The 115,343-nt window shown below is 41.4% G+C and carries 95 protein-coding genes and 2 pseudogenes (2 of these 97 running past the window's edge); 27 read left to right on the forward strand and 70 right to left on the reverse strand.

Going from position 1 to position 115,343, the window contains the following annotated elements; genetic code table 11:
* Positions 1-1,052 carry the end of a S8 family peptidase gene (locus tag AADY36_RS14395; protein WP_342409115.1) on the forward strand. 1,084 nt of this gene lie to the left of the window's left edge, so 1,052 of the gene's 2,136 nt are visible here — the last part of the coding sequence; its start codon lies off the left edge, out of view; it ends in the stop codon at positions 1,050-1,052.
* Positions 1,053-1,140: 88 nt separating this feature from the next.
* On the opposite strand, the gene AADY36_RS14400 is transcribed toward AADY36_RS14395, so the two are convergent.
* The 5 genes from AADY36_RS14400 to prlC form a co-directional block, all read right to left on the reverse strand.
* Positions 1,141-1,614 carry a peroxiredoxin gene (locus AADY36_RS14400; protein WP_342409116.1) on the reverse strand — a complete coding sequence of 158 codons (474 nt, stop codon included), beginning with the start codon at positions 1,612-1,614 and terminating at the stop codon, positions 1,141-1,143.
* A 106-nt stretch (positions 1,615-1,720) separates the two neighbouring features.
* Complete coding sequence (locus AADY36_RS14405) at positions 1,721-3,646, reverse strand: methyl-accepting chemotaxis protein (protein ID WP_055021394.1); 1,926 nt, start codon at positions 3,644-3,646, stop codon at positions 1,721-1,723.
* A gap of 149 nt (positions 3,647-3,795) precedes the next feature.
* Positions 3,796-4,551 carry a class I SAM-dependent methyltransferase gene (locus AADY36_RS14410; RefSeq protein WP_342409117.1) on the reverse strand — a complete coding sequence of 252 codons (756 nt, stop codon included), beginning with the start codon at positions 4,549-4,551 and terminating at the stop codon, positions 3,796-3,798.
* Between the two features lie 43 nt (positions 4,552-4,594).
* Positions 4,595-5,773, reverse strand: a complete 1,179-nt coding sequence (locus AADY36_RS14415; protein ID WP_054563364.1) for a response regulator — start codon at positions 5,771-5,773, stop codon at positions 4,595-4,597.
* 109 nt (positions 5,774-5,882) lie between these two features.
* A complete protein-coding gene (gene prlC, locus AADY36_RS14420) occupies positions 5,883-7,934 on the reverse strand; it encodes an oligopeptidase A (RefSeq protein ID WP_342409118.1) in 2,052 nt (683 codons plus the stop codon).
* 151 nt (positions 7,935-8,085) lie between these two features.
* On the opposite strand from prlC, the gene gorA reads away from it, so the two are divergent.
* Both gorA and AADY36_RS14430 read left to right on the forward strand, forming a co-directional pair.
* The gene (gorA, locus tag AADY36_RS14425; protein ID WP_054563362.1) at positions 8,086-9,447 is read left to right on the forward strand and encodes a glutathione-disulfide reductase; all 1,362 of its coding nucleotides are present in this window, start codon (positions 8,086-8,088) and stop codon (positions 9,445-9,447) included.
* 183 nt (positions 9,448-9,630) lie between these two features.
* The gene (locus AADY36_RS14430; RefSeq protein WP_054563361.1) at positions 9,631-10,362 is read left to right on the forward strand and encodes a glutaredoxin family protein; all 732 of its coding nucleotides are present in this window, start codon (positions 9,631-9,633) and stop codon (positions 10,360-10,362) included.
* Between the two features lie 54 nt (positions 10,363-10,416).
* On the opposite strand, the pseudogene tldD reads toward AADY36_RS14430, so the two are convergent.
* The 9 genes and pseudogenes from tldD to AADY36_RS14475 all read right to left on the reverse strand — a co-directional run bounded on the left by tldD (position 10,417) and on the right by AADY36_RS14475 (position 23,089).
* A pseudogene (tldD, locus tag AADY36_RS14435) lies at positions 10,417-11,855 on the reverse strand (metalloprotease TldD).
* A complete protein-coding gene (locus AADY36_RS14440; protein WP_446728737.1) occupies positions 11,852-12,682 on the reverse strand; it encodes a carbon-nitrogen hydrolase family protein in 831 nt (276 codons plus the stop codon). The pseudogene tldD and the gene AADY36_RS14440 overlap by 4 nt, the downstream one beginning before the upstream one ends.
* The gene (locus AADY36_RS14445) at positions 12,672-16,529 is read right to left on the reverse strand and encodes a YhdP family protein (protein WP_342409119.1); all 3,858 of its coding nucleotides are present in this window, start codon (positions 16,527-16,529) and stop codon (positions 12,672-12,674) included. Before AADY36_RS14445 ends, AADY36_RS14440 begins: the two co-directional genes overlap by 11 nt.
* A complete protein-coding gene (gene rng, locus AADY36_RS14450; RefSeq protein WP_054563357.1) occupies positions 16,529-18,001 on the reverse strand; it encodes a ribonuclease G in 1,473 nt (490 codons plus the stop codon). Before rng ends, AADY36_RS14445 begins: the two co-directional genes overlap by 1 nt.
* A gap of 1 nt (position 18,002) precedes the next feature.
* Positions 18,003-18,572 (reverse strand): Maf family protein, encoded by a 570-nt coding sequence (locus AADY36_RS14455; protein ID WP_054563356.1) that lies wholly within the window; start codon positions 18,570-18,572, stop codon positions 18,003-18,005.
* Positions 18,572-19,051 (reverse strand): rod shape-determining protein MreD, encoded by a 480-nt coding sequence (gene mreD / locus AADY36_RS14460; RefSeq protein WP_054563355.1) that lies wholly within the window; start codon positions 19,049-19,051, stop codon positions 18,572-18,574. The genes AADY36_RS14455 and mreD overlap by 1 nt, the downstream gene beginning before the upstream one ends.
* Positions 19,044-19,886, reverse strand: a complete 843-nt coding sequence (gene mreC / locus AADY36_RS14465) for a rod shape-determining protein MreC (RefSeq protein ID WP_054563354.1) — start codon at positions 19,884-19,886, stop codon at positions 19,044-19,046. The genes mreD and mreC overlap by 8 nt, the downstream gene beginning before the upstream one ends.
* Positions 19,886-20,929 carry a rod shape-determining protein gene (locus AADY36_RS14470; RefSeq protein ID WP_054552787.1) on the reverse strand — a complete coding sequence of 348 codons (1,044 nt, stop codon included), beginning with the start codon at positions 20,927-20,929 and terminating at the stop codon, positions 19,886-19,888. Before AADY36_RS14470 ends, mreC begins: the two co-directional genes overlap by 1 nt.
* Before the next feature lie 132 nt (positions 20,930-21,061).
* Positions 21,062-23,089: an SUMF1/EgtB/PvdO family nonheme iron enzyme gene (locus tag AADY36_RS14475; RefSeq protein WP_287204481.1), complete on the reverse strand. Its 2,028-nt coding sequence runs from the start codon at positions 23,087-23,089 to the stop codon at positions 21,062-21,064.
* Positions 23,090-23,326: 237 nt separating this feature from the next.
* Here AADY36_RS14475 and AADY36_RS14480 point away from each other — a divergent pair, with 237 nt between their 5' ends.
* Entirely contained in the window at positions 23,327-24,226 is a 900-nt protein-coding gene (locus tag AADY36_RS14480) for a 1-aminocyclopropane-1-carboxylate deaminase/D-cysteine desulfhydrase (RefSeq protein WP_239963399.1), read from the forward strand.
* Here AADY36_RS14480 and AADY36_RS14485 read toward each other — a convergent pair.
* The 4 genes from AADY36_RS14485 to AADY36_RS14500 all read right to left on the reverse strand — a co-directional run bounded on the left by AADY36_RS14485 (position 24,223) and on the right by AADY36_RS14500 (position 30,391).
* Entirely contained in the window at positions 24,223-25,947 is a 1,725-nt protein-coding gene (locus AADY36_RS14485; protein ID WP_055197559.1) for an EAL domain-containing protein, read from the reverse strand. The two genes, AADY36_RS14480 and AADY36_RS14485, sit on opposite strands and share 4 nt — an antisense overlap.
* A gap of 217 nt (positions 25,948-26,164) precedes the next feature.
* Entirely contained in the window at positions 26,165-28,144 is a 1,980-nt protein-coding gene (locus tag AADY36_RS14490) for a methyl-accepting chemotaxis protein (RefSeq protein ID WP_342409120.1), read from the reverse strand.
* Between the two features lie 169 nt (positions 28,145-28,313).
* Complete coding sequence (gene ssb / locus AADY36_RS14495) at positions 28,314-29,003, reverse strand: single-stranded DNA-binding protein (RefSeq protein ID WP_054563349.1); 690 nt, start codon at positions 29,001-29,003, stop codon at positions 28,314-28,316.
* Positions 29,004-29,023: 20 nt separating this feature from the next.
* The gene (locus tag AADY36_RS14500) at positions 29,024-30,391 is read right to left on the reverse strand and encodes an MFS transporter (RefSeq protein WP_054552792.1); all 1,368 of its coding nucleotides are present in this window, start codon (positions 30,389-30,391) and stop codon (positions 29,024-29,026) included.
* A gap of 162 nt (positions 30,392-30,553) precedes the next feature.
* On the opposite strand from AADY36_RS14500, the gene uvrA reads away from it, so the two are divergent.
* A complete protein-coding gene (gene uvrA, locus AADY36_RS14505) occupies positions 30,554-33,373 on the forward strand; it encodes an excinuclease ABC subunit UvrA (RefSeq protein WP_055021384.1) in 2,820 nt (939 codons plus the stop codon).
* A 13-nt stretch (positions 33,374-33,386) separates the two neighbouring features.
* Positions 33,387-34,442, forward strand: a complete 1,056-nt coding sequence (locus tag AADY36_RS14510) for a hypothetical protein (protein ID WP_055197517.1) — start codon at positions 33,387-33,389, stop codon at positions 34,440-34,442.
* Between the two features lie 14 nt (positions 34,443-34,456).
* On the opposite strand, the gene AADY36_RS14515 is transcribed toward AADY36_RS14510, so the two are convergent.
* A complete protein-coding gene (locus AADY36_RS14515) occupies positions 34,457-34,702 on the reverse strand; it encodes a hypothetical protein (protein WP_055197515.1) in 246 nt (81 codons plus the stop codon).
* A gap of 277 nt (positions 34,703-34,979) precedes the next feature.
* On the opposite strand from AADY36_RS14515, the gene AADY36_RS14520 reads away from it, so the two are divergent.
* Entirely contained in the window at positions 34,980-35,171 is a 192-nt protein-coding gene (locus AADY36_RS14520; RefSeq protein WP_342409121.1) for a hypothetical protein, read from the forward strand.
* Between the two features lie 54 nt (positions 35,172-35,225).
* A complete protein-coding gene (locus tag AADY36_RS14525) occupies positions 35,226-36,116 on the forward strand; it encodes a TraB/GumN family protein (RefSeq protein ID WP_342409122.1) in 891 nt (296 codons plus the stop codon).
* Positions 36,117-36,244: 128 nt separating this feature from the next.
* On the opposite strand, the gene trpS is transcribed toward AADY36_RS14525, so the two are convergent.
* From trpS to rpe, 3 genes are read right to left on the reverse strand one after another with little or no spacing between them, the layout of a single operon-like run.
* Entirely contained in the window at positions 36,245-37,249 is a 1,005-nt protein-coding gene (gene trpS, locus AADY36_RS14530; RefSeq protein ID WP_054552798.1) for a tryptophan--tRNA ligase, read from the reverse strand.
* A 50-nt stretch (positions 37,250-37,299) separates the two neighbouring features.
* A complete protein-coding gene (locus AADY36_RS14535) occupies positions 37,300-37,965 on the reverse strand; it encodes a phosphoglycolate phosphatase (protein ID WP_063527519.1) in 666 nt (221 codons plus the stop codon).
* Positions 37,962-38,648 carry a ribulose-phosphate 3-epimerase gene (rpe, locus tag AADY36_RS14540; RefSeq protein ID WP_054563342.1) on the reverse strand — a complete coding sequence of 229 codons (687 nt, stop codon included), beginning with the start codon at positions 38,646-38,648 and terminating at the stop codon, positions 37,962-37,964. The genes AADY36_RS14535 and rpe overlap by 4 nt, the downstream gene beginning before the upstream one ends.
* A gap of 333 nt (positions 38,649-38,981) precedes the next feature.
* Between rpe and AADY36_RS14545 the strand changes: the two genes are divergently transcribed.
* Entirely contained in the window at positions 38,982-39,278 is a 297-nt protein-coding gene (locus tag AADY36_RS14545) for a hypothetical protein (RefSeq protein WP_054552801.1), read from the forward strand.
* Between the two features lie 5 nt (positions 39,279-39,283).
* Entirely contained in the window at positions 39,284-39,469 is a 186-nt protein-coding gene (locus AADY36_RS14550; protein ID WP_054563341.1) for a DUF2970 domain-containing protein, read from the forward strand.
* Here the strand turns inward: AADY36_RS14550 and AADY36_RS14555 are convergent.
* The 9 genes from AADY36_RS14555 to AADY36_RS14595 form a co-directional block, all read right to left on the reverse strand.
* Positions 39,441-40,283, reverse strand: coding sequence for a Dam family site-specific DNA-(adenine-N6)-methyltransferase (locus tag AADY36_RS14555; protein ID WP_054563340.1), 843 nt, complete (start codon positions 40,281-40,283; stop codon positions 39,441-39,443). The genes AADY36_RS14550 and AADY36_RS14555 overlap by 29 nt on opposite strands.
* Before the next feature lie 53 nt (positions 40,284-40,336).
* A complete protein-coding gene (locus tag AADY36_RS14560) occupies positions 40,337-41,722 on the reverse strand; it encodes an AAA family ATPase (protein ID WP_342409123.1) in 1,386 nt (461 codons plus the stop codon).
* Entirely contained in the window at positions 41,722-42,792 is a 1,071-nt protein-coding gene (aroB, locus tag AADY36_RS14565; RefSeq protein ID WP_342409124.1) for a 3-dehydroquinate synthase, read from the reverse strand. The genes AADY36_RS14560 and aroB overlap by 1 nt, the downstream gene beginning before the upstream one ends.
* Positions 42,793-42,819: 27 nt before the next feature.
* Positions 42,820-43,338, reverse strand: coding sequence for a shikimate kinase AroK (aroK, locus tag AADY36_RS14570; RefSeq protein ID WP_036973192.1), 519 nt, complete (start codon positions 43,336-43,338; stop codon positions 42,820-42,822).
* A gap of 179 nt (positions 43,339-43,517) precedes the next feature.
* Positions 43,518-45,611: a type IV pilus secretin PilQ gene (locus tag AADY36_RS14575; RefSeq protein WP_342409125.1), complete on the reverse strand. Its 2,094-nt coding sequence runs from the start codon at positions 45,609-45,611 to the stop codon at positions 43,518-43,520.
* On the reverse strand, positions 45,598-46,134 hold the full coding sequence (locus AADY36_RS14580; protein ID WP_054563337.1) for a pilus assembly protein PilP: 537 nt from the start codon (positions 46,132-46,134) through the stop codon (positions 45,598-45,600). The genes AADY36_RS14575 and AADY36_RS14580 overlap by 14 nt, the downstream gene beginning before the upstream one ends.
* Positions 46,131-46,736 (reverse strand): type 4a pilus biogenesis protein PilO, encoded by a 606-nt coding sequence (locus AADY36_RS14585; RefSeq protein WP_054563336.1) that lies wholly within the window; start codon positions 46,734-46,736, stop codon positions 46,131-46,133. Before AADY36_RS14585 ends, AADY36_RS14580 begins: the two co-directional genes overlap by 4 nt.
* Entirely contained in the window at positions 46,726-47,298 is a 573-nt protein-coding gene (locus AADY36_RS14590) for a PilN domain-containing protein (RefSeq protein WP_055197505.1), read from the reverse strand. Before AADY36_RS14590 ends, AADY36_RS14585 begins: the two co-directional genes overlap by 11 nt.
* Positions 47,286-48,365, reverse strand: coding sequence for a pilus assembly protein PilM (locus AADY36_RS14595; protein WP_054563334.1), 1,080 nt, complete (start codon positions 48,363-48,365; stop codon positions 47,286-47,288). Before AADY36_RS14595 ends, AADY36_RS14590 begins: the two co-directional genes overlap by 13 nt.
* 132 nt (positions 48,366-48,497) lie before the next feature.
* Here AADY36_RS14595 and AADY36_RS14600 point away from each other — a divergent pair, with 132 nt between their 5' ends.
* Positions 48,498-51,002, forward strand: a complete 2,505-nt coding sequence (locus tag AADY36_RS14600; RefSeq protein ID WP_342409126.1) for a penicillin-binding protein 1A — start codon at positions 48,498-48,500, stop codon at positions 51,000-51,002.
* An 83-nt stretch (positions 51,003-51,085) separates the two neighbouring features.
* Here the strand turns inward: AADY36_RS14600 and metL are convergent, their stop codons facing one another.
* Entirely contained in the window at positions 51,086-53,431 is a 2,346-nt protein-coding gene (metL, locus tag AADY36_RS14605) for a bifunctional aspartate kinase/homoserine dehydrogenase II (protein ID WP_342409127.1), read from the reverse strand.
* A 5-nt stretch (positions 53,432-53,436) separates the two neighbouring features.
* Complete coding sequence (gene metB / locus AADY36_RS14610; protein WP_217875067.1) at positions 53,437-54,696, reverse strand: cystathionine gamma-synthase; 1,260 nt, start codon at positions 54,694-54,696, stop codon at positions 53,437-53,439.
* A 224-nt stretch (positions 54,697-54,920) separates the two neighbouring features.
* On the opposite strand from metB, the gene metJ reads away from it, so the two are divergent.
* Complete coding sequence (metJ, locus tag AADY36_RS14615; protein WP_054563330.1) at positions 54,921-55,241, forward strand: met regulon transcriptional regulator MetJ; 321 nt, start codon at positions 54,921-54,923, stop codon at positions 55,239-55,241.
* Positions 55,242-55,341: 100 nt separating this feature from the next.
* On the opposite strand, the gene AADY36_RS14620 is transcribed toward metJ, so the two are convergent.
* Positions 55,342-56,583 carry a malic enzyme-like NAD(P)-binding protein gene (locus tag AADY36_RS14620; RefSeq protein ID WP_054552813.1) on the reverse strand — a complete coding sequence of 414 codons (1,242 nt, stop codon included), beginning with the start codon at positions 56,581-56,583 and terminating at the stop codon, positions 55,342-55,344.
* Positions 56,584-57,281: 698 nt separating this feature from the next.
* On the reverse strand, positions 57,282-57,497 hold the full coding sequence (gene rpmE / locus AADY36_RS14625) for a 50S ribosomal protein L31 (RefSeq protein ID WP_036973208.1): 216 nt from the start codon (positions 57,495-57,497) through the stop codon (positions 57,282-57,284).
* Positions 57,498-57,730: 233 nt separating this feature from the next.
* Between rpmE and priA the strand changes: the two genes are divergently transcribed.
* The 5 genes from priA to AADY36_RS14650 all read left to right on the forward strand — a co-directional run bounded on the left by priA (position 57,731) and on the right by AADY36_RS14650 (position 62,839).
* A complete protein-coding gene (gene priA / locus AADY36_RS14630; protein WP_342409128.1) occupies positions 57,731-59,911 on the forward strand; it encodes a primosomal protein N' in 2,181 nt (726 codons plus the stop codon).
* Between the two features lie 16 nt (positions 59,912-59,927).
* On the forward strand, positions 59,928-60,455 hold the full coding sequence (locus tag AADY36_RS14635; protein ID WP_054563328.1) for an SPOR domain-containing protein: 528 nt from the start codon (positions 59,928-59,930) through the stop codon (positions 60,453-60,455).
* A gap of 80 nt (positions 60,456-60,535) precedes the next feature.
* Complete coding sequence (hslV, locus tag AADY36_RS14640) at positions 60,536-61,054, forward strand: ATP-dependent protease subunit HslV (protein ID WP_054552816.1); 519 nt, start codon at positions 60,536-60,538, stop codon at positions 61,052-61,054.
* Positions 61,055-61,065: 11 nt separating this feature from the next.
* Positions 61,066-62,394: an HslU--HslV peptidase ATPase subunit gene (gene hslU, locus AADY36_RS14645; protein ID WP_054563327.1), complete on the forward strand. Its 1,329-nt coding sequence runs from the start codon at positions 61,066-61,068 to the stop codon at positions 62,392-62,394.
* 70 nt (positions 62,395-62,464) lie between these two features.
* Positions 62,465-62,839, forward strand: coding sequence for a gamma-butyrobetaine hydroxylase-like domain-containing protein (locus AADY36_RS14650; RefSeq protein ID WP_055021375.1), 375 nt, complete (start codon positions 62,465-62,467; stop codon positions 62,837-62,839).
* A gap of 95 nt (positions 62,840-62,934) precedes the next feature.
* On the opposite strand, the gene AADY36_RS14655 is transcribed toward AADY36_RS14650, so the two are convergent.
* The 3 genes from AADY36_RS14655 to AADY36_RS14665 all read right to left on the reverse strand — a co-directional run bounded on the left by AADY36_RS14655 (position 62,935) and on the right by AADY36_RS14665 (position 66,503).
* On the reverse strand, positions 62,935-64,815 hold the full coding sequence (locus AADY36_RS14655; RefSeq protein WP_342409129.1) for a methyl-accepting chemotaxis protein: 1,881 nt from the start codon (positions 64,813-64,815) through the stop codon (positions 62,935-62,937).
* Positions 64,816-64,920: 105 nt separating this feature from the next.
* Complete coding sequence (locus AADY36_RS14660; RefSeq protein ID WP_342409130.1) at positions 64,921-65,970, reverse strand: MJ1255/VC2487 family glycosyltransferase; 1,050 nt, start codon at positions 65,968-65,970, stop codon at positions 64,921-64,923.
* The gene (locus tag AADY36_RS14665) at positions 65,967-66,503 is read right to left on the reverse strand and encodes a phosphatase PAP2 family protein (RefSeq protein ID WP_055197485.1); all 537 of its coding nucleotides are present in this window, start codon (positions 66,501-66,503) and stop codon (positions 65,967-65,969) included. The genes AADY36_RS14660 and AADY36_RS14665 overlap by 4 nt, the downstream gene beginning before the upstream one ends.
* A gap of 212 nt (positions 66,504-66,715) precedes the next feature.
* Between AADY36_RS14665 and rraA the strand changes: the two genes are divergently transcribed.
* Together rraA and AADY36_RS14675 are read left to right on the forward strand one after the other, a co-directional pair.
* Positions 66,716-67,213: a ribonuclease E activity regulator RraA gene (gene rraA, locus AADY36_RS14670; protein ID WP_054552822.1), complete on the forward strand. Its 498-nt coding sequence runs from the start codon at positions 66,716-66,718 to the stop codon at positions 67,211-67,213.
* Positions 67,214-67,218: 5 nt separating this feature from the next.
* Positions 67,219-68,268, forward strand: a complete 1,050-nt coding sequence (locus tag AADY36_RS14675) for a formimidoylglutamase (RefSeq protein ID WP_342409131.1) — start codon at positions 67,219-67,221, stop codon at positions 68,266-68,268.
* A 268-nt stretch (positions 68,269-68,536) separates the two neighbouring features.
* Here the strand turns inward: AADY36_RS14675 and AADY36_RS14680 are convergent, their stop codons facing one another.
* Both AADY36_RS14680 and hutI read right to left on the reverse strand, forming a co-directional pair.
* Positions 68,537-70,219: a GGDEF domain-containing phosphodiesterase gene (locus AADY36_RS14680; protein WP_342409281.1), complete on the reverse strand. Its 1,683-nt coding sequence runs from the start codon at positions 70,217-70,219 to the stop codon at positions 68,537-68,539.
* 121 nt (positions 70,220-70,340) lie between these two features.
* Positions 70,341-71,582 (reverse strand): imidazolonepropionase, encoded by a 1,242-nt coding sequence (gene hutI, locus AADY36_RS14685; RefSeq protein WP_342409132.1) that lies wholly within the window; start codon positions 71,580-71,582, stop codon positions 70,341-70,343.
* A gap of 143 nt (positions 71,583-71,725) precedes the next feature.
* On the opposite strand from hutI, the gene hutC reads away from it, so the two are divergent.
* Complete coding sequence (gene hutC, locus AADY36_RS14690) at positions 71,726-72,433, forward strand: histidine utilization repressor (RefSeq protein WP_055021370.1); 708 nt, start codon at positions 71,726-71,728, stop codon at positions 72,431-72,433.
* Here hutC and AADY36_RS14695 read toward each other — a convergent pair whose 3' ends face one another.
* Positions 72,434-73,204, reverse strand: a complete 771-nt coding sequence (locus AADY36_RS14695) for an NADP-binding protein (protein ID WP_342409133.1) — start codon at positions 73,202-73,204, stop codon at positions 72,434-72,436.
* Between the two features lie 112 nt (positions 73,205-73,316).
* On the opposite strand from AADY36_RS14695, the gene AADY36_RS14700 reads away from it, so the two are divergent.
* Positions 73,317-75,341: a methyl-accepting chemotaxis protein gene (locus AADY36_RS14700; protein WP_054563318.1), complete on the forward strand. Its 2,025-nt coding sequence runs from the start codon at positions 73,317-73,319 to the stop codon at positions 75,339-75,341.
* Here the strand turns inward: AADY36_RS14700 and AADY36_RS14705 are convergent.
* From AADY36_RS14705 to AADY36_RS14715, 3 genes are all read right to left on the reverse strand, one after another.
* Positions 75,326-75,535 carry a hypothetical protein gene (locus AADY36_RS14705; protein ID WP_055021368.1) on the reverse strand — a complete coding sequence of 70 codons (210 nt, stop codon included), beginning with the start codon at positions 75,533-75,535 and terminating at the stop codon, positions 75,326-75,328. The genes AADY36_RS14700 and AADY36_RS14705 overlap by 16 nt on opposite strands.
* 253 nt (positions 75,536-75,788) lie before the next feature.
* Positions 75,789-75,947 carry a YqaE/Pmp3 family membrane protein gene (locus AADY36_RS14710; RefSeq protein WP_064971745.1) on the reverse strand — a complete coding sequence of 53 codons (159 nt, stop codon included), beginning with the start codon at positions 75,945-75,947 and terminating at the stop codon, positions 75,789-75,791.
* A gap of 57 nt (positions 75,948-76,004) precedes the next feature.
* Entirely contained in the window at positions 76,005-76,571 is a 567-nt protein-coding gene (locus tag AADY36_RS14715) for a BON domain-containing protein (protein WP_054563315.1), read from the reverse strand.
* 329 nt (positions 76,572-76,900) lie between these two features.
* Here AADY36_RS14715 and AADY36_RS14720 point away from each other — a divergent pair, with 329 nt between their 5' ends.
* A complete protein-coding gene (locus AADY36_RS14720; protein WP_054563314.1) occupies positions 76,901-77,560 on the forward strand; it encodes a LiaF domain-containing protein in 660 nt (219 codons plus the stop codon).
* Between the two features lie 270 nt (positions 77,561-77,830).
* On the opposite strand, the gene AADY36_RS14725 is transcribed toward AADY36_RS14720, so the two are convergent.
* Positions 77,831-78,247 carry a VOC family protein gene (locus AADY36_RS14725; protein ID WP_054563313.1) on the reverse strand — a complete coding sequence of 139 codons (417 nt, stop codon included), beginning with the start codon at positions 78,245-78,247 and terminating at the stop codon, positions 77,831-77,833.
* Positions 78,248-78,376: 129 nt separating this feature from the next.
* The gene (gene pmbA / locus AADY36_RS14730; RefSeq protein WP_342409134.1) at positions 78,377-79,714 is read right to left on the reverse strand and encodes a metalloprotease PmbA; all 1,338 of its coding nucleotides are present in this window, start codon (positions 79,712-79,714) and stop codon (positions 78,377-78,379) included.
* A 137-nt stretch (positions 79,715-79,851) separates the two neighbouring features.
* Between pmbA and yjgA the strand changes: the two genes are divergently transcribed.
* On the forward strand, positions 79,852-80,373 hold the full coding sequence (gene yjgA, locus AADY36_RS14735; protein WP_054563425.1) for a ribosome biogenesis factor YjgA: 522 nt from the start codon (positions 79,852-79,854) through the stop codon (positions 80,371-80,373).
* 210 nt (positions 80,374-80,583) lie between these two features.
* Here yjgA and AADY36_RS14740 read toward each other — a convergent pair whose 3' ends face one another.
* The 4 genes from AADY36_RS14740 to AADY36_RS14755 all read right to left on the reverse strand — a co-directional run bounded on the left by AADY36_RS14740 (position 80,584) and on the right by AADY36_RS14755 (position 87,301).
* Positions 80,584-82,656: a M13 family metallopeptidase gene (locus AADY36_RS14740; protein ID WP_054563310.1), complete on the reverse strand. Its 2,073-nt coding sequence runs from the start codon at positions 82,654-82,656 to the stop codon at positions 80,584-80,586.
* 306 nt (positions 82,657-82,962) lie between these two features.
* On the reverse strand, positions 82,963-83,364 hold the full coding sequence (gene mutT, locus AADY36_RS14745; RefSeq protein ID WP_285221862.1) for an 8-oxo-dGTP diphosphatase MutT: 402 nt from the start codon (positions 83,362-83,364) through the stop codon (positions 82,963-82,965).
* A gap of 62 nt (positions 83,365-83,426) precedes the next feature.
* Entirely contained in the window at positions 83,427-86,135 is a 2,709-nt protein-coding gene (gene secA / locus AADY36_RS14750; RefSeq protein ID WP_055022436.1) for a preprotein translocase subunit SecA, read from the reverse strand.
* A 692-nt stretch (positions 86,136-86,827) separates the two neighbouring features.
* Positions 86,828-87,301 (reverse strand): DUF721 domain-containing protein, encoded by a 474-nt coding sequence (locus tag AADY36_RS14755; protein ID WP_055022438.1) that lies wholly within the window; start codon positions 87,299-87,301, stop codon positions 86,828-86,830.
* 588 nt (positions 87,302-87,889) lie between these two features.
* On the opposite strand from AADY36_RS14755, the gene AADY36_RS14760 reads away from it, so the two are divergent.
* The 4 genes and pseudogenes from AADY36_RS14760 (at position 87,890) to AADY36_RS14775 (ending at position 92,070) form a co-directional block, all read left to right on the forward strand.
* Positions 87,890-88,777, forward strand: coding sequence for an NTP transferase domain-containing protein (locus tag AADY36_RS14760; protein WP_342409135.1), 888 nt, complete (start codon positions 87,890-87,892; stop codon positions 88,775-88,777).
* Positions 88,778-88,818: 41 nt separating this feature from the next.
* Positions 88,819-89,898, forward strand: coding sequence for a phosphotransferase enzyme family protein (locus AADY36_RS14765; RefSeq protein ID WP_342409136.1), 1,080 nt, complete (start codon positions 88,819-88,821; stop codon positions 89,896-89,898).
* A gap of 403 nt (positions 89,899-90,301) precedes the next feature.
* A complete protein-coding gene (locus AADY36_RS14770; protein WP_342409137.1) occupies positions 90,302-91,705 on the forward strand; it encodes an MBL fold metallo-hydrolase in 1,404 nt (467 codons plus the stop codon).
* A gap of 19 nt (positions 91,706-91,724) precedes the next feature.
* Positions 91,725-92,070, forward strand: a pseudogene (locus AADY36_RS14775) (four helix bundle protein).
* A 79-nt stretch (positions 92,071-92,149) separates the two neighbouring features.
* Here the strand turns inward: AADY36_RS14775 and AADY36_RS14780 are convergent.
* From AADY36_RS14780 to cysD, 20 genes are all read right to left on the reverse strand, one after another.
* The gene (locus AADY36_RS14780; RefSeq protein WP_342409138.1) at positions 92,150-94,288 is read right to left on the reverse strand and encodes a YjbH domain-containing protein; all 2,139 of its coding nucleotides are present in this window, start codon (positions 94,286-94,288) and stop codon (positions 92,150-92,152) included.
* Between the two features lie 236 nt (positions 94,289-94,524).
* On the reverse strand, positions 94,525-95,433 hold the full coding sequence (gene galU, locus AADY36_RS14785) for a UTP--glucose-1-phosphate uridylyltransferase GalU (protein WP_342409139.1): 909 nt from the start codon (positions 95,431-95,433) through the stop codon (positions 94,525-94,527).
* A 330-nt stretch (positions 95,434-95,763) separates the two neighbouring features.
* On the reverse strand, positions 95,764-96,720 hold the full coding sequence (locus AADY36_RS14790) for a DHHA1 domain-containing protein (protein ID WP_342409140.1): 957 nt from the start codon (positions 96,718-96,720) through the stop codon (positions 95,764-95,766).
* A 106-nt stretch (positions 96,721-96,826) separates the two neighbouring features.
* The gene (gene cysC / locus AADY36_RS14795) at positions 96,827-97,426 is read right to left on the reverse strand and encodes an adenylyl-sulfate kinase (RefSeq protein WP_342409141.1); all 600 of its coding nucleotides are present in this window, start codon (positions 97,424-97,426) and stop codon (positions 96,827-96,829) included.
* Positions 97,427-97,461: 35 nt separating this feature from the next.
* Positions 97,462-97,809, reverse strand: a complete 348-nt coding sequence (locus AADY36_RS14800; protein WP_054563586.1) for a four helix bundle protein — start codon at positions 97,807-97,809, stop codon at positions 97,462-97,464.
* Positions 97,810-98,199: 390 nt separating this feature from the next.
* The gene (locus tag AADY36_RS14805) at positions 98,200-99,927 is read right to left on the reverse strand and encodes an SLC13 family permease (protein WP_342409142.1); all 1,728 of its coding nucleotides are present in this window, start codon (positions 99,925-99,927) and stop codon (positions 98,200-98,202) included.
* A 35-nt stretch (positions 99,928-99,962) separates the two neighbouring features.
* On the reverse strand, positions 99,963-101,261 hold the full coding sequence (locus AADY36_RS14810) for an oligosaccharide flippase family protein (protein ID WP_342409143.1): 1,299 nt from the start codon (positions 101,259-101,261) through the stop codon (positions 99,963-99,965).
* A 50-nt stretch (positions 101,262-101,311) separates the two neighbouring features.
* The gene (locus tag AADY36_RS14815) at positions 101,312-102,703 is read right to left on the reverse strand and encodes an undecaprenyl-phosphate glucose phosphotransferase (RefSeq protein WP_342409144.1); all 1,392 of its coding nucleotides are present in this window, start codon (positions 102,701-102,703) and stop codon (positions 101,312-101,314) included.
* A gap of 185 nt (positions 102,704-102,888) precedes the next feature.
* A complete protein-coding gene (locus tag AADY36_RS14820; RefSeq protein WP_342409145.1) occupies positions 102,889-104,307 on the reverse strand; it encodes a phosphomannomutase in 1,419 nt (472 codons plus the stop codon).
* A gap of 159 nt (positions 104,308-104,466) precedes the next feature.
* Entirely contained in the window at positions 104,467-105,873 is a 1,407-nt protein-coding gene (locus AADY36_RS14825; protein WP_342409146.1) for a mannose-1-phosphate guanylyltransferase/mannose-6-phosphate isomerase, read from the reverse strand.
* Positions 105,870-106,355, reverse strand: coding sequence for a GDP-mannose mannosyl hydrolase (locus tag AADY36_RS14830; RefSeq protein ID WP_342409147.1), 486 nt, complete (start codon positions 106,353-106,355; stop codon positions 105,870-105,872). Before AADY36_RS14830 ends, AADY36_RS14825 begins: the two co-directional genes overlap by 4 nt.
* Position 106,356: 1 nt before the next feature.
* A complete protein-coding gene (fcl, locus tag AADY36_RS14835; protein WP_342409148.1) occupies positions 106,357-107,322 on the reverse strand; it encodes a GDP-L-fucose synthase in 966 nt (321 codons plus the stop codon).
* 64 nt (positions 107,323-107,386) lie between these two features.
* Positions 107,387-108,505, reverse strand: a complete 1,119-nt coding sequence (gene gmd / locus AADY36_RS14840; protein ID WP_342409149.1) for a GDP-mannose 4,6-dehydratase — start codon at positions 108,503-108,505, stop codon at positions 107,387-107,389.
* Positions 108,505-109,746 (reverse strand): WcaI family glycosyltransferase, encoded by a 1,242-nt coding sequence (locus AADY36_RS14845; RefSeq protein WP_342409150.1) that lies wholly within the window; start codon positions 109,744-109,746, stop codon positions 108,505-108,507. Before AADY36_RS14845 ends, gmd begins: the two co-directional genes overlap by 1 nt.
* A 2-nt stretch (positions 109,747-109,748) precedes the next feature.
* A complete protein-coding gene (locus AADY36_RS14850) occupies positions 109,749-110,639 on the reverse strand; it encodes a sulfotransferase family protein (protein WP_342409151.1) in 891 nt (296 codons plus the stop codon).
* On the reverse strand, positions 110,629-111,837 hold the full coding sequence (locus AADY36_RS14855; protein WP_342409152.1) for a glycosyltransferase: 1,209 nt from the start codon (positions 111,835-111,837) through the stop codon (positions 110,629-110,631). Before AADY36_RS14855 ends, AADY36_RS14850 begins: the two co-directional genes overlap by 11 nt.
* Positions 111,827-112,648, reverse strand: a complete 822-nt coding sequence (locus AADY36_RS14860) for a sulfotransferase family protein (protein ID WP_342409153.1) — start codon at positions 112,646-112,648, stop codon at positions 111,827-111,829. The genes AADY36_RS14855 and AADY36_RS14860 overlap by 11 nt, the downstream gene beginning before the upstream one ends.
* On the reverse strand, positions 112,641-113,759 hold the full coding sequence (locus tag AADY36_RS14865) for a hypothetical protein (RefSeq protein WP_342409154.1): 1,119 nt from the start codon (positions 113,757-113,759) through the stop codon (positions 112,641-112,643). The genes AADY36_RS14860 and AADY36_RS14865 overlap by 8 nt, the downstream gene beginning before the upstream one ends.
* A gap of 9 nt (positions 113,760-113,768) precedes the next feature.
* The gene (gene cysN / locus AADY36_RS14870; RefSeq protein ID WP_342409155.1) at positions 113,769-115,199 is read right to left on the reverse strand and encodes a sulfate adenylyltransferase subunit CysN; all 1,431 of its coding nucleotides are present in this window, start codon (positions 115,197-115,199) and stop codon (positions 113,769-113,771) included.
* Between the two features lie 61 nt (positions 115,200-115,260).
* A protein-coding gene (cysD, locus tag AADY36_RS14875; RefSeq protein WP_342409156.1) for a sulfate adenylyltransferase subunit CysD crosses the window boundary here: on the reverse strand, positions 115,261-115,343 show its end. It continues 832 nt past the right edge of the window; only the last 83 of its 915 coding nucleotides appear in the window; its start codon lies off the right edge, out of view — the gene reads right to left on this strand; it ends in the stop codon at positions 115,261-115,263.

Below are 115,343 nucleotides of genomic sequence, written 5' to 3' on the forward strand. Positions count from 1 at the left end.
GTAACTGTAATGGCGTTGTAAACGTTGCATCTGTTGGTCGTAACGGTGGTCGTGCTTACTACTCAAACTACGGTAGCAACATTGACGTTGCAGCACCGGGTGGCGCGCAAAGCTTTGCGAATGATTCTGAAGGTGTGTTATCAACACACAACTCAGGTTCTACAGGCCCAAGCAGCGATTCATATCACTACTCGCAAGGTACATCGATGGCAGCACCACATGTTGCGGGTGTAGCAGCGCTAATCAAGCAAGCTAAACCATCTGCAACGCCAGATGAAATCGAAAGCATCTTAAAATCAACAACTCGTTCTTTCCCAGCAACATGTACAAGCTGTGGTACAGGTATTGTTGATGCAGCAGCCGCTGTGGCAGCAGCATCAGGCACAACACCGCCACCACCAACAGGCAATGTGTTAGAAGATGGCCAAGCACTAACAGGTTTAAGTGGCTCTGCTAGCAGCCAAACTTTCTATACAATGGAAGTGCCAACAGGTGCAACTAACGTAACCTTCACAATGAGTGGCGGTACAGGTGATGCTGACCTTTACGTTCGTGCAGGTAGCGCACCAACAACGTCAACCTATGATTGTCGCCCGTATAAAGGCGGTAACAACGAAGTATGTTCTATCGATAACCCAACAGCAGGCACTTACCATGTAATGCTGAATGGTTACTCTGCATACTCAGGTGTTAGCCTTGTGGGTGATTTAACAACTTCTGGCGGTGGTTCAGGCTCAGGTTCACCACAAGCAGGTGGCGGCACAGTGACTGATATCTCTGCAAGTGCAGGTCAGTGGAAACACTACACACTAGAAGTACCTGCAGGTATGGCAAGCTTCACAGTAACAACGTCTGGTGGTTCAGGTGATGCTGACTTATTCGTTAAGTTTGGTAGCCAACCAACGTCATCTAGCTATGACTGTCGTCCGTATAAAAACGGTAACGCAGAAACATGTACATTCAGTAATCCACAAGCAGGTACGTGGCACTTAAGCTTAAATGCTTACCGTACTTTCTCTGGTGTAACATTGGATGCACAGTATCAACCTTAATAGTTGATCTCCCCAGTATCCCCCTGGGACTTTTCAGCCGGACTTACGTCCGGCTTTTTTGTACTTATATCAATAAAACGAATTGCTCTTAAAGCTTTTCAAGCACAGCTTCAGCGCGGCTTACTACAAACTCTTTGTCTTGTTCAACAAAAAGCCCTGTTACCGTTTGGTTTTCAACGATCATCGCATAACGCTTTGAACGGATTCCACCAAAACTCGCAGTGTCTTTATCTAGACCGAGTGCTTTAGTAAAGCTTGCATCACCATCAGCTAACATACGAATATGCTCAGCGTTATGAGCTTCACCCCATGCTTTCATTACAAATGCATCGTTCACCGATACGCAGTAAATTGCATCAACGCCTTTAGCGGTAATTTTATCGGCTAGCGTAATAAACTCAGGTAGGTGAGCGTTTGAACAGGTTGGCGTAAATGCACCAGGCACCGCAAATAGCACCACTTTTTTATCTGCAAATAATGCCTCTGTTGATAGGGTTTGCATACCCTCGCTAGTTAATTCGCTAAGGGTTGCAGCAGGTAAAGTTTGGCCTTGTTCGATCATCGTGATTCCTTGAAAGAAAATAAGAGTACAGAGTATATACCCAAAAAATTGAATACCGCATGATTTAAGGGCAAACAATGCAAACCATTGCTCGCCCCTTGAAGAGTTATAAACCTAAGCTGGTTTTAATGGTGTGCATTTGCTCTTGTAGGCGGTGCTGAATATCACTAACCAGTGAGTTTGACTCACTTACCTGCCCTTTCATGCTCTGCATTGATTGGCTAAAGTTTTCGAGTAAGGCATTTTGCTGTTTAGCAAGCTCCATAGCATCAAACGCTACCTTGTTAGCATCTTGCGCGTTATCGGCAACGCCTTCTGAATTACGTTTAAGCTCTTGAGCATTTTGTGTTTGCAGCTCGGCATCAGTAGCCAGTGCACTAATTTGCTCTGATACCATGGTTGAGTTTTCACTTAGGCGGTTTAGCTGATTGTTGATATCATCAAGCGAGCCTTGCGTTTGTCTGGCAAGCTTTCGTACTTCGTCAGCGACAACCGCAAAGCCTCGACCATGCTCACCTGCACGTGCCGACTCAATCGCCGCATTCAATGCCAGTAGATTTGTTTGCTCAGCAATGTTTTTGATCACCTCAATAACTTGGCCAACATCATCAACGCCTTTTAATAGCTCTTTTAAGCTAGCTAGACCTTGCTCAACGCGCTCTTCAGTGCGAGAGCTTGCGGTTAACATGCTGTCGGCAAAGCCTAAGCTTTGCTCCATCGCACCAAAGGTTTGTTTGGCGTTATCAGCAACTTGACCATTAATGTTATTGACCTGCTCACCAATGTGTTGAATATCAGTAAGTAAACCTTGGTTTTGTTCAACCTGAGAGTGGCTGGCATCCGTTTGCTGAGCAATGGTATGTAAGTGCTCGCTCATCTCTAGCATAAAGTCATTAATAACCTTAAGCATTTGTGCTCGCTCTTCTGCCTCACCACGCTGGCGTTCAATCAATTGATTAAAGTAATGAGCAATTTCACCAACTTCGGTTTTCGGGTTTTTACTCTCAATGTTTTTAAGCTCATTACTTTCAATCAAGAAGGCAAAGCCATCACGCAATTGGCGCAAAGGGTTAAGCACTTGGTTACGCTGTACGAAATACACACCCGCGGCTAAAACCACCAGCATGCCAATGGCTACACAAAACACGATAAACACTTGTTGCTTAAGCTCGCTTTGTTCATCTTTTAGTTTTTGCTCTGCACCAAGTACCGTTGCTGAAAGCGCGCCGATTTGTTTACGAAGTGCTTGCATGCCAGTTTGTCGTTGCTCAGCTTGCTCAAGTGTTGATGCTAAATCACGAGGGAAACGTTTAGGCCAGCTTGTTAACTCAGCTTTAATATCACCGGCTAAATCTTCTGCTTCTTCACCAAAAAATAAAGCGTCTTCATCCACTTCACTCATTACACCTAGGTTTTCGAGTCTGTCGATTTTAGTAGCAAGGGCATTTAAGTTTTCAACACTTTGATTAAGGCTGTTTTTAGTGTCTTGATCAAAGTTGATCACTAACTTGTAAGTATATAAAGCAAGTGATGTCACTTCGCTGTAGTAGTCAGCAGCAAGTTGATAATATTCAAGCGCAAGCGCTGTTTGCGGCTCGGCTTTACTTGCATAGCCAATTAATGATGAGGCAGAGCCTGCCATTTGTCTTAACGAGTTATCGAGCAGTGCCATTTCGTTACCCGATAGCTTACCTAAAGCGCGATACTTACCGTTAATGTCTTTATCGAGGGCTGTCAGTTGGCTATTTAGTTGACCCGCTAGATCATTTGGTAGCTCAGCTAAATGCTGCTTTTTAACATCGCTTATCAGCGTTGAGGCTTTATTTAAGTGTTGGCTGTCACCTTGCTCTAAATAATCATCAAGGTAACTTTTTAAATCAATAATGATGGTGTTTTTCAGCTTATTATAAGCGTTATCTTGCTGCTCTAAGCCGAGTAAGGTTTGACTAGCCCAGAACAGGGTGGCTGCCAGTAAGATACTGGCGAGTGTGAGTAAAACGGCCAATAGCCGAGTAAATGATGACACGCGCATAAACGATATTCCCAAGTAACGTTACGCGCGTAGAATATTAACCTTTTATGACAATTTGATGTAAACCATAAAAAATAACAGGTAAAGGCGATAGCAACTAACCCAAAAGAGTTAAATAAATACCAATTCGCTTAATATTGCGGATGGTATCAGACCATTGCAGCTTTTACGTATACATCAAAGCGGTTCTTCTTGGTTTTGATTTGCATACTCGGGGGTTTGTCATTTAGAAATGGGGCGTAGTCAGGGCGCTTTACAACGACTCGCTTACTAGCAAGCGGATAAGCAAATTCTAATAGATCATCGGCATCGCTATCTCCGCCAACAAGCTCTTGGAATACTCGCATTTCTTTTTTAACTAGGGCTGATTTTTCACGATGAGGAAACATAGGATCTAAGTACACAACATCAGGAGTATCACTACACTGCGCCAGTAAAGTATGGCTTGAGCCAAACACTAGGCTCATGTTTTCTTTCATCCAAGGGCCGATTTCTGCATCGTTATAGGCGCGTTCTAGGCCGTCAAATAATAACGCAGCAACTACAGGGTGGCGTTCATGCAAAATCACTTTACAGCCTAGTGATGCCAGTACAAAGCCATCGCGGCCAAGGCCTGCAGTGGCATCAAGCACCACTGGCGTGGCACCTTTGTTTAACCCTACAGCCTTAGCTATTGCCTGCCCTTTACCACCACCAAACTTGCGTCGATGAGCTGCAGCACCAGTTACAAAATCAACATGGATAGCACCAAGCTTAGGCTCGTCCTTTTTTTTCAAGCTCAAGCCTTGATCGTCATAATGAAGCGAAAAGCCAGCATTTTGCTCAGCCCACTTAGCCAAACAAAAACGTTGCTCAATCGCATCTAAATAAGGACGCATTTCTTTAAAAGGACAATGAATTACCACGCAAAACTCCGAGCTATATTATTCGCCGCCAGTATAGCATGGCTTAAAATAGCTCGATATCCGTTTGTGAGGTCACATCTTCGGTCTCACTCGGCTCAGCCATTTTTTGTAAGCTAGCTAAAAGCTCACTACGCGATTCGATAATGTGCTTTAGCTGAAACTTTATAAACGATAAGTCTTCATTGAGTGAGGTAAAAATCAGCTGAGTTTGCTTTAATTGCTGCAAGTGAAATGCGACTTCGTCGCTTCCCGATAAACCACTTTGCTCAATAGACTTATTTAGCTCATCAAGTTGGGCGGCAAATTTCTCTACAGCATGTTCGCGCGAATCACTGTTTTGGTACATTTGATCAGATAGCTCATTAAACGAGTTACCAATTTGCTGCGCCTGAGTCAGTGCCCGCTCATTGTTTTCCATATCTTGTACTTTGGCGTTAGTCACTTCAAGAATATGCGGGAATAGATCTTTATAACGGCCATAAAGCTGGGCATCATCTAGTGGCATGTTTTTGATCAGCATCGACACTTTAGGGTAATTAATAATAGTGCGATGGCTAAAATCAACAAAGCGATTTGCATCACGGTGTTTTTCGAGTAGCTCTTGCTCAAGTGGACACACCCCACCCTCAGCACTACAAAATACGCCAACATCTTGATACCAAAACGCCAGTACGACATCGAGCTCCATCGGATTAAAAAACTCAAACATATGCTCAGATAACGCTTTGATATCGTGTGCATGATAGCTTTGCCCAACGTAACGCATAATGCGACCCATATCACCTGAGTCTGTCATCGCGATTTCGGCAGTGATTTGCGCTCGCTCTACATCACTTTTAAGCTTTTTAGAGTGCTGACGATATTGATATAACACGCGAATACGTGCCATGAGCTCTTCAGCATTAAATGGTTTTACAATGTAGTCAGCAGCACCTGCGTTATAACCTTTTACACGGTCTGGTAGGTCAGCTTTACCCGATAAAAACATCACAGGCGTGTCTTTTGTTTGCGGGTTAGCTTTTAATTCGTTACATACCTCAAAGCCCGTTTTACCCGGCATTTCGATATCAAGTAAGATGATATCAGGGTTGTACTTTAACGCCTGTCTTAATCCTTCGTCGCCATTTTTAGCATGGATCAGTGTGCAAAAGCCCGATAGCGATTCCTCAATCACATGATGGATATATTTATCATCATCAATGGCTAATACAAGTTTTGACATGCTTAATTCCTATAAACTCTTTTTTAAGAAGGATAGTACGAGAGCGTGATTTTGCGAAGAAATATTAATAAAAAAAGCGCCTTACGGCGCTTTAGATCAACAAACTTTATTATGCAGCAATGCCGCTGTGCCTAAGTAGTGCATCAACTTGTGGTTCGCGTCCACGGAACTTTTTAAATAGCTCCATTGGCTCTTCACTGCCACCTTTTTCTAAAATGTTCTTTAAGAAAGCTTCGCCCGTTGCTGGGTTAAAGATGCCTTCTTCTTCAAATTTAGAAAACGCATCAGCCGAAAGTACTTCAGCCCACTTGTAAGAGTAATAACCTGCGCTGTAACCGCCCGCAAAAATGTGGCTAAAGCCATGCTGAAAGCGGTTAAATGCAGGCGCTTTAACAACGGCCGTTTTACTGCGCACATCATCAAGAGTTGCTTGAATGTTACATGGCTCACCCGCTTTGTAAGTATGGTGAATAGTAAAGTCAAACAGCGAGAACTCAAGCTGACGCAGCATTTGCATACCTGATTGAAAGTTCTTCGCAGCTAGGAGTTTATCTAATAACTCTTTTGGTAACGGCTCATCTGTTTCGTAATGGCCCGAAATAAAGCTCAGCGCTTCTTCTTCGTAGCACCAGTTTTCAAGGAACTGACTTGGTAACTCAACCGCATCCCATGCAACACCGTTAATACCTGCAACTGGCGCAGCATCAACTTGTGTCAACATATGGTGAATACCATGACCAAACTCATGGAATAAAGTAGTCACTTCGTTATGCGTAAACAAAGCAGGCTTATCACCCACAGCTTTATTAAAGTTACACACTAAGTACGCAACGGGGGTTTGTAATTCGCCGTTAGCACGTACTTTACGACCCATACAGTCATCCATCCACGCACCACCACGCTTGCGATCGCGAGCGTATAAATCTAGATAAAAACGACCACGTAAAGTATTGCTACTATCGTAAATTTCGAAAAAACGTACATCAGGGTGGTAAGTATCAAACTCTGTGACTTCTTTAACACTAATACCAAATAAACGATTAACTGTAGTGAATAAGCCACTTAAAACTTTATTGGCAGGGAAATATGGGCGCAGTACTTCATCAGAAATCGCGTACTTTTCTTGCTTAAGTTTTTCGCCGTAGTAAGCGTAGTCCCATGCAGCAAGTTCCGTCACACCGTGCTTGTCTTTTGCATAAGCTGTTAGCTCAGCAAGCTCTTGCTCAGCTTGCGGTTTAGACTTAGCCGCTAAATCTTCTAAGAATGAGAAAACTTGCTCAGGCGTTTCTGCCATTTTAGTTGCCAGTGACATGTCAGCGTAGCTGCTAAAGCCAAGTAACTCGGCAAGCTCATGACGCAGTGCAAGCTCTTCGCTCATAATGGCAGAGTTATCAAATTCACCGGCATTAGGGCCTTGATCAGAGGCACGGGTCACAAACGCAGTGTAAAACTCTTCACGTAACTCGCGGTTATCAGCATAAGTCATGATTGGTAAGTAAGATGGAAAATCTAACGTGAATACCCAGCCATCTAGCTCTTTGCTTTTAGCTGTATCTGCACCAAGGGCTAACGCAGACTCTGGTAAGCCAGCCAGTTCGCTTTCATCAGTAATATGCTTTTGCCAAGCGAGTGTGGCATCCATTACATTATTACCAAACTTAGAGGCCAGCTCAGATAAACGCGCACTGATTTCGCCATAACGCTTTTGTTGCTCAGGCTTTAAAGCAATACCTGAGAGCTCAAAATCGCGCAGTGCATTAGTAATGGTTTTTTGCTGGGCAATCGTTAGTGTTTTAAATTCGTCACTGTTGTGAAGCGCGTTGTAAGCATCGTACAAACCTTGATGCTGACCAACAAACGTTGAATACTCAGATAACAACGGCAAACATTGCTCATAGGCTTCACGTAGCTCGTCGTTATTAACGACAGAATTCATATGTGATACCGGTGAAAATAAGCGTGATAACTTGTCATCAGCTTCTTCAAGCGGAAGCACCAAATCATTCCATGTGTATGATTTAGTTGCCAGTACCTCATCTATTTTGGTACGACACTCAGCAATCGCCGCTTTTAATGCTGGCACTACGTGTGCTGGTTTAATTTTAGAAAACGGCGGAAGCCCTTCTAAACCAATGAGTGGGTTATTTTCTGCAATTGTCATTTTCGTTCTCAAATTTTATGCGAAGATGATTTTGAAGTTGGGGCGAATTGATGAAATACAAGGGGCTTAACCTTGGTCTTTATTATGCTATTATCAACTTATTACTAAATCGATTAATTAATAAAGAATTATCTATTTTTGAGGACAAACTATGGCTCAGCATTTTGATTACATTGCAATTGGTGGTGGTAGTGGCGGTATTGCCTCTGCAAACCGTGCAGCAATGCGTGGCGCAAAAGTCGCTCTTATTGAAGCAAAACACATGGGTGGCACCTGTGTAAACGTGGGTTGTGTTCCAAAGAAAGTAATGTGGCACGGCGCACAAATCGCTGAAGCAATTAACGCATATGCACCTGACTACGGCTTTGATGTTGAATTAAAAAGCTTCAGCTGGGCTAAATTAGTTGAAAGCCGCGAAGCTTACATTGGCCGTATTCACCAAGGTTACAACAAGTACTTATCTAGCAATGGTGTAACTGTAATCAATGGCTTTGCTAAGTTTGTTGATAACAAAACAGTTGAAGTAAACGGTGAGCTATACACAGCAGACCATATCCTTGTTGCTGTTGGTGGTCGCCCTACTATTCCTAACATCCCAGGCGCTGAGCTTGGTATTGATTCAAATGGCTTCTTTGAGCTAGACGCACAGCCTAAGCGTGTTGCTGTGGTTGGTGCTGGTTACATTGCCGTTGAAATCGCAGGTGTACTTCATAGCCTTGGTACAGAAACACACCTGTTTGTTCGTAAAAACAAACCACTACGTACTTTTGACCCATACATTGTTGATACGCTTGTCGATATTATGGCAAAAGAAGGCCCGACTCTTCACACTGAGTGCACACCAAAAGAAGTGGTTAAAGAAAGCGATGGTAGCTTAACAATTCACTTTGAAAATGGTCACAGCCAAAACGTTGATGAAGTTATTTGGGCAATTGGCCGTACACCTACAACTGACAAGATCAACCTTGCTGCGGCAGGTGTTGAAGTAACTGAAGGCGGTTACGTTAAAGTAGACGAATTCCAAAACACCACAGCTGAAAACGTATACGCAGTTGGCGATATCATCGAAAACGGTATTGAACTTACGCCAGTAGCCGTTAAAGCGGGTCGTACTCTATCAGAGCGTTTATTCAATAAAGAATTACCTGATGATTTAAAAATGGATTACGAGCTAGTACCTACAGTGGTATTCAGCCATCCACCAATCGGCACAATTGGTTTAACAGAGCAGCAAGCGATTGATCAATACGGCAGCGATAACGTTAAAGTATATAAATCAAGCTTTGCAGCAATGTACACAGCGGTTACTCAGCACCGTCAAGCATGTAACATGATGCTAGTGTGTGCTGGCGAAGACGAAAAAGTTGTTGGCTTACACGGTATTGGCTTTACCGTTGATGAAATGATCCAAGGCTTTGCTGTTGCAATGAAGATGGGCGCAACCAAAGCAGACTTTGATGCTGTTGTGGCAATTCACCCAACTGGCTCTGAAGAGTTTGTAACAATGAGATAAATTCGCGTTGCGAGTCAATTTTAGAACCTTGTGGTGCTGCCACAAGGTTTTTTTATGCTTAAAGCTGGCACAAACCTTGTAACTGTTAATAAAGTAACCAGTTATAGCAAGAATTTGTCCTTGTTTACTGTGTAATTAAGCAACTTTTACGCAGTACTCAAGGCATTTTTACAAGGAGGCACTGTGTCTAAGTCTGCAATTTTATATCGCATGGTGACCGATGAGCATATTTGCCCATTCGGTTTAAAATCAAAAGATTTATTAGAGCGTCATGGCTACGATGTTGATGATCGTCATTTAACCAGCCGTGAGCAAACTGACGAATTCAAACAGCAGCATGATGTAAAAACCACACCACAAACCTTTATCAATGATAAACGCATTGGTGGTTACGATGATTTGCGCGACTTTTTTAATCTGCCTGAGGCTGGCCAACAAGGCACCAGTTACACGCCTGTTTTAGCGATTTTTGCAATGGCCATGCTACTAAGCTGTGGTTTTACTTATGCCAGCGGTGAGACTTTATTTTCTATGCAGAACCTAATGCTGTTCGTTGCATTATCAATGGCGGTATTAGCGATACAAAAGCTGCAAGATTTATTCAGCTTTTCTAACTCATTTATTACCTATGACCTATTGGCCATGCGTGTCGTGCCCTACGCCTATGTTTATCCATTTATCGAGGCGTATGTAGCGATAGGTATGGTGGCTAAATTACCCGCCTTAGCTGTTGCACCCTTTTCATTATTTATTGGTGGTATAGGTGCGGTATCGGTTATTAAGGCTGTGTATATCGATAAACGAGAGCTGAAATGCGCCTGTGTTGGTGGCGACAGTAATGTGCCGCTCGGCTTTATCTCTCTGAGTGAAAACTTATTTATGATTGCCGCAGGTATATGGATGCTATTTAGCTAATACAAAAACGCGAGGGATGACCCTCGCGTTCATTTTAACTATTAGTGAGGATTATTAAGCCGTACCACCCACAGTTAGGTTATCAATTTTAAGGCTTGGCTGACCCACACCAACAGGTACGCTTTGGCCATCTTTACCACATACGCCAACGCCTTTATCAAGGGTAAGTCGTTACCTACCATCGAAATTTGCTGCATCACTTCTGGGCCATTGCCAATCAGTGTTGCACCTTTGATAGGTTGTGTGATTTTACCGTTTTCAATTAAGTAGGCTTCAGAGGCACTAAATACAAACTTACCTGACGTAATATCCACTTGGCCGCCACCAAAATTAGGCGCGAAGATACCTTTTTTTACCGAGCTGATGATATCAGCTTGGCTGTGCTCGCCACCTAACATATAGGTGTTGGTCATACGTGGCATAGGTAAATGAGCGTAGGATTCGCGGCGCGCATTACCAGTAGGGTTAACACCCATCAAACGGGCATTTAGCTTATCTTGCATGTAGCCCTTTAAAATACCGTTTTCAATAAGCACGTTATACGCAGCTGGTGTCCCTTCGTCATCCACGTTCAATGAACCACGGCGATCAGCAATGGTGCCATCATCCACGACTGTACACAGCTCAGATGCCACCTTTTCACCTACTTTACCGCTAAACGCTGATGCGCCTTTACGGTTAAAGTCACCTTCTAGACCATGGCCTACCGCTTCGTGTAGTAACACACCCGGCCAACCTGCACCTAGCACGACTTCCATGCTACCAGCAGGCGCATCGATTGCTTCTAGGTTTACTTTTGCTTGGCGAACAGCTTCTTCGGCGTATTCCATCCAACGCGGTTTGCCATCGACTAATTCTTTAAAATAGCCATAATCTAAACGCGCACCGCCCCCTGCACCACCGCGCTCACGGCGACCGTTCTTCTCAAGTAACACTGAGCAATTTAAGCGAATAAGCGGGCGAATATCGGTGGCAAAGGTGCCATCACTTGCAGCAATTAATACTTCTTCATAAACCGCCGACATTGAGCTGATCACTTGCTCAGCATCCGGTGCTAATTGACGAATATAGTTTTCAAGTTCGCGTAGCAGGCTTACTTTGTCATCGTTGCTCATGCTTTGAATTGGTTGATGCGGTGCATACTGCTCTTTAGCAGCAACATCACTGAATACTTGAATCGTTTTGTTTTCGCCTGCATTAGCAATGCTGCGCGCTGCCGTTGCTGCTTTGTTTAACGCTTCAAGGTTAATCGCATCTGAGTATGAAAAACCGGTTTTTTCACCGCTAACAGCACGCACACCCACACCACGTTCAACGTTGTATGAGCCTTCTTTCACTAAGCCATCTTCAAGCACCCAAGATTCGTGGTGGCTTGATTGAAAATACAGGTCGGCATAGTCAACTTGGTGCTGATGAATAAAAGCGAGCGTTTTTTCTAATTCTTCTCTCGTTAGTTGGCTGTCATGTAATAAATGCTGTTCAACCGTGTTCATAATAAATGCTCTCTAAATCGTTGCTGAGACTGCACAGGCATGTCTTGGCGAATTGTATTCAGGCGGTTTAAATCAAGCTCATGGCTGATAAACCCAGTACCAGAGGCAAGCTCACTGAGCGTCTCTCCCCATGGTGAAATAATAATGCTGTGGCCATAAGTGTGACGGCCATTCTCGTGCTCGCCCCACTGTGCTGCGGCAACCACATAGCATTGTGTTTCGATTGCCCGCGCAGCTAATAAAATATGCCAATGAGCAGCACCGGTGACTGTGGTAAAGGCACTGGGCACTAAAATAAGCTCAGCCCCTTGGCGCTGCATGGCGGTGAATAAGCCACTAAAACGTAGATCATAACATACTGCTAAGCCAATTTTACCAAATGGCGAGTCGACCACCACAATATCGTTGCCTGCTTGCGTCGCATCAGACTCTCGGTAACTGCGCGTAGTGTCGGCAACATCTACATCAAATAAGTGAATTTTATTGTACTGCGCAACCACATCGCCTTGGTTGTTAAATAAAAACGAGGCGGCTAAATACTTACCATTTTGCTGTGAAACAGGCAGGGTTCCAGCAGCTAACCAAATATCATGTTGCTTACATAAATCAGCAAGCTTCGCTTTATATGACTCACTTTGCAGACCTAATTCATAACTTGCTTGGCTTTGCTTACTAAAGATCAAAAAGCTTTCGGGTAAACACACTAGCAATGGTCGAGTTGCAGGTAACTGATTCAATGTCTCTGCTAAAAAAGCGAGGTTTTGCTCAGCATTCATGCTTGAGCACATTTGCACAGCAACAACCTGTGGTGGAGGATTAGCCTTCATTGTTATCTAAACTCGCTGAAGATGCGGCATCTTTTAATTTTAGTTGCGTCGACGACTGCGGCTGACTTTGCGCGGCTTGCGGTAACGTCACTTCACGGCTCTTACGATCTACTTCTTCAACGACAGGATCGTTCATACTACCTGTAACTTTAAAGTTGATCTCTGAGATCACCCGCGCCGAATGAATCACTTTATCGATTGCCAGCGCTGCAAGACCACTTACCGGGTTTACCATCCATGCCACAATCACTGGAATACTCGACGTCACCTGCGGCGCAACCGCTAGGTCGTAATCAATTTCAAAGGTGTTTAAGTTTGTATGGCCTTTAATCGTTAGATCGGCAGGCACACCATCAAGCTTGGTATCTTGAGTGTAAGCTATGCCCTTTTCTAGCTGCATGGTGCCTTGCATACTGTTATAGAAAAAGCCTTTCGAGAATACATCTCTAAAATCGAGTTTCAGCTTACGCACTAACGAATCTAAACTCAGTAAAGAGAATACTCGCGCACCACCATCACTGATTTCAGCAAGGTGCCCTTCACCTAAACGCCAATCTAATTCACCAGCTAAACTTGGTACATCAAAGCTATAAGGTGCGCCTTGCCATGCAAGATCAAACTTAATATTGGCATCTGAATCTTTTACTGTGGTGGTGATATCAAACTCATCAAATAACTCGCCAATATCGTCACTTTGTAAGTTACCACTAAAGCGTGTTTGCCCATCAGCAAATTGTCCTTTACCACGTAATACGTGGTCACCTTTGTCGATGACCAGCTCAGTAAACAAGAGTTTATCGTTCTCCCCAACTAAGCTGCTTTTAATTTTTTCAAGCTGATACTCAGCCACTTTACAATCTTCACAGTTAAACTCGATGGCTGGGACTCGGGTTAACCAGCTTAAATCTTCTGGTTCTGAGTCTTGCTCTGTTTGTTCTGTGGCTTCGTTAAAATTAATACGCAGGTAGTCAGTAAAAATTTGAATTGGTCTGCGCGTTTCACCGGTTGGAATATGCGCGTCGGCACGTAATTCTTTGGCATTTAGCTTTAGCTCTAAATCTGATTGCTTTGGTGCTAAGCGAAATTCAAAATCATTAAAGTCGATATTGTGTAGTGCTAGTTTGTTAAATTTACCCGTTACGTTATTGAACGCAGGCATCACACTTGGCGCATCAGACTTAACTTTGGTAAGCGCAATAATTTGATCAATTAAGCCAAACCAAGGCACTATTTCGGTTTTTGGTAAATCGATAGATACCGCAAAACCTTCACGATTAAGCCCTAAATCTTGCGCACCTAAAATTAAATGGGCATTACTAAATTTCTTTTCACCGTTATCTAAGATCGCATTAAAGAATAACTGCTCATCAACATTAGCGGTGATCAAGTTCGAAATACGGTCGCCCTGTACCACTGCGGTTAATGGCCATTTCTGCTCTGCGCTTTTGCTATAAGGTGCAGGTAGCTGGCTAGTCACACCGATTAAATTACCACTGACATCGGCGCGGTAATTAAAGTCATTCGGTAAAAAGTTAAGCGACACATTAATATCTACATCACTTTGGCCGCTTAAGTAACCGGCCAATAAACCATGAGCTTGTTCAATTAAAGGCTCAGCTTCAAGGCCCAGCTTTACCGCAATTTCGGCGCGATAGGTATCAGCCACATTTTCACTGTTGTAGTTGGCTGTAAGTGGCATGCCCATCCAATCTGCTTTGGCATTTTTTAAGTCGATTTTATCGTTATTAAACTTAACAATACCGGTCATGTGGTTGAGCGTGATCCCAGGCTGTGCAAGGTAAACCGGAATATTAGCTAATTCAACTTCACCAATCGCATCAACATGACCCGAACGTAAATTTACTAACAGCTCAATATCGGCCGTCGCTTCGCCTTGCGGTTGCACAACTTCAAAAACACTCGCCAAAGGCTTAGCAAGCGGAGTTGCTGTAAAGAACGGGTTAAGCTTGTCACCATGAGCACGTTTATTAATGGCAACTTTTAGGATATCTGCATTCATTAAATCAGCAATACTGACATGAACACTCTCCCCCAAAGCGAGGTTAACCAGCTTGCCCGACTTACTATAGATATCCATGCGCTCATTTTCGAAATGTAAAATGACGTTGGCATCTTCAACTTCTGGCCAGCTTGGTGAAAACTTATATTTAGCGTTTTCAACATTCGCTAACACTTCAAATTGACCTTGCTGCTCTTTAAACGGGAACCCTTTAAATGGCCCCGAGAACAGCACTTGAGCTTTATTAACTTCACCGCCCTTAATTGCGCCATTAAGGTAATTAACCAGCTTTTCGCTCATTACAGGTAACGGGAAATAATGCCCAGCGACTTTGGCATCAGGGGCATAGGCTTCAGCATATAAATCTAACCGCGGTTCATCGGTCAGGCTGAGCATCATCTCTGCAGCCACAGTCACTTCGTCGTTATCTAGCCAGATATTATCGCTACTAATGCGCCAGCCATCATCGTAATGGTGAAGGTCTAGTTCTACATTTAATTGATTGTAGGCAATATCTTGGCTAAAGCTGCCGTTTGTTAGCAGTTGATTGTTCTCGCCATATAGCTGAATTCGCCCAGCTGATTGATTAATTAAGCCATCAACACGAATCGCCTGACCGCCAGGAATGCCCTGCAGTGACAGCCAATTGATTTGTTCGCCATGAAACCAAAGTTGCCAGTTATCCTGCTGACCCAACTCAAGATAGGCATCACTTAACTGACCATTGGGTTGACGGGCTAAAAACGGGGCAAGTACTTCAAAGTTACTTAACTGTGATAACTTTGCCAGTAATGCAAAATCAAATTGCTTTAACCAAATTTGGCTTTTATCGCCAAGTTGAGCTTCAAACTGTAAGGTTGGCCATTGTTTTAAGTCACTTTCAAAGGTGAGCCCGGTGCTTTTTAAGCGCCAGCCATTTTGCTTAGGAAATAAATGAAAACCACCTTCGCTTAAACTGATTTGGTGTGCTTCTTGGTTTTGTTGCCAATTGATAAAGCTCGGTAGCCACTGCACTTTTACATCGCTGATCAGGCCTTTTTCAAGACTAAACCAGGTTTGTAAATTGATGTCTGAAGTAAGCTGCTGCTTGTCAGTATTAATATATTGCGCCAGCCACTTAGATACATCAACGTTCGCTGCTTGCACATAGATATCGCCAGCCATGGTTTCGAGGGTCGAACCATTCAGCGCCATGCGGGCGTCAAAACTACCAACAGAAATTCCCGGTAAGGCTAACGTGCCTGAGCCTTGATGTTGCTCTGGGGTATTTTGCCAGACAATATTTTCGAGGATCAGCTTGCGCTCTTTACCATCATTGAGGGTAAAATTAAGGCTACTGTCTTGCACCGCAAAGTGACCAGTTTCACCAAGGAATAAGCCTTCGATTAGTTCTTTTTGCTCAAAGTTGCTGGTTTGCTGGTTATTCCCCAAATCAAGCATAGTGGGTAAATCAACATCAGCATGAAAACCATTGATCACAAAATAGTTCGATTTAAGCTGACGGGTTTTTACTGACTCCCATAAGTTAACTTCAAGGCTCGCTTTATCAATGGTGAGTGCAATCGGTGAGGTTTGGTTATCTTCAAAAGAAATATCTTCGATGACTAAGGCTGGACCTTGGCCATGCCAACTTGCTGAGATTGAGCCAATCGCTAAATTTACATCAAAGCGTTCATACAAAAACGCTTCAATGTCATCTTTATAATCATTTGCGTATGGCAGTGAATACTTTACCACAGAGACAATAACGGCCAGCAGTACGAGAGTAATAGCAAATACTTGCCATAACTTACGTAAACAATAAAAGCAGACCGTTTTTGCCTTCATTACATCATTACCACATCAAACTGTTCTTGGTTATATAAACTCTCTGTTTGAATACTGACTTGCTTACCGATAAATAGTTCCAGCTCAGCAAGGTTGTGATACTCATCGTTGATCAATGCTTCGCTTACCGAAGGAGCTGCGTAAACCATAAACTTATCAGCTGCATAAGCACGGTTTACCCTAACGATTTCACGCAAGATTTCGTAGCAAACCGTTTCTACTGTTTTTTGCGAGCCGCGCCCTGAACACGCAGGACACACATCACAAAGAATGTGCTCTAAGCTTTCGCGGGTCCGTTTGCGGGTCATCTCTACTAAGCCTAGTGCAGATAAGCCGTTTATGTTGGCTTTTGCACGATCTTTTGCAAGCGCAGACTCAAGTGAATGCAAGACTCGGCGTTTGTGCTCATCACTAACCATATCGATAAAGTCGATGATAATGATGCCGCCTAAATTACGTAAACGTAGCTGACGAGCAATTGCTGAGGTCGCTTCGATATTAGTATTAAAAATGGTCTCTTCGAGGTTACGATGGCCAACAAACGCGCCGGTATTTACATCAACGGTTGTCATCGCTTCGGTTTGGTCGATAATTAAATAACCTCCCGATTTAAGCTCAACTTTACGATGTAGCGCTTTTTGGATCTCGGTTTCAACATCGAATAAATCGAAAATAGGTCGCTCACCCGGGTAGTATTCTAATGCTCCCGATAACAGCGGCACAAATTCTTCTGTAAATTCTTTAAGCTCTTGATAGGTTAGTTTTGAGTCAACACGAATACGCTCCATGTCTTCACCTACGTAGTCACGTAGAGTTCGAAACGCCAGTGTTAAGTCTTCATGCAAGATGCTTTCTTTACTGGTTTTTTTGCGCTTAGTGACGATTTTTTGCCACAGTTTTTTTAAGAATTCCGCATCGTGACGTAGCTCAGCTTCCGACGCCCCTTCTGCTGCGGTACGAACAATAAAGCTGCCGTCATCATCACCATATTCGGCAACAATTTTCTTTAAACGCGAACGTTCTTCTTCGGTTTCAATGCGCTGGCTTACACCTACGTGTGTTGCATCTGGCATAAACACTAAATAACGAGAAGGAATAGTGATATCAGTTGTTAAGCGCGCGCCCTTGGTTCCTAGCGGGTCTTTAACCACTTGCACCATGATATGTTGGCCTTGGCGCACAAGCTCACGAATATCTTGTACTTTTTTGATTGGCTGCTCATCAACGCCTTCTACAATTGAGGCACTGTTTACAATGTCTGATGCATGTAAAAAGGCGGCTTTCTCTAAGCCAATATCGACAAACGCAGCCTGCATACCCGGTAATACACGGCTGATTTTACCTAAGTAAATATTGCCCACAATCCCAAGGTTGCCAATACGCTCTAGTTGGATTTCTTGCAGTACGCCATTTTCGATAAGCGCAACGCGACTTTCGCTCGGTGTAACGTTGATCAGTAATTCGGTGCTCATGTTACCCTCTTAAAAATTCGTTTAATAACTGCTCTGTCTCATATAAAGGTAAGCCGACAACCGCAAAATAGCTACCCGAAAGGTGACTAACAAAGCGGCCACCTAAGCCTTGAATGCCATAACCACCGGCTTTATCTTGCGGCTCACCACTATGCCAATAAGCATCAATTTCAGCATCGCTGAGCGGTTTAAATGTAACATCGGTGACAACAAGGCAGCTTTTTACTTGCTCACTATCAGCAATTGCCACAGCCGTCATCACTTGATGGGTACGGCCAGATAAGCGCTTCATGGTAGCGGTAAAATCAGCTTGGTCTAGCGGCTTACCAAGTGCGGTATCATCAATGACAACCACGGTATCGCTGCCAAGTACTGGGCGGTCAGTGTAACCCATAGCAACGCCCGATTGCGCCTTGAGTCTGGCAAGACGCTCTACATAGTCGCGCGGGGCTTCGTTTGGGAATTGGCTTTCATCTGCATCAACGCTAAATTGAGAAAACTCAACGCCAAGTTGGCTGAGCAACTCTTTTCGGCGCGGTGATGCAGACGCCAAATAAATTGCGGTTTGCATTATCTAATCCTGAAATGACGGCGATATTTACGCAAAATTAAGAATATCCACCACCAACAAAGCATGCCGGTTAGTACTGGCCACATATAATGCGGGCTAAAATAAACGCCCATTAAAAAGTGGTTAAGCCAAAATTGCATGAGGTGGTAAAGCGTTAAAAACAAAGCAATTAAAATGCTTTGCTGCCATAAAGAAAAGTTTCTAATTTTTTGGAAATTACTAGCTGTGATAAATATACACACCGAGTAAGTCAGTGAGTTCACACCAAGTGGCGAGCCTGATGCAAGGTCTATTAATAAACCAACCACCCAAGCTGTGCCAATATTTAAACGGTGTGGCACCGCTAACGACCAATACATTAATACCATTAACACCCAGTCTGGGCGGTATGGTTCAAACGAAATTGGTAACGGCATTAATGCCATTACCAATGCAAAGAAGATACTGATAGCAATCAGCAAAAAGTGACGACTATTCATTGCTGATGCTCTCCTGCTGATTACGCCACAGCACAACCAATAAGCGAATACGGTCAAGTTGCGCAATTGGCTCAGCATAAACCTGCGCAAAAGGACGCCCTTCATCACGGTTAATTTCGGTCACCACTGCAACCGGATATCCCTCTGGGAAAGTGCCACCAAGGCCTGACGTAACCAAGATATCGCCAATGCGAACATCAAGGCTATGCGGTACATGCGAAAGTTTTACCACGTTGATTTTGCCAATACCCTCAACCACGGTACGCACATCGTTACGTAAAATACGTACAGGTGTAGCATGAGTTGTATCTGTCATCAACAGTACACGCGAGGTAGTTGAACCCACTTGAGTGATTTGCCCTACTACCCCCATTTCGTCAATCACAGCTTGGCCTTCGCTTAAGCCATCCGTTGTACCACGGTTAATAACCACTTGGTGGCTATACGGGTTTGAATGAACAGAGAGAACTTGTGCAATAATCTTACGGTTTGATTGCTTAGCCGATGAACCGAGTAAAGCGCGTAACTTATCGTTTTCACGAGATAAAAATGACAGTTGTTGTAGTTGTTCGCTTTGTAGTAACTGCTTCTTTTTAAGTGCTTCGTTTTCGGTTAAAAGCTGTTCGCGGGTATGAAGGTTCTTTGCGCCAATACTAAATAACTCATAGGGCAAGTTGGCAAGGTAAATAAGTGGGCTAACTAAAGTGTTTAGGCTGGTGCGGATTGTTGTACCACCTTGAGTGTAGCGATCGCCCACGATCAGCACGACACTCAAAAGCACTGCGACAAAAAGTCGCAGTTGCAAAGAGATGGTACGACCAAAAAGTAACTTCATTAGTCGTAGCTAAATACGTCACCACCGTGCATATCAATCATTTCTAGTGCCTTACCGCCGCCACGTGCAACACAGGTTAATGGATCATCAGCAACCACAACTGGAATACCGGTTTCTTCCATTAATAAACGGTCTAGGTCTTTTAATAATGCACCACCACCGGTTAATACCATACCGTGTGCAGAGATATCAGACGCAAGCTCTGGTGGAGATTGCTCTAATGCAACCATTACCGCGCTCACAATACCCATTAATGGCTCTTGCAGTGCTTCTAAGATTTCGTGTGAGTTAAGCGTGAATGAACGCGGTACACCTTCAGCAAGGTTACGACCACGTACTTCAATTTCAATTGGCTCGTCTGTTTTGAAAGCAGAACCGATTTGGTGCTTGATGTTTTCAGCTGTCGCTTCACCAATTAAGCTACCGAAGTTACGACGTACATAGTTGATGATAGCTTCATCAAATTTGTCACCACCAATGCGTACAGATGAAGAGTAAACCACACCATTTAATGAAATAATGGCAACTTCAGTTGTACCACCACCGATATCAACAACCATTGAACCGGTTGCTTCAGACACTGGTAAGCCAGCACCGATAGCCGCAGCCATTGGCTCTTCGATTAGATATACTTCACGAGCACCAGCACCCATAGCAGACTCACGAATAGCACGTTTTTCTACTTGCGTTGCACCACAAGGCACACAAATAAGAACACGTGGGCTTGGGCGCATAAAGTTGTTGTTATGCACTTGCTTGATGAAGTGTTGCAGCATTTTTTCAGTAACGTAGAAATCAGCAATAACGCCGTCTTTCATTGGACGAATTGCTTTAATGTTACCCGGAGTACGACCTAACATTTGCTTAGCTTCAGTACCTACAGATGCAACACTCTTAGGGCCACCAGCACGCTCTTGACGAATAGCAACAACTGAAGGCTCGTTTAATACGATACCTTCTTCTTTTACATAAATTAGGGTATTGGCTGTACCCAAGTCGATCGATAGATCGTTTGAAAAAATACCACGGAGTTTTTTAAACATGAGGCTGGATGACCTTTGAAAATTCGTTCTTATACTAGCTGCTCTCACTCTATCATGCTAATCATGAAAAAGCGCAACTGCTTTAATTAAAATGCTAAAAAAGGAAGCATCCATTGCTTCCTTTTTAAATTCTTATCGTTCGCGTACTAAACGGAAACCGATATAGTTTGCACGAAAATCTGGCGCTAAGATTAAGCGCGTTGATACGCGTGCTAGGCTAGGAGCAAAATTCCATGCACCGCCTCGAACAGCCACATCAGACTGTCCTGACTTTTTGTTTGTCCATTCCCACACATTACCTACTGTATCGTATAGGCCAAATGCGTTAGGAGAAAACGACCCTGTTGGCGCTGCGCTCTTGTTTGACCATTCGCTACCACACCAGCCACAGTTCGCTAAATTTTTACCAATTTCGTTACCCCAAGGGTATTCAGTTTCTGTACCTGCACGTGCAGCGTATTCCCACTCAACCTCGTTTGGTAAACGAAATAGCTGACCTGTTTGACCCGACAACCAATCTGCATATGCTTTGGCATCGTTATAAGTTAAACAAACCGCCGGAAAATCACTTTCTTGATCAAAGCCTGGGTTGCGCCAGTTTAAGGTTGCTTCCCACACTGGTTCGCCATTTAAGTAATACGCACAGCCGCGATCTTTTTCTGCTTCTGTTTTATAGCCGGTATTCGCAACGAATTGCTCATACTCGCCAACGCTTACTTCTTTGCTTTGCATTGCAAATGAGTTAGCAATGGTTTTTTCTACCACTGGGCGCTCATTCGCTAAACCATTGCCGTTAATGTCACCCATCTTAAATTTACCAGCAGGAATAACTACAATGCTGGCAGAACTGGTTTTATTAACAATACTTGCAACAGGTGCTGTTACTGGTTGCTCTGGTGCAGCAGTCACTTCAGCAACAACAGGCTCTGGCACTTTAACTAGGTTTGCATTAATGGTTTGTGCTTTACGCAGATCAATTCGCGCTTTATAGCTTTTGTAGCCACGTTTGCGAATTTCAATATCATGAAAACCTTTTGGTAATGATGTCGTTAACCTAGTTGCACCATAGCTAACACCATCAATAAACACTTCGTCGTCATAAACATTTGAACGCAGTGTTAATTCAACCATTTTAGATTTTTTTAGATCAGGTAATGGTTCAACCTTTATTGGCTTTTTTACAGAATAATCGCTTACTGGTTGCTCACTCATACGTGAAACCGATACCACCTGCCCATTATCCTGAGAGTCACTGAATGTTAACTGACTATCTGAATAGGTAGTGCCGTAGCTTGGCTGAAAGTTACCAGCCAGTGGCGTGCCATAGTCAGCACAAAAACGATTATCTAAGTTAAGTAAGCTACATAAACGGCTGCTGTTTACATCACCGCGCATCGTCACACTTAGGTTAACGTTGTAGTTACCTTGACCACTGAACGCGCTGTTCACGACATGGCTACTTAAAATCTTAACTTGTGCACCAGCAAGGTTACGTTTTGGCTCAACTAAACGTTCTTCAGTTAAGTTAGCAAAAATCTGGTCTACAAAACGTTTAGTGGCTTTTTGTAAGCCCATTTGTTGGCCACGTTGTTCACAGGCAGCAAGTGTTTCGGTGCGCTTACAGTTAATCGTGTGATTAACCTCTAATGTGCCTTCACGCGTGAATTCATTACGTAAACGCTCAACACGTGCCGTTGCTAACTGCTCTTTTAAACTTTCTAAGGTGTTTAACTGGGTGTGCTTTGATACACGAATTTGCTCAATGTCTTTTCTATGTGAAGCAATTGCCGCCAATTGCATCGAAATATCATCTTTGTTTTGTTTGTGATCAACCACAGCTTTTTGATAGCGCGACTGCGCATTGCTGATATCAAGAGTTGGGTCATCAATAAGTCGGCGGTACATCTCGTTCATTGCATCTAGCGCTTGGTTTTTTTCTTTATCTAGCTCAGTTGAGCGGGCGCGCAATAATTCGAGTTGTTTTTGTAACTGACTTTCTTCTTTTAGGTGTTTTTCGAGGATTAAGGTCGAGTTATCGTATTCGGCTTGTTTTTTACTGATCTCTGATTCAATGCCAGTTACCGTAGCAGTATCTTGTGCAAATGCACTAGTTGCTAGCAAACTAACTGAAATTAACAGAGATAAAGGAGCAATTCGCATATATTCCATTCCCAAAAAGCGGCAATTATTTGGTCATTATTATTTTTTATAATTAAACTCTTATGCTATGTACTTGCAAGGCAAAACACAAGCTTTGTTCAATTATTATCTGAGTTTACATCTATTACCTTAGTTGATGCCAGTAAATAACAAAATCATTTGAGTTTAATTGACTAATTTCTATCTGTAAGACGATTTTGCTACAATAAGACGTGTTTTTTTACGAAAATTAATGCCGTGAATAGTTCTTTTGAATCACCAGTACAAACAATTCATCACCCCTTATTAGCTGCACGTAAAATTCAGTTGAGCATCAAGCGAGATGATCTTATTCATCCGCAAATTAGTGGCAACAAATGGCGTAAGCTAAAGTTTAACTTAGATGTTATGCAGCAACAGGGTAAATCTGAGCTACTCACTTTTGGTGGCGCGTTTTCAAATCATATTCATGCCACGGCAACTGCAGGTAAACTATTTGGCTTTAAAACCCACGGTATTATTCGCGGCCCTGAGCTAGACGAAGCAAATCCAACACTCAACTACGCAAAGCAATGCGGTATGAGCTTACACCCAGTAAATCGAATTACTTACCGCTTAAGGCACGACCAAACGTATTTAGCACAGTTACAAGCGCAGTTTCCGAATGCCTACATATTGCCAGAAGGCGGCACTAACACAGCCGCACTTTTAGGCTGTAAAGAATTAGCGCAAAGCCTACCAAGCTCTGATGTGATTGTTTGCCCAACTGGTAGTGGCGGCACACTGGCAGGTTTAATCGAAGGTGCACCACAACACACAAAGCTGTTAGGTGTCGCAGTACTGAAGCAAGCGCACTACTTAATTGATGAGATAAAGCAGCTAAGTAATAAAGCAAATCAGCAACAAAACTGGCAGCTGCTTTGCGACTTTCATGATGGTGGTTACGGAAAGTTTAGCGATGACTTGTGGCAATTTTGCCAAACCTTTAGTGAGCAACACGCAATCCCGCTTGAACCAATCTACAGCGGCAAAATGCTCTATGCCGTTTGGCAATTAATAGAGCAAGGTTACTTTAGTGAAGGAACGCATATCATTGCAGTTCATACTGGTGGGCTACAAGGGTTAGATGGCCTCAAGTACCGTGGCCTCATTAACTAACTATAGGGCGTAATATCCGCCAGCTTTTGTAATGGCTCGGCAAAGTAAAAACCTTGAGCAGCAATGACACCTAGGTTTTTTAAGGTCGCAAGTTCGTTCTGTGTTTCTACTCCAACCGCATAAACAGGAAAGTTTAACTCAGTACCTTTAGTAATTATTTGCTTAACCATTTTTTGCTGTTGGGTGTTGGTGTCAATATTGTGGATCAGCTCAAAAGCCAACTTAATACAGCATACGTTTTTGATGCCTTTATACGTTGCCAAGTGCTCTGCAGTACGCACATTATCAATAACAATGCCTGCAGAAAGTTTTTCTAAACATTCAAACTGTGCACTGAGCTTTTTATGCTGTTTTAAATAATCATCTTCGCTTAGTTCAAATTGCAGTTTATCTGCGCTATTAAACCCTTCCATTTGCTGTTTAAACCACAGCCAAAACTCGTCATTAAACCAGTTCATTGCGTGTAAGTTTATACTCACCGTTAATGAGCCCGTTTCGTTCAGCAGCATTTTCTTCACTTGAGAAATCACAGTTTGGTCCAATAACAAGACATCTTTTTTACTGCTCATGTGAGGAATAAAATGCCGAGCTGCAAGCAAGCCTAAACTCTTGTGGCGAATACGGATCAACGCCTCATGCTGTAAAATATCACCTGTTTGTAAGTCGAACAAAGGCTGAAAAAACAACATGAAATGTTTTTTCTTTATGTACTCAAATAGGTGTTCTTTACTATCAGCGAGCATGCTTGACTGCGTATGACCAAAGGGTAAGCGATGAATATGCTGCCAAGCGCTTTGTTTCGCCAGTGCTAATGCTGATTTAGTAAGCTGATAAACCACTGCCTGATCAGCCCCTGCGCGGTAATTACACACACCAATTTTTATATCAGCGCGAGATAAGTCACTACGATAATTTAAACAAGCTTGATAAATAACCTGATGTAATCGCTTAGTGTATTTATCAACTTCGGTGGCAGGCACACTGTTTAGGGTCACAGCAATACCACCCGATGGCAATAATTTAACAGAGCGATTTACAAGTTCACCAAACCCTTTTGCTATAACTAACTTAAAGTAATTATCAACGTCGAGGTTAGCAGGGAAAGGGTTCTTCCAAAAGAATAGCGCAAACAAATGGTTATAGTTTGTTGGTACACCATACAAAATATTTAAATCCTGATGACCTAAAGGTTTAGGTGGTGCAACTTTCTTGGCTGTAACCTGGGTGTTTAATTGTTCAAATGGTTTGCTCAGCGGTTTTTCTGCTATTGCTAATTGCTTGAACATTTTTTTCCACCAGCGGAAACCCCAGTACCCAGTGCCAAGCAATATTAAATTTAGGAAAATAAATAAGTGACTTTCGACCAACCAAGAAGGCCAATGAAATAAACGTAAGTTAACCGTTTTATAGCTAAACACCTCTTGCTCTAAGTCGATAAAGTTTGCAAAGTTATGTGGTACATCACTGGCACTCATTGCAAAACCTTGGCTTTTAACTAAGGTAGCAATAATATCTTGCGAGGCAATCGGGTCGAGGTTTAACTCATACACTTGCTTGGCAAGCTCAGTACCGGTGCGATGAACTTTGTCGTGCAACACATCACTTAAGAAAATATTAAAAACAACTAATAGCAAAAAAGCGGCCGCCACATAGATGGCCACCGGTTGCTTTATTTGTGAAGCTAAGTCTCGTTTCATTTCACAGGTTAGTTGCTTAAACATATACAAAGTGTTGTTCAAGAACCCTATAAATACAAGGCTGCAGGGCGATTTAAAGCAATATCAGAAATATCCTAGAACCAGCGCTGTCAAAAGTTTTGTAATTTTAAACACCTAGCAAAAACAGTTAATGAGAATTATTTTGTAACTGGCAAACTGCTACTTAAAGAGTAGTAAGAAAGTTTGCAGTGCTGAAGCTTCCTCAAAATCAACGCAGTTACTAATCAACTTTAAACACATTTAGGGCATCGGATGTTTTTTGCTGTGCATTTTCTAAATCTGTAATTAACTTCTCAAGTAACGCTAACTCGTTTTGAACATCATGCATGTTTGAAGTGATATTTTCGCTTGCTTTGCTCGCTTCTTCAGCAAGCTGACTTTGCGATTCAATTGCATCGGATACCGTATTTGTTTGGCTACTCACATCAGCAATATTCGCTGTTAACGTATCTATATTCGATAACGCTTGTTCACTATTATCACTGACCATTTGCGTTGAGTCAGAGGTATTTTCCATATACACCTGCAACTGCTGAACCTGCTGTTTTATATCATCAAGTACTGAAGATATTTCAGATGTAGAGTCTTGGCTACGTGTAGCTAAACCACGAACCTCATCGGCTACAACAGCAAAGCCACGGCCTTGCTCCCCTGCCCGAGCAGCTTCTATTGCCGCATTCAATGCAAGTAAATTAGTTTGCTCTGCAATGCTCGAAATCGTATCGAGTACAGATTGAATACTGCTTGTTTTAGCACTTAGGGCATCTGATTGTTCATGGGCTTGCTGTATTAACTCTGACAACGAGCTAATACTTGCTTTATTCCTACCAATAATTTGTTTAGTACTTGCAGATAGATCATTCGCCTTTATGGTGTTTTTTGAGCTTTCTTCTGCAGATACTGCTATTTGCTCTATCTGGCTATATAGCCTAGTGAAGTTGTCATGCAATGTTGCGGTCGTTGAATTAATATTTTCAACACGCTCAGATAGCTCTTTAGCAAATGTGATTAATGACCGAACACTGGATTCACTGGTGTTATTAGCTTGCTGAACTTGCCTAATTAAATCGGTAAGCGCATCGACGAGCTCATCAACGCTTCTGGAGATTGCACCAATTTCATCACTCGAATTATCGTTAATTCTCACCGCTAAATCATGGCTGGTAGCGATAGTGCTAATCACATCTCTAACCCTAGTTACTTTTCTCGCCAGCGACTTAATAACGAATAACCCAAAAGCAAAGAACAAACCTATAAGAATAATGGCAAAGCCACTCGTGACATAAACAGTAGTATTTGCACTACTACGACTTTGCTCAATCAGCGACTCTAAAGCTTGCTGCTTATTTAGAATATGCTTACGGACCTTACCTATTAACTCAGTGGACTGAGCAAACCAATCTGCTGGTGTTGGATAGCTTAAAGATAGCTCACCACTTTCTTGATTAAGCTTTTCAACAATGCTTTTTACATCTTGATAAGTTTGTGAGTTGGTCAATTCTGCTAGCCATTTTTTATCAGCATCACCTGTAAGTGTTAAAGAAAGCAAAAACAAGGTCTCTTCAATATTGTGAAAATAGCTACTGACTAAGACTTGATTACTCTCAGAAATCGATTTTGAAGATAAGACACCATTCACTTTACCTCGCACTTGCCCAAGCCTTTCCTTCAATAAAGACATTTCGACTATTGCAAGACCAGAAGCGATTGCCTCACTTTGCTTGACCTGTGAGACTCGCCTGTTGGCAACATCGAGCATAAACTTGTTTGAATCAGAATAGACCACAAACGCTTGTTTACCTTGCTTCTTGTCGACACTTTCTCTCAGCTCAGTGATTTTCTTATGTTTTGCTAATACCGCATTGAATAGTGTTGATGAAACCTTATGCTGCTGAGTGTAACGGGCAAATTGATCAAATGCTTTATCGACCACTACACGCTGCTGTGCAACACGCTCTTTATTTTGACTATAGCCAGAGCCAATTAGGCCTGCCGTTAAGCCTCGTTCAACAGCCGTTTCGTGAGCTATCTCATCAATCATTAAAGCTTCACGTATATATACGGCATCTTTCTCAACTGTGCTTTTTCTAACAAGCGACTCATTGATCACAGTATAAGACGCTGCAAACATCACAACCAAAGCAAAAGCGATAACCGCTGCAAGCGCCTGTTGAAAACTTATCTTCCTTAAAAGTTGCATAGTTAACAATAAAGTTGTGGAATTAAGGTTCTATAAACTTAGACCAGGTTTTGAATATAGCCAATTCCGCCTACCAACTTGCTTTTAGATTAAGCATTAACTTTCGCACATAAAAAAGCCCCGCTAATGCAGGGCTTCTTAAAAACTAATTACACAGTTTTGTCTTTGTCTAGAACGGGATATCGTCATCAAAGTCGATTGGTGGTTCCATTGGGTTTGATGCGCCGCCTTGTGGTGCATTTTGTGGCTTAGGAGCAAAACCGCCTTGTTGAGGTGCGCTGCTTTGCTGCTGACCATAACCGCCACCATATTGGTTATTACTTTGTTGTTGTGGTGCAGATTGCTGTTGTGGACGCTGTTGCTGCTGTGCTGGCGCAGACTGTTGCTGTGGAGCATAGCTATTATTGCTTTGTGATTGCTGTGCACCACCGCCGTAACCGCCACCTTGTTGTTGACCACCTTGGTAACCGCCTTGTGATTGACCACCTTGATAGCCTCCACCTTGCTGTTCACCACGACCGCCTAACATTTGCATTTGACCGCCCATGTCTACCACGATTTCTGTAGTGTATTTTTCTTGGCCTGATTGGTCAGTCCATTTACGCGTTTGTAAACGACCTTCAATGTACACTTGTGAACCTTTACGAAGGTACTCACCAGCAACTTCTGCTAGTTTGCCAAATAACACGACACGGTGCCATTCAGTACGCTCTTGCATTTGCCCTGTGTTTTTATCTTTCCAGCTATCTGTCGTAGCAATGCTGATATTCGCTACGCCATTGCCATTAGGCATATAACGTACTTCTGGATCTTGGCCTAAATTACCAACCAAGATAACTTTGTTCACACCGCGTGCCATGGAACTTCTCCTATAAAACGTTAGATTAAACCAGCCACTTTGCGTGCTTGGTCTAGGTCAAATTCTTTATCATTAATCTTTAAATAGCTGCGATTTTCATCACAGACAACCGTTGCTTCAATTACGCCCGGTAAAGCAACAAGACGAGAAGCAAGCGCTTGTGCCTGCTGCTCTGAACTTAATTCAGTCATTAAGCTAATTATTTTACTTCTTGGTGGGACTTGCATATTCCAAGCAAGGATAAGCCATATTACCCCAACAAGTGCCGCCGCCGCAAACACTGCTTGCGCACTTAATGCTTGAGCAACGTAACCCCCTAATAAACCACCTAAAAAGGCACCAAAAAACTGCGTAGATGAAAATACTCCCATCGCAGAACCTTTCTGGTTTGCAGGAGCAATACGCGAAACAAGTGCTGGCATGGTTGCTTCTAAAAAGTTAAAAGCAATAAAGTAAACCAACATACAAATACCGATGCCAATCACCGAATCAACCCATAACGACATAGCGAGCATGCTTAAAACAAGCAGTGCGATTGAGCCAATAAAGGCTTGTTTTTCTTTTTCTTTACGAATCGCCACAATCATCATTGGTGCCATCAAGAAAAACGCTAAAAACAGTACAGGTATATATAAATACCAATGGTGGTCTGCAACTAAGCCATCTTTTATAAGCTGGCCTGGTAAGGCTACAAATACGGTAGTTAATGTAAGATGAAGCAGCATCACACCAAAATCAAGGCGTGCTAATTGTGGATGTTTAATTAGTTGCTTAATATCATCAAGGGTAGCAAGTGTGTCACCTTTTGGCGCCTTATTGACAGCATTTGGCACCAAAAACAACACTATTAAAATACCTAAAATGGCCAGTCCTGCGGTAAGCCAAAATACCCCAGCAACCCCCCATGATGCAGCAACAATTGGCCCTAGTAGCATAGCAACGGCAAAGCTCATACCAATACACATACCAATCACGGCCATAACTTTCGGACGTTGTTCATCACGGCTTAAATCAGAAGCAAGCGCCAATAAAGCACTGGCAATCGCCCCCATGCCTTGTAGTGCACGCCCAAGCGTAACCATTTGCACAGACTCAGCGGTTGCAGCAATAACAGAGCCAAGTGCAAACACACAAAGGCCACCAATAATCACTTTTTTACGACCAATTTTATCAGACAACCAACCCATAGGGATTTGCAGTACGGCTTGCGTTAAACCATAAGCACCAATAGCAAAGCCAATCCAAAGCGGCGAAAACCCTTCTAATTGCTGACCATAAATCGCCAATACTGGCATCAGCATAAATAGGCCAAGCATACGGAATGCAAAGACGCTCGCCAACGAAACGGCTGCGCGTTTTTCTCGAGAGTTGAGTGAAGATGCTGTCATGAATTACTGATCTTGCTGTCTATTAAAATTTGAGCGTGGATTCTACCACAAGCGAAAACTAAATAATCACCTGTAAGTGATGATTTTTTCTTTGATCAAGGATTAATCTTATCGCGTATTATGAGATACTGAAAAAATAATTAGGTAATAAAACGAGATAGCATGGAAAACATTGAAGTCCGAGGCGCCCGTACGCACAATTTAAAAGACATCAGCCTAACCATTCCCCGTGATAAGCTGATAGTTATCACTGGCCTATCTGGTTCAGGGAAATCGTCTTTAGCGTTTGATACTTTGTATGCAGAAGGGCAACGTCGTTATGTTGAATCACTGTCAGCGTATGCAAGACAGTTCTTATCGCTAATGGAAAAACCCGATGTTGATCACATCGAAGGTTTATCGCCAGCTATCTCTATCGAACAGAAATCAACGTCACATAACCCGCGTTCAACGGTCGGTACTATTACCGAGATTTACGATTACCTTCGTTTATTATTTGCCCGTGTAGGTGAGCCTCGCTGCCCCACTCACGACTTGCCACTTGCCGCACAAACTATCAGCCAAATGGTCGATACGGTTTTAGCCTTACCAGAAGGTAGCAAGCTAATGCTATTAGCACCGGTGGTAAAAGACCGTAAAGGTGAGCACGTTAAACTGCTTGAGCAACTCGCAAGCCAAGGTTTTATTCGCGCCCGTATCGATGGCGAAGTATGTGACTTATCAGATCCACCAACTCTTGAGCTTCATAAAAAGCATACTATCGAGGTCGTGGTTGACCGCTTTAAAGTAAAAGATGGCCAACAACAGCGCTTAGCTGAATCATTCGAAACGGCCCTTGAGCTATCAGGTGGTATTGCTCATGTAGCGGCTATGGACGACTCACTCAGCGAAGACATGCTGTTTTCTGCTAATTTTGCCTGCCCAACGTGTGGCTATGCCATGAGTGAACTTGAGCCGCGTTTATTCTCGTTCAATAACCCGGCGGGTGCGTGTCAAAGCTGTGATGGTTTAGGTGTGCGCCAGTATTTTGATCCAAACCGTGTTGTGCAAAATCCTGAACTAAGCTTATCGGGCGGTGCAATCAAAGGCTGGGACAAACGTAGCTTTTATTACTTCCAAATGCTGCAAGCTGTCGCAGAGCATTATAAGTTTGACCTAGAAGTGCCTTTCCAAGAACTTGGTAAAGATGCGCAAAAGGTGATTCTTGAAGGTTCAGGTAAAACTAAAATTGCCTTTAATTACCGTAACGACCGTGGTGATTTAATTACACGTAACCATGAGTTTGAAGGCGTTTTAAATAATATGAATCGCCGCTACCGTGAAACCGAGTCAAACTCAGTTCGCGAAGAGCTTGCTAAATACCAAACAAGCCAAGCGTGTCCGAGCTGTCATGGCTCGCGACTTCGTGAAGAAGCTCGCCACGTATTTATTGGCCAAACAAACCTGCCAGCTATCACCACAATGAGTATTGGTGAAAGCATGGCATTTTTTGATGGTTTGAATCTAACTGGTCAGCGCGCCCAAATTGCCGAAAAAATCCTCAAAGAAATTCGTGACCGTTTATCTTTCTTAATTAATGTAGGCCTTAATTATTTATCACTTGAGCGAAGTGCCGACACCCTGTCAGGTGGTGAAGCGCAGCGTATTCGTTTAGCAAGTCAGATTGGTGCAGGTCTTGTTGGTGTTATGTACGTACTGGATGAGCCTTCAATTGGTTTGCACCAACGCGATAACGACCGCCTACTAAAAACCCTTATTCACTTACGCGATTTAGGCAACACGGTCATTGTGGTTGAGCATGACGAAGATGCTATTCGCGCTGCAGACCATATTATCGATATCGGCCCAGGTGCCGGTGTTCATGGCGGCCATGTTATTGCACAAGGTACCCATGACGATATTCTAGCCAGTAAAGATTCAATCACAGGTCAGTACCTCTCTGGCGAAAAGAAAATCGAAGTACCAGAGTCTCGTCATCAAACTACCGACAAATGGCTTGAGCTATTTGGTGCCACAGGTAACAACTTAAAGAACGTTGATTTACGTATTCCATTTGGCTTAATGACCTGTATCACAGGTGTATCAGGCTCAGGTAAATCAACGCTTATCAACGACACTTTATTTAAGCTGGCTCATACCGAGTTAAATGGCGCAACGACCGCTGAAGCGGCACCGTATAAGTCAATCAAGGGCCTAGATCATTTTGACAAAGTGATTGATATTGACCAAAGCCCGATTGGCCGTACTCCGCGCTCAAACCCTGCCACTTACACCGGTATTTTTACCGGTATTCGAGAGCTATTTGCGGGTACTCAAGAAGCCCGTTCGCGTGGCTATAAGGTCGGTCGCTTTAGCTTTAACGTTAAAGGTGGTCGTTGTGAGGCTTGCCAAGGTGATGGCGTGATCAAGGTAGAAATGCACTTTTTACCTGATGTATATGTACCTTGTGATGTATGTAAAGGTCAGCGCTACAACCGTGAAACCCTCGAAGTACAGTACAAAGGTAAAAACATTCACCAAGTACTCGAAATGACCGTAGAAGATGCCCGTGACTATTTTGATAAAATTCCGGCTATTGCACGTAAACTGCAAACCTTAATGGATGTAGGCTTGTCGTATATTCGCTTAGGTCAAGCTGCTACTACCCTCTCCGGTGGTGAAGCGCAGCGTGTGAAACTGGCTCGTGAACTTTCAAAACGTGATACCGGTAAAACCTTATATATCCTTGATGAACCAACTACGGGTTTACACTTTGCTGATATTCAGCAATTATTAGTAGTACTTCACCGCTTACGCGATCACGGTAATACCATTGTTGTTATTGAGCATAACCTTGATGTGATCAAAACCGCAGACTGGATTGTCGACTTAGGCCCAGAAGGTGGCTCTGGCGGTGGTGAAATTTTAATTTCTGGTACACCTGAAGACGTTGCCGAGTGTGAGCGTTCACACACAGGAAGGTACTTAAAACCACTACTATAAAAAAGGATATTGCGTGCGTAGGTATTTAAAAATTGCAAAATGGCGCGCTAATAAACAGTTTCAACAACAGCAACGTAGCTGGCAGCCTCATAAAACGAGGCTGGTTGAACGATTACAAGCCATTTGGTTTAACTTAAGTACCGCACAAAAGCTCTATCTTTTAGCATTAAGCAGCCTGATTGTTCTGCAATCGGGCTGGTTAAGTGCCACCATCACCATTATTGCGCTTGTTATTGAATTTTGGCCCAAGTTTAACCAACTTTGGCACTCGCTTGCCGGCAAAGCACTGATTTTAATCTTCTATGCCAGTATCGCTAATTTTGTGTTGGCCGGTGCGAGCGGCATAGTTAATGATGTAACTCATGTCTCAGCTAGTCACTTTAATTACACCCACAACTTTGCCACCCTGTTATATTTACCACCTTGGGCAATGGGAATAACCCTAGGTACTTTATTGTTATTTCAACTTTTTTTACCTTTCTATATCTTTGTTTTATTACTAATAAAGCCATTTGGCTCTGAGCGAATTAAATTTATAAGCCAAAGCTACTCACCGCTGTTAACCGCCATCGTGCGCTTTGTTTTAGCATCAGTGGTATTTATTAACCTGATTTCGTTTATCGACGATCAGCCACCTGAAGAAGTACTCGATAATATGGTTAGCACCTTTTTAGATAGCAAAGTTATTGCTAAAGAATCAGGTGAAGAGCAGCAAATAGCAGTCGAACAACTAGGTGAAAAACTCGAACAACAACTTCCTGAAAGTACACAAAACTCAACCCCTAACCAAGACGTCAATATAGAAGGTGACAGCGAAACCGCCGAAAACCTTCGTCAGTTTTTAGATACCAAAGGTTACTTTGAGCGTAGCAAACGTTTAATTGCGATGTTTGCTTACAGCTTTGAAGCCGACAGCTATTCACGCTGTTTAAAAGCAGAAAACAGTAAAGCCGTTGAGCTGAATGATTACGAAATAGTGCAAGTAACCCCTGATCACCATGCTGAATATGGCTATCGATTTGAAGTCATTGCTTGTGACTCGCCAGGCGTTACCCCAGTAGAAAAATAGCGCAGCAATCAATATTACTCGCTTGGCTTGCTGCGTTTTTCTCTTATGAAATGAAATATCGAAAGCCCAATAAAACCAAAGCAAACTAAGGCGATTACTAAATTAGGTATAAAAATAAGTAACATAGTAGCATCATAGCCGATCTTAGCGAATGCAGCACAAAGGCTACCAATGATAAGCTCAGTTAAGATTAGCTCCCATTCTAATGAGCTATTCGCAGGTACAGTTTTAGCCGCATAATGTTTTACTTTAAAACCCATATCAAAACCTCCAAGTTCCTATTTGCTACATTCAAATTATCATCAATAGGCAAAAACACAAAAATAAAGTGATTTAAAACCTTATTTCCCCTCATAAGAATTAAACTTAAACCATTGAAACTATTAAAATTAACATTTTAAAACCTTATAAATAAATCGCTTAGAACTAGATAAGCGACTCTATGTAAATTCCTCGCTATTGTAGTTTCCATCAACGGGCCACCAACCAACTTTGCTTCGCTGATAAAACTAATCAACCAATTAAGAGAATAAAGTTATGAGCAACTCAGCTTTAAAAATAGTGTCGATACTCGCAGTAAGCACGCTTGTTGTTACACTGCCAAACCCCATATTTGATAGCCAAGATACTCAAAAATTAGAACAACATTTTGAGATATCTATCGAGGTTTCTATCGAGCAAATGAACAAAAAAGTTGACCATCAAATTGAGTTAAAACTCAACAAGTAATGCCCTGCTTGCCCAGAACATTGGGCAAGCTTTTTCAATTAACAGGCTAAAAGAATGAAACAACTAACTCAATTACTGCTCTCAACAATTGCTGCATCATGCTTGTTAACAACGAGTATTTGTACAGCAAAAAGTGCCGTTTGGCAGGTAAGTAAAGGTGATGAATTTATATACATTGCGGGTTCAATTCATGTTTTACCGCCCAAGGAACTACCGCTACCAGCTGAATTTAATCAAGCATATAAACAAGCCGATACCCTAGTACTGGAAGCCGATATGCCAGCGCCAAGTAATAGCTCAGCACAACTTACTATGCTTAAAGCACTGAGTTACGAAACTGGTGAAACATTAAGTAGTAAGCTCTCTGCAAAAGTAAAAAAACAATTAGAAGCACAGCTTACTCAATACGATATGCAACTTAGCGAACTCGACAGCTTTCGCCCTTTTATGGTGAGCTTGCTGATGATGTCGCTAGAACTACAAAAACAACAGCTTTTCGGTGAAGGTGTTGATAGCTATTTCGCAAAGCAAGCCCAACAAGACAGCAAAGAATTAGCTTACCTCGAAACCTTGGCATTCCAATTACACCTTTTTAAGCAATTAGGCAGCCAAGACGAAGATGCCTATATTCAGTCACAGTTAGCGCAAGTATCAAGTTACCAAGCGCTTTACAGTGCAATGCTTGATGCATGGCGCAATGGCGATATGCACGCAATGAATGAGCTAACTATCATGCCATTAAAACAACATGATCCCCTCACCTACCAAATACTCATTAAGCAACGTAATTTGAATTGGCTTAATCATATTGAGGATTACTTTACTGATCAGCAAAAAGAGTTGGTACTTGTTGGCGCTGCTCATTTGGCCGGTGAAGATAGCCTATTAGCCTTGTTAGAAAGTAAAGGCTACGTGATTGCACAGTTGAGCGCTGATGAGGAGTAAGAAAATGGAAAAAACAGACAAAACCGCTGCCGCACTTATCTGCTTATTTACTGTTTTAATTGTGCTGAGCTTTTAATAAAAAAATACCGCTCTAAAGCGGTATTTTTATTTCAATAATTTGTGCAAGCTTACGGGCGAGGAATAAAACCTACCGCATCGTAGACTGCTTTTAATGTTTTTTCAGCGCGAATACTCGCCTTTTCAGCACCTGACTTCATAATGCTATCAAGTAGTGACTGATCTTCGCGAATTTCTTTAAAGCGCGCTTGGATTGGCTCAATCATATTAACGACCGCTGCTGCAGTGTCTTTTTTCAGGTGACCATACATTTTATCTTCATATTCAGGCACTAAGTCTTCAATTGAGCGCTTAGTTGCAACTGATAATAAAGTAAGTAGGTTAGATACACCTGGTTTTTCTTCACGATCAAAGTAGATACGAGCTTGCTCGTCTGAATCAGTTACTGCTTTTTTCAGTTTCTTTTCAATCTTCTTCGGCTCATCTAATAACATGATGTAACCGTTTGGATTTTCATCTGATTTAGACATTTTCTTGAGCGGATCTTGTAAGCTCATTACACGTGCGCCGAACTCAGGAATGTATGGTTCAGGTAGTTTGAACACGTCACCGTATAGGTTGTTAAAACGTGTTGCGATATCACGTGTCAATTCAAGGTGTTGCTTTTGATCTTCACCCACTGGCACTTGATCTGCTTGGTATAACAAGATGTCTGCAGCTTGCAGTACAGGGTAAGAGAACAAACCCACATTCACGTTATTAGCATGCTTAGAAGACTTATCTTTAAACTGCGTCATACGGTTAAGCTCACCCATTTGAGCGTAACAGTTTAAAACCCAACTAAGCTGTGCATGTTCTGGCACTTGAGATTGTACGAATAACGCCGCTTTTTCTGGGTCGATACCACATGCAGCATAAAGCGCAATACCGTCCAGCACGCGCGAGCGTAGCTGCTCAGGATCTTGGCGTACAGTAATGGCGTGTAAATCTACTAACATAAAGAAACTTTCGTGGTCTTCCTGTAGCTTAAGCCACTGGTTAATAGCGCCAACATAGTTGCCTATTGTCATACCACCGGTTGGCTGAATGCCACTTAACACTACTGGTTTACTCATGATGTTCCTTTATATTTTTACTAAACTAAAAAGACGAAATTAAAATGCACTTACCTTTGGGTAAGAACGGGTATTATATCTAAGAAATTCTCGCAGAGGTACTCTGGATTGAAATCAGCGAGGTTTTCACCTTGGTTATAGCCATAACCGAGTGCGACAACGTCAACCTTAGCAGCTTTTGCTGCCAAAATATCACTTTTTGAGTCGCCTATCATAACCGCTTTGGCTGGGCTGACATCTAATTGCTGACAAGCAAATAGTAAAGGCTCAGGTGATGGTTTCTTTGCCATATCATCACCACATACAATCAACTGAAAATGACTAGTCAGTGAAAGCTTATCAAGTAACTTTTCGGTAAAACGACGTGCCTTATTGGTGATCACCACTTTAGGAATACCAGCAAGTGCAGCAAGCCCAGTTTCTACATGTTGATAAAGCGCACTGTAGTCACCTACAACTTGGTCATAGTGCTGATAAAACAAATTAATTGCACGCTCAGCAAGGGCTTCATCTAAATGCTCACTGATTTGCATATCGCCACTCAAACCACGCTTTACAAGCGTTTCTATGCCATTACCTACCCAGCTCTCAACTAGCTTTTGTGTAACAACCGGAAATGCGAGGTCAGTTAGAGTCAGATTCATCGCAATGTATAAATCATAAACACTGTCGACTAAGGTGCCATCTAAATCGAAAAATGCCGCATCGTATTTCATGACTCAACCTTTGCAAGCTCGCTGCGCATCGCATCGATAACAGCCTTGTAATCTGGTTGATTGAAAATCGCTGAGCCTGAAACAAACATATCAGCGCCCGCTTCTGCAATTTCAGCAATGTTATCAACACCAACGCCACCATCAACTTCTAAACGAATATTGCGACCCGAGTCATCAATAATTTTACGCGCTTGGCGAAGCTTTTCGAGGGTATGAGGAATAAAGCTTTGGCCGCCAAAGCCAGGGTTAACCGACATTAATAGCACTACATCAACTTTATCGAGCACATGCTCAAGGTAGCTAAGGCTGGTTGCAGGATTAAATACAAGCCCAGCTTGGCAACCGCTGTCTTTTATAAGCTGTAAGGTACGGTCAATATGCTCACTTGCTTCAGGGTGAAAGCTAATAATAGAAGCGCCCGCTTCAGCAAAGTCGGGAATTAGGCGATCGACAGGTTTCACCATAAGATGCACATCAATCGGGGCTGTAATACCGTAATCGCGCAGTGCTTTACAAATCATTGGGCCAAAGGTTAGGTTTGGCACATAATGGTTATCCATTACATCAAAATGTACAACATCTGCCCCACTTGCGAGTACACGATCAACATCTTCACCTAAACGGGCAAAATCAGCTGATAAAATAGAAGGGGCTATTAAATACTTTTGTAATGTTTCCAACATGAGAGATTCCATCATAATTTGCGACTGCAAGAAGAGCGCATAATGTAACCCAATCGACAGCTGATTAAAACACCACAGCTAACTGTTAAAACGCTATTGCTCAAGGCCAACCCTTTTAGCTTATTGAATTAATGTAAATTTAATCAAAAATTGAACAATCGTTCTATTCAACTGCTTGCATAAATGCATTTAAATGAAACAAAATATAAACATAAAATTTACTTTAAAAGGCTAATTTTATTAAATTTTTATTTAATTCAGCCGTAATTAAGTTTGTTATTTGAGCAATTGTTATGTATGCTTGTCTAAATAACACAAACAAGGGTTATTCTCATGCGTGCTTTTAAAATAGGGATCTTAATCGCGTCCGCACTTACGGTTGCTGCGTTTGTATCTTTCTCATCTGCTGATGAAGACGACTTTTTAGCAGCGGCGTCTGGCTGCTCATGCAATACGCTTAACGCATCATCATCTTCTGCTCAATGTATGAAAGCAGAACAAGAAACAGGATGGTTTTCTTGGTTAACGGGTGATAGCCGCAGCGCTCAGTTCCATTATCTTGATTTACTTGAGTTATTAACAAGTAGTGAAGAGTCTAAGAAAGTTAGCGGTTTAGGTTCTAAGTTCTAAATCGCATGAACAAATTCATTAGTGCATTACAAAGTGTCTTTGCGGCATTTTTTGGTGTGCAATCAGAAAATAAGCGTCAAGCTGACTTTAAAGAGCACTCGCTCAGTACTATTATCGTCATTGCCCTCGTTTTATTCAGCCTGTTTGTAGCAGCGATTTATTTCACCGTTTCTTTGGTGCTAAATACATAGCCATTAGCTCATTCACTTTATTACGTGAACCTCCCTTCGGGCTAATCGTGCGTTTTACCTGAATTTCATCCAGTGATGCTTGGCTGTAGATCTTACGAGTCCACACCGTATCGTGGTTAGAAATAAGTACCGGCGTGTTATTTTCGAATGCTGCTTGCTCAGCTAAATTCGCCAAGTTTGCTTGATCATCTAAATTGAAACCGCCTTTAGCGTAAGAAGTAAATGATGCTGTTTTACTCAACGGCACATAAGGTGGGTCGCAATACACAACCGCATTATTAGGAATGAGCTTAAAGACCTCGTCATAACCTAAACACGTAAAGGTGGCTTGCTGAGCTTTTTCAGCAAAGAAGTGCATTTCTTTTTCAGGAAAATACGGGCGCTTATATTTACCAAAAGGAACGTTAAAAATACCTTTAAGATTGTAGCGACACAGACCGTTATAACCATGACGATTCATGTATAAGAATAAAATTGCGCGCTCATACACATCGCTGCTCTGATTAAACTGAACACGGTACTCATAATAGGCTTCAGGATGGTTATTGAGCTCTACAAATAGTTTTTTTGCATCGCTGATAAACTCGTCAGGCGTGCGCTTTAGCTCAGTGTACAGGTTGATCAGATCCGCATTAATATCATTTAAAATATAATGCTTAAAATCAGTATTGAGAAATACAGAGCCAGCACCAACGAAAGGTTCAACTAAGGTGTCAGCATCCATACTCGCTTGCTTCAAGCGGGTACGAATATCTTCAACTAGGCTGTATTTTCCACCCGCCCATTTAAGGAAGGCTCTGGTCTTTTGCTGCATCTGCTCTTAACTTCAATTCGGTGTTGCGCGATTTTACACTAATCAGTTTTAATTTACTGATTTAGTGAAGCGATTTCTTGTTTAATTTTACTTATTTTTTTATAAAACGGCTGATTTTTACGCACATTATCAGAAAGTGTTGTTACGCCCTTCTTAGCATCATTCAGTGTGGCATAACTGCCATAAGTTACGATCCACCACGACTTACCGCTCCGTAAGCTTTGGTAAGTATTTACCTGCCCTTGCAAGCCATTTTCATTAATAAACTTATCACTGATCTCTTGCTTAGTGACCGCTAGTAATTGGATTACAAAATTGTCGTCTGGCTGAGACAAATACCACGCATTTCCTGCTAATGGCTGCTCTGGCTCAATTGCAGACTCGGCTTGCTCAGCATCGCTGATAATAGCTGCTACAACTTCATCTTTCGTTGGTTGCTCAGTCTCTTGTGTAACTGGCTCTACTGGCAAAAGGCTATCAACAATCGCAGCCACGTTATTGTTATGGTTTTTACTGTCAGAGCCATCAACTGGCATCTCGGCAGCCTGAGTCGTGTTGTCATCATCATTAGTAGCAACTGGCTGCTGTGCTGGAGGCTCATCTTGAGCTTGTTCTGTAACGAGCTCTTTACTCTCTACAGGGCCATTAACTACTGCTTCTGCAGGTAATGCAGTTGCCACAGAGCTTGTTGTATCTTGTTGGTAATGTGCTTTCCACCACTCGGTCATATCAGCTTTATATAAAAAGCCAATGATCAGCAGCATGGTTGTGATTAAGAGCAAAATTATATAAAGCAGTTTATAGCTTTTCTCGGGTGCGCGAATATCCGCAGTTTGCTGTTCAGGCTGCCAAGCTAGCAATAAGGCAGGGTTACCATGCGCTTCTTGTAAAAATGTGCGAAAAACTGGGTCTTCTTCAACAGGGAGGTTATCGAAAAACCAACGCATAAGTTGCTTACTTTCGCTCAAGTTAAGCGCTTCAAGGTGAATTTCGACCGCTTGGCTAAACTGGCCGACCGATTGTGATGCAATCAATATGTATAACGTGCTCGGGCTTTGCTTGGCAAGAATTTCTAATTGCTGAATTAACTCTTCAGATAAATGACGCCCTCCATCAATCACCCATAAACAATCACCACAAGGCTGTTGCTTATAGAGTTGATAGAAGTTTTCAGACAAACTCAAAGAGTGATCAATTAGTGGGTTGCTAAAGCTTTGTTCTAACAGTTCAGTCATAAACTGTTGGTCGGTCATTTTTCCAGACAACTGAACAAACGCTTTATTAAAGTCGAGGTATTTATCAGTAATGAAGGTTTCTAATAAATAGCTTTTACCAAGGCCTGACGGGCCAAGTAAGCAAATTAGATTTTGCCCATATTCAAACTGCAGAGCGATTCGATCAACTAGCGCAGCACGGCTAGGCAATATTTGCGATTGCATTAGCGCGCTATTAAATCACAAACCTGCTGATCAGTAACATCACTTACCAGCGCACATTGACCAAATTGGGTAGGAAGAATAAAGCGAATAGTGCCTTTTTTGTTTTTCTTATCTTTACGCATATGCGTTAAAAACTGCTCGCTTGTCATTTCTGCAGGAATATCGACTGGTAAATCATACTCAGCAATCAATTTTTCAATGCGTTCAACTTCTGCAGCAGTTAAGTCATCACGGGTATGTGCAAGGCGTGCTGCCAGCACCATACCTGCGGCAACGGCTTCGCCGTGTAGCCAATTACCGTAACCCATTTGTGCTTCGATAGCATGACCAAAGGTGTGCCCTAGGTTAAGTAAGGCGCGTAACCCTGCTTCTTTTTCATCTTGTGCAACAATCAAGGCTTTGATTTCACAACAACGGTAAATCACATGCTGCAATGTTTGCTCATCAAGTGATTTAAGGTTAGCGATATTTTGCTCTAGGTAAGCAAATAACTCAGTGTCGTAAATAAGGCCGTATTTAATGACTTCTGCCATACCGGCTGCGAATTCACGCTCAGGTAAAGTATGAAGTGATTGCGTATCGATAAACACGGCTTGTGGTTGGTAAAACGCACCAATCATGTTTTTACCAAGTGGATGGTTTACTGCCGTTTTGCCTCCAACCGATGAATCCACTTGCGAAAGCAAGGTAGTTGGTACTTGAATAAAAGGCACGCCACGTTGATAACATGCAGCAACAAAACCCGTTAGATCACCTACAACACCGCCACCTAAGGCAATAAGGCATGTATCTCGACCACAGTTATGTTCAAGTAAGAACGCCGATATCTTTTCAAACCACTCAAGTGATTTATATTGTTCGCCATCAGGGATGGTAAAAGATAACGGGTTAAGATCAACCAACGACGTCATTACATCATCAAGATATAAAGGTGCAATGGTGTCGTTGGTGATAATGATAGGTCGACAATCGCCGATGTGCTCGCGTAGTCGACCAGTCTCTTTAAGAGCAGATTGACCAATATAAATAGGATAACTTCGCTCGTCCAAATTAACTGTTAATTCAAGCATAGCTAGTTTCCTTTTTATTATTGGTTTTTAAAAATCTAATTTCTCGATGATTTGATTAGCAACAACTTTCGCGCTTTGCTCATCAGTGCGGACAACAAAATCAGCAACTTCTTTGTATAACGGTTCGCGTTCTTCAGCTAAGCGTTCTAATACATCACGCGGTGCTTCTTCTGTTTGCAATAATGGGCGACGCTTGTCGCGCTGCGTGCGTGCAACTTGCTTTTCGATTGGTGTCTCTAGGTATACAACGATACCGCGAGCAGATAGCTTGTTACGCACTTCTTTACTGATCACAGAACCACCACCAGTTGCAAGAACAATACCTTGCATCTCAGTTAGGTCTGAAATTACAGTTTCTTCACGAAGTCGAAAGCCCTCTTCACCCTCAAGATCGAATACCCAAGCAATGTCTGCTCCAGTACGACGCTCGATCTCTTGATCTGAATCGAAAAATTCAAGGTGTAATTGGTCAGCAATGTGACGACCAATTGTGCTTTTGCCAGCCCCCATAGGGCCCACTAGAAATATATTACGTTTCTCAGCCATATCTTTTTAGTACAAACGAACTCTAAAATTTGAAATAAAACCCCGCCTAACGACCTGGCCCCAAAATTAAGGAGGGGATTATCTCAGTAATTGCTTGGGTATTTCAAGTCAATTAGCATAAAAAGCTAGATAACGAGCAATTAAACATGCTAATTGCTCGTTGCTTAAGAAAAAATCACTTAATCGATTTGAATTTTTGGTGTTACAAAGATTAACAGCTCTTTCTTCTCGTTAAATTCACTCGTACTTTTGAACAATACGCCTAAGTAAGGAATATCGCCTAACAGAGGTACTTTCTTAGTTGAGTTAACGATTTGCTGTTGGAAGATACCACCAAGCACCACAGTTTGGCCGTTTTCTACTAATACCTGAGTTTGAATTTCTTGGGTATTAATTGCTACAGCAGAACCTGTTGGTGTTTGTACTGTATCACCACGCGTGTCTTGCGTGATAACGAGATCTAAAATCACTTTGTTATCAGGGGTGATATGTGGCGTTACTTCTAAGCTCAATACTGCTTTTTTGAAGGTTACTGTCGTTGCACCACTTGATGCTGCTTCAACGTAAGGGATCTCAGTACCTTGCTCAATACGGGCTTTTTGTTGGTTAGCCGTCGTAATACGAGGACTTGCGATAATCTCACCACGGTTTTCTTCTTCAAGGGCACTTAACTCTAAATCTAATATAGTGCCGTTAGCTAATTTAGCTACTTGAACACCAATACTACCCGCAGGGCTAGAAACCGGTAAGTTAACATTCAAGCGGTCAGAAATACTTGGGATATTATCGTAAGAGCCAGCACCAAACATGCCACCAGCGCCCTCTAATGTGCCAGAGATAGCACCGTCGCTACCTACATCGCTGATACCCCAGCGCACACCTAAGTCTTCTTGCACATTATCATTCACTGTTACCATACGTGATTCAATCACCACTTGCTTAACAGGAATATCTAAAGTTTCCACCATACGGCGCACGCTTTCGATGCTTTTCGCTGTATCTTTGATAAGTAAGGTATTAGTACGTTTATCAACAGACACACTGCCTCGCGCAGAAATAATGCTGTTGGTGTCTGTTTTCAATAAGTCAGCAAACTCTTCTGCTTTAGCATAGTTAAGGCGGATATATTCACTGTAAAGTGGCTCTAAATCCTCAACTTGCTGTTTTGCCTTAAGCTCTTTTGCTTCACGTGCGGCAAGTTCTTCTGATGGTGCAACCATCAAAATAGTACCGTCCATGCGCTTATCAAGACCTTTAATTTTAAGCACAACATCAAGTGCCTGATCCCAAGGAACTCCATCTAAACGCAATGTGATATTACCTGTAACTGAGTCACTGGTTACTAAGTTAAACTCGTTATAGCCTGCAATAATCTGTAACACAGAGCGAATTGGAATATCTTGGAAATTAAGGCTCATTGGGCGACCTTGATATTCAATACCGCCTTCGAGGTAGGCACGCTGTATATCATCTTTTTCAACAGTTAGCGTAAAGATATTTTCAATTTGTTGGTGAGTAAACTTAAACGCTGCATTTGGCTCAACCACAATGCGCGTCATATTACCTTCTTTGAAGGTTTCGATGTTACTTACAACCGTACCAAAATCCATCACATCTAATTGATACAATAAGTCGTCTAAAATATCAGTGTGGTGGAACTCAGCAATAATTTTGCCGCCACTCTCATGAACATCAATTGCTGCTTGCGTATCTTGTAAAAAAACTAAAAGACGTGCTTCGCCTTTCTCACCACGGCGAAAATCAATCGACTGTACTGTATTAATAAAGTTGCTAGACGCTGTCAGTCCATCCGCTGAATCATCCGTTGCGATTGGGTTATCTGAAACATGCAAAGTAACGATATTGTCTTTCGCCATTGTTTTATAAATTTTTAGCTTATCTAACGTTACAACAACTTTTAAACCGTCTGCGGTCAAGGTGCTGGTTACATGCTGGATACCTGCTTGGTTAACTGGCACATCACGCACTTCATTATCAACACCTACATTGCTGAAAAGCATTTCAATACGAGCTGGGGCGTTATATACCTGAACTTTTGGTTCAAATGTTAGCGCTTCATCAAATACTAGCTGTAATTGTGTTTCGCCTTTCATTAGCGGGTTATAACGTACGTCATACAGTAAAGGGGCAGCGATTGCTGTCTGCGTCAAAATTAAGGCTAATGCAGCTAACATGAATTTATGCATGTGTTTTAACCAAGCCATTCCTTTATGCATCTTCTTTTTACCTTTCATAAGATTAACTTGCACCATTTGTTTCCGCCTCTAACATTTCTAGCTTAGTCAGGCGCTCTTTCCAACAACCAGCCCCATCCGGGATTAATTCTAATAATTCTATATAATTGTCGTGCACTTGTTTAATTTCACCGTGATACAAACCAATATAATTACCTACAGTAACTCGATAAAGCGTATCGTCTGCAGCTTTTATCAGTGCCCACGTATTACCAACACGGCCAATAGTTCCTTGCATAACAAGGTTATCTAGCGGGTACTTTTCAAGTGGTTGACGAACACGATCAGGATCTGGGTGTAAGCAGTTTTTAACTTGCACTAAATTGCTCTGAATAATTTCCGGTTTAGGCGCCACAAATGGACTACGTAATTTTCCGGCATTATAAGCAAAGTGCTCGAATTTAGTGATCTCAGGAATCGGCTCAACTTTAGGTGTTGTACTTGCTTTAACCTGATCAATAAACTCTTTTTGTTCTGAAGTATCATCATTACACGCGCTAAGTACAAGTGTCATCGCAATAATTAAGGGAAGCTTTTTCATTTTTTAGTGCCCCCTTCATAACGATAAGTCTTAGCAACAACACTAAAAGTGAGTTCATTATTGCCGAGAGTTTGAATAGTAAAGTCATGCAAACTTACAATTCGCGGTAACTGAGCAACTTTACCAACAAATTCACCAAATTCATGGTACGTCCCGACGACTTCTATTTTAATTGGCAGCTCTGTATAAAACTCTTTTTCAACTTCAGGTAACCAGCCAATTTTCAAAAACGTCAAACCACTAGTAGTACCAACGTAAGATAAGTCATCTAACAAACCAGGTGTCTCGTTCGAGGTTGGTAAGCGTTTTAAAAGCTGCGAGAACTTATCTTCCATCTCAACCATTTGCTGGCGATAAATCTCTAAATTACTCGCAATAGCATATTTTGCTTTGTATGTTTGGCGTAGCTCGGTTTCTTTGGCTACGGCACTGTGATAACTGGCGATTTCGTCAGAAACTAATAAGCTGTAACTAAAGTATAAAACCAGCGCAGCCACAAACGCACAGCACAGAGCTTTAACAGCAATAGGCCAATCGCCCATGTTTTCAAGCTCAATTTCATTCCAATCTATGTCTGTTAACGCTTTGATATCAAGGTTCATTGCGTGCCTCACCTATCTGATCAAATGGTTTAACGTAAAAATCCATATTAAAGTCACTCAATAATCTTGAGGTTTGTTCACCTGCGACAATACCTTGCATAATAGGTCGTTCTAATAAATATGAGCTCTGAACTTGACGCAGCATGGTAGATAAACGGTTATTTGATTCACTGCGGCCAATTACATGAATGCGGTCATCACGACGTTCAAGTTTCGTTAAATAAACCCCAGCAGGAACAATCTTGGCGACTTCATCCATGATTTGTGTACCTAGGTTACGGTTACTTTGTAGCTCTTCGATTAGACGCATACGCTGTTGTAAGTTTTCTTTTTTCTTATCAAGTTCGTTAATTTCACGAATACGTTGGTTCAATAAAGCTATTTCTGTATTCAAAAAGTTATTTTTTACATTTTGCCCATCGCGTAATCCGCCATAAAAAGAACTTAGTAAATACATACTTAAGAAGCTAACGACAACAACGCCGAATAACACAGTAACGAACTTATTTTGTGAGTCTTTTCTTTGTTGTTCGCGCCAAGGCAGCAGGTTTATATGTGGCATGATGAAAAGCTCCTTAATGCCAATCCTGTGGCTATCGCAAATTGCGTGCGGTGACGCTGCAACATATTGCGATCAATCTTTGGCGAAATTTCAATGTTAGCAAATGGCTCTGCAACAACAGTGTGAATGCCTAGCTCTTCAATTAGGAGCCTATCTAAGCCTTCGATCATGGCTGTGCCGCCAGTCAGAACAATGTAATCAACTTGATCTTTACCACTGGTTGTTAAGAACATCTGCACTGCACGACGAACTTGTTGCAATAATGAAGTTTGGAATGGGGCTAAAACTTCGAAGGTATAATTTGGTGGTAAATCACCTGTAGTTTTACCAATTTCAGCTTCATCAAAGCTTTTGTTGTAATACGCAACAATGCTATTGGTATACTGGTCGCCACCAAATACTTGGTCACGGGTGTAAATTGTTTCACCTTCTTGTACAACGCTAACAAGCATCAGCACAGCACCAATATCAACCACAGCGACACATTTATTGTATGCATCACTAGGTAATTGTTGATAATACACATCCATTGCTCGACTTAGCGCATAAGTTTCTACATCGACAACCGCAGCTTTTAAGTTGGCTGTTTCAAGAGCACCAACTCGCGCTTGCACACTTTCAGTTCGCGCAGCAGAGAGAAGAACATTCACTTTACTTGGATCAGCTTCATTGATGGCAAGTTTTTCAAAATCGATATTTACTTCATCAAGTGGATATGGGATTAAACTATCAGCTTCGATGGCAATTTGTGACTCTAATTCAGCATCTGTTAATGATACATCCATAAAAATCACTTTCGTAATTACAGTTTGACCTGAAACAGCTACTGCTGCGGTTTGCACTGATTTAGGAATTTTTCTTTTTAGTTTAGCGATAACATTACCTATCGCTTCTATGTCTTGAATAGAACGCTCAGACATAGCGCCTTTAGGCATAGGTTCAATAGCTAACGCTTCAAGCCGCAAACCTGCGTCTGTCTCTTGCAACAACACTGCTTTTATACAGTGCGATCCGATGTCGATTCCTACCATCATAGATGAAGGCTTTTTAAATAGCTGACTTAGCATGTTTGCAACTTGGCCTTTGTTTTAATAATAAACAAGTTATAATTTTTATCTGAAAAAATATTATTCATTTTTTAATCAATATATACTAGCAGTCTCCGATTCTAATTGGGAGTCCATTTAGGGAAAATATAAGTGATTTTATTAAAGCGAACTTTACAATTTATTATCATCTGCTCATTTTTAGGACTAATCACTTTAGTTGGTCTATACTATTACGTTAAACCTGATATTCCTAGCGTACAGGTTCTAAAAGACGTTCAATTACAGACACCTATGCAGGTATTCTCACGTGATGGATTATTGATTAACCAATTCGGTGAAAAACGCCGCATTCCCGTTACAATAGATCAAATCCCCCAACCGTTAATCGATGCAATTTTAGCAACAGAAGATAACCGTTTTTACGAGCATATTGGTATCGATCCAATTGGTATCGTCCGTTCAGCCATTGTACTCATATCTACAGGCGAAAAGAAACAAGGCGCAAGTACTATAACCATGCAGCTTGCCCGTAACTTCTTCTTAACTAGAGAAAAAGCATACATTCGTAAGGTCAAAGAGATCTTCATCGCTTTACATATTGAAAGTATATTAAGTAAAGACGAAATCCTCGAATTATATTTAAATAAAATTGAATTAGGTAACCGCGCTTTTGGTATTGGTGCAGCAGCACAAGTTTACTACGGCAAAGACCTCAATGAGCTTACTTTAGCGCAAATGGCGATGATCGCTGGTTTACCTAAGGCTCCTTCAGCCCTTAACCCTATTCGCAACCCTGTACGCGCAAAGGCTCGTCGCAACGTTGTACTAGGCCGTATGTATACCGAAAAGTATATTACACAGAGTGAATACGAAGAGGCTATCAATGCGCCAATTACAGCTAAATTCCATGGTGCAGAAATTGAAGTGTACGCCCCTTATATCTCTGAGATGGTGCGTGCTGAAATGGTTGAACGCTATGGTCATGAGCGTGCTTACAATACTGGTTTTAAAGTTTACACCAGTGTTGATTCAAATATTCAGCAAGCTGCACAAGATGCCATTGTTGATAATCTACACGCTTACGACATGCGTCATGGCTACCGTGGTGCTACGGCTCAGTTATGGGACAGTGAAAACGAAAGTCCACTTAGCCAAGAAGAGATCTTAACTAAATTAAAAGATGTCAAAGAGTTTGGCCCACTATTAGCTGGTGTTGTAACTAATGTCGCTGAGCAATCAATTGATGTGCTATTAAAAAGCGGCGAACAAGTGACGGTTGAGTGGGATGGTCTAAAGTGGGCACGCAAATATATTACCCGTTACCGTCAAAGTTTCGCACCAAAAACGGCTACTGAAATTCTAACTGCTGGTGCACAAATTTGGCTGCGTAAAAATGCAGATGAAAGCTACATCCTTAGCCAAGTGCCAGAAGCATCGAGCGCACTTGTTTCACTTGACCCACAAGATGGTCGTATTAAAGCCATTGTCGGTGGTTACAGCTTTGAACAAAGCCAATACAATCGCGCAGTTCAAGCAAAACGCCAGGTTGGTTCAAACATCAAGCCATTTATTTATTCAGCAGCACTTGAAAACGGCTACACACTCGCTTCAATTCTTAACGATGCACCAATTAATCAATGGGATAAAAGCCAAGGTGTAGCATGGCGCCCTAAGAATAGCCCGGCGGTTTATAATGGCCCTATCCGAATACGCCGTGCACTCGCTCAATCTAAAAACGTAATTTCTGTACGTTTACTACGTGGTGTAGGTCTTGAACGTACTGCAGATCACTTACTTAAGTTTGGTTTTTTAAATAGTGATATTAATCGTAGCGAGTCATTGGCCCTGGGTAGTGCCTCAATCACTCCTCTTGAACTAGCTCGCGGAATGAGTACTTTCGCCAATGGCGGCCACTTAATTACCCCTTACTTTATTTCTGAAATTCAGGATTCTGCTGGTAATGTGTTATTCAAAACAGAGCCAGAACTTGCCTGTGATGAACCTGAGCAGGTTGTTACACCAGAGTTTGCATCATTAGATGATAATCAATTGGATCAGGCACAAAGTGTGAGCACTCCGCGTTGTGCTCCGCGTATCATTTCAAAGCAAAATGCATTCTTAATTTCGCAAGCTATGCACAGCGCAATTTGGGGTGGTGGTAGCTGGACTCACAAAACCGGCTGGAGTGGTACAGGCTGGCGTGCACAAGCACTTGATCGTCGCGATCTAGCAGGTAAAACAGGTACTACTAATGACTCGGTTGATACTTGGTTCAGTGGCTTTAACCGCAATGTGATGACCTCGGTATGGGTTGGTTTTGATAACCCTGGAAAAGCCCTTGGCCGTTCGACCTACAATAGTAACCTCGATAAGTCACAAATCTCTGGTGCGGAATCGGGCGCTAAAACCGCACAACCTGCATGGGTCGACTTTATGCGTGCTGCCCTCGATGGCATGCCAGAAGCACCTATTGAGTTTCCTGAAGGTTTGGTATCGGTTCGTATCGACTTAGCAACAGGTCTTTTAAGCCATAAGAATGACTACACCAGTCGTTTTGAATACTTCATTAAAGGCACAGCACCAACCAAGTACGTACTTGATCAACCAACAGACGTATTTGAAGAAAAGCTCAGTACAGAGGAAGAGTTGTTCTAAATAAGTGAATTGCTATTTTGAAACAATAAAAAAGCGCCCTTGGGGCGCTTTTTGCTTAGCTATTTAAACTAAGATCAGCAAAATTATTTTAGGTTATTTACCAGCCAATATAGGTCTGAGTGCACCCCAGCGGCAGTGACTTCTTTACCCGCTCCAGGGCCTTGGATCACTAATGCATTGTCTGTATACCATTGTGAATTGATCACAAAGATGTTATCGCCCGGTTTAAGGCTTGCTAATACATCATCTTTGCCAACATTAACTAAACCAACTTGCGCCTGTACCTTGCCATCAACGAGTGTGATAGCACCGGTATAGCGCACCACTTTGTCTTCTGCCGCAGCTTGCGCTGCTTTTTCTGTCATAAATTCATCGAGCAGCTGTTTGTTTGCAAGAAAATCTTGCCAGCTTCCTGCTGCAAGCTGTTCAGGCATCAGAGGTGTTAAAGCAATGTCATCTAGCTCTAAATCTAGGCCTAAGTCACGCGCTAAAATTAGTAGTTTACGCTGCATATCTCGGCCAGATAAGTCTTCACGAGGATCTGGCTCTGTATAGCCCATTTGCTGAGCTTGAAGCACTAAATCTGAAAACGGCACGCTACCATCGTAACTGCTACATAACCACGATAAAGTACCCGAGAATACCCCTTCAATACGGTTAATACTGTCACCGCTATTTTGTAAATCAGCTAAAGCAAAGTTAATCGGTAAACCTGCGCCTACACTGGTGTTGTAGCGCCATAGTAGATTTCGCTCAGCTAAATTAGTACGTAAGTTTTGATACCAACTATGCGCGGCAGTACCCGCATATTTGTTTGCACTGATCAAATGACAGTTAAGCTCTACAAAATCAGGATACAACTGACTAAAAGCCTCACTGGCAGTGATATCAATCACTACTTTGTGCTCATAATCTAGCTCATTGATACGTGCTAATAACTCAGCTTTATCGTAGCTTTGCGCTTCATTATGCCACTGCTCTTGCCATGTTTCGGTATTTAAACCACTGGCACTAAAAAGCATTTGTTTAGAGCGTAAAAGAGCTACAACTTTTACCTTGTACTGAGCAGATAAACGAGCAAACTGAGCTTGTAGTTGCGATAAGAATACTTCGCCTACATTACCAAGGCCAGCAACAATAATAGCCAGCTCTTGACCTTTGTTTACAAGCTTGTCATGTAGAAGGGTTAAAACATCACTATCAATTGCCTGATCGTTTAAGATCAACACATAGTTATAGTCTTGTTGTACAAAACGCGGATGAATGCTTTGCTCTTTTAAAAGTGCTGTCGCTTGCTCTGTCAGCGCAATTACATCAGCCGTCGGTGCAACCACTGCACAACCACTTAAATTAGACTCGACAATATTTGCACGGCCCGCTAAGTGGCTTACAACTTGGTGAGTGCTTTGACCTGGCACTAATAAGTAAGTATCGCCATCTTTAGTAAAGTGGTGCAGGCTGTGTTGAATTAACTGACTAAGTTCACCGACTTCACCACTGCTTAGTTTATCAACCCTTAATAAATCGATGTTATCTAAGGTAGTAATAAAACGCTTTGCTTTACTGTAACCTTCTTTTACTACTTCGGTTGGCGTTGCATCACAATCAAAACTACTTCTTACCACCAATTTAATTTCTGTGTCTTTTAACGGCGACAAGGTTTTTGCATGCAATACTGGGTTACCTAAACGCGCTAATAAGTTAGCTTGCTCGCGGCACACCTTGGCATACTTAACTGCATTTTTAACTTTACGAGGGTCAGTACTAAATACACCTTGTGTGTCTGTCCAGATAGACACTTGCTTAGCAAAAGTATAACTCGCTAACAAGGTGGCACTGTAATCACTGCCATTACGGCCTAATGTCACCGTATTACCTTGGCAATCTGCTGCTATAAAACCCGTTACTACGTTGATATGTTTTCTGCTAATCGCATCACTGCATTGCTGTTGGTTTTTTTGATGTAAAAGCTGACCATCATTTAGAGTAAATAACTGCCTTGCATCAACATCTTGCGCATCAACACCTAACTGATTTAGGTAAGCGGCCAATAACCGCGCCGACCACACTTCACCATGAGCAAGTAAAGGTGCTTCAAGTAACAGCTGCTGACTAATTAATTCATTTAATACAGCAAGTTCATCTTTTAACTGTGCCAACGCCTGTTGTTTATTCTGCCCTGTAAGTAGCTGCTCTATAAGCGCACGTTGATTGTTATCAATAAGCAATAGAATATCGCTAACAGCTTGGCTATCTTGCTGCTGGTAACTTTGCCAAAGCTTTACCAGGGTATCGGTTGTTTTACCCGATGCCGACACAACCACGCAATCGCCCTGCTCTGTATTAGCAAGAACAATGTTCGCTACCGCATGGTAACGATCTGCCGAGCTTAAGCTTGAGCCACCAAATTTATGAACAATATTTACCATTTCTTCTACCACAATGCCGTATGTGCTGGCGTTAACTTAAATGACGCGTTTTGCTGTGTATCTTGCTGTGTTAGCTTAGCTTCAGCTTTTGTAACTTGTTGGCCTTGACCTGGTTTTACTAAATTGAAAACACGGTCTAAATCTGCAATGAGATCTTTTACGTCTTCAATACCTACAGAAATACGGATCAGCGTATCGCCTACACCGGCTTCAAGGCGCGCTTTAGGCTCCATACCTGCGTGGGTCATTGTTGCAGGGTGACAAATCAAGCTTTCTACCCCACCTAACGACTCAGCAAGGCTGAAGTCTTTAAGGCTTGTTAAAAACGCTGCTGCATCGTTGATATCGCCTTTAATATCAAAGCTCACCATGCCACCAAAGCCACGTTGCTGTGCTTTAGCAAGCTCATGTTGTGGGTGAGAAGCAAGGCCTGGATAATAAACTTGGCTTACATAAGGTGAGCTTTCTAAATACTCAGCAATGGCAAAGGCATTTTCTTGGTGCTGCTTTAGGCGTACATTTAAAGTACGTAAACCACGAAGCGTTAAGTAGCTGTCAAATGGTGCACCAGTAATACCGATATTATTCGCCCACCAAGCAAGCTCGTCGCCTAGCTCTTGCGTTGCAGCAATCACTGCACCGCCCACTACATCAGAGTGACCATTGATGTATTTAGTTGTTGAGTGCACAACAATATCAACACCAAACTCAATTGGGTTTTGTAATGCAGGTGATAAGAAGGTGTTGTCAGCCGCAACCAAAGCACCACACTGCTTAGCAATACTAGTAATTGCTTTAATATCTGTTAAACGCAAGATTGGGTTACTTGGCGTTTCAATCCAAATCAACTTGGGTTTAATCGCTAAAATTTCTTGGAGATTTTCAGTTTTAGTTAAATCCAAAACTTTTAGTTTTAACAGGCCACGTTTTTCAAGCGAGGTGAATAAACGGTAACTACCGCCATAACAGTCATGTGGGATCACTAACGTATCGTCACTGTTTAATAGCTGAGTGGCTAAATGCACTGCAGACATACCTGTTGCAGTTATAATACCTCTAGCACCACCTTCAAGCTCTGCTAAGGTTTCAGCTAAGATATCGCGATTTGGATTACCGCTGCGACCATAGTCATACTGGCGCTTAGTATCAAAATCAGCAAACGAATAGGTGGTTGATAAGTAAATTGGCGGTACAACCGCACCATGATGTTTATCGGCTTCGATGCCGTGACGAACAGCAATCGTCGCTTTATTTTTTTCGCTCATTTCATCACCTATTCTTAAATTGGATGTTTAGACGTCTAAAAGGTTAGATGATCAAATATGAGAAGTCAAAGCATTTATGGCTTATACATAGAAGTTTATACATTTACACCACTAGATGGCTAAATAACTAGTATTTGACTATCTTTTTTAAAGAGATAGAATTTCCGCATCTTGCGCTGTGAATAAGGCGTAAATCACTGACAACCGAGGCAACGAAACAACTTATGGCTAAATGGAACGGTGAATACATTCACCCATATGCAGAACACGGTAAAAAATCAGAACAAGTAAAAAAGATTACCGTATCGATCCCACTCAACGTATTAAAAGTATTAACTGACGAGCGTACACGCCGCCAGATCAATAACCTGCGTCATGCGACGAACAGTGAGTTATTGTGTGAAGCTTTCTTACATGCTTTTACAGGTCAACCATTACCAAATGATGACGACCTACGTAAAGACAACCCTGAAAAGGTACCTGAAGAAGTTAAAAAAATTATGCAAGAAATGGGATTAGATATCCCAGTGCTTGATTCAGAATAAGTATTTCGGCCATCGGATCACCGCCGATAATCGCAGATATAAAAAAACTCAGCCTAGGCTGAGTTTTTTATTGCGCGATATACCTAATAGCTAATTAAGCTTAACGCATGTAATCTTCTGGCATGTCGATTTGCGCCACACCCGACTCTACTGCTGCTTCAGCAACAGCACGTGCAATACGTGGTAATAAACGCGGATCCATAGGCTTAGGAATGATGTACTCGGCACCAAACTCAAGTGACTCAACGCCAGCTGCTTTTAATACTTCACTTGGTACAGGCTCTTTCGCGATACCACGAATTGCGTGAACTGCAGCAATTTTCATTTCATCATTAATTGCCGTTGCACGAACATCTAACGCACCACGGAAAATAAATGGGAAACAAAGCACGTTATTTACTTGGTTAGGGAAATCTGAACGACCCGTTGCCATAATTAAATCGTTACGCGCACTGTGTGCAACTTCTGGAGCAATCTCAGGATCTGGGTTTGAGCATGCAAACACGACTGGCTTATCAGCCATCAGCTTAAGATCATCTGCTGTTAACAGGTTAGGACCTGATACACCAACGAATACGTCAGCATCAGCAATAACATCTTGTAATGTACGCTTATCGGTATTGTTAGCAAATAATTGCTTATACTCGTTTAAGTCATCACGACGTGTATGGATCACACCTTTACGGTCAAGCATATAAATGTGTTCACGTAGTGCGCCACACTTAATTAAAAGCTCCATACAAGCCACAGCAGCAGCACCGGCACCTAAACATACGATGATGGCATCTTCGATGTCTTTACCTTGCACTTCAAGGGCGTTAAGCATACCAGCAGCAGTTACAATAGCTGTACCATGTTGGTCATCGTGGAAAACTGGAATATCACAGCGCTCGATAAGCGCTTTTTCGATTTCAAAACACTCTGGCGCTTTAATATCTTCAAGGTTGATACCACCAAACGTATCAGCGATGTTAGCAACCGTATTAATGAAATCTTCTGTTGTGCGGTGTTTAACTTCAATATCAATTGAGTCAAGGCCAGCAAAACGTTTAAATAGTAACGCTTTACCTTCCATTACAGGTTTTGATGCAAGCGGACCTAAGTTACCTAAACCTAAAATTGCGGTACCGTTTGAAATAACCGCAACCATGTTACCTTTGCCTGTATATTTATAGGCATTTGCTGGATCAGCAGCAATTTCACGGACTGGTTCAGCCACACCTGGGCTATAAGCTAAAGCGAGATCGTTAACCGTTTCGGCTGGCTTGGTTAGTTCAACACTAATTTTACCTGGAACGGGGTGAGCGTGGTAATGTAATGCTTGTTCACGAAAATCTGACATAACGCGATAGTATCCTGCAAAAAGTTAAAAAGTGAGAGAGCTTGCATCAGTACGATACCTGTAATGTATAAAAATTCCAAGTATTATCAGGTCTATCCTGTTATATGCTATATCGCTTAATTTTAAAGGATTTTCCAACAATTTCTGCGCATAGTTGCGATTAATCAGACATAAAAATTCACCTATTTATGACCTTTTAAGCACGTGTTTTTGTATTTTATACGCACGTACACTGCAATTAGCCGAAATTAGCCCAAAACCACCTTTTCTACGAAGTTCACAGCATTTACTCACAAAGTTATTTAAATTTATTATTTTTAATAACTTTTATGAAAGTTTATACAAACAAGAATATAGCCAAGGGGTGGCACTTTGTCTGCAAAATTAGCGACATAATGGGCATAACAACCAGAAATAGTTATGCAAGATACATAAATGAAGATGATAAGTAAGTGGCAGCGTTATACCAATTCGCTTAATTAAGTGATCTATTTTGAGGCAATAAAACCTCGTTGATAGCAAGGCAAAAATTTCGCTATTTAGTTGTTCTAAATCAGAAATTTTTAACGCAGATAGCGACAGGTTTAATCCCTCAAAATGATTAAGTATTATTGCGGATTGATATCAATAATGAGTTTTGTGAATTTTAGGCATAAAAAAAGCACCCTAAGGTGCTTTCTTTAACTAAACAGCAGAGATTACTTCTTGCTGCTAAGTGCACCGAAGCGCTTGTTGAAACGATCAACACGGCCGCCAGTGTCTAAAATCTTTTGCTTACCAGTGTAAAACGGGTGACACTCAGAACATACGTCTAAGTGGATGTCTTTACAAAGAGTTGAGCTAGTTTCGAATTTGTTACCACATGAACAAGTTGCAGTGATAGCTTCGTACTTAGGGTGAATACCTTCTTTCATAGGGAACCTCTAGTTAAGGCCGTATCGCTCTCCAAACCCGAAGTCTGGCACCATACGCAGTTAATACAATTAATAGGCCGCGTATTTTATAGCTCAAGAAGCCTTACGACAAGCTTTAAATACATCTTTCGCTAAAAAAATAACCAAGTGGCGTGTTGTTCAGTATTTGTTGGTAGGTTTTTAACTGCAATTTTAGTACATTATCTTTCTATCATTGTTTCAGTTGAGTTGTTATGCACTTTGTAGAAGTTGCCATAAAAGTCCCTTTACAGCGTACCTTCGATTATAAAGTTGAACAGCTGCTGCATAGCCCTGAGTTAAAGCCAGGTATGCGCGTTCGCGTGCCATTTGGTAGCCAAAAAAAGGTTGCCGTGGTCTTGGCTCTTAAAACATCAACCGATGTTCCCGCTGACAAAATAAAGCCGATTATTGATGTTATAGACGACACGCCAGTTTTATCTGAGCAACACTTAGCATTACTAAAATTCACAGCACGCTACTACTGTTACCCATTGGGCGAGACCATTCATACGGCACTTCCGGCTGCATTAAGGCAAGGCGAATGCCCAGATAAAACCAGCATTAACATGGTTGAGCTGACCGATAAAGGTGCAAAGCTGCCGTCGCTGAAAGCAAAAACCCAGTTAAATTTATTAAAACAGCTAGCCGAATCGGGCAAATCATCGCTTACAGAATTAAAAGCACTCGGATTTACCAAAAAAACCATCGACAGTCTGCTCGATAAAGAACTGATCACTCAGTTTATTGAACATGATAACCAATGGCAGCAACGCGCGCCGACTGTTGGTAGCAAGCCAGTGCTTAATAAGGAGCAAGCTGTTGCCTGCACCAGCATTAACCAAGCTCGTGGCTTTACCAGCTTTTTGCTTGAAGGGGTTACCGGAAGTGGTAAAACCGAAGTGTATTTGCAATGCCTAGAAGAAGTACTCAAAAAAGGTCAGCAAGCCTTAGTATTAGTGCCTGAAATTGGCTTAACACCCCAAACAGTCAACCGTTTTCGTCGTCGCTTTCCTGATACTCCGATTATGCTATGGCACTCAGCACTAACAGATAACGAACGCTTACAGACCTGGCGTTTTTGTGAAAAAGGCAGCTGCGCTATAGTGATCGGCACACGCTCAAGTATTTTCTTACCTTTTTTATCACTTGGCATGATCATCGTTGATGAAGAGCACGACAGCTCGTTTAAGCAACAAGATACATTGCGCTATCATGCTAGAGACCTAGCCGCTTATAGAGCATACCAACATAATATTCCGCTCGTTCTAGGCAGTGCCACACCGGCACTTGAGACCTTACATAAAGCAATTAATAACAAATATCAGCTGTTGAGCCTTACTGAGCGCGCTCAAACCAGCACCGATAACCAGTTTCAATTAATGGACATGAAAGGCCAGCCTGAGCAAGCAGGGATTGCCCATGCTAGCCTTGCCTATATGCGCCAGCATTTAGAACGTGGCAAGCAAGTGATGGTATTTTTAAACCGTCGTGGTTTTTCGCCTACCCTCATATGCCATGAGTGTGGATGGCTAAGTGAGTGCTCACGTTGTAGCACCAGTGCAACCTTTCATAAAGCCATTGGCCAGATGATTTGTCACCACTGTGGTGAACAACATCACGTGCCCCACCAATGCCCTGATTGCGGCAGCACGCAGATTTTTCCAAATGGCAAAGGCACTGAACAAATCGAAGAGTTTTTAACACAAACCTTCCCTGATATTCCAATTAGTCGTATCGACCGAGATTCAACTCGTCGTAAAGGCAGCTTAGAAAAAGCGCTTGATGATATTAACCAAGGCGGTGCGCGCATCTTAGTTGGCACGCAAATGTTGGCAAAAGGCCACCACTTTGCCGATGTTAGCCTTGTTTTAATCCTAGATGTCGACAGTGGATTATATTCGTGTGATTTTCGCGCCACAGAGCACTTAGCGCAACTGGTTACGCAAGTGGCAGGCCGTGCTGGTCGCAGTGGAGAACCTGGGCAAGTATTATTACAAACTCACTTTCCTGAGCACTCGCTACTGCAAGACTTAGTTAATAATGGTTATCAAGATTTTGCCCGTTACGCACTCACAGAGCGAGAAGACGCGCAGCTTCCGCCAATCACAAATATGGCTATGGTTCGTGCCGAAGGACATAACATAAATCAAGTGATGGATTTTTTAACTGATTTGGTTCCTGTCCAGAACGTATCTGGTATACAATTGCTCGGTCCGATACCTGCACCACTGGAACGTGTAGCAGGTAAATATCGCTTTCAGTTACATATTCAGGCGCAGGAACGCTCCCACTTACACCAATATTTAGCGCAAATGGTCGACTATATAAGTACCAGTAAATTAGCGCAAAAGGTGCGTTGGAGCTTAGATGTTGATCCTATAGATATGATTTAAAGGCCAATTAAGAGTCATGGCACAACACGATTACATAAATAAAAAACCAGCAAATCGAAATAATAAAAAACAAGCCCCGGCGAAAAAGCCCTTCCCTATTATTCTTGTTTTAATTGCGCTTATCTTAGTAGGCGGGTTTGGTTACGGCCTATGGTATATCAAACATAATGCTGATCCTGAGTTAGTAGAACAGCAAGCAAACCCGACTAAAAAAGAAGAAGTAGTTATTCCACCACCTAAGACACCTGAATTTATCAAAGAGATTAAAGAGCACGAAGTTCAGGTTGAAGTAAAAGAGATTGAACAAAAAGGCCCATATGTAATGCAATGCGGCTCTTTTAGAACATTAGAGCAAGCACAAACATTAAAAGCTAAAATCGCTTTTGCCGGCTTAGTGGCCGAAGTTAAGAAAACACAGGGCAGCAATGGTGTTTGGTATAAAGTGCGCTTAGGCCCATACGAAACCAAACGTTTAGCCGAAAGTGACAAGAATAAACTTAAACGCATCAAAATAATGGGCTGCGGAATTTGGCTTTGGACTTGATTTTAGTTCATTCACCCATATAAACACCTCATCAATCGCTTTTTACGAGCGGCCTTGCCGCTCGATGATGAGGAATAATCATGACCACTATTGTAAGTGTACGCCGCGACGACAAGGTCGTTATTGGTGGCGACGGCCAAGTTTCGCTTGGTAACACCGTAATGAAGGGCAACGCCCGCAAAGTTCGACGTCTTTATAATGGCAAAGTAATCGCTGGTTTCGCTGGCGGTACTGCTGATGCCTTCACCCTTTTCGAACGATTTGAAAGCAAACTAGAAATGCACCAAGGCAACTTAACCAAAGCTGCCGTAGAAATGGCCAAAGATTGGCGTAGTGATCGCGCACTTAGAAAGCTCGAAGCACTATTAGCAGTTGCAGACGAAACTGCTTCATTAATTATCACAGGTAACGGTGATGTTGTGCAGCCAGAAAACGACCTAATTGCGATTGGCAGTGGTGGTAACTTCGCGCAATCAGCAGCCACAGCGCTACTAGAAAACACCGACCTAAGTGCACGTGACATTGTAGAGAAAAGCCTTACTATTGCAGGCAACATCTGCGTATTCACGAATAATTTCCAAACTATTGAAGAATTGTAATAGGAACTGCCATGTCTGAGATGACGCCAAGAGAAATCGTTCACGAGCTTGATCAACATATTATTGGCCAAGCTAAAGCTAAAAAAGCAGTTTCAATCGCGCTACGTAACCGCTGGCGCCGTATGCAACTGAGCGATGATTTACGTAGTGAAGTAACACCAAAAAACATTTTAATGATTGGCCCAACAGGTGTGGGTAAAACTGAAATTGCTCGCCGCCTAGCTAAACTTGCTAATGCGCCTTTTATTAAAGTTGAAGCAACAAAGTTCACCGAAGTGGGCTATGTTGGTAAAGAAGTTGAAACGATCATCCGCGATTTAGTTGATATCTCAATTAAAATGACGCGTGAACAGCAAACCAAAAAATTCAAACATCGCGCTGAAGAAGCGGCAGAAGAGCGTATTTTAGATGCTCTTTTACCACCAGCACGCGATACCTTTGGTGAGTCAAAAACAGAAGAGAACTCTTCTACTCGCCAATCTTTCCGTAAAAAATTACGTGAAGGTCAGTTAGACGATAAAGAAATTGATATCGATGTTGCACAAGCTCAACCTAATGTTGAGATCATGGCTCCTCCTGGTATGGAAGAAATGACCAACCAGCTTCAGAGCATGTTCCAAAACATGGGTGGCGATAAGCGCAGCAACCGTAAGCTAAAAATCAAAGAAGCATTTAAGCTATTGGTTGAAGAAGAAGCAGCAAAACTTGTTAACCCTGAAGAGTTAAAAGAGCAAGCTATCTTCGCAGTAGAGCAAAACGGTATCGTGTTTATCGATGAGATCGATAAAATCTGTAAACGTGGTGAAGCATCTGGCCCAGATGTTAGCCGCGAAGGTGTACAGCGCGACTTACTACCATTAATCGAAGGTTCAACAGTAAGCACTAAACATGGCATGGTTAAAACTGACCACATGTTATTTATCGCATCTGGCGCATTCCAAATGTCTAAACCATCAGATATGATCCCAGAGCTGCAAGGCCGTTTACCAATTCGCGTTGAGCTTGAAGCACTAAGTGCTGATGACTTTAAACGTATCTTAACTGAGCCTCATGCTTCATTAACTGAGCAACAACGTGAGCTGTTAAAAACAGAGCAAGTTGACGTTGAGTTTACTGATGATGCCATTGAACGTATCGCGAAAGCGGCTTGGCAAGTAAATGAGAAAACCGAAAACATCGGTGCCCGTCGCTTGCACACAGTGATGGAAAAACTAATGGAAGAAATTTCATTTGATGCTTCAGAAAAAGCTGGTTCAACACTAACAATTGATGCCAATTACGTTGAGCAGCATTTAGGTGCACTTGTTGAAGATGAAGACTTAAGTCGCTTCATTCTTTAATCAACAAATTAGCGTTATAATTAAAAGCCTCCTGTTGGAGGCTTTTTAGTTTATATAAGGTAAGGCTCACATGAAAGAAGTCACTAAAGTGCATTATCACAGCGTTAGCAAAGTATTAGATGTTCATTTTGATGATCAGACTATTGCTCAATTTAGTGCTGAATTTTTGCGTGTTCACTCACCTTCTGCTGAAGTACAAGGTCATGGCAATGAACCAATGAAACTCGTACTTGGTAAGCAACAAGTAGGAATTAGCAAAATTGAGCCGGTTGGTCATTATGCGATTCGACTGGTATTTAGCGATAATCATAATAGCGGTTTATTCAGCTGGCACTATTTAAGTGAGCTGCAAGCTAACCATGATGAGCTTTGGCAGCAATACCAAACGAGAGTCTCTGAGCACGAAGCAAGTAAAGACAGCGTGCCTATTAAGTTTGTGCCTTAATACCTATCAAAATGCCTCGATAAAGCACACCTAAAAACAAAAAAGCGCGATGACGAAACCGTCACCGCGCTTTTGTTTTTCAACAGACTAATTCATTAAACTTTAAACTTATCGATTGCCTGATAAAGCACACGTGCTTGCTCAGACACCTCTTCGCTGGTTTGCGCATTAGTCGCCGCGTGGCCCGATGCCTCTTGAGCGATATCACGAATGCGTACCACGTTTTTATTCACCTCAGAAGCCACTTGGCTTTGCTCATCAATTGCGGTGGCAATGTGAGTACTCATATCCATTATGGTTTGTACATCTTCGGTGATTGAGCGAAGCAACTCACCAGCTTTACTTGCCTGTGCTGCACTTTCGCCACCTTGCGTACGACATTGCTGCATAATGCTCACCACTTCTTGCGTACGCCCTTGTAAGGTCGAAATAATGCTCTCGATCTCTTGCGTTGAATCTTGGGTACGTTGCGCAAGTGAGCGAACTTCATCTGCTACTACCGCAAAGCCACGGCCTTGTTCACCGGCACGCGCCGCTTCAATGGCTGCATTGAGTGCCAGTAAGTTTGTTTGCTCAGCAATGCCACGAATAACATCAAGTACAGAGCCAATGGTTTCAGCGTCTTTTTCTAACTGCGACACCACGCTTGACGCATTACCGAGTGAATCAGATAAGTGGTTTATTTGCACCACAGTAGACTCAACCTCAGAGCGGCCTTGCTGCGCACTTACGTTAGTCGACTCAGCTTTTTTCGCTGCTGCTTCAGTATTGTGTGAGATATCTTGAATCGTCGCCTGCATTTCGGTGGCAGCTGTGGCAACCATATCAGCTTCGTGAAGCTGCTCTTGCATACCTGAGCTAGTTGCTGCAGTCGTTTCAGATAAATGTTCTGTTGCCACGTTAAGAGTACTTAGCGCTGTATTTACCTCGTAAATCAGCTTTTTAAAATCACTGATCAAGCTATTAAAGTCGATCGTCATTGTGGTGATTTCGTCTTTACCTGATTGAGTAATCGACATACTTAAGTCGTTATTGCGACGAATTTCGTTAATCGTGTGGTACACACGTTCGATAGGCTGAATAATTGAGCGGCTAGTAAAGTAAACTAATAGCATCACTAAAATGCTCGCAATAATAAACACAAGAATGGCAATCAACTGCGCACTAGCAGCACTAGATTCTACAAACTCTTTAGTTTGTGTGGTCAGTTGGCTGACAATTGCATCACTAAGCTCAACACTGCGTTTCATCTCACCGAGTGCCCCTGACTCTAAATCAAGGCCCAAGGCAACTTGTGCATCAACTAAGGCTTTAAATTTACTTTGATAAGTCGTAAGCAAACTAAGTAATTGGTTTTCGTAATTTGCATCGAACCCAGCGTTTTTAACCTCTGATCTAAAGCTAGCAACTAAATCATCAAACTTGCCCATATACTTTAAATCAAAGCGCAGCATAAAGTCTTTTTCTGCACGGCGAAGCTGTAGCATTAAAGCCAGTAATTTATAGTTTTCGCGCTCACTTAATAATGTTTCTACTTGATGCACTGCACCACGTAAATCACCATAAAGTGCATCTTTAGGGTGTAAACCTATTTTCTTTTGTAGTACCACAACTTCATTGAAGTCATCGTAATAAGTTTTCGCAAGACGTCTAAATTCAATGAGCTTAGATGAGTCCATCGACAAATCTTTCACTAACTCGTCTAGTCGCGCCATTTTATTTTTTAGCTGCGAATACTCTTTTTCAAAAAGCTCAAGGCTATCGACATCTTTGTAAAACAAAAAGTTTTTTTCATGTTTACGCATCGCAAGTTCATGAATGTCGAGCTCCTCCGCATTTTGAATTGTTTCGTTGAGCTTTAGCATCATGCGCGACTCAAAGATAATTACACACAGCATCACAATCATTGCAAGACCAACAACGAGCGCGTTTAACTGTAAACGACGCTTAATAGTTAAGTTTTGTAATACATTCATTCAAAGTGCCTTATAGAAACATGCATTTAAAGTATAGCTAAACTATTTAAAGCAGCTAATAAAAAGTGGTTAAACTTGCCGCGCATTTTCCAATATAAGGTACTTTTAAACAATCAGTTTTTGTTCTAAATCAACCTGTTGCCATAGATGTTTATGCAATTTATCCAGCTTTTCCCATTGTTTTTTTTGCAACCAATCAACCAAAGGTGCTGGATCGCTCGGAAAATTCAGTTTTTTGTTCTGTGGCGATTGCAACCAATCATCCATCGCATTGGGGTTTAAATAGCTCATGACATGGGCTGCTCCCATCGACAATAGCGTCTGTGCATTAATCCCCTGCTCAAATTGTTTTCCAAGTGGTTTTAACAATAACTTTTTACCAAGTTGCAATGCTTCACTTGCAAGTTCAAATCCGGCGTTACCAATCACGCCGCCAGCATTGGCCAGATCATTTAAAAACCCAACACGTGAAGGCGCTCTTAGATGAATATTACCGATTGAGCAATCCTGCGCATCTGGGTGATAACAGTAAAACTCACGTTCAGGAAAGTCTTTGAGGTAGTCGACCACACTGTCTAAACTTTCAAAAGGCAAATACACCAACACCTTATTTTCGACCATCACCGGGTTATCATGGTGATGATTAGCAATAAATGGCGGAATGATGTTTTCTGCATAAGGCTGCCAATGCACCCCTAAATAAACGCTCGCTGGCGCATAGTTACGGATCAGCGCACGACGAAAGAAAGCTCGGCCAAACATCGGCACTTTATCAGATAAAAACGCCGCTTGGTGGCTCATACCAATAACGGGGACACCTTGCTGTTTAGCAGCCCACGCTGTAATCGGCTCAAAGTCATTAAACACCAAATCATAGTGACGTAAATCAAGGTTTTTTATATCTTTTAAAAGCTGCAGCGGGCGCGCATTTTTTAATGTTTTAAAGCTATCAACCTGCCCCGACTTGCTGGTAAACGACAAGCCTCGAAAAGCTCGGTATTCGGCAAAATCGTCCATATCAAAGTAGTCTTGCTCTTTACGACCCGAAAACACATAGTCAACATCGACTCCCAATGCTTTAAAGGTCGTTGCCATTACTCGTGCGCGAGTAATATGGCCATTACCCGTACCTTGAATACCGTACAAAATTCTCATATAGACTCCACCACCATTACAGCTAATACCGCACAACTTGAACCCATCACAGCGCCAATCACCACATCAGCTGGGTAATGCACACCAATAATCACTCTAGATGCCGCGACCCCTGATGCCCACATCAGCCAAAGCACAGCAAATTCAGGAAAATAGATAGTTAAAATAGTCGCCACCACAAATGCCCCAGCACTATGCCCCGACGGTAAGCTAAATTGGTCACTCGGCACCAAATACGCGCCTTGCACTAAACAGTCGCAGGGCCTGACCCGCGCGATGCGCTTTTTAGCTAAAAAGTAAATAGGCCGCTCAATGGCAAAACCCACTAATATACTCATCGCCAGCTGTTGAAAGTGCAGCTGCTCGGTGAACCACCAAAAACCAAGAAACAACACCACGTAAAGTCCGCCATCACCGCTTTTAGAGAACCCAAGCGCTGATCTTCTAAGCCAAACTGGCGAAGCGTCATTGAATACACTTAAAAACAGCTGTTCATCCACTTTTGCCAATTTAGTAAGTATGTTGTTTGCCATGGTGAGCTCCTTGTCATACTTTGCGTCTAATTTTTATACTCATCTCAGCTTAGGCGCTAAAAATAACAATTAGGTGACGCTTTTGAGACACTAATGTTGCGATGGCGAAATTCCTTTGATTTAAACCAATAATCCGCTATTAAGTCGTTGTTATTGAGTTGTATCAGGGTATACTGAGTACTAAACAGACAGTCTCTTTAGAGGATGAAAAAATGGATTACAGCACTTCTGATTTATGCGACCACTTTGCAGATGTGGTTGATGTGCTCGAACCAATGTTTATCAATTTTGGTGGACGCCCAAGCTTTAGTGGTCGAGTAAAAACCGTTAAATGCTTTGAAAATAACGAGCTGATCCGCGAAATTTTATCAACCGATGGCACTGACAGCGTGTTATTGATTGATGGTGGTGGTTCTACCCGACGCGCCCTTATTGATATAGAGCTGGCTGAAATCGCATTAGAAAACAACTGGCAAGGCATTATCGTTTACGGTGCCATTCGTCATGTTGATGAACTTGAAGAGCTAGACTTAGGCATTCAAGCAATTGCCTCTATTCCTGTTGCTGCCGATAGCGAAGGCGCAGGTGAAGACGGCATTGGCGTTAACTTCGCAGGCGTTTCTTTCTTTGATGACGACTTTGTTTACGCTGATAGCACCGGTATTATATTATCTGCTGAAGAATTAGAGTTAGAAATAATAGAAGACTAATCTCGGTGACAAACTACCTTAAAATTTATGATGAAGCGGCGGTAAAGCACTTATGTGCTCGCCGCGCTAACGAACTCAAAGCTTGGCAAGCCCTTGCCCTTCTCGACACTCAAGTTAACGCCCCACAAGCACTCATCGATGCAAAACACTTCGGTATTCGCTATGTTTTAGTTGGCGTATGTGAAGATATTGGCCCTCGCGCTAACTTAGGTAACGGTGGCTCAGGACAAGCGTGGCAAGCATTTTTAAAGCGCTTTTTAAACCAAACGCATAATCAGTTTTTAAACCACGAGCGTGTGTTATTGCTCGGCGAAGTGGCCCTTGATGATTTAAACCAACAAGCTGCTGACCTTGATAATAAAAACGACGCCGACTTAGCCAAACTACGTGAATTATGCGCTGATATAGACACCCGCGTTGAGCAAGTGCTTGCAATGGTTTTTGCAGCTGGCCTTGAGCCAATTGTGATTGGTGGTGGCCATAACAACTGCTTAGGTATTTTACGTGCCCTTAGTAAGCAATATGGTAAACCAGTCAACGCTATCAACTTAGACCCTCATGCTGACTTCAGAGAGTGTGAAGGCCGTCATAGCGGTAATGGTTTTAGATATGCGTACAGTGAAAACCACCTTGCTGACTACCATGTGATGGGGTTACACGAATTTAAAAATAACCAAGCGATTATGGATGCCCTGACAAGCGCAAACTTCACGTTTGATAGTTATCAAGACATTCAAGTACGTCGCAAAGTTGATTTATCTTCAGCGTGTCAACACGCATTAGCGCAGTTTGATAATGCGCCACTAGGAGTCGAAGTCGACCTAGACAGCATTTCGTTAATGCCGGTTAGTGCATACACCAACTGTGGCTTTAGTGTAAGTGATGCAGAACATTTTGTGCATTTAGCAGCTAGCCAAACGACTGCTCATTACCTTCACTTATGCGAAGGCGCACCATCACAACACCCGGTTAGTTTAGAAGCAGGCATGAATGACGCTGGCCAAATCATCACCGCCCTAGTGAATGCGTATTTGCAGGCGAGAGAGGCAAGTTAGAAAAACGCGAGAAACGAGGTAGCGACTGATTTTTGTTGGGTCGGGACGAAATAAGCGATACTCAACACATAGAAGCGGTCAGCTCTCAGCCTTCAGCTGTCAGACGCGCGAAACAAGTTTCACGCCTACCTGTAGCAGCGGCTTTATGCCGCGACCCTTAAATTAGAAGCAAGATTCGAGATAAAACACGATGTAACGAGTCAAACTACTCGCTAACTTTCAAGCTGAAAGCTGACGGCTAACGGCTGACGGCTGACGGCTGACGGCTTTAGTTTTCCCCCTGATGCTCTAACCGCCATTGTTTTAACCACGACATCATGCCTACGCTGCTAAGCGGGTAATTAAAGTAATAACCCTGTGCGGCGTAGGTGTTCAACGACTTAACAAATTTAAGTTGCTCTAGGGTTTCTACCCCTTCACAAATCACCTTGGCATTATTTTGATTATGCATATCCACCATGCCAGAGACTAGGCTACGAACTTGGCTTTGATGGGCAAAGTCAGCGGTTAGCGATGCAGCTACTTTAATATACTCAACATTAAGATTAGGTAGCTTCGCAAGCCAAATTGGCGTGTCACCAAAGCCATCAATACACAGCTTAATACCAATACTATTTAGCCTTGCGACCATGGCTTTACCTTGGTCATCTAAGCTCATAAATAGATCGAGCGGGCATTCAATAATTAAATCGCCCGGCTCTAAGCGGTGTTCATTCATAATGCGGTCAACAAATTCAATGAACTCTTCATGCAGCATTTCTGGGCCAAACACGTTAATACTGAGTGGTAGTTCAATGCCTTCCATACGCAGTGCCATAGCAAGCTCAGCAGCACGTTCAATAACATACGCTGCTACAGGGTAACTTAGGCCAGCGACACGAATATCATCAATAAATTTGTTAGCCGAAAGAATGCCTTGCTTAGGATGCTGCCAACGTAGCAGCAATTCTAAAAACTCAATTTGCTCGTCGCTATTACGAATAACTGGCTGAAAGTAAAGTTCAAGTTCGCTAGCAAAATCTAAGTGAGCTAATTCGCGTAGACGTGCTTGTTGCTCTAATTGCTCGATCATCATTTGCGGGTGATAAGGCACAATTTCTCGCTCTGGGTTAGAGTCAAGGGCAAGGTTGGCAAATGAAATTAGGTTCTCGAAGCTGTATTCAGGTTCGTCACAATTCACATAACTGGCGCGCACTTTAACTTCAATGGTGCAATTGGCAACGTTGAATGGCTTTAATGTGACTTGCCTAATTTGGCTGATCAGCTGCTCATGAAGGTGTTTTTGCTCTTCCAGTGAGCAAATAAAGGCAAAGTTTAAGCCCCCTAAATGCGCTAATTTTTCAGCATGTGCGGTGTTACTTGCCATACTCAACACTGCATCAACACTAAGCTGCTGTTTAATACGTGTGGCCGATTGCGCTAATAATAAATCACCAAAGTCACGACCAATGTGCTGGTTAACATCGTTAAAACCTTCAAGGCGTATCATTACTAGTGCACAGTTAGCCGAGTGCTCTTGGGTCCATGCAACAAAGCTATTTCTAAGCGCGTTTCGATCAGGTAAACCAGTCAGTGGTGTGGCATCTAAATCATCGTTATGGAGCGGTTTAACTTCAACCTGCTCATCATCTTCGGGCTCTTCGTAATTAAAAAAGCCTGAAATAGATAAAATAACTACCGAGAAAACAAGCCAATATAAAGCGGTGTCGAGTAAAAGGTGGGCAGAGTATAAAACCGCAAATGAAATAGCAGCAGAGACACTCAATATTATGGCAAGCCAATTTGTGGTGCGAAATGCTTGCCATAAATGAAAGCATAAAGCTAAAGCAAGTAAGATAACCAGCCAAGGTAATCCTAAGCTTAAAATAGCTAAACCTAGTACGCCATTAACGACTAGGCTTAGTCTTAAAGTTGAGTTTTGAGTTACGCATAAGGCACAGATCATTGCCATAAAAACGCTACCAGCTAAAAACACTGGCACTATATCACTTGTTAAATTTACGAGTTGCGTGCTACTACTCGCTAAACTAAGAATCAATGACATGTAATCCAAACTGCGTAATAAAACTTATCTAACTAAGTCTACCCAAAATCCACAGATTTAACAGTTTATTTACGCCGAATTGGTAACTTAATTGTGCAGGGTGGGATATTTGCCAGTGAGCAATATCAGCTCGAGCCCCTACTTTTAACACACCACGATCGTCAAGACCTAACGCACCCGCGGCGTTTCGTGTTACACCTGCTAATGCTTGCTCTGGTGTCATACGGAAAATAGTGCACGCCATATTCATCATTAAGTGCAATGAACATAATGGTGAAGTTCCAGGGTTGAAGTCAGTTGAAATGGCGATCGGAACTTGATACTGCTGGAGTAGTTCAATTGGCGGATATTTTGTTTCGCGTAAGAAGTAAAATGCACCTGGCAACAATACCGCTGCGGTGCCCGCTTTAGCCATTACCTGAATGCCAGCTTCATCTAGGTGTTCAATATGATCTGCCGATAAGCCATTAAATTCTGCAACAAGCTCTGCGCCATGTTGATTAGATAACTGCTCAGCGTGCAACTTAACTGGTAAGTTGTGCTTTTTAGCCGCTTCAAACACACGGCGAGTTTGCTCGTTACTAAAGCCAACATTTTCACAAAATGCATCAACCGCATCAGCTAAATCAGCTTCAACAACACGATCAAGCATTTCACCGCACACCAAGTCAATGTACTCATCGCTACGGCCTTTATATTCAGGCGGTAATGCGTGAGCACCTAAAAACGTGGTTTTAACATCAACCGGGTGGTTCTCACCGAGTAAACGCGCGACTTCGAGTAGTTTAATTTCGTTTTCACAATCAAGGCCATAGCCAGATTTAACCTCGACCGTCGTCACGCCTTCTGCGTATAACGCATTTAAGCGCTCTTTAGCACTAACAAAGAGAGTTTCGTGGTCGGCTTCGCGAGTTGCACGTACGGTGCTTGCAATGCCACCACCGTTTGCAGCGATTTGTTCGTAGCTTACACCTTGCAAACGCTGCTCGAATTCTTCTGCGCGGCTACCGGCAAACACTAAGTGAGTGTGACAATCAATCAACCCAGGTGTTAACCACTGACCTTTTGCAGATACAGTTGGCGTTGCTAATGCATCAAACTCAGGTAAATCGGTTTGTGCACCTAACCAGGCAATTTTGCCATCTTTAATGGCAATCGCTGCATTTTCAATGGCGCCGTAGGGTGCATCAACAGTAGGATCCATTGTGGCGATATTGGCATCTGTAATCAGTAAATCCCAGAGCGCTTGAGCATTGTTGGTTGTGTGCATTTTTCACCTATCTTGATGCTTGCTAAAGGCTCAGTATGAGCCTAAATTTAAATTTGCTTAAAGTTTATCAACTCATCTTGTATATACAAGAAAATTATGTCACCTTCAAACATACTATTTACTTACTACATATACATCCCAAAATGAGTGTCCCTAAGTTTGCGCAAATAAAAGAATTCATTCTGGAAAACATTCAATCGGGAGAATGGCAAGAAAACGACCGTGTCCCTTCAGAAAACGAACTCACCAGTCAATTTCAAGTTAGCCGTATGACAGCTAGGCGCGCGCTCAGTGAGTTAACCGATGCCGGTATTTTAACCCGCAGCCAAGGGCAAGGTACTTTTGTTGCCAGCTTCAAATCACAATCATCGTTACTAGAAATCAAAAACATTGCCGATGAAGTTAAAGCGCGAAACAGCAATTACAGTTGTACGATTTTAGTGATGGAATCAATCAGCGCAATTGCCCCAATCGCGATTGCTTTGGGTGTCGAGGTCGACAGCCATGTTTATCGAAGTGTGATTGTGCACAATGAGAACGAACAACCTTTGCAAGTTGAGGAGCGTTTTGTGAACCCTGCTCTTGCTAAAGACTACTTACAACAAGATTTTCACAGCCTAACACCCCATGAATACTTATCGCAAAATGCCCCACTCACCGAGGCTCGCCATACGGTCGAAGCAATCATGCCCAACCAAGAAATGTGTGAATGGCTCAACCTTTACAACGAAGAGCCATGCTTACAAGTGATCCGCCGAACGTGGTCATCGCAAGGTATTGTAAGCTTTGCGCGCTTAGTCTCACCGGGCAGTAAATACCGACTGGGCGGCCACCTAACTTTTAAAAAGTAGCTAAATAGGCGCTTGATAACGAAAATTCAGTGACTCAATCGCTGAGCCATCAATGAGGCGCTCGCCTTTATCATGGCTAGTAAATGTCGGTGGCTGATTACCCTGCTCAGTACATTTTTGTTGGTAGTAATCTGCTTTTGTAGGATGCGACGGATTGACCACATTATAAATGCTGCTCGCGCTTGACCAGTTTTCAATTACAGAAAAAATCGCCGCTATCACGTCTTGCTGCTGAACCATGTTTACCACTTGCTGACTTGAGCTAGACAGCTCTTTACCTGCAACAAACTTACCTGGGTCGCGCCCAGGCCCAACAAGGCCCGCTAAACGCAGCACTTTACCACCGGCATTGAGCACTAACTGCTCGGCATCAAATAGCAGTTGCTGGCGCGCTGATTGACAATTAATTACTGTACTTTCGTCGTATTGACCATTCTCAGTTGGGTAGACACCCGTCGAAGAACATAAAATAAAGCCTTTACAATTTAGTTGCTTGGCAAGCTCAAGCCCTGCTTGCAAAGTGACTAAATAATTACTTTCTGAGCTGCGACTACGCGGTGGAATTGCACACACCCACCATGCACCTTCAAGAGAAACATCGTGTTTAAGCACATCGTCTGCAAGCGCAAATTGGCGCTGAAAGTCATGTTCGTGCTCGCTACTTCGGTGTGTACCCTGCACTTGCCATGCTAATTCTTTAGCCTCAACACACAGCGCACTACCAAGCCAACCTGCCCCTAAAACGACCAGTTTATTATTTTCAGAACTCATTTATCCAACTACCTCTAGAAATTATTATTAACGTTCGCTTAACGGTGTAGCGATTTGGGTGCAAATATGATTAGATAGATAACTCTACCCGATAATAAAAACACGTGCACCTATGTTAAATAACCTCTCTTTACGTAAAAAAATATTACTACTCATCGGCGGGACGATAAGTGTACTACTGATCATCGCGTCTAGTTTTTTTGTTAGCCATATTGCTGACCTATCGCGCCAAGCAATTCAACGCGAAGCCGACAGCTATTTACAGAGTGAACGACTTTCAATGCAAGGTTACTTTGCCAAATACGGTAAAGTGGTTCAAACCTTCATTACAAATCCGCATTTAGTGAATTGGTTCGACAATTGGACTGAACGTGACCAAAGCCTTGATAACCAACCTGGATACGACAGCGTTAATCAAGATTTTGTGCGTATCAGCGGCAACGATGACAACATCTTATCTGCCTTCTTTGCATCTGCAACAACTGGTGAGTACTTTAAAGAAAACGAGCGAACCACTCATTATAATGGCCAACCTTACTACGCTTACAAACGTGGTTGGTGGCAAGATGCTTTAAAGATCAACAAACTCTATGTAGGCCCAATTTCTGTGGATTTAACCACAGGTAATGCCTCTGCAGTTGTACAACAGCCTGTTTATAAGCAAAACAAACTAATAGGCTTTGGTGGTGTTGATTTACAGCTAAACAACATCAACGACATGGTTGAAGAAATTCGTTTTAATGGCCAAGGCTTTGGTTTCTTACTTGATGGCAATCAAAAGGTTGTGCACTTATCTAAGCGCACTGGCCACAAGCTATCTGTGACTGACGAAGGTCCGAATGGCAAGGAAGGCTTAGATGCCCTCGAAAAACAATTTAGCGACACATCAGGCTTTAGCGAATTAAACCGCGCGATGAAAAGCCAAAAAGATGGCAGCAGCTTTGTTACTTTCAAAGGTGAGCAATATTACGTTGTATACAACCGCCTTGAGTTAGAAACCCCTTATCTTGATTGGTATGTGGGTATTTTAATTCCGACCAGCATGATTGATGAACCAGTAAATGATGCGGTGATGACAACCACAACCTCTGTGATCATCATTCTTGCGATTATCATTGCGATGATCTTCTGGGCCACGCAAATGATCACCAAACCGCTGACTAAGCTAACTTACATCATGCGTGATATCGCATCAGGTGATGGCGATTTAACACAAAAAATCGAAATCAAGAGTAATGATGAAGTAGGTCAACTTGCTCATCACATGAATACCTTTATCGATAAACTTCGTGCAATGATGCTTAATACTGCTGCGCAGGCTGAGCAACTAAGCCAAGCTGCGAGCCAGTTAAAAATTGTATCGCAAAAAACCAACGATGAAATTCAGCAAGAAAAGCAGCAAGTTGATAGTGTTAGTGCGGCGGTAACCGAAATGGCGTCTACAGTGATGGAAATCTCGCGTAATGCCCAGCACACCAATAATGCCGCTGAAGAAGTGCAAACCATTACCGTTGACGGTACGAAACGTTCTACTCAAGCTCAGTCAGTGATGACCGCCCTTGCAAGCCATATTGGTGAAGCGTCTAAAGTGGTAGCGGGTCTTGAGCAAGAGAGTGGCAATATCGGTGCGGTAGTCGATGTAATCAACTCAATTGCTGAGCAAACTAACTTACTGGCACTGAACGCGGCAATTGAAGCAGCCCGCGCGGGTGAGCAAGGCCGAGGCTTTGCTGTTGTTGCTGATGAAGTTCGTTCACTGGCAAGCAGAACGCAAGAATCTACTGATGATATTCGCAATATGGTCAGCCGCTTACAGCAAATTGCCCAACAAGCATCGACTATGATGCAACAAGGTCAAGAGCGTGCTGAAGGCTCAGTTGAGCAAACACAAATTGTATTGCAAGCTCTACAAGATATCGCGCAATCTGTGACAAATGTGCAAGATCAAAGTCATCAAATTGCGACTTCGACAGAGCAGCAAACTGTGGTTGCAGAAGATATCAACAATAGCTTGGCAGCAATTAATCACTTAGTGAATAGCACTGCGGATCATGCCCATGAATTGGCGGATGAAGCACGTGATTTGAATGAATTGGCAGCCGCTTTAAATAAGACGGTGAATCAATTTAAGTTATAAAGATAAATTGCTGAAGTAGTTAAAAACCCGATGTCACCTGAAGATGACATCGGGTTTTTATCGTCAGCCTTCCCTGTTAGTCGTGGCGCAACCGCTTTCGCGTGTTCCATAAATTCGTGCCACTGTTGCTTGTTCCATAAAGCAACTCCATTGTTGGTCAATCCTTGTGTTGGTTGCGTTTGTACTTGTTCCATATAGTCTCCTCCTTACGCTAGCTTCATCCTGTTTGGCTCCTGCCTAAGCTTATTCCTTGCTGTCATCTCCATTCACTTTATCCATAAAGCGTTGCCATTGTACGCTACTCCATAACGCCTTGTTACTTCCTTGTTGTCCTTTGTGCGTAGTTACATTATCCATACTGTAAACTCCTTGCGGTTTATCGTCCGTTACTCCTACAGCAACTCCTTGCTGTGCTCCATTACCCATCCTTGTAGATTAATGCAGTGATTATCGCTTAGCGATGATATACACAGCATGAATCAAACCTGGAATGTACCCTAATAAGGTTAAAAGAATATTAATCCAGAACTGCGCACCTAAACCTACCTGTAAAAATACGCCAAGAGGTGGAATTAAAACCGATAAAATAATACGTATTAAATCCATGACTCACTCCTTGAAAAAGCTTAGCCCAGCCAAAGCTGGGCTATATAGGGCTTGCTATTATTCAGCAACAATCGTTAATTCATCGATTACTTTGCGAACATCTTCAGCATTTTCAGCAATGCTTACCGCTAATTGCTTTTCTGCATCAGACTCAACAGTACCTTTTAGTGTTACTACACCCATGTCAGTATCAACATCGATGTCTGTACCACCCACTTCTGAGTTAAATAAATAACGTGTTGTGATTACAGTACTGATTTTTGCGTCGGTTAAGTCGCTTTCTGCTGAATCAGCTTTGTCTGATTTCATGTGCTTAGCTTTCATGTTTTTAACAACAGTTAGTTTGTTATCAACAGAGCTAACACCGTCTAGGCTAAGAACTAGCTCTTCAGCAAGCTCTTTATCTAATTCGCTATCAACTTTACCTGTAAGTACAACCTTGCCATTCGTTACATCAGTGTTGATGTCAAAGTTGTTAAGGTTTGTGTTCATAAGAAGCACAGTTTCTGCCTTACCATCAATCCAAGCATCTTTACTTTCATTTTCCCAGCTGCTTGCCTGAGCTGACATGCTAGTTGCACCAATTACTAAAGCGGCAATCATAGATTTGTTAAAAGTGTTCATAATCTTCTCCTTTTGATTTAAGACACATTTACTAATGCGACTATGATGCCAACTATTTATTTGTTTATTTTCAATAATTTAAACACTTATTCAGCGACTATTTATATTCATTTAGGTAAAGATTTACAAGCTGCTCGGTAAGAAGTTCACGATGTTGCAAAAATAACCATTTAGTTGCTGATTTTATTAATCTGTGGTTAATTTAACGAAGTTGCTTATTAGCAAAAAAATACAAACCATTGATTTATATTAAAATAAACTTTGGCCTAAGCCTTGCTTCGTAATTAATAACTAAAAAATCACCTTTAAAATCACAACAGGGAACTACCATGGCCGTTAAACTTGAAGATCGCCCAATCGATCAAGTAAGAGAAGAAGTCATTGATCAACTCATTTATAACTACAGTCATGCTGTTATTTCAGCCGAAGCATTTGAACGCCGACTAGACCAGGCAATGGCAGCCACCAGCAACGAAGTATTGGTTGAACTGGTTGCTGATTTAGAACTAAAAGCAGATATTGACTACAAATCGCATAAGCATGCGCAATTTAAACCTCACTACAGCCACAGCAGCGACAACGAAAGCCTGCAGCTTCGTAGTATTTTGGGTTCAAATGAGCGCAGCGGCCAATGGGTAGTACCAAAAGAAATTCACCTTACAAACTGCTTAGGCTCAATCGAACTCGACTTTAGCGAAGCAATTTTCCAACATCAGCATGTCACTATTTACGTGAACTGTATTTTAGGTAACGACGAAATCTACGTACCAGAACATGTTAATGTGGTATCTAAATTATTTAGCGTAATTGGCAGCGTAGAAAATAAATCTGTTGCATTAAACAAAGGCCAAGGCCCAACCATCACCATTGAAGGTAATGTATGGCTAGGCTCAGTCGAGATTTCAGTTAAACGTACCATGAAAGAAAAGTTCATCAGCTTTGCCAACAGCCTAAAAGCCAGTTGGAAAGAGATGAATAAAGTGCAGTAAAGGTGCTAGGTGCTAGGTGCTAGGTACTAGGTACTAGGTACTAGGTACTAGGTACTAGGTACTAGGTACTAGGTACTAGTTATCGTAGCCGCAGTTTTACATCGCGCAATATAATAAGATAACGCGCGAAATAAATTTCACGCCTACATCAACCGTAGGCGTCACGCTTGCTTGGCGCGTCTTACATACAACACCATTCCATCAATCAATGCCTGACCAACAAACAACAATGCTCGGCTCAAAACTGACGGCTGAAAGCTGACAGCTCCCTCACAAGTCATTATTCCTCTCACTCGGGATATCACTAAAATACTCTACAAACTCAACTTCAAAACCTGCAGGGTCGATGAAATATACATTTTTACGATATGGATTTTCTGGGCCGTGTTTATCAATTTCATAACCAGCTGAAACCAGACGTTCAACAACAGCATTAATATCGTTTGTCACATAAGCAAAATGAGCAAGGCCTACTTGGTGGCCAGCTAAATCACGGTTTTCAGCTTCACCGTTATCGCTTAATGCAAGGTATTGGTAATCATCACCAAAGTGCAGCCACTTGCGCGGTTTGCCCGACCATTTGCTATCGCCTTGACTACGCACACGCCAGTGCGGGAATGCTGCTTTATAAAAGTGCAGCATGGCATCAACATTACTAACAACAAGGTTTACGTGTTCTAAATACATGGTAGTTTTCCTTTTTATTTTTAAATTGCCACCAAGATAAAACCTCAAGTTAAGTTTAGGTAAAGAACTTTTTCAAATAAAAAAGCCCCACAAAAGTGAGGCTTTAAAAAATGATTCGTTGTATATATATTAACTACCTGCAACCTGCATTTGTTCAATCAATATAGAGCCTGTTTGAATACCGCCACGACGTTCGATGTCGCCACCTAAGCCCACAACGGCCTTAAACATATCTTTTAAGTTACCAGCAATCGTGATTTCACTTACTGGGTATTGGATTTCTCCATTCTCAACCCAAAAACCCGCCGCACCACGTGAGTAGTCACCGGTTACCGTGTTCACACCTTGGCCCATAAGTTCAGTTACTAATAAGCCTGTGCCCATGGTTTTTAAAAGTGCTTTTAGATCAGCATGGGTTTGCTCAACTAGCCAGTTATGAATACCACCAGCATGACCCGTTGGTGCCATCGATAGTTTGCGTGCTGCATAGCTAGCTAATAGGTAAGTTTGCAGCTCACCACCTTGAATAATTTCACGGTCTACAGTTTTTAAGCCCTCAGCATCAAACGGCGAAGACGCTAAACCTTTTAATAAATGCGGGCGCTCAGAGATATTCACACAATCGCTGAATACTTTTGTGCCTAAGCTATCAAGCAAGAAGCTCGATTTACGATAAAGAGCACCACCACCAATCGCCGACACTAAATGGCCAAACAATGAGTTAGCAATATCTGCTCTAAAAATTACAGGCACTTTCATAGTACCGAGCTTTTGGCTATTAAGCTTAGCCAAGGTTTCGGTTGCCGCTTCGAGGCCCACTTTTGCAGCGTCGTTTAAATCATCTTTATGGCGCGCGATAGTGTAAGCCGAGTCGCGCTGCATTTGCTCGCCTTCTTTACCAATCACCATCGTACTAATGCTGTGACGCGTACGCGGGTAACCTGCAATCATGCCATGGCTGTTACCATAAACACGTAAACCTTGGTGAGAAGAAAAACTCGCACCGTCTGAATTTACAATGCGCTCATCGGCATTCAGCGCCGCTTGTTCTGCTTGATGACAAAACTCAACACCTTGCTCAGGGCTAACTTCCCACGGGTGGTATAAATCTAAATCTTGCGGTGCAAATTCAAGTAACTCTTTATCAGCGATACCATTAAATGGGTCGTCAGAGGTGAACTTTGCAATATCAATGGCTTTTTCGACCACTGTACGTAATGTTTTAGGGTTTAAATCGGCTGTTGAAGCAGAGCCTTTGTTGTTACCCACATAAACACTGATACCTAAGCCACCGTCTTGGTTAAACTCTATTGTTTCAACTTCGCCCATGCGCGTGCTGACAGACAAACCTGACGTGCTCGACATCGCCGCTTCTGCTGCTGTTGCACCCAATTTTTTTGCATGCTCCAGTACTTCGCTTACCGCGTCTTTCACTTCAGAAATGTGTTGATAAATAGGATCTTTCATCTTGTGTGTCCTAGGTTCTGATATTTTTTATAGTGTAACGAATGCTAACACACTGCGAGACCTGCATCAGCTAATATTAATCATTAACTAAATGGCGTATAATAGCGAATAGTTAAGTTTACTGAATGAGCATCCTTATGGCGAAGAAGAAAAAGCCACTTATCGAAGAAGAAATTATTTACGTATCAAAAAGCGAATTAAAACGTGAAGCCATGCAATATCATGGTCTGGGTGCTGAAATTGCAAAAATGCCGAAAAAGCAGCGCGATCGTTTACCGCTTAATCACGATTTAAAAGAAGCGTTAGTTGTTTCTGATAAAGTAAGTGATAAGAGCGATGCTTACCGTCGTAACTTAAACTACATCGCAAAAGTATTACGTACCACAGAAAACGTTGATGAAATCCAAGCGATGATCGACATCATGCTTAATAAAAACAATCAAGCCGATGTTTTGATGAACAAAATCGAAACCCTGCGCGATGATTTGATTAAACAAGGTGACGACCTGATCAATTCAACAATAGATCAATACCCGTCTCTTGAGCGCCAAAAAATGCGCCAATTAGTGCGCAGCGCCGCAAAAGAAGTTAAAGCAGAAAAGCCAGCCAAAGCTTATAAAGAGTTATTCCAGTATCTAAAAGATGCGATTATGCTTTAATTTCTTCGCGCGAAATAAATTTTACGCCTACACCACCGTAGGCGTCACGCTTGCTTGGCGCGTCCGCCATACAACGCGAGTCATGCACATCAACACATAACCAACATACAATGCTGGGCAGCTCAAAACTGACGGCTGAAAGCTGACATCTCCTAAAGCAAAAAAGGCTCTGAGCGTTCACTCAGAGCCTTTTTTAAAATCGATAATCAATTACCAGATTTTTACGCGATCTTCTGGTTTGATATACATCTTGTCGCCTTCTTTCACATCAAATGCCTGATAGAACTCTGGCATGTTTGAAAGAATACCGATTACACGGTAGTGGCTTGGTGAATGAGGGTCTGTCATTAGGCGGTTACGTAACTCTTCGTCACGATATTTACGACGCCAAATTTGCGACCAACCCATGAAGAAGCGCTGATCACCTGTATAACCATCAATGATAGGCGCTTTTTCATCACCAAGTGATAACTGGTATGCCGTATAAGCAACAGTTAAGCCGCCTAAGTCACCAATGTTTTCACCTAATGTAAGCTGACCATTAACGCTTGCATCTTCAAATGGTTTGTACTCGTTATATTGAGCAACTAGCTGACCTGTGCGCTCTTCAAACTGTTTAAGGTCTGATTCGCTCCACCAGTTACGTAAGTTACCGTCACCATCGTACTTCGCACCTTGGTCATCAAAACCGTGACCTAATTCGTGGCCGATTACTGCACCAATTGCACCGTAGTTAACAGCGTCATCAGCTTCTAGGTTGAAGAATGGCGGTTGTAAGATAGCCGCAGGGAATACGATTTCGTTGTTCACAGGGTTGTAGTAAGCGTTTACTGTTTGTGGTGTCATGTGCCACTCAGAACGGTCAACTGGCTTACCTAGTTTTGCAGTCATATCTGCATATTCCCACTCGCTGTGGCGAATGTAGTTACCTACTAAGTCATCACCTTTAACTTCAAGTGCAGAATAGTCTTTCCACTTATCTGGGTAACCGATTTTTGGTGTGAACTTATCAAGCTTTTCTTTAGCCGCAATTTTTGTTTCTGGACTCATCCACTCAAGGTTTTCAATCGCAACTGCATAACCTTTGATTACGTTATCAACTAACTCTTCCATGCGCGCTTTCGCTTCAGGCGGGAAGTTTTCTTTAACGTATACTTTACCTAGAATTTCACCTAAAACACCGTTTGATGCATCAACCGCTTTTTTCCAAAGTGGAGATTGCTCTGTTACACCGCGAAGTGTTGTGCTGTAAAAATCAAAGTTAAGGTCTACTAGCTCTTTATCTAATAGGCGAGCGTAGTTGCTAACAAAATGGAACTTAAGGTAGTTCTGCCAAGTTGCTAAGTCTGTATCGTTGTAGATACCTGCGAATTTTTCTAGGTAGCTAGGTTGGCGAATGATGACATCTTCAGTTTTGATACCTGATGCATCAAGGTAAGCTGCAAAATCAAAGTCGCCAGTAAGTTTATTTGCATCTGCAACACTCATCTTATTGTAAGATTTGGTTGCATCACGGCTTTCAACACGGCTCCACTGCGCATCAGCAATGCTTGTTTCAAGATCAATAATTGCTTTTGCCGCAGACTCAGCATCAGCTACACCCGCTTTGCTTAAGATAGCGGTTACGTATGCTTGGTAAGCTTCACGAATTTTTGTGAATTTTTCTTCATCTTTTAGATAGTAGTCGCGATCTGGTAAACCTAAACCAGACTGATAAACATACATCGCGTTTTCGCTAGAATTTTTCGCGTCGTTGTTTACGTACCAACCAAACGGTAGGCTACCGCCTTTAATGCGAAGTTCAGCCATTAAAGCAACTAGATCAGACTTGTTCTTAACTGCATCAACGCTTTCTAGCACTGGTGTTAATGGCTTGATGCCAGCCGCTTCACGGCCTGCTTCGTCCATATAGCTGTTGTAGAATGCAGCTAATTTAGCTTCATCAGAGCCTGGCTTAACGTCTTTATTTGCCGCTGCTTTTTCTAGTACTTCTTTCATCGCTTTTTGCGAATCATCGTAAAGCTGAGTGAATGAACCGTAGTTTGATTTATCACCTGGAATTTCAGTTTTCTCTAACCATTCGCCGTTTACGTGATAGTAAAAGTCATCTTGTGCGCGAACAGACTTGTCCATGTTCGCCAATTCAATGCCTGAATTTAAAGGAGCTTTTGCTTCAGTTACGGTCGCAGTTGCTGGTGCTTTAGTTTCTTGTTCTTTTTCACCACAACCAACAAGACCGAGGGCTAGTGCAATACTTGCCGCGGTAAGTGTTACTTTTTTCATGGGAGTCCCGTACTAATTATTTTTTGATGTATTTATCGAAAAACTAGCAAACCTAATTAATCATTAGTTTTTCGCTTTCACCATAATAAACCTCTCAAGCAAAACAATAAAACCGAATATGTAACAATTCTTATCAAAACAGGATGAGCCGCATTTTTGAGCGGTGGGAGGGAGAGATTAGCGGTAAGCGGTAAGCGGTAAGCTGACGGCTAATCTTTCTCTTTGTGCAACTATTTTCGCGTGAAATAAATTTCACGCCTACAAGCTTTAATCTTGCTAACTTTCCCCTCGCTAACTTTTGGTTATTTACTCTTGATACTTTTTCTTTATCTTTTCGATGATCTCAACATTGGCAGCAGGGAAGCTGTAATCATCAAGCTCGTTGAGTGCAACCCATTTGCCTTGTTGGCCTTCTGCGCCATGGGCCGTGCCTGTGAAATCATCAACAATGTGCACATCTAAACGTACGCATTTATCGCCGTAGTCATGTTCGATAACCATTAGCTCTTCACTGGCGTTTACGGTTAGGTTTACTTCTTCTAACAGCTCACGCTGAAGTGCGGTAAATACGCTTTCGCCCTGCTCTACTTTGCCGCCTGGGAATTCCCATAAGCCGCCTTGGTGTTTGTCGTCTGGGCGCTTACAAATAAATAATTGCTGATCTTTATAAATAACGCCAACAGCAACATGCACTACTTTTTTAGTCATTTGTTGTTTCCTTAATCATAAAAAAAGCGACGCAAGCGTCGCTTTTTATCACCGTGTTGTGGTTATTTTAATTTACCGCAACACTGCTTATATTTATTACCTGAACCACAAGGACACGGCTCGTTTCGGCCTACTTTTGGTTCTGCACGTTGTGTTACTACAGCACCTTCTGGTGTTTCGCCACCGATGTGCTCAGCTTCTTCGTGTTGGTATTCACGTGGTGCATTTTCGCTACGGCGATGTTGCTCTTCAACTTTCTCAACATCTTCTTCAGCGCGGACTTGTACTTTACTTAAAATACCCACAACGTCGACTTTTAAGTTCTCTAGCATTTCAGAGAATAGCTCGAACGACTCACGCTTGTACTCTTGCTTAGGATTCTTCTGTGCGTAACCACGTAAGTGGATACCTTGACGAAGGTGGTCCATCGCAGCTAAGTGATCTTTCCAATGTTGGTCTAGGCTTTGTAGCATAATCGCTTTTTCGAATTGACGTAGTACAGACTCGCCTACCATCTCTTCTTTTTGCTTGTATGCTTGCTCAACTGCTTCTTCGATACGCTCACGAAGTTTCTCTTCGTATAGTTTGCTATCGTCAGCTAGCCATTGTGAAATTGGCAGCTCGATTAAGAAATCTTGTTTTAAGCGTTCTTCAAGACCTGGGATATCCCACATTTCAGCTAAGCTTTGCGGTGCAATGAATTGGTCAATCACACCATTTAACACATCGCCGCGAATTGCAGTGATAGTTTCTGAAATATCGCCTTCTTCAAGTAGCTCGTTACGTTGCGAGTAAACAACACGACGTTGGTCGTTTGCTACGTCATCGTACTCAAGTAATTGTTTACGAACGTCGAAGTTACGCGCTTCAACTTTACGTTGTGCGTTTTCGATTGCGCGGTTAACCCAAGGGTGCTCAATTGCTTCACCGCGTTGCATACCTAATTTACGCATCATGTTAGTCATGCGCTCACCAGCGAAGATACGCATTAGCGCGTCGTCCATTGATAAGTAGAAACGGCTTGAACCCGCATCACCTTGACGACCAGAACGACCACGTAGCTGGTTATCGATACGACGAGATTCGTGACGCTCAGTACCAATGATGTGTAAACCACCTGCTTCGATTACTGCATCGTGACGTTTTTGCCACTCATCTTTAATCGCTTTGATTTGTTCATCAGTTGGGTTTTCTAGCTTTTCAACTTCGCTGTTCCAGTTACCACCTAACACGATATCGGTACCACGACCGGCCATGTTAGTTGCAATAGTTACTGTGCCAGGTAAACCAGCATCGGCAACAATGTCTGCTTCTTGCGCGTGGAACTTAGCATTAAGTACGTTGTGCTTAATTTTTTCTTTACGTAAGAACTGCGATAAGTACTCAGAACTTTCGATAGAAATAGTACCCACAAGTACCGGTTGACCACGCTCTTGACAATCTTTGATATCAGCAAGAATTGCTTCGTACTTTTCTTCTTGTGTTAGGTACACAAGATCAGCACGATCGTCACGGATCATCGGTTTGTTCGTTGGCATTACTACTGTGTCTAGACCATAGATAGACTGGAACTCAAACGCTTCTGTGTCTGCTGTACCTGTCATACCCGCTAGCGTGTCGTATAAACGGAAGTAGTTTTGGAATGTGATTGATGCCAATGTTTGGTTTTCGTTTTGAATGCGTACACCTTCTTTTGCTTCAACAGCTTGGTGTAAACCTTCTGACCAACGACGACCTTCCATTGTACGGCCTGTGTGCTCATCAACGATGATAACTTCGTTTTCTTTAACAACGTAGTCAACGTCTTTTTGATAAAGCTTGTGAGCACGAAGTGCCGCATACACATGGCTTAATAATGTGATGCTTGAAGCAGAGTAAAGTGAATCACCTTCTTGAATTAAGCCGCGCTCAATTAGTAGCTCTTCAACTTTAATTTGACCACGCTCTGTTAGGTGAACTTGCTTAGACTTTTCATCGATCGTGTAATCGCCGTCGCCTTCAACGCCTTCTTCATCTTCTTTTTCTTGAAGCTCTAGGTCTGGCACAATTTTGTTGATTTCGATGTAAAGCTCAGAGCTGTCTTCAGCTGGGCCTGAGATAATAAGCGGCGTACGCGCTTCATCGATTAGGATTGAATCCACCTCATCCACTACAGCGTAGTAAAGTGGGCGTTGTACACGCTCTTCAATGCTAAATGCCATGTTATCGCGCAGATAATCAAAGCCAAATTCGTTATTAGTACCGTAAGTGATGTCGGCAGCGTAAGCGATTTTCTTCTGCTGTGGCATCATACCTGGTACGTTACAGCCAACTGTTAGGCCTAAGAACTCAAATAATGGGCGGTTAGTTTCGGCGTCACGTTTTGCAAGGTAGTCGTTCACGGTAATTACGTGAACACCTTTACCTGTTAAACCACGAAGGTATGCAGGTAATGTTGCTGTTAGTGTTTTACCTTCACCGGTACGCATTTCTGCGATGCGACCTTGATGTAAAACCATACCACCTAGTAGCTGTACGTCGAAGTGACGCATGCCATTTACACGCTTAGATGCTTCACGTACCACAGCAAATGCTTCTGGTAAAATGTCATCTAGGCTTTGTCCGTTATCGTAACGCTCTCTAAATTCAGCTGTTTTTGCTTTTAAATCTTCATCAGAAAGCGCTTCTAATTGCTTTTCAAGCGCATTAATTAGAGCGACCGTCTTTCTTAGGTTTTTAATAGTGCGGTCATTGCGACTACCAAAAATCTTGGTAAATAAATTAGATATCATGATAAAACCGTTACAATATATTCTTTGTTAGCTAGTCATTAGCTAACCCACTTTCTTCAATTGATAATTAATATGCGCTTATGCTCATGATGTAGGGCATATTAATTAACAATTTATCAGTACGCTGTTCAAAACACCGCTTATTTCGTGCGCTATCATACCAGAGTCTGCGCAACATCAAACCTTCTGTTTATGAAGATATGGAATTTCGGCAAGAAAATTTAAAAATCAGCCATAATCTTTGATCTAACCCCATAAAAAGGGTGAAAACAAGATTACTGAATAGATATGGCGACAATCGAAATAAAATCAAGATCAGGGGAGAAAAAAGCAGGTTAGTGGTTAGTGGTTAGTGGTTAGTGGTTAGTGGTTAGTGGTTAGTGGTTAGTACAAAGTAAAATACATTTCATGTGTAGCAAGTTCTTTGTTTAATTACACAAAAAATAAAACCACCCTCTCGATCAACTGATATCTAACTTCTGAATTCTAACTACTAAAAATCCGACTTCTAAAATCTAACCCCTATTATAAAACCACCGCGCGAAATAAATTTCACGCCAACACCAAAACGTAGGAACGGCTTTAACCGTGAATTGTTCTAAACACTTCGGCACTAAAGTACCTCCTACGGGGTAGGCTCACAAACAACACCGCTCGGCTAAAAACTGACGGCTGAAAGCTGATGGCTTTACTTATTTTTTCCGCCCATGTTGCGCTAAACGCTCTAACTTGGCTTTTAAAGATGGAGGGGCGTCTGCGGCGATGGCGCTGAGGTAATCGGCTGTTTGTTCGCTCATTTGACGTTTAGAAACAGGCTTTTGCTCTGGCTTATTTGTTGCCGATAAGCGCTGAGTTGCTTGTGGGTTTGCGGTAATTTTAATTTGCCCAAGTTCGACCATGCCAGCGGCACGAAAATGCGAAAGCATATCCATTTTTAAGTAATTTAAACGCAGTGCAATCGGTGCCGAAACCGCTTCGATCATCAAAGTACCATCACGGTAATTACTTACTCGGCACTTTTTTGAAAGCGTTTCACCTAAAAAGTCATCAAGAATGGTTTGTTGAGAAGACAAGCCTTGGGTTTTACCAGCATAAGATGCCAAGCGACCACTCAAGCCCGCCATAATATCGCCAACAGCTTTTGGCGCGTATCTATCTTTTGCCATTAATCGTCTACCTAAAAAGGTTAATCACCACAAAGAGAATATACCACCTACGTAAATATGAAGCTATTAGGTTCGAAAACAGTGGTTAGTGGTTAGTGGTTAGTGGTTAGTGGTTAGAACAAAGTAAAATACAATTCATGTGTAGCAAGTTATTTGTTTAATTACACAAAAAATAAAACCACCCTCTCGATCAACTAATATCTAATTTCTGAATTCTAACTACTAAAAATCCGACTTCTAAAATCTAACCCCTATTATAAAACCACCGCGCGAAATAAATTTCACGCCTACATCAAACGTAGGCGTCACGCTTGCTTGGCGCGTCTAACATTCAACACCGCTCGGCTCAAAACTGGCAGCTGAAGGCTGACGGCTCCTTAAATTTCACGCCTACGTGGGAACGGCTTTAGCCGTGAATTGTTCTAAACACTTCGGCACTAAAGTACCTCCTACGAGGTAGGCCTTTGAGTAAGGCCCACAAACAACACCGCTCGGCTCAAAACTTACAGCTTATAGCTTAAAGCTTCTCTTCCTCCTGCGTGATTGTTTCTGGTACACTTTTCCTTTGTTTTTTATTTAACTTTCGCGATGACTCAACACTCTCTTACTTTAATCGTATTGGCTGGCGGGCTGGGTAGCCGCTTTGGCGGAAACAAACAAATTGCCGAAATTCCAGGGCTGGGCTGTACCATTATGGAACTGAGCATTCATGATGCGGTTAAAGCTGGTGTGAGCCAAGCGGTGATCATCATTAATAAAAAAATTCGTGCAGAGTTTGAAGCGACGATTTTACCGCGCCTACCTGAGTCGCTCGAAGTAATCCTAGTTGAGCAAGCAATTAGTGCAGTGCCAAATGGCTATGAGTACCTAGCCGCTGAACGACAAAAACCTTGGGGTACAGGTCATGCATTACTTTGTGCAAAACCCTATGTAAATAACCCTGCTATTGTCATTACAGCCGATGACTATTATGGCGAGTCTTCTTTTGCAATTATTAATGAGCACTTCAAGCAGCATAGCAATTGGGCGATGGTAGGCTACCCAATAAAAGATACGCTCTCCGAAGAAGGTGGTGTAAATCGTGGTGTATGCTCTGTTGATAGTCACCAGCATTTAACTGATGTGGTCGAGTACCTAGATATTAAACTCGAAAATAATGTTTTAAAAGGCAACAATCCACATGGTGAGAGATTAAAAATAGCCGATGATGCTCTAGGTTCTATGAGCTTTTGGGGAATAACACCGAGTTTATTTAATGACTTAGAAACAGGCTTTATTGAGTTTTTAGAAAATACTGACAACGGTGTCACGAAAGAGTATTATTTACCAAATGAGATACAACTCGCGATTCAAGATAACCGCCAAGCTGTAACCGTTTATACTGCACAAGAGCCATGGTATGGCGTAACCTACAAAGCTGAAATGGATGCAATAGCACACACTTTATGTCAGTTACGTCGTAAGCTAAACGATTAAACCCTCGCCTCTTCTTGCAAAAAATAAGTAATGGAAAATTAATGAAGTCTAATCCTGTTGCAACTTATCTTTCTGAGCACTTTGGCTTAAGCACAGATAACGTAACGCTAAAGCCAATTGGCAATGGCCACATCAACACAACCATGTTACTTAAATCAGAAGAAAACGCCTTGGTTGTGCAAAAGTTAAATACCGATGTGTTTCCTAACCCTGAGCACCTAGTTGAAAATGCACGACTAATTGAGCAGCACCTAAGTGAAAAACACGACAATGGTGAATACAGCCTCGAAATTATTCGTCATGTTCCAACTATCGAAAGCGACTTTTTAGTTGAATGCGATCAAGGTATTTGGCGTGCACTCGAATTTATTGGCGGCAGTTATAGTGAAGATGTGGTAGCAACTATCTCGCAAGCACAAACTGCAGCCAATGCATTTGGACAATTCGCGCTAGCATTACAAGATTTTCAGGCTGATCAGCTGCATCATGTGATCCCTGATTTTCATAACTTAGCGATGCGCTTTGATGCTTTCAAAAAAGTCATCGAAAAAGATCCTGTAAACCGTGTAGCCCTTTGCCAAGACGACATCGATTTTTGTTTAGCTCAGCAATCTTTAGTTGATGAATTAAAACAGCTTGAAGGAAACATTCCTTTAAGACCTTGTCATAACGACACAAAAATCAACAACATGCTGTTTTGCACGCAATCTGATGATGCAAAAGCAGTCATCGACCTAGATACCTGTATGCCTGGTTATTGGTTATTTGATTTTGGCGATATGGTGCGTACCTTCTGCTCTCCTGAGCAAGAAGATTCAACCAACCTAAGTAATGTACGTGTTCGTGAAGAGATCTTTGCCGCCATCGTTAAAGGTTATGTTGAACCACTACAAAATGTGATCACCGACGCCGAAAAAGAAAGCTTTTGGTTAGGCACCAAAGTCATGACCTTTATGATTGGCCTGCGCTTTTTAACAGACTTTATTGATGGCGATAATTACTTTGCCACCAAACATGCAAACCACAACCTAGAACGCGCCCGGAACCAATTTGCTTTATATCGCGATATTCTTGAAAAAGAACATACGTTAAAAGCGATATTAGAGATAAATAAAGGGTAAAAATATAGTGGTTAGTGGTTAGTGGTTAGTGGTTAGTGGTTAGTGGTTAGTGGTTAGTGGTTAGTGGTTAGTGGTTAGTGGTTAGTGGTTAGTGGTTAGTGGTTAGTGGTTAGTGGTTAGTGGTTAGTGGTTAGTGGTTAGTGGTTAGTGGTTAGTGGTTAGTGGTTAGTGGTTAGTGGTTAGTGGTTAGTGGTTAGTGGTTAGTGGTTAGTGGTTAGTGGTTAGTGGTTAGAACAAAGTAAAATACAATTCATGTGTAGCAAGTTCTTTGTTTAATTACACAAAAAATAAAGCCACCCTCTAGATCAACTGATATCTAACTTCTAAAATCTAACTACTAAAAACCTGACTTCTGATATCTAACCACTAAAATAATATCTAGCCTTAAAATCAGGAGATTATTATGCATATAAAACACCACGGAGCGGTGAAAGGCGTAACTGGATCTTGCCACCAGCTATTTATTGATGACGCAAACTCTGTACTTGTTGATTGCGGTCTATTTCAGGGGGAAGACAGCAAACAAGACCTAGCAATTGAGTTTGATATATCAACAGTAAAAGCGCTGATTGTCACACATTGCCATATAGACCATGTTGGTCGCATACCCTATCTACTTGCAGCTGGTTTTAAAGGGCCTATTTTCACCTCGGCTGCCACCGCCAAGCTATTGCCTATGGTGATTGAAGATGCTTTAAAAGTGGGTGTAACTCGCGATGAAGCAATGATCCGCACCTGCTTAAAGTTACTAAAACAACAAATTGTCTCTCTCGATTTCAATACATGGTACTGCATTCCCGAAGAGGTGGCCTTTAGCCCCGAAAAAGTAGCCTCAAGCAAGCAAAACTCATTATATAAAATTCGTCTGCAACGCGCCGGGCACATTTTAGGCTCTGCCTATGTTGAAATTGAGCTAGGTAAAAAGCCAAATACGCATAGAGTGGTATTTTCTGGTGATTTAGGTGCGCCTTACACACCCTTATTACCAACGCCTAAACCGCCTTACCGCGCCGATACATTAGTTATTGAGTCGACCTATGGTGATAAAAACCATCAAGGTCGTAAAGAGCGCGTAGCCGTACTTAAAAAGGTTATAGAACGTGCCATAAGTGATAATGGCGTGGTACTTATACCCGCTTTTAGCATTGGCCGAACTCAAGAACTACTCTATGAGTTTGAACAACTTATTCACTCTGCAAGCAAACGTTCTATGTGGCATAAACTGCAAATTATTGTAGATTCGCCAATGGCAGCCAACTTTACAAATGAATATTTACACTTCAAACAGCTATGGGATAACGAAGCAAAAAAACGCGTAAAACAAGGCCGCCACCCACTCGACTTCAACCAACTACACACCATTGATAGCCACCAAGAACACCTTGCCCTGATTAACTTTTTAGCCTCCAAACAGCAACCAGCAATAATCATTGCTGCTAGCGGTATGTGTAATGGCGGCAGAATAGTTAATTATCTAGAACGGTTTTTGCCCGACAAAACAACCGATGTCATTTTTGTTGGCTACCAAGGGCAAGGAACTTTAGGCCGAGAAATTCAAAAATACGGCCCACGCGGCGGCTATGTATTTATCGATAATCAAAAAGTAATGATTAAAGCACAAATTCATACCATTAGCGGCTACAGTGCCCATGCAGATCAAAAAGGATTAATCAGATTTGTCACCGGCATGCGCAAAAAGCCAACTTTAATCAAAATCATCCACGGTGATGAGCAAGCCAAACAAGCGCTAGCAGAAAAGCTTAAAGCTGAGTTAGGCGAAAGAGTAGAAATAGTGGTTAGTGGTTAGTCAATACAAGGAGTTAGTTATGAACTTTGAAAATCTAGATGTATGGAAACGGTCTGCACGATTAAGTGCTGAAATTTAAAATCAACAAAGAATTAAAAGACTTCGGTTTTAGAGATCAGTTAACCCGCTCAGGCTTATCAGTTCCTAGCAACATTGCTGAAGGAGTAAGCCGTGAAAGTTACAAAGAGAAAAGTCGGTTTATAGATATCGCGAGATCTTCGCTTGCAGAAACAAGAACACAAATCTATATAGGCCTAGAGATAGGCTACCTAGAACGTGAAAAAGCATTGTATTGGATATCAGAAACCAAAGAGTTAGGGGCCATGTTAACGGGTCTAAAACAACAGTTTGATAATAGAAGTTAGTGGCTCTAACCACTAACCTCTAATATCTGACTTCTAATGTTTGACTCGTATCTCGCTTCTCGCTTCTCGTTACTTCGATTTATTTATAACTCTCATACGCTTCTTTCATTCGCGCTAGGTTGCTATAAATATAGCTCGAAGTTAAACGACCACGTTTAAACATTGTATTGTCTAAAGAGACTTGTGTAGAAGGAGCATAACCTTGGTTAAATACAAGCCTATTAAACTCACCAATTTGTGTTGATAGACCAACACGCCAAATATCACGGCCTTTTAACTGGCCAAACGGTGTGACTTTCATATCTTTGCGCGGTGTAAGTGGGATACTCAAGCCAACCCCTGCTTTTTGCGCATCGGTATTTTCATAGAATACAGCTATGTAGCTATCACCAAACCAAAAGCGACTTTCGAGTTTTACGCCACTATCACCATAAAAATACTTACCAGCCGTAGCATGCAGGGTAATGTCTTGCTCTACCCAGTTGTACTGGTATGTAAGTGTTTCGTACTCACGTGATGCACGGTAATCTGCATAATCAAAATAAGCTATTTTAGCACTTACTTTATGGCGACCCTCAGGGCTTAACCAAGCCGTTTCGTTAATAATGGCTTTGTAATCAAAATAGTCTTTAAAAAAGCCAATTTGCGTTTGGTTATAAAAGCCATATGGCAGTGCAAAGGTTTGGTGCAGCATTGCATTTACAATGCCTTCATCAAGACTGTAATTATCAAATACACCGTTATCCTCAAAGTCGCTGCTTTCATCTAAAATAGTTTGGCCGGTAACCTTTATACCACCACCTTGCCACAGCGGTACGTCAAGCTCGGCACGCAAGCCTACAGAGTAGTCAAATACTCCAAATTCTGTTGCATAAGTATTAGATAAAGCTGGGCTCAAGGTTAAGCGCGGTTTAAAGTATGGGCTTGCCTCTGCTTTACCGGCCCATACTACACCTTCAGGAATACTTGCTTTGCCCTGCTGTACATTTAAATCAGGGCTTACACCTTTTTCGATAAATAAGCGGTAGTTATCAACCTTGCCCTGAATCGCAATTAAAGGAATATCTGTTTTAGAGAGTTGTACATTAAAGTGCGTGCTTTCATTTGTTACACTTTCAGCAATACGGCCTAGCACCACACCAATTGCATCAATGTCGTTACGGTTAAATACCGAGTTTTCAAAGTTAACAAATACGGTATTAAGGTTGTAGCCAACCACTACGTTCTCGAAACCATCGTTAATCAGTGCTTGTTTTAATTCGATTACTTGGCTATTTAAGCTTGAGCTTGCAAGTTTTTGCGTAGTTTGTGTGGGTGCTTGTTTTACACTTGCTACTGTAAGGGCTTTTGCTTGTTCAGCTAATTCTGGCGCCATGGCTGTTTGAATAAAACCGATACCATGATCATCAATTTTAGCAATTGGCTTTGTAGCAACCGGTGCTACATAAGGGGCTGCTTCAACTTTTTTATAATTTTGTTTATCTTCACTCGAAAGCGGCATACTAAAGTTAACACCCCAATAGGTGTCTTGTTCTGAGTAATCAGTATTACTATAAAAACGGCTGGTAAAGGTTAGCTCACCGATATCATACAGCCACTTTTTAGGGATAGTCACCTTAGCCCCCGCATTAAATGCCTCTGCATCATGCTCTGCTTGCAAACTAAACCAATCAAAAACTTGATACTCTACACCACCAAACACGCCATCCATCTCGCCATGAGGGCGTTTACTTTTTGCGATACCTGCAGAAAATCTAAAGTTCCATAATTCTTTTGATGCCACAGCATAATATGTTTCGTAAAAATTAACATCGCCGCCAATATCTTTACCGCCAATAGCAAGGCTAAACCAATCTTCAGGAATGTATGGAATTTGATACTTAGCATTAAATGATAAATCTCTAATCGTACCAGGCTCACGTTTAGCGAAATTATTATTATGCATTGTGCTACTTGCTATTTGACCACTAACTTCAAACCCATCAAATAAACCTGCACTGACAATAAAATTATGCCCATCTACATAACTTCTAGTTGCATCATATAATTGGTTATTGAAGCCAAAACCAATTACTCCTTTTTCTTGAACTTCAGCGTTAGGGGTATTAATTAGGCCGGTATAACCAGCAAATGATTGATGAGAGTTAATTTGATCAGCAAAAACTATTGGTGAACTTAGAGCTATTGCACTACCTAAAAAGACATTAAGCTTAGACATAAACTATTCCGAGTTAAAATTATAAAAATCCTTAAATTAGATTAAATATAACATTAGATGTGAAAAACGAGAAGTTAATAGCTAAGCGCTAGGTGCTAGGTGCTAGGTGCTAGGTGCTAGGTGAACAATATTTTATTTGGGGGTGGGGTAAGCAAGTGGTTAAAAGAAATTAACTAACTTCTAACCACTAAATTCTAGAGTCTGACATCTAACTTCTGAAATCTAATATCTTCTTCTTAAACCGCTTTTAAGTGTCGCTCTGCTGGCGCTACCATTTCGGTTACGAAGTCAGTAAATTCTTCACCTAGGTTTTCGTCACGCATGCTGTACTCAACAATCGCTTTTAAGTAGCCCAGTTTGTCACCGCAGTCGTGAGCACGGCCACTCATGTGGAATGCTTCAACAATTTCGTGCTTCATTAACTCATCGATAGCATCGGTAAGTTGAATTTCACCACCTGCGCCCGCTGGTGTTTTTGCTAGTAATGGCCAAATAGCTTTAGATAGAACATAACGGCCTACAACAGCTAAATTAGATGGTGCTTCTTCAGCTTTTGGTTTTTCAACCATGGTTTTAATTGGCGCACTTTCGCCCGCTTTAATTTTAACGCCGCCGATGTCAGCAATACCATATTTATGTACATTTTCTTGTGGTACTGGTTCTAGCATAATTTGGCTTGCTTTAACCTCGCTAAAACGTTTGATCATAGCAGCAATGTTTTCGGTTTTTTGATCAGCAGTGTAGCTATCTAAAATTACGTCTGGCAATACAACTACAAAATCGTCATCGCCAACAATTGGTTTTGCACACATAACAGCATGGCCTAATCCTTTAGCCTCGCCTTGGCGTACGTGCATAATGGTTACATCTGGTGGGCAAATTGAGCGAACTTCTTCAAGCAAGGTACGTTTTACACGTTTTTCGAGGGTTGCTTCAAGCTCAAAGCTAGTATCAAAGTGGTTTTCAATAGCATTTTTAGAGCTGTGAGTAACCAATACAACTTCTTTAATACCCGCAGCAACACATTCGTTTACTATGTATTGAATAAGCGGTTTATCAACCAGCGGCAGCATTTCTTTAGGAATTGCTTTTGTCATTGGTAACATGCGTGTACCAAGGCCTGCAACAGGAATGACAGCTTTCATAATGTTTAGTCCCTTAATTGTAGTGATAAGAATAAATAATTACAAAGTATGAGTTATCAACCCATTTTGCGCAATAGTAAAAAAGATTTATAACCAAGTTAGCAGTAATAATATTGACGGAGGATGAACAGGAAACGATAGGTTCTAGGATTTAGGAGCCAGGAACTAGGAGCTAGGAGCTAGGAACTAGGAGCTAGGAGCTAGGAACTAGGAGCTAGGAACTAGGAGCTAGCAGCTAGGAGCTAGGAGCTAGCAGCTAGGAGCTAGGAGCTAGGAGCTAGGAGCTAGGAGCTAAAAGATGCTAGTGGCTGGGGTGCCACTAGCAAGGGGTTAGTTATAAAAATTAACTAGAGTAGTAAGAAACTGTTCAACTTGTTGTTGGTCTAGTTCGTTTATACCTGCTGCAGCAGCGCGACCACCGCCGGTGGCAAATTGGCTACATACATCAACAGCGCCTTGTTTATTATTAAGTGGTGCTCTTACACTTACGGTATAACTTCCTTTATTATTATAGGTAAGTACTGCGTGGGCTTTATTAGGTGCTTGGTTTGCAAGGTCGTTACCTAATACGCCACTTACACGGCGCGCCCATGGGGCGTCATCAAGTAAAATAACCTTTGCTGTGTCGCAATTATGTAAAACTTTAGCATCGGCTGCTTTTTGCATATCGGCTTTGTAAGCTTTTTCTAATACGTAATAAACAGACTCTGAGTCGTTAATGGCATCAAGCGGTGACTTATATTTTAGTAGCTCGTTAAATAAGTCTGCTGGCGCAAAGTGCAAATCGGCTACCTCACTGCCATAGCCGTTATAGTTAATATAAGTGCCAAATGCTTTAAGTTGTGACTTTTCGAGCTCTGTTAAGCTTAATTTATCGGCTTCGCTATCGGCTTTTGCAAATAAATTATCGCCATAAGCAGCAGTGATAGCCCATAAATGATACTGCTTATCGATAAGGTCGCTCACAATTAAGCTCGTACACATGTTTGCATCTAAATCGATGTGGGCAAATAAGTTTGCATGATTTGGAATATCACCCGCTTTATGATGATCCACATACATAACACGTGCACCTACGCATAGAGCGTCGTGCAATTCTGCCATGTTTTTTTCCATCGAAATATCAAGTACACGTATATTATCACCGGCTTTAGGGGTGATTTTTTTCAACAGCTGAATATCACGTTTAACACCAGTTACTTTCACGCTCTCTGTAGGGTTAGCGAGCTGTAATTGTAACAGTGCGATGATGCCATCTGCATCACCGTTAAAAATATCGTAGTTCATAAAATCTCAAGAATAATAGAAGGTAGAGATTAGAAGTCAGATTACAGATGTTAGAAGTTAGACGTCAGAGATTAGATATCAGATTTTAGACGTCAGGTTTCTGGCTCTAGATTTCTATAATCCCTGCTTCGCGTAAATAACCAATAATTTGTTCAACACTTTGCTCAATGCTTTGCTCTGCTGTTTTTACATGAATCTCTGGTTGCTCTGGTGTATCAAACGCAGAGCTAATACCTGTAAAGTTAGGTATTTCGCCAGCACGGGCTTTTTTGTATAAACCTTTAGGGTCACGGCTTTCGCAAACCTCTAATGGTGTATCGATAAATACTTCTACAAATTCACCCTGGTTCATGATGCTGCGAGCACGAGCACGGTCTTCTTTAAATGGTGAAATAAACGCCGTTGATACAATTAAACCAGCATCAACAAACAGCTTAGCTACTTCGCTAATACGACGAATATTTTCAATACGGTCTTCGTCGCTAAAAGTAAGGCCCTTATTTAAGCCCATGCGTACATTGTCGCCATCAAGCAGATAAGTATGGCAACCTAATTCAAATAATTTAGCCTCAACCGCATTCGCAATAGTCGACTTACCAGAGCCACTTAGTCCTGTATACCAAAGTAATACCGGCTTATGCCCTTTATGTTGTTCTTTTTCAGCACGCGAAACAGTTTGATCGTGCCATACAATGTTCTCGGTCATGGTACCTCTTGGGTTCAGATTTCAGATTTCAGATTTCAGATTTCAGAGTCAAAACGATTCTTTAAACTTGTCAGCATAGCAGCTAACTCTTTTGACTCTGCAATCCAGCTTAAAGCAACTTCACGCTCTATATAACCAACCTCTGAACCAATGTAAATTTGAGTTCTAGCTTCAGCTAAAGAAGCTCTCGCAATATCAATAAAGCGACTCTTTTCTTTAAAGCTGTCTCTACAGACTCCCTCTGCAATATTACTTGGCACTGAAAGGCCTGAACGAGTAAGTTGGCTCCTGAAAGCATAATCATTTAATTGAGAAGTGGTTTTATAAATTTCTGCACTTAATTTAACAGCTCTTTTCCAAACATCTAACTTTTCAAAATTCATCGCAGCTCAGCTCCTTCTGATATCTGACTTCTAATATCTTACCTCTATAAAGTTCGATTTAAAACGTAAAACACAGTGCATTTACTTTAGAATACTGAGAGGTATGTGATAAGGAACGATGGGCAGAACTTTATATTTGTATATTTCACATGCTAATCGTGATGACTTCTTCCACACATCCATTTGTTCAAATTTCATAATTAGTCCCTTCGCCATTAAGTGAAATCCATTCACTACTAAACCTTATCGCAAAATAAACCTAGCGCCTAGAGCCTAAAGACATATTTCTAGCTAACGCCTAGCACCTAGTACCTAACCCCTAGCCCCTATCGCCTATTACCTAGCTCCTAGCAACCTAGCGCCTATCACCTAACCCCTAGCACCTTATACCTAAAACGGAAAAAACACGGGTATCAGGGTCAATACCACTAGGCTGTAGGTGATTGAAATCGGTAGGCCGAACTTTATGAAATCGGTTAGTTTGTAGTTGCCGGCATTGTAAACCATTAGATTGGTTTGGTAGCCGTAAGGGCTAATAAAACTGCCACTCGCAGCAAAGGCGACTGCAAGTACAAATGGCATGTAACTTACGCCTAAGCCTTGAGCTATGGTAAATGCAATGGGGAATGTAAGCGCTGCTGCTGCGTTATTAGTTATTAACTCTGTAAATAATAGAGTAAGTAAAAATACACCAATAAAGGCTATATAAACGCTTTGCCCGGCAAGTAAGCTTTCAACTTGCTCTGCTATTAATTTAGATACACCAGAATTATCTAAGGCTGTAGCTAGCGTTAAAGCGCTCATTACAATAAGCCAAAGCTCTAACGGAAAACGTCGCTTAATTTCATTTAGCGATAAACAACGGCACCCCACCAGTACGGCTAGGTAAAAAATAAAGCTTTTTAATAAGCTAATATCAAAAATTAACGAGCCCGCAATGGTTGTTACAAAGCCCCAAGTAACAATGCGCTCTTTTAAGCCTTTAAGCATGTTGTCGGCTTTTACACCGCTAAGTATAAAAAAGTTTTTAGTTAAGTTAGTACGTTTTGCAAAGTCAGGGCCAACTGCAAGAATCAAAAAGTCGCCGCTTTGTATGGTAATATCACCTAGCTTACCCGAGAGCTTTTCGCCCTCGCGGCGCACTGCAACAACTGCGGCATCAAAGCGTGCACGAAAGCCTGCCGTTTTTAACGTTTTACCCACCACAGCAGCACCTGGTTTAATAACGACTTCGGTTAAGTTATCGCGCAGTAAACCATCTTGCTCTGCAAATAAACTTAAACCTTCAAATTGCTGCAGCACCAATACTTTAGTAACATCGCCCGAAAAAATAAGTTTATCGCCTTCGCGGATCATTTGCGTTGGCGCTACGGGCGAAATTAATCGGTTATCGCGTACTACCTCAACCAAAAATAATGACTCTAAGCTACGTAAGCCATTTTGCTCTACGGTTTTACCTATCAGTGGTGAGCCAATATTTACTTTAGCTTCAACAAAGTAATCACTAGAGGTTTCATCTTTACATACTTTACCTTTTAAACGGTTAATCGTAAGTGCCATAACCAACACACAGGCAGCCACAGCAGCTAGGCCTATAGGTAAAAAGTCAAAAAATTTAAAGCCCTCGGCACCTCGCTCAATCAGCATAGAGTTAACAATTAAGTTAGTTGAGGTGCCAATTAAGGTAAGGGTGCCACCTAAAATAGCCGCATAAGAAAGGGGCAGTAAAAGTTTGGTAGGGGCAATAAGCTTATTGTTTTTTACCGGGCTAATTAAAGTAGCAACCACCGCAGTATTATTTAAAAAACCAGAAGCCACAACTGTTGCCAATAAGGTTCTGATATAAGACTTAACCACAGAGCCATTAAATAAAACATTTGCTAGTTTGCGTAAAAAACTGGTACGTTCAAAAGCAAATGCACACACCACTAATAACAACAAGGTAACTAACCCTGGGTTAACTGCATTATTCAAAAGCTGTTCGGTAGAAACCAAGTTTGTAGCAAAGCAAGCTAAACAAGCAGCTGCAAATACACGCTCAGGAAATTTTTGAAACTTAATTAAGCCTACAATGGTTGTAAAAAATATAACCACTATCAACCATTGCTGTAAAATCATTCAAACATCCTTATTCGTGCTCGTAGCTCGCCAAATCATACCTTCTGCCAAAAAATTAAGGTATTGAAGCCTAATCGTTTTTTCACAAAGTAAACGGCGAGTAAGTTTTGTAAACTAATAAAAAACGCAGTGGCTATCGCAGCGCCAATAGCGCCAAACAACTTAGTGAAAATAGGCACACTGATTAAAACACCAAAACCACTAATGAGTGTGACTAAACGCATATCGCGCTCATGGCCGCTCATCATTAATAAATAACCAACCGAACCTGTCACTACATTAACCGCTTGCCCTAAAACTAAAATCTGTAAAATTAACGCTCCTTGCCTAAACTCTTCACCAAAAAGCCCCATTAAAAACTCAGGAAACAGCAGCATAAATAGCACTATGGGTAATGCACTTAGTACGAGTAATCGCACAGAGAATAGCGCAGTTTTGCGAATCCCATGCTCATCACCTTTGGCATGAAAAGCCGAAAATTTGGGTGCAACAACCAAATTTACCGCCATTAATATAAACGAAGTTAACATAGCAATTCGCTGTGCGACACTAAAAAAAGCTACCTGCTCAGCAATTAAAAAAACACCAATGATTATAGGTGCACTCCACTGTACTGCTTGACTCATTATTATAATGACCCAATTAGGCCTTGCGCTATGCCAAAGTTTTTTAGGGTCTGGCTTTTCGCCATTATTATTTAAGTTGTTAATGCTTAGCCAGTAAAAAAAGCAGGATGAAATACCTAACGATAAGCTGAAATAAAGCGCTGCTGTACTTGCAGAGTCAGCCGAGAATATAATAACTCCCGCACCACAAAGCATAAAATGGGCAATGTTTTGACAAGGGATACTCAAAATAAGTTTATGGCGAGCCTGAAAGCTCATAGCCACTAAAAAGACAATACTCAAGCCAATTATTGCTGGAGCAATTAATTGTAACGTACCTGTTAGCCTTGGTTTATTAAAAGCACTTTCAGCAAGCCAAGGGGCAAGTGTGTAAGTAATAACAGTAAATATAAACGAGACCGGCAGAGCATATTTAAGTGCAAAATTTAATATTGCCTTTACTGTATAGCCATTACCTGAATCTGCAGATGTAAAACGCAATAAGGTATTGTCAAAACCGAGCCTAGCTACTGCAGACAGTAACATAACTAAAGCAAGAGCAAGAAAAAAATAGCCTGACTGCTCAGCTCCCAATTGCCTTGCAATAATTAAATTAAACAAAAATGCCATACCTGCACCTAAAACCCTAATTGAAAGGGCTATAGCAGCGTTTATTGCAGTATGTCGGTGCTCGTTGTCACTAAGTAGTGTTTTGACTTTAGAAAGCATGAGAGGCTCGATTTGATTGCGGTGTAATAAGTGCAAAATGCCGACTAAAATTAGTAAGCATTTTTATTCACAAAGCCTTTAAATATAGTTAAAAACACTATTTTTAAATCAAAGAATAAAGACCAGTTACGAATGTACTCTAGGTCAAACTCTATGCGTTTTTCCATTTTATCTAATGTATCGGTTTCGCCGCGCCAACCGTTAATTTGTGCCCAACCTGTAATACCAGGTTTAACTTTATGGCGTAACATATAACCATCAACCAATTTACGGTATTCTTCGTTATGAGCAACTGCATGAGGCCTTGGGCCAACAATCGACATTTGACCTTGTAGTACATTAATAAACTGCGGTAATTCATCTAAGCTCGTTTTGCGAATAAACTGACCTATTGGTGTAAAGCGCGAATCATTTTTTGTGGCTTGGGTAACTTTAGCGCCGTCTTCCATTACATTCATTGAACGAAACTTCCATACCTTTATCGGTTTACCATCAATGCCATAACGGTTCTGTTTAAAGAACACAGGCCCTTTAGAGGTAAACTTAACGGCAAGGGCTAAACCCAGTAAAACCGGCGATATCATTATTAAAATAAGCGTAGAAAGTACAATATCTTCAATGCGCTTGATGATTGCGTTACTACCATCTAGTGGTGAATCGTAAATACTGATAGTAGGTATACCCATTATGACATCACTGCGAGAGTGCAATAATTGGTAGGTGAAAACATCAGGCACAATGTAAACACTTGCTGTGCTATCAGCTAGTTCTTTAACCAGCCACTTACGTCGCTCATAAGCTTGCGGGGGTAATACAATATAAACACGGTCTACCCCCCCCTCTTTACAATCAGCAACTAGCTGCTCTAAATTACCAATTGTTTGCGCAGCAACTAATTTTTGCTTTGGTGTGGTGTCATCGTAATAGCCACCGAAGACTAAACCAAAGCTAGAATTAGCAATAATATTGTTTGCTAACTGTTGTCCTAAAGTGCCCGCACCGGCAATAACGACCGAACGTGTATTAATACCTTGTGAGCGCAGTGTTCTTAAGAATAAACGCAGCACAACACGATATACACAAAGCGAAATTAAAACAGATATAAACCAATAAAACTGAAGCCCTTCGGGGTTTAAGTATTGCGGAGCTAAAAAATTAACGCTTAAAAATAACAAAGCAGCACTGACAAACCAGTGTGATATAGTCTTTTTAAGCTCCTTGTAAATAGATAAACCACGCCAAGAGATATAAAGTTTGTCGAGCTCACTTGTAAAGTGAAACAAGAAGACTGCAAGTAAAGAGGCTGTTGTATGCTGAAGTAACCAGGGGATTTCTTGTAAAGCTACGGCTACCCATAAACAACCAACGATAATAGTAATATCGAGGATCCGCTGCACGAATGCTATTACTGTCGAATTACTTTGCAAAATACCTTTATGCATTTATGTTTACTTCTCATTTTTATTATTACGAGGGGGTGGTTATAGTTACCATAATTACAATACTACTTGTTCATTATGATAGCCTTCAAAGTATAATCTAACCGTTGGCTATTGCCATTTTTACAACGTTTATTTTTACTAAACAAAAGAGATAGCAGCAAGTATCTTGCTGCTTGTTCGAATAACTATGATGTTTGCACTAAAACCAATGCTTTATTTACAAGCTTTATCGCTTTTTCGCTTGACTCAGCCTCAGCATAGCACCTTAACTCTGGCGCATTGCCAGATGGCCTTAGATGCACAATATCACCAGATACAAGCGAAATACGTAAACCATCAGTTAAGTCTAATTCGTAACTTTCTTCATAGCCTAGTTTTGACAAAAAGCTTTGCGCATTTTGCTGTAACGCAGCAATAATTTGTAAACTTTTCTCTCTTGCAAAGTCTTTAATACGATCACTAGCAGTAAATCGTTGCGGTAGCTTGGCTAGTAGCTCAGAAACATGCTTAGGTTGAGCTAATAAAATCAATGCAGGAAGTAGTGCATCTCTTGTTGGTAGAGCTTTTAGTTGCTTGCCGTTGAATGTTATATCTGAACCTAGTAAGTAACCACCATTCGCTTCAAAGCCTGCTACTGATATGTATTGCTCAGCTAACTCTGCAAATTCAGCAATAACATATGGCGAGCCAATTTTTGTTCTCTTAACTTCTTTAAAGCTCGCTGTTTTTTCAATTGCAGTATTACAACTTACCGGCGTTGCAAGGGCTTCGATATTTAATAACTGACTACAAAGTAAACCAAGTATATCCCCACGTAGCCAATTGCCATTTTCATCAGCAATTAATGGTCGATCACCATCACCGTCAGTTGAAAATATCGCATCAAAATTGTATTTGCTAGACCAATCCAGTGCTCTTTGCTTATCGTCTTCAGATACAGCTTCGGTATCGATCGGTACAAATTCATCACTTCGCCCTAGACTAATAACCTCTGCACCTAATTGCTCAAACAGCACCTTATAGATATCACGCCCAGCACTTGAGTGCTCATAAATACCGACCTTTTTACCTTTAAGGGTATCAGCATTAAAAAGCGAGGTGTAACGCTGTGTGTAAGATTCACAGGCAGAAACATCTAATGGCAATTCATTTAGATGTTCCGGTAACGCTGTGAATATGGCTTTGCTAGTTAAGATTGCCTTTTCATCTGCTTTTGTGATCTCACCATCGGGGCGATAAAATTTTAAACCGTTACGATCAAATGGAATATGACTACCTGTAACCATAATACAAGGCATATTATCTTGCATTGCTTTATAAGCAAGTGCAGGCGTTGGTACTACACCATAATACACAACATTCAATTTATGTTGCTTTAACGCCTCTGCACATGCCTGGGCAATTGCATAACTACTCGGGCGGTTATCAATTGCAATTGCTACTGTATTGAAGGAAAATTCATTTTCAATCGCTGATATAAAGGCTAAAGCAAATGCCGCGTTTACTTCAGGGATAAAATCTTTTACAAGACCTCGTGCACCACTGGTACCAAATGCAATACCACTCTTTGCTATGATTTCAGAGCAAACTAACTGGCTATCCATAAAAAACCTATTTAATTAACTATTCTATAAGCATACAGCTAGCACAAAACAAACTGCACTAGCTGCTTTTATAACGTCTGACTACTAACACCTGATAGCTGATGTCTTTTGTCGTTTATCTGACTTCTGATATCTAAGTTCTAATATCTATCTCTTCGTTTATTTCACTCGACCATAACGGTCTTCAAAACGCACGATATCATCTTCACCTAAGTATGAACCCGATTGCACTTCGATTAATTCTAAGTCAACTTTACCTGGGTTTTCTAAAGCATGAACCGCTGTAATTGGAATATAAACAGACTCATTTTCTGTTACATACTGCTCTGTATCATCAATTTGTACTTTTGCCGTGCCTGATACCACAATCCAATGCTCTGCGCGATGATGGTGCATTTGTACTGATAACTTCGCACCAGGCTTTACAGTAATACGTTTTACTTGAAAGCGCTCACCGTTATCGACTGAGTCATATTTACCCCATGGGCGATACACTTCACGATGGAAAGTCACTTCAGAACGTTCTTCTGCTTTTAGCTGGTTTACAATCGCTTTAACTTCTTGTGATTTATCTTTATGGGCAACTAAAATAGCGTCTTTCGTGTTTACAATCACTAAGTCTTCAACACCGACTGTTGCGACTAGTTTGTCCTCACCAAATACAAGTGTATTTTTTGTATCTACCGCTTTTACATCACCTTTAAAGGCATTGCCATTTTCATCTTGTGACGACACTTCCCAAAGAGCAGCAAAGCCACCCACATCGCTCCAACCAGCATCCATTGGTACAACAACGGCATCTTTTGTGTGTTCCATTACAGCATAGTCAATCGACTCATCAGGGCAGGCCTCAAAAGCCGCTTTATCAACACGAATAAAGTCCATATCACTGTTTTGTACTGCAATAGCTTTTTCGCAAGCTTTGTAGATGTCTGGGCGAAATGCTTTTAATTCTTCTAAATAGCGGCTTGCTTTAAACAAAAACATACCGCTATTCCAGTAGTAATCACCGCTTTCAATATACTGCTTGGCTGTATCTAAGTTCGGCTTTTCAACAAAACTGTTAACAACATAGCCATGCTCTACAGCGTCACCACGTTTAATATAGCCATAACCGGTTTCAGGGCTGTTACCTACAATGCCAAATGTAACTAGTTTACCTTGGCTTGCTAATTCGGCTGCTTTATTCACACTTGCTTGGAATGCTGCCGAATCTTCAATTACATGGTCTGCTGCAAGCACAAGTAATAATGGGTCTTGCTCATTTTCAATGGCTTTAAAGGCAGCCAAAGCAATAGCTGGTGCCGTATTACGCCCTACTGGCTCTAAAAATATACCGCCATGGTCTGCACCTAATTGACGCACTTGCTCTGCTGCAATAAAACGATGTTCTTCATTACAAATTAACATGGCTGGTGAGTGCGCTAAGCCCGTTAAGCGACTTAGCGTATCTTGAAGCATCGTCTGCTCGCCATTTAGTTTTAAAAACTGTTTTGGGTAGTTGCCACGTGATAGTGGCCATAAGCGGGTGCCTGAGCCACCTGCCATGATTACTGGTAAAATCATAAGATTCCCTGTGTTTGTTTTGTTAATGCTTCAAAATACCATTTTGTATGCTTATGAACTGCAGGCGATTTAAGTAATTCATCAAAACCAAACCATTTATAAGCGCCATGCTGTTCGTTTAATGGTAATGCATCAAGTTGTTGCTTTGTAAGCCTTAGAACATAAGCAATTGCGACATAGTGTGTTTTTATTTCATCGTTAAATACACAGTCATCATAAAAATGGTCATAAGGGCCAAGCAGTTCAGCAATTGATAATTCAACTTCAATACCCAGCTCGTTATGCGTTAGCCTTTTAAAAGCATTAGCCAGTGACTCATTTTTTAAAATACGACCACCTGGAACAAACCAAAACCCTTCAGCTGGGCGGTTTAACCTTTGCCCAAGTAACGCTTCATTATTTTCGTTAAGTACAACAAGGTCTATGGATACCAGAGGGGTACTGTCGATGACTGTTTCAAACGTTTTTTGCTCTAAAAACATACTATTTTCTAAAGTTATCTTGGTTAGCTAAAAACCACTCATACGTCTGCGCTAAACCACCTTCAAGGCTTATTTCATAATGCCATCCCAAAGACTTTAATCTAGAAACATCCATAAGCTTTCGTGGCGCTCCATCTGGTTTTGAAGTATCAAACTCAATTACACCTTTAAAACCAACTACTTTAGCTACAGTTTCGACTAACTCACGAATAGTACAATCGACACCTGTACCCACATTAATATGGCTCAGCATATCTTGAGTATTTGAGTTATAAACATCATCACTAAGGTTCATAACATGTATCGAAGCCGCAGCCATATCATCAACGTGTAAAAATTCACGCATAGGCTTACCTGATCCCCAAGCAATAACCTTGTCATCACCAGCTAATTTAGCCTCGTGGAAGCGTCTTAATAATGCAGGTATAACATGTGAGTTTTCTGGATGAAAGTTATCATTTTCACCATATAAATTTGTTGGCATCACTGAGCGATAATTTCGCCCATATTGACGGTTATATGATTCACACATTTTAATGCCGGCAATTTTAGCTATTGCGTATGGTTCATTAGTTGGCTCTAACGTACCTGTTAATAAGGCACTTTCTTGCATTGGTTGCTCAGCTAATTTAGGGTAAATACATGAAGAACCTAAAAACAGTAAGTCATTTACCCCAGCTAAATGAGCACTATGTATGATGTTATTTTGAATCATCAAGTTCTCATATATAAACTCTGCCGGGTAAGTGTTATTAGCAATAATCCCCCCGACTTTAGCCGCAGCTAAATACACTTGATCAATATCATTCGATTCAAAAAAATTAGCAACTGCGGTTTGGTCCAAAAGGTTTAACTCTGAGCGAGAGCGAGTGATAACATTCACTTCTGGTTGCTTTTGTAATTGCCTAACAATAGCACTACCAACCATACCGTTATGGCCAGCGACAAAAATAGTTTTAGCTTGCATTGTTCTTTCCATAATAAAACCCAGCTGTGTGCTGGGTTAATAGATCTATAACCAGAGCCTATAGTTACTCTACAGAAACACTAATGTCATAACCGTGCGACTTTAAAATTGCATGCTGTTTGGCTTTAGCTAGGTCACTTTGCACCATTTCAGCACACATTTCTTCTACAGTAATTTCAGGTACCCAACCTAACTTTTGTTTAGCTTTTGTTGGGTCGCCAAGTAGGGTTTCTACCTCAGCTGGGCGGAAGTAACGAGGATCTACGCGAACAATTACATCACCTACACTTAGTGTTTCAGCATTATCGCCTTCAATAGCAGCGACAGTGGCAACTTCGTTAACACCTTCACCACTAAACTCTAAAGTAATACCGAGCTCTTTAGCCGAAAGTGCTACAAACTCACGTACAGAAATTTGCTTACCGGTTGCAATAACAAAATCTTCAGGTGTTTCTTGTTGAAGCATCATCCACTGCATACGCACATAGTCTTTAGCATGACCCCAGTCTCGTAGTGCATCCATATTACCTAGGTATAAGCATTTTTCTAAACCTTGCGAAATATTAGCTAAGCCACGGGTAATCTTACGTGTAACGAATGTTTCACCACGGCGAGGTGACTCATGGTTAAATAAAATACCGTTACATGCATACATACCATATGATTCACGATAGTTAACTGCTATCCAGTAAGCATACATTTTAGCTACAGCATAAGGTGAGCGTGGGTGAAATGGAGTTGTTTCTTTTTGCGGGATCTCTTGTACTTCGCCATAAAGTTCAGAAGTCGATGCTTGATAAAACTTAGTTTTCTTTTCTAAACCTAAAAAGCGAATCGCCTCTAACAAACGTAATGTGCCAATAGCATCAACATCAGCGGTATATTCAGGGGCTTCAAACGATACAGCAACATGGCTTTGCGCACCTAAGTTATAAACTTCGTCTGGCTGAACTTCTTTTAAAATACGGGTAAGATTTGATGTATCAGTTAAATCACCATAGTGCAAAAAGAACTTAGGGTTATCTTCGTGTATATCTTGATAGATGTGATCTACACGCTCAGTGTTAAAGCTCGATGCACGACGTTTAATACCATGGACTTCGTAGCCTTTTTCTAGCAAAAACTCCGCTAAATATGATCCATCTTGTCCTGTTACACCCGTGATTAAGGCTACCTTAGTCATTATATTTTTCCTTTTACTAACTTTTTCATATCGCTTATAAAGCGTTCAATTATATTATTGATATCTAGATTTTTTTGCGCATAATTACGCGCAATCACATTGGGTTTACTCGTATTATGTGTAAGAACAGTATTTAATCCTGTAATAAAGTCTTTTGTATTTTCAGGTTCAACTATTGTATATATCCCAGGGTTTGCTTGCTCAATTTTTCCAAGCTCAGTAGATGCTTCAGCTGTTACCAGTGCATGGCCACCTGCTGATAATATATTGGTCAGTTTTGAAGGTAAGACTGCATCTGCAGCTCCCTTTTTTTGTACAACCAAATGAACATCCGCCATAGACAACATTGCAGGTACATCTTCCCAGTCTTGCAGTGGCTTAAAATAAACATTCTCTAAATTACTAGCTTTAGCAAGTTCTTTTAAAGTATTAACATAAGCACCAGCCCCAACAAAAATGAACTTTACTTGTTTCTCATATTCAAAGTTTTTAGCGGCCTCTATCACAATTTCTAGGCCTTGCTTTTGGCCTATATTACCCGCATAAAGTACAATTTTGTCTGTTTCTGCAAACCCCCACTCTTTGCGTAAAGCAGAACCATCAGTCTCCGGTGTTACAAAGCTGGTATCAGCCCAATTAGGGAAAAAAAGTAACTTAGACTTATCGACCCCTTTTCGCTCAGCGTTTTCAAGCATACTATGAGAAATGCTAGAGACTACATCAAACTTTTTCATCAGCCAAGACTCAGTACGCTTTACGATGCGTGCAACCCGCCCTTCGTTAACCATGCCGAGGCCAAACATAGCATCGACTTCAAAATCTTGAATATGCATAACGGTTTTTACACCGAATAATTTTGATAATAGCAATGTAGTAGGGGCGCAAAACAAAGTCGGCTGTACTAAAAAAATTACCTCAGGCCTGTTCTTAATGAGCTTAATGAGTAGAGCAATGCTAGAAGATACTGCAAATGAACTTAGATGCAAAAGCCGTTTAAGTGTAGTAACCTTTGAAGGAACATATAGCGGACAGCGAGTTACACTTACACCGTTAACTGACTCGTTTTTATATAAGTAGCTTTTATATTGTGAGTTGACTTTCCATTCAGGGTAATAAGGAGGAGCAACAATTACTGAAACCTCTCCTCCTATGCTATAGAGTTTTTCAGCCATCTCGCCATTATACTTACCGATTCCTGTCAATTCAGGTGAGTAGTTTAAACTCAAAAAAAGAAATCGCATACTTAAGAGCTCATAGTTAGTTTTTCATTTAAGGCATTCAGATACTTGCAGTTTTGATCATATAGCTCAACCAGCTCAGCATCTTGCTTTTGAAGTAAAGAACTAGATTCAGTTATTACCTTAGCGGTCGAAATCAATTTGGTAGAATGGGTTAAATCATTTATTCCACAAAAGTTAGCAAGTTTAATGACCCAGTGCGAAGGTTCTTTAACTAAATGCTCATAAGTCAGTTCAAAATAACTCTCTTCAGGTAAACCCGCTGAAAAATCAATCATTTTAGAAGTAAGTAAGTTCCATTGCTTGTGGCAGATATAATCAATATCTCCCAACTTAGCATCTTCCCTAAAGTTTTTATACTGTGGTCCCCAAAAACTTCTTTTTTTACCAAAAAACTGAAACATTAATTCATTAATAGCTGTTTTAAAATAAAAGGGCTTGTCAACATAAGGTACAGCTTTGAATCTAGTTGCTTGCAATCTTAGCTGCCTGAAAGGAATATCATCACCTAAAGAAGCTCCATTCTTATCATCTTCATATAACCATTTTTTTTTCATACTTTTTACTACAGCTTCAGAGTTTCTATATAAAAAGATAAATTTAGCATTTGGGTAAATTTCTCTAATAAAGTCTAATCTAAGAGCATTGGCTGGGGTTTTTTCTATAAAAACAGAACCATTAATTGAGAAATTTTTTCTAATAAAATCCTTTACATCATCCGTTGCATCGTCTTTGCTGAACTCTTCATGGCCATGCTTTTTCCAGTTTTTGTATCTCCATATGACATTTGGTTCTTCAAAGTAAGTAACACTAGGTGATGAACTAAGTATTTTGCCAAGGAGTGTCGTTCCAGATCTTGGAGCTCCTATTATAAAAATAGAACTTTTAGCTTCCACATAACCTCCATTCATTATTTAGTTTTTTAGCAAGCTCTACAGAAATACTTGACCAAGAAAAATTATCATCAATGTAACTTTTTGCATCACCAGAGACTTCCACAACTTGCTTATAAGTATCAACAACTTCAAATATTTTCTTTGCGAATAGGTCTGGAACTAGATCTTCAGCGTGAACAAATGGCGATAAATTTTCGCACCCAATAAGGCCGACATTAGAGGTAACAACTGGAACTTGAAAGCTTAATGCTTCAAGTAGCTTTAACTTTGAACCACCGCCTAATTTAAAAGGTAGGACAACTATATCTGATTGCTCATAATAATTATCTATAGAATCAACATTTGCATACAATTCTACAGTATCTTCATTAGCTAAAGCTTTAACTGCGTTAGATGGGTTACGACCAACTATTTTTAATGAGAACTTTGGTTCTTTTGCATTTAATAATGGAAGAACATTTTTAACAAACCAAGTTATAGCATCAACATTCATAGTTACGGATAAGGAAGCACAAAACAAAATTGATATATTATCTTTTGTTCCCACCTTTTTAGGCACACTATACCTTTCAACAATTCCATTTGGGGCTGTATACCCTCTAACAGATAGCCTATTATTCAATGAATCAGTATCATTGTCAGAAACATTTATAGTAAAGTTTAATTTCCTAGCTCTTTCCTTATTTTCCCGTAAAAATAAAAATTTATTTAACTTACCATATAATTTATAAACAAGTGATTTTTTCTCAAAAGATTCATACCATAAATAATCATCATTGTGAGTATCAACAACAATATTATCGAAAGTATTTTTTTTAAAATCAAAATGACCTAACATATCAAAAAAATTAACATAAAATGCATCATACTTATTCTTATTGATAGATAGAAAACACTTCAACTCTCTTGAAAAAAATTTACTCGCCCTGTAACTATTAAAAAGAACCACCATCCTAAAAAGCGATGAAAGTCTACTTCTATTTAATTTAAAACTAATCAAATTACATTGTTCGAATGCTTGAGCTCTTTCATAACTATTGCAATTAACATCATCTAAGTAAATAAAGTCAACAGCAATACCCTGCTCCGTGAAAAACTTTGTAACCCCTTTAGATATTTCAAATATTCTAATACGTGCCCCGGAATCATATGTAAAAGGGTTAACGGGAGACAAAATAGCTATTCGTTTATTTTTCAAAACATCCTTCCTTTAGAAAATCCGAATTTAATATATCTAGTTTCTCTAAGCGAGAGTATAACTTCTGCAAACTTGGCTCCATCATTTCAGTAGCGCTGCTATTAAGGAAGGTAGACTTTGTATTATTTCCTTTCCATTTTTCAAATTGCTTCACTCCGACAACTGGAATTTCAAATTCTTCCCTTTTCAATCCAATCCAACTCATAAGGCGTGATAGGCAATCATCTTCAAAACGACATATATTTTCGTATGATACACAACAATATTTACTAGGATCTTTTTTTACATAATGCTCAATCCTATTTATATCTCTTTTCCAATGCCTTTCTAACCTCTTGCCTTTAGCTACAAATATATTACAATCTATATCATGCTTCGCTTGTATACTTTCCCAAGACTTCTTTACGTCATAAAAGTTTCTATAAATAAATATAAACTTAGCATCATTATTCCTTTTTAAAATAATTGGGATACGTCTTATATGTGCAGGAGTTTTTTCCACCCATCCACTTGCCATTTGACGCTTTGCTTCTTCATTTAAACTAAACTCAAAGCTATTATTTTCATTGTATTTTATATCATTATCTCGATAAAAAGTGGAAAAATTACCTCTAGAAAGAGATGCAGGCCTACGAATATATACCTTATCACTAAAAACTGGAGGAAAATCAAACCTATCCAATAGATTATAATACCTTTCAAAATAATAGTGAGATTCAGTAAAGGATATTAAGTTCGAATTCTTAATTAAAATATTTTGAAGAAGTGTAGTACCAGACCTTGGAGTTCCTACAACATAAATATTATGCATTACAAACCTTCTTACCGTAATAAAATAAAATCCCGAGTGATATAGCAATAAGGTACTTATCGAATGACATTGAAGTCAACATAAAGCTGCCATACACAAAATAAATTAATAAAACTTTGAAAAACCCAGGAGTAGCTTTTCTTATAAGAGCTTTAAATGATAGAAAGTATACCAATAGCCAACAAAGAAGCGCTAATTTACCTACTTCATAGACACTAGTCAGCATATAACCATGAGAAGGCAAACCTTCGGATAACTGTTCATCTAAGTATGTATTACCTGTTTGTGGTGGTATAAAACTAGCTTTGAATCCTTGGTACCCATTCCCGAATAAATTAGGGGACACCATTTCGACAAGCAATACTGTAAGCATTTCTTTACGAACAAGGTTTGATGTTTCAGCTCTTTGTGACAGCTCTACGCTTTCCCCCTTGGAGAAAAAGTGGTCTATAGCTTTATAAGAACTAAACAATGATATAAACACTATTATTACTATAAAGAACTCTTTCTTTTGCTTACTTATCTCTTTGTATTTTTCTGCATATAACACAATTAATGCAACAAGTGATAAAGCTGCCATCCCTCTAAAATCCATAGTTAAATTAACTGCACATATAATAAGTAAACTTAAGAACCCAACATTAGAGTATCTAAAAGAAAAAAGAATAAATAGTAACGTTATGCTTTCACCAACCCCATGCCTCCAAAATGAGTAAAAACTTTCAGCTGATAGAAAACTCGTGCTAAATCCAAAAAGCATCTCAGATAAAAGTATTATAAATATAAAGCCAACCGCTTCCTTTACATTCTTATTTAGTAGGACTATGAAGCAATAACAATAAATAAAAATAACACTCACCCTACCAATGTTCTTGAAAACATCTATAAGCAGGACTTGATTAAATAAATCAACAAAAATTTGAACAAAAAGGTAAATTAAAAAAATAGAAACTAACGCAAATATCTCCCTTCGCTTCATAAGTTTAACGTTCAGAAAAACAACAATCACAGGGATGACATCAGCGACTGAAACATCCCCATATAGCTTTAACTGATAAAGCATTAAGTAAAATGCGCTTAGTATATACCATGCAGGTATTTTAAAACTCATACAAATTCTCTAAATTGACTTACAACTCCATTCAGGGTAGTGCTGTCTAATGTAATTATTTAAAGCAATTTCTGCTTCTGTGTAAATACGTGTTTGAAGGTTAGAGCTTAGATATTCTGCGTTAGTATTTGTGATCATACCCGCACCTACCGTCACATTGGTTAAGCGGTCAATAATGATGAATGAGCCAGTACCTATAACTTGTTTGTATTGATCAATCACCACTGGTGCTGATGTTTCGATTGTACAATTAGCAATTTCGTTTAATTGTAATTCGTTAGCATCAATTTGTTCTAGGGTATTTACATCAATACGATGGTTAATACTGCTAATTTTACCAAAAGTATTTTTAGTACCAATTTTCAGCTCGTACTCTTTACCAGGTTGCATAGCAGCGTCGGCCATCCAGACAATTGTTGCTGCAAAGTTTGAGCTAGTTGTTGGTAGTTGTTTTTGGTCTGTGCTTGACTTAACAATGACATCACCGCGCGAAATATCAATTTCGTCTTTTAAAGTAAGTGTTATGGCTTGACCGGCAAAGGCGCTTGGTAAATCCCCATCGGCAGTAACAATGCGCTCTACCGATGATGTTTTACCTGATGGAAATGCTGTAATTTGGTCGCCAACATTAATAATGCCGCTGGCAATGGTGCCGCAAAAACCACGGAAGTCTAAATTAGGGCGGTTAACATACTGTACAGGTAAGCGGAATGTATCTAAGTTTTTATCATCACTAATCGTTACTGTATCGAGCAACTGCATTAATGTGGCACCTGGGTACCAGTCTAGGTTGTTACCTTTATCAACAACATTGTCGCCTTTTAGCGCCGAAATTGGTACAAAGCGCACATCAGGAATATCTAATTGCTCAGCAAAGGCTTTGTAATCAGCTTTAATTTGGCGGTACACATCTTGGCTGTAATCGACTAAGTCCATTTTATTAATGGCTACAATAACGTGCTTAAGGCCAAGTAGTGATGCAATGTAGCTGTGACGCTTAGTTTGGGTTTGTACACCTTTACGGGCATCAATCATCACAATGGCAAGGTCACAGTTAGATGCACCGGTTGCCATATTACGCGTGTATTGCTCGTGCCCTGGGCAGTCAGCAATAATAAACTTACGCTTTTCAGTTGCAAAATAACGGTAAGCTACATCAATGGTAATACCTTGCTCACGCTCTGACTGAAGACCATCGACCAATAACGCTAAATCGAATTCTTCGTCTGTGGTATTGAATTTTTTTGAGTCGTTTTTAATAGCCGCCATGTGATCTTCAAAAATTAATTTTGAGTCATGTAGTAATCGGCCAATTAATGTTGATTTACCATCATCAACATTACCACAAGTTAAAAAGCGCAGTAGGTCTTTATTTTCGTGTTGTTTTAAGTAACCTTCGATATCTGTTTCAAGAAGGTTTGGGGTAATTTGTTCAGTCATTATAAATCCTTTGAAAATGGAAGTTGTTAGTTATCAGAAGTCAGATTTCAGTCGCTTTCGCTTAGAAATAGCCTTCCATTTTCTTTTTCTCCATTGAGCCAGATGAATCGTGATCGATTACACGGCCTTGGCGCTCTGATGTTT

This window comes from Pseudoalteromonas sp. D15MCD-2 (assembly GCF_038562745.1).
Taxonomy (GTDB): Bacteria; Pseudomonadota; Gammaproteobacteria; order Enterobacterales; family Alteromonadaceae; genus Pseudoalteromonas.

Bases quoted from the DNA above. Each gene is read 5' to 3' on its own strand.
- AADY36_RS14400 (WP_342409116.1), bottom strand. From the start codon at position 1,614: ATGATCGAACAAGGCCAAACTTTACCTGCTGCAACCCTTAGCGAATTA.
- AADY36_RS14405 (WP_055021394.1), bottom strand. From the start codon at position 3,646: ATGCGCGTGTCATCATTTACTCGGCTATTGGCCGTTTTACTCACACTC.
- AADY36_RS14415 (WP_054563364.1), bottom strand. From the start codon at position 5,773: ATGTCAAAACTTGTATTAGCCATTGATGATGATAAATATATCCATCAT.
- prlC (WP_342409118.1), bottom strand. From the start codon at position 7,934: ATGACAATTGCAGAAAATAACCCACTCATTGGTTTAGAAGGGCTTCCG.
- gorA (WP_054563362.1), top strand. From the start codon at position 8,086: ATGGCTCAGCATTTTGATTACATTGCAATTGGTGGTGGTAGTGGCGGT.
- AADY36_RS14440 (WP_446728737.1), bottom strand. From the start codon at position 12,682: ATGAAGGCTAATCCTCCACCACAGGTTGTTGCTGTGCAAATGTGCTCA.
- AADY36_RS14445 (WP_342409119.1), bottom strand. From the start codon at position 16,529: ATGAAGGCAAAAACGGTCTGCTTTTATTGTTTACGTAAGTTATGGCAA.
- rng (WP_054563357.1), bottom strand. From the start codon at position 18,001: ATGAGCACCGAATTACTGATCAACGTTACACCGAGCGAAAGTCGCGTT.
- AADY36_RS14455 (WP_054563356.1), bottom strand. From the start codon at position 18,572: ATGCAAACCGCAATTTATTTGGCGTCTGCATCACCGCGCCGAAAAGAG.
- mreD (WP_054563355.1), bottom strand. From the start codon at position 19,051: ATGAATAGTCGTCACTTTTTGCTGATTGCTATCAGTATCTTCTTTGCA.
- mreC (WP_054563354.1), bottom strand. From the start codon at position 19,886: ATGAAGTTACTTTTTGGTCGTACCATCTCTTTGCAACTGCGACTTTTT.
- AADY36_RS14470 (WP_054552787.1), bottom strand. From the start codon at position 20,929: ATGTTTAAAAAACTCCGTGGTATTTTTTCAAACGATCTATCGATCGAC.
- AADY36_RS14475 (WP_287204481.1), bottom strand. From the start codon at position 23,089: ATGCGAATTGCTCCTTTATCTCTGTTAATTTCAGTTAGTTTGCTAGCA.
- AADY36_RS14485 (WP_055197559.1), bottom strand. From the start codon at position 25,947: ATGTTTAAGCAACTAACCTGTGAAATGAAACGAGACTTAGCTTCACAA.
- AADY36_RS14490 (WP_342409120.1), bottom strand. From the start codon at position 28,144: ATGCAACTTTTAAGGAAGATAAGTTTTCAACAGGCGCTTGCAGCGGTT.
- ssb (WP_054563349.1), bottom strand. From the start codon at position 29,003: ATGGCACGCGGTGTGAACAAAGTTATCTTGGTTGGTAATTTAGGCCAA.
- AADY36_RS14500 (WP_054552792.1), bottom strand. From the start codon at position 30,391: ATGACAGCATCTTCACTCAACTCTCGAGAAAAACGCGCAGCCGTTTCG.
- uvrA (WP_055021384.1), top strand. From the start codon at position 30,554: ATGGAAAACATTGAAGTCCGAGGCGCCCGTACGCACAATTTAAAAGAC.
- AADY36_RS14515 (WP_055197515.1), bottom strand. From the start codon at position 34,702: ATGGGTTTTAAAGTAAAACATTATGCGGCTAAAACTGTACCTGCGAAT.
- AADY36_RS14520 (WP_342409121.1), top strand. From the start codon at position 34,980: ATGAGCAACTCAGCTTTAAAAATAGTGTCGATACTCGCAGTAAGCACG.
- AADY36_RS14525 (WP_342409122.1), top strand. From the start codon at position 35,226: ATGAAACAACTAACTCAATTACTGCTCTCAACAATTGCTGCATCATGC.
- trpS (WP_054552798.1), bottom strand. From the start codon at position 37,249: ATGAGTAAACCAGTAGTGTTAAGTGGCATTCAGCCAACCGGTGGTATG.
- AADY36_RS14535 (WP_063527519.1), bottom strand. From the start codon at position 37,965: ATGAAATACGATGCGGCATTTTTCGATTTAGATGGCACCTTAGTCGAC.
- rpe (WP_054563342.1), bottom strand. From the start codon at position 38,648: ATGTTGGAAACATTACAAAAGTATTTAATAGCCCCTTCTATTTTATCA.
- AADY36_RS14545 (WP_054552801.1), top strand. From the start codon at position 38,982: ATGCGTGCTTTTAAAATAGGGATCTTAATCGCGTCCGCACTTACGGTT.
- AADY36_RS14550 (WP_054563341.1), top strand. From the start codon at position 39,284: ATGAACAAATTCATTAGTGCATTACAAAGTGTCTTTGCGGCATTTTTT.
- AADY36_RS14555 (WP_054563340.1), bottom strand. From the start codon at position 40,283: ATGCAGCAAAAGACCAGAGCCTTCCTTAAATGGGCGGGTGGAAAATAC.
- AADY36_RS14560 (WP_342409123.1), bottom strand. From the start codon at position 41,722: ATGCAATCGCAAATATTGCCTAGCCGTGCTGCGCTAGTTGATCGAATC.
- aroB (WP_342409124.1), bottom strand. From the start codon at position 42,792: ATGCTTGAATTAACAGTTAATTTGGACGAGCGAAGTTATCCTATTTAT.
- aroK (WP_036973192.1), bottom strand. From the start codon at position 43,338: ATGGCTGAGAAACGTAATATATTTCTAGTGGGCCCTATGGGGGCTGGC.
- AADY36_RS14575 (WP_342409125.1), bottom strand. From the start codon at position 45,611: ATGGTGCAAGTTAATCTTATGAAAGGTAAAAAGAAGATGCATAAAGGA.
- AADY36_RS14580 (WP_054563337.1), bottom strand. From the start codon at position 46,134: ATGAAAAAGCTTCCCTTAATTATTGCGATGACACTTGTACTTAGCGCG.
- AADY36_RS14585 (WP_054563336.1), bottom strand. From the start codon at position 46,736: ATGAACCTTGATATCAAAGCGTTAACAGACATAGATTGGAATGAAATT.
- AADY36_RS14590 (WP_055197505.1), bottom strand. From the start codon at position 47,298: ATGCCACATATAAACCTGCTGCCTTGGCGCGAACAACAAAGAAAAGAC.
- AADY36_RS14595 (WP_054563334.1), bottom strand. From the start codon at position 48,365: ATGCTAAGTCAGCTATTTAAAAAGCCTTCATCTATGATGGTAGGAATC.
- metL (WP_342409127.1), bottom strand. From the start codon at position 53,431: ATGGTAAATATTGTTCATAAATTTGGTGGCTCAAGCTTAAGCTCGGCA.
- metB (WP_217875067.1), bottom strand. From the start codon at position 54,696: ATGAGCGAAAAAAATAAAGCGACGATTGCTGTTCGTCACGGCATCGAA.
- metJ (WP_054563330.1), top strand. From the start codon at position 54,921: ATGGCTAAATGGAACGGTGAATACATTCACCCATATGCAGAACACGGT.
- AADY36_RS14620 (WP_054552813.1), bottom strand. From the start codon at position 56,583: ATGTCAGATTTTCGTGAACAAGCATTACATTACCACGCTCACCCCGTT.
- rpmE (WP_036973208.1), bottom strand. From the start codon at position 57,497: ATGAAAGAAGGTATTCACCCTAAGTACGAAGCTATCACTGCAACTTGT.
- priA (WP_342409128.1), top strand. From the start codon at position 57,731: ATGCACTTTGTAGAAGTTGCCATAAAAGTCCCTTTACAGCGTACCTTC.
- AADY36_RS14635 (WP_054563328.1), top strand. From the start codon at position 59,928: ATGGCACAACACGATTACATAAATAAAAAACCAGCAAATCGAAATAAT.
- hslV (WP_054552816.1), top strand. From the start codon at position 60,536: ATGACCACTATTGTAAGTGTACGCCGCGACGACAAGGTCGTTATTGGT.
- hslU (WP_054563327.1), top strand. From the start codon at position 61,066: ATGTCTGAGATGACGCCAAGAGAAATCGTTCACGAGCTTGATCAACAT.
- AADY36_RS14650 (WP_055021375.1), top strand. From the start codon at position 62,465: ATGAAAGAAGTCACTAAAGTGCATTATCACAGCGTTAGCAAAGTATTA.
- AADY36_RS14655 (WP_342409129.1), bottom strand. From the start codon at position 64,815: ATGAATGTATTACAAAACTTAACTATTAAGCGTCGTTTACAGTTAAAC.
- AADY36_RS14660 (WP_342409130.1), bottom strand. From the start codon at position 65,970: ATGAGAATTTTGTACGGTATTCAAGGTACGGGTAATGGCCATATTACT.
- AADY36_RS14665 (WP_055197485.1), bottom strand. From the start codon at position 66,503: ATGGCAAACAACATACTTACTAAATTGGCAAAAGTGGATGAACAGCTG.
- rraA (WP_054552822.1), top strand. From the start codon at position 66,716: ATGGATTACAGCACTTCTGATTTATGCGACCACTTTGCAGATGTGGTT.
- AADY36_RS14680 (WP_342409281.1), bottom strand. From the start codon at position 70,219: ATGGCAATGATCTGTGCCTTATGCGTAACTCAAAACTCAACTTTAAGA.
- hutI (WP_342409132.1), bottom strand. From the start codon at position 71,582: ATGCACACAACCAACAATGCTCAAGCGCTCTGGGATTTACTGATTACA.
- hutC (WP_055021370.1), top strand. From the start codon at position 71,726: ATGAGTGTCCCTAAGTTTGCGCAAATAAAAGAATTCATTCTGGAAAAC.
- AADY36_RS14695 (WP_342409133.1), bottom strand. From the start codon at position 73,204: ATGAGTTCTGAAAATAATAAACTGGTCGTTTTAGGGGCAGGTTGGCTT.
- AADY36_RS14700 (WP_054563318.1), top strand. From the start codon at position 73,317: ATGTTAAATAACCTCTCTTTACGTAAAAAAATATTACTACTCATCGGC.
- AADY36_RS14705 (WP_055021368.1), bottom strand. From the start codon at position 75,535: ATGGAACAAGTACAAACGCAACCAACACAAGGATTGACCAACAATGGA.
- AADY36_RS14710 (WP_064971745.1), bottom strand. From the start codon at position 75,947: ATGGATTTAATACGTATTATTTTATCGGTTTTAATTCCACCTCTTGGC.
- AADY36_RS14715 (WP_054563315.1), bottom strand. From the start codon at position 76,571: ATGAACACTTTTAACAAATCTATGATTGCCGCTTTAGTAATTGGTGCA.
- AADY36_RS14720 (WP_054563314.1), top strand. From the start codon at position 76,901: ATGGCCGTTAAACTTGAAGATCGCCCAATCGATCAAGTAAGAGAAGAA.
- AADY36_RS14725 (WP_054563313.1), bottom strand. From the start codon at position 78,247: ATGTATTTAGAACACGTAAACCTTGTTGTTAGTAATGTTGATGCCATG.
- pmbA (WP_342409134.1), bottom strand. From the start codon at position 79,714: ATGAAAGATCCTATTTATCAACACATTTCTGAAGTGAAAGACGCGGTA.
- yjgA (WP_054563425.1), top strand. From the start codon at position 79,852: ATGGCGAAGAAGAAAAAGCCACTTATCGAAGAAGAAATTATTTACGTA.
- AADY36_RS14740 (WP_054563310.1), bottom strand. From the start codon at position 82,656: ATGAAAAAAGTAACACTTACCGCGGCAAGTATTGCACTAGCCCTCGGT.
- mutT (WP_285221862.1), bottom strand. From the start codon at position 83,364: ATGACTAAAAAAGTAGTGCATGTTGCTGTTGGCGTTATTTATAAAGAT.
- secA (WP_055022436.1), bottom strand. From the start codon at position 86,135: ATGATATCTAATTTATTTACCAAGATTTTTGGTAGTCGCAATGACCGC.
- AADY36_RS14755 (WP_055022438.1), bottom strand. From the start codon at position 87,301: ATGGCAAAAGATAGATACGCGCCAAAAGCTGTTGGCGATATTATGGCG.
- AADY36_RS14760 (WP_342409135.1), top strand. From the start codon at position 87,890: ATGACTCAACACTCTCTTACTTTAATCGTATTGGCTGGCGGGCTGGGT.
- AADY36_RS14765 (WP_342409136.1), top strand. From the start codon at position 88,819: ATGAAGTCTAATCCTGTTGCAACTTATCTTTCTGAGCACTTTGGCTTA.
- AADY36_RS14770 (WP_342409137.1), top strand. From the start codon at position 90,302: ATGCATATAAAACACCACGGAGCGGTGAAAGGCGTAACTGGATCTTGC.
- AADY36_RS14780 (WP_342409138.1), bottom strand. From the start codon at position 94,288: ATGTCTAAGCTTAATGTCTTTTTAGGTAGTGCAATAGCTCTAAGTTCA.
- galU (WP_342409139.1), bottom strand. From the start codon at position 95,433: ATGAAAGCTGTCATTCCTGTTGCAGGCCTTGGTACACGCATGTTACCA.
- AADY36_RS14790 (WP_342409140.1), bottom strand. From the start codon at position 96,720: ATGAACTACGATATTTTTAACGGTGATGCAGATGGCATCATCGCACTG.
- cysC (WP_342409141.1), bottom strand. From the start codon at position 97,426: ATGACCGAGAACATTGTATGGCACGATCAAACTGTTTCGCGTGCTGAA.
- AADY36_RS14800 (WP_054563586.1), bottom strand. From the start codon at position 97,809: ATGAATTTTGAAAAGTTAGATGTTTGGAAAAGAGCTGTTAAATTAAGT.
- AADY36_RS14805 (WP_342409142.1), bottom strand. From the start codon at position 99,927: ATGATTTTACAGCAATGGTTGATAGTGGTTATATTTTTTACAACCATT.
- AADY36_RS14810 (WP_342409143.1), bottom strand. From the start codon at position 101,261: ATGCTTTCTAAAGTCAAAACACTACTTAGTGACAACGAGCACCGACAT.
- AADY36_RS14815 (WP_342409144.1), bottom strand. From the start codon at position 102,703: ATGCATAAAGGTATTTTGCAAAGTAATTCGACAGTAATAGCATTCGTG.
- AADY36_RS14820 (WP_342409145.1), bottom strand. From the start codon at position 104,307: ATGGATAGCCAGTTAGTTTGCTCTGAAATCATAGCAAAGAGTGGTATT.
- AADY36_RS14825 (WP_342409146.1), bottom strand. From the start codon at position 105,873: ATGATTTTACCAGTAATCATGGCAGGTGGCTCAGGCACCCGCTTATGG.
- AADY36_RS14830 (WP_342409147.1), bottom strand. From the start codon at position 106,355: ATGTTTTTAGAGCAAAAAACGTTTGAAACAGTCATCGACAGTACCCCT.
- fcl (WP_342409148.1), bottom strand. From the start codon at position 107,322: ATGCAAGCTAAAACTATTTTTGTCGCTGGCCATAACGGTATGGTTGGT.
- gmd (WP_342409149.1), bottom strand. From the start codon at position 108,505: ATGACTAAGGTAGCCTTAATCACGGGTGTAACAGGACAAGATGGATCA.
- AADY36_RS14845 (WP_342409150.1), bottom strand. From the start codon at position 109,746: ATGCGATTTCTTTTTTTGAGTTTAAACTACTCACCTGAATTGACAGGA.
- AADY36_RS14860 (WP_342409153.1), bottom strand. From the start codon at position 112,648: ATGCATAATATTTATGTTGTAGGAACTCCAAGGTCTGGTACTACACTT.
- AADY36_RS14865 (WP_342409154.1), bottom strand. From the start codon at position 113,759: ATGAGTTTTAAAATACCTGCATGGTATATACTAAGCGCATTTTACTTA.
- cysN (WP_342409155.1), bottom strand. From the start codon at position 115,199: ATGACTGAACAAATTACCCCAAACCTTCTTGAAACAGATATCGAAGGT.